Origin of the sequence: Yonghaparkia sp. Soil809 (assembly GCF_001429705.1) — a bacterium.
Classification (GTDB): domain Bacteria; phylum Actinomycetota; class Actinomycetes; order Actinomycetales; family Microbacteriaceae; genus Microcella.
In genome coordinates this window covers 1,441,159-1,555,861 of the sequence record NZ_LMSV01000001.1, presented here as the reverse complement: position 1 = coordinate 1,555,861, position 114,703 = coordinate 1,441,159, and the positions used below count along the sequence as shown (strand labels likewise).

Genomic DNA, 114,703 nt, shown 5'->3' with positions numbered 1-114,703 from the left:
TCGCCGAAGACCGGCCCGAACAGCAGCGGAGCGAGCACGAAGATCGCCGTTCCGAGAACCACGGCCGTGGAGAGCAGGACCGCGCTCGAGCGGAGGAAGAGCACCCGGGCGTCGCTCGCGCTGGAGCGGAGCGACGACGCGCTCTCTGCCGTGTACACCTGTGCGAGCGACTGCCCGAGCAGTGCCACGGGCGCTCCTAGAACTCGCTGGGTGAAGCCGAGGAGTCCCGCAGCGGCCGGGCCGAGCAGCAGACCGAATAGGAGCACCGGCGCCTGCGCGCCGATCGCGTTCACGAGCGCCGACGGCGCCAGGACGGTGGGGAAGTGGGAGGTCCGGCGGGCGACCCGACTTATTTTCGAGTTCTGGAGTCCTCGGAGGTCTCGCCGGATGCGCACTCCGCCGACATGGAGCGAGTACCAGGCCCCGACGACGCGGCTCACGACGTGCCCGATCGAGAGGCCGGCCGACCAGTTCGCTGCGCCCAGCCCCAACTGGCTCGCGGCCATCGTCCCGTTCAGCAGCACCGAGCGCCGGGCCGCGGCCGCGTAGCGCCTGCGGCGAACGAGATAAGCGGACGCCAGCTCGAAGAGGCCCGCGAACAAGGCGAACACCGGGACGAGGAGCAGCTCCGGTCCGATCGGGATGATCTCCTGACCGAGCAGTGTGCCGACGACGACGACGACCGTCGCGAACACGGTCCCCACGAGCAGGTAGAGAAGGCCGAGCAGCAGGGCATCCCGAGCGTCGCGGTTGCTCCGGGCGACCGGCACCGCGAGCTCGAGGCGGCCCGTCGAGACGACCGTGACGACCGCCGCGATCGCGACGACGAGTGCGTAGGCACCGAACTGCTCAGGGGTGTAGAGCCGCGACAGCACCGGCGACACGAGCACGACCAGCATCTGGCCGAAGGCGACGCCCGCGCCGAGCTTCGCCGCGCCGCTCAGCAGTCGTTTCACCGGCGTTCGAGGGCGATGCGCCCGGCCCGCATCTCTGAAGTCTCGAAAACGATCGCGCTCATTCCAGAGACGCTCCCGCACGATAACCCTCTTCGGCATAAGACACAAGTCGCACTTTGCGTCACGACGACCCCAACCCGGAGAAGAGAGCGTAAAACCTTCGGCGAAGCCAAAACGCGGCCGGATGGGCCGTGGATAGTGCACGCAACCTCTCGGTGATAGGAACCGAGCTGAGGCGCAATATCGCCCAAATCTTTCCCCTAAAACGCAAGTCCTCCAGTTCTACGCGTCGCTGCAGCCTCTCCGTCACCGTCGAGTCGAGCTGGTAACGATCAGTCTCTAGCAGGATTTGGTAGGGAAGTGCGCGATCATGAAGGCTCGCAGTCATCTGCCTAAAAGGCAGATGACGAGGATTTGAGTTTCCCTGGTGGATCCGATATTCAAGCACAACTTCTGGCCTACTGATCACGCTCGGCTCAAGAGCACGAATTACCTCCGCTATCCAAATGTCCTCGGCAACAAGTTGGTGAGGAATTGGAAAAATTTGCTCGGCAAGCGGGCGAGTCAGAGCGATCGTGCCGCCCGAGAGATTGCCCTTATCACCCTTCGGCAGAACTAAATTGTGAAATCTCGGTTCATCCGAGAAGGTGCGCAGGCGAAAGGCCGCCGCTTTTGCCTCACGACGATCTGTTGCCCGACTCAGTGCCGCCGCTCTGACCGCTAGAGAGTCCTCGGGCAGCCGATCGTCTCCTCCCAGCAAGACGACGACATCGCCTGAGGACGCTTGGAAGGCTCGGTTGAAGGCCTGCACCTTTCCGAGCTTCTCGCCGTGGCAGACGAGCACGACTCGCTCCTCGCCGCGCGCACGACTTTGTATACGCGAGACTGTGTCGTCGGTCGACCCGTCATCAACCAGAAGAAGCTCCCATCGATCTTCGGTCTGAGCGATGACACTGTCGATCATTTCATCGATGAAATCCGCTTCGTTGAACACTGCCGAAAGGATGGAGATTTTCAATTCCTTCCCCTTGATCAGGCAGTCCGGATGCCGGTGCGCTGGTGGTGGGAGCGCGCGGTGGAGAGGATGAACGCGAGAACCCGTCGCGAGGTGTCGGCGATGGCGTAGTCGGCGGGCACCGATGCGCGAGCATCGGAGTCGAGGACGAGGCGCACCGCCTCACTGATCGACTGCAGCTCGACTCCGGTCGTGATGATGCCTCCGACATCGAGAGACTCGGGCCGTTCGATCTGGTCGCGCAGAGTCACCGCAGGGAACCCCAGGAGCAGCGACTCCTCGCTGATCGTCCCGCTGTCCGACAGCACGACCTTCGCGTTCATCTGAAGCCGCAGGTAGTCGTGGAAGCCGAACGGCGCGTGGAAGCGCAGGCCTGCCACGTCCCCGATGCCCAGCTGCTCGAGTCGCTTGCGCGTGCGAGGGTGGGTGGAGATCAGCACCTCCGTCGAATGGTCCGCCGCCAGGTGCGCCAGCGCGTCGAGCACGGCCCTCAGGCGCTCAGGCTGGTCCACCGTCTCCTCGCGATGGAGGCTCACGAGGAAGTACCCGCCCTGCTCGAGACCCTGGTCGATGAGGGCGCTGCTCGCCTCGACGCCCGCAGCATTCGCGGCGAGAACCTCCTTCATCGGCGAGCCGGTGAGGAGGATGCGCGAGGGATGGATCCCCTCGGCGAGCAGATTGCGTCGCGCGTGCTCGGTGTACACGAGGTTGTAGTCCGCGACGTGGTCGACCAGGCGGCGATTGGTCTCCTCCGGGACGTTCTCGTCGAACGACCTGTTGCCGGCCTCCATGTGATAGACCGGCACCTTCATCCGCTTGGCGATGACGGCCGAGATAGCGCTGTTGGTATCCCCGAGCACGAGCAGAGCATCGGGCTTCTCCGCCGCGATGACAGCCTCGGTCTTCATGAGGATCGACCCCAGTACGGCTCCCAGCGAGCTCGTGTCGGCCTCGAGAAAGTGGTCGGGGCGACGGAGGCCGAGATCCTCGAAGAAGACCTCGTTCAGTTCGTAGTCGTAGTTCTGCCCGGTGTGCACCAGGACCTGATCGCAGTGCTCGTCGATCAGCTTGATGGTCTCGGAGAGACGGATGATCTCCGGCCGGGTTCCGACGACGGTCATCACTTTCAGACGATCGGTCATGGCGTCACGCTCTCCGGGAAAGTATCGGGGTTGCGGGGGTCGAAGATGTCGTCGGTCCAGAAGACGGTGTGCAGCGTGGAGTCTCCCGTGTTCGTGATGCTGTGCGCCCACATCGTGGGCATGTCGATGCTCACGGTGCTCCCGCCGTCGACATCGAACACCATGGTCTCATCGGTGAGCACGCGGCGCAGGGCGATCCGCGCGCGCCCCTCGATGACCGTGAACCTCTCGACCTTCCGACGGTGGAAGTGCTCGCCGCGGGTGATCCCCGGCACCGTCGTGGAGTGCGAGGTCTGACCGGTGCCGCCATGGGTGCGGATCAGCTCGACGAACGCTCCCCGAGCATCCTCATGCCGGACGTGGGAAATCGGCAGGTGGGACGGGACGGTGAACGAACGGTACGTGTTGAACAGCGTGCGATCGAGGGCGTCGGCGATGTCGGGGATCTCTCCGCGTCGATAGGTGGCCGACATCCCGCGGAGCCTCTCGAGGAGATCCGTGACGGTGAGGGTGCTGCTCACCGCATCCGAATCGCCGGTCTCGGCCGTCAGCAGCAGGTCGGCGGCGTCCTGCGCGTGCAGCAGGGTCAGCTCGCGATCGACATCGATGCGAGGCTCGTCTCCCGCGGCGAGCTGGTGGCAGAAGGTCGCCGTCACCGAGTTGTAGAAGGGCCGACCGTGCTCGCCGTAGATGTTCGGTAGGCGCATGTCGATGAAGCGCGCACCGTTCCGTTCGCACCAGGCGCGGAGGGCATCGGCGGCAGCCGCCTTGGCCGAGCCGTACACGCCGCCGTTGCCCGCCTGCGTGGAATTGGCGTAGACGACAGCGTTCGGGCGCTGCTCGGCCGCATCGAGCGCCTGGATGAGCTGCTGCGCGAACATCGCGTTGCCCGCCTGAACCTCGGCGTCATCGGCGCGATTGACGCCGGCGAGGTGGATGACGCGATCCGCGCCGCTCAGCGCGTTCGCAGCGGCGCTCACATCGAATCCACGTCCCAAGGGGATCGGCTCCACGTCCAGCCCCAGGGCTCGGGCGGCCACCCGCGTGTGCCAGCCGAGGAAGCCCCCGGCGCCGGTCAGCGCGATCACGAACGCGGTTCGCTCGAGGCCGAGACAGGTCGACCCGCCGCCTGGAGCTCGTCGCGCACCTCCGGGAGACCAAGGAGCATCAGCTCGACCTCCGTGACCGACAACCGGGGAACCGTGTGAGAGTCGTAGTCGGCGAAGTCGCCCATGGTGACGTCGCCCTCATCGACGTAGATGCTGTAGTTGAGGTCGCGGTTGTCCGCCTGGATGCGGAAGTAGTCGCCCATGTCCACGGCACGAGCGAGCTCCTCGCGGCTCGCAAGAGCCTCGCTGAGCTTCTCGGCGTGCCGGGTTCCGATCACATCGATGCTCGAGCCGGGGCTGAACAGGTTGATGACCGCCTGCGCGAGGTCGCCGATCGTGCAGGCCGGAGCCTTCTTGATGAACAGGTCGCCCTGCTTGGCGTGATGGAACGCGAACTCGACGAGATCGACCGAATCGGAGAGCGACATCATGAAGCGCGTCATCGCGGCGTTCGTGACCGTCAGGTTCTTGCCCGCCTTCAGCTGGCTGATGAAGAGCGGAATGACCGAGCCGCGGGAGTACATCACGTTGCCGTACCGCACGCACGAGACGATCGTGTCGGCCGTGCGGTTGTTGAGGCCGAACGACTGGGCGACCTTCTCCATGAGCGCCTTGCTCATGCCCATGGCGTTCACCGGGTAGACGGCCTTGTCCGTGCTGAGGCAGACGACCGACGACACCCCGGCGTGGTCGGAGGCGCGGACGACGTTCTCGGTGCCGACGACGTTGGTTCTGACGGCCTCCATCGGGAAGAACTCGCACGAGGGTACCTGCTTGAGCGCCGCGGCGTGGAAGACGTAGTCGACGCTCTTGACGGCGCGCTCGACGCTGCCCTCGTCGCGGATGTCGCCGACGTAGAAGCGCAGTCGCGAGTCGCCGAACGCGTGCCGCATGGCGTCCTGCTTCTCCTCGTCCCGGCTGAGGATTCTGATCTCGCCGACGTCCTCGGCGAGGAGCTTCTCGGCGACGGTCCTCCCGAACGAGCCTGTTCCGCCCGTGATCAGAACGGTCTTGTCTCGGTAGTCAGTTGCCACCGGTCATTCCTTCCAGCGCGCGGATGATGGTTCGGGCCGAGGCCTCCGCGGCGAATCGAGACTCGTAATATCGACGGCCGCTCTCACCGTGCGCAGCGAGGTCGTGTGCGGACGCCGTCGCCAACGACCTTATTGCTGAAATCACCGAGTCACGGTTCCCCGGCTGGGCGAGCACAGCGGCCCCGGACTCGCGGAGGACGTCAGCGCCGTCGCCCGCCACGACACCGACGATCGGCACCTGCGACGCGAGGAGAGCGGGGATCTTGCTGGGCATCGTCCGACGCAGGAACTCGCTGTCCGCGAGCGAGACCAGGTGCGCGTCAGCCTGGGACATGAGCTCGGGGATCTGCTGCTGCGGCACTCGTCCGAGGAAGCGGATCGCCGACATTCCGCCATCCGCCACGAGAGCCTCCAGCCGATCGCGCGCGATTCCGTCCCCGGCGATGTTGAGACGGACGTCGACACCGCTCCGTGCGAGGGAGTCCACGGCCTCGACCACCGTCTCGAGCCCCTGCACATCACCGATCGCACCGGCGTAGAGGACGGTGAAGGGCGTGGCATGATCACGGATGACGTCGTTCGCACGCGGGCGGAAGATCTCCTCGTTCGCGGGATTCGGCGCGAAGACGATCCGGCCGGGATCGACCCCGGGATTCCTGCTCAGGATGAGCTCACGAACGCTGGGCGAGATGATGCCGATCGCGGCGGCTCGGCGCTCCATGCTCCGTACGACTCGAGATGCCGCCGCACCGATCGCGCTGCCGACGCGGCCTCCTGGGATCATTCCGCTCTCCGTGAGCGACTCGGGCCACAGATCTTGAACGTGCAGGAAGTACGGGACCGCTCCTCCGCGCGAGTGGACCATCAGTGGCGCATGGACCGTGATCGGCGAGTTGTAGACCCAGATCGCGTCCACGTCGCGGAGCGCGCCCCCACCGAGTGCCGCCGCGGACGCGGCGAACGACGAGTAGTTCATCACGCGTCCGACCGCGGAGCGGGAGTGGTTCGGGTACAGCGGGACCCGGGTGACCGTGATCCCCTCGAGGTTCTCCACCAGGCGAGGCCGCTGGGAGTAGCCGTCGTAGATACGACCCTCCGGGTAGTTCGGGAAGCCGGTGAGCACCGCCACCTCGTGGCCGGCTCGGACGAATTCGCGCGCATACACGCCGGGGAGCGCTGCAGGTCCGGTCTCAGGGTCGAACCACTGGGACAGGATTCCGATCTTCACGTTGCGCCCTTCAGGATTTCTTCGGCATGGCTTTCACCGCTCGCGCCCACCGACCGCGCCCACGCTGCATCGTGAGGGCGGCCGAACAGAACCGTCTCGAGTTGATACGTGGCCACACGCACCCCCGTGACGACAGCGCCGAGCAAGTAACCGAGGGCGATGACGACTCGTCCGACAGCGGGAGGGATGCGCCGGGGGGTCCGCCCTCCGGCGAGGAGGAGCACCTCGGTGTTCGTGAGGCCTTCCGACGGCTGGAGCACGATCGTCGGAACATCGCTCGGACAGCGGACGACCAGGCTCACGAAGCTCGAGAGTCCGTCGATCGAGCTGACGGGCGACGGGCGGTCACCGGCGGTGGCGATCGAGGCGAGCCGTGATGACGCAAACCGGCGGAGCCGGTTCGTGATCGGGCGACCCGGACCCTGGATGGCGGTCGCCCGGACGATCACGACTTCCGGTGCGGAGTCGTCGGCCCCCGCGACGGCGGCGAGGAGGGCACTTTCGCCCAGAGCCTTCGAGNCGAGCTCACGTGCACGAAGCGGCGAGAGCCAGCCCGCTGAGCCGCCGCCACGATAATCGCGGGGAGCAGCGCGTTCGCACCCGTCAGCGAGGCGCCCCTGCGGGAGTCGGGGGCTGCGATTCCGGCGGCGTTGACGACCACATCGACCTCGCCGAGCGCCTGAGAGAGGTCGATGACAGCGGATTCGTGCGCGAGGACGGCGCGGCGAACATCGTCCGACGTCGACCCCGGCGAGAGCGACAGACGGGGAGGGGCGACCGCGGTCGCCTCCCACCCGTCATCGCGAAGTCGTCGGGCGACGTGCGACCCGACGAACCCGGACGCGCCGACGACGATCGCGCGACCCCGCTCTGGGATGCCGGCACCCGCAGGCAACGGCGATGGGGGCGGTTCGCGGATCGTCGCCGCCGGCACGGGCGCGCCGAGCAGCACCGGAGAAGCCAGGTAGGCGGCGGCCACGCCGGCGATCGCGACCCACCCGGCCCACTGCCAGGCCGGACCGAGGGTGCCTGCAATGAGACCCGCGACCGCGCAGAGAGCGCTCACCGCGGACACGACCGTGGATGCCGCGATGTGGCTGAGACCGCGTTGCGTCAATCGCTGATAGGCGTGGGATCGATGCGGAGCGAGCCACGGCTCCGCCGCGGCCATGCGTCGGATAACGGTGACCACGGTGTCGGTGAGGTAGATCGCGAGGGGCGCGACGACTACGACGACGGGAACGTCTCGGAGGGTCGCGACGGCCGTCGCCGCGGCGACGGAGCCGCCCAGAAGGTAGCTGCCGGTGTCGCCGAGGAACGTCCCCCGGCGCCGCAGGTTCCAGGGCAGGAACCCGCCGAAGGAGGCCGCGATCGCCACACCGACGAAGCTCAACCACGGCTCGAGCCACAGTGCGCCCGCAATCGTGAACGCGGCTCCCACCACGATGCCGTGACTCGACGAGATGCCGTCCACGCCGTCCATGAAGTTGGTGAAGTTGACATAGGCCGTGAACCAGAGCGCCACCAGCGGTACTGCCCAGGCGGGCATCCCCGCGACCACGACGAGCGAGCCGCCCACGAGAGCCCCGACCGCCGATTGCGCGGCGAACCGTCCCAGCGCCCCGACGCCTCGAACGTCCTCCGCGAGGCCGATCAGAGCCACGGCGGCAGCGGCCAAGGTCACGATGGCGGTGATCCCGATCTCCGACGTCGGGATCTGGACGAGCCCCACGCCCATCGCGGCGAGGAATGCGGCGAGGACTCCCAGGCCGAGCCCGCGCAGCGCACGGCCCGAGTGAGAGGAACGATCAGTGGCATCGTCATGAGCTCCGAGCCGCACCAGGAGAGGGATCAGTACCAACGGGGCTGCGAGACTCACCAGCGCGGCGATCGACCCGACGAGGGCGAGCGCGGGAATCATCGACCCCCCGCCGCCGCCGTGCTGATGCGGCGATGCCATCGGGAGCGCTCGAGTCGGTCCGGCGCGAGCGGCTTCATCCGAGCATGCGAGATCTGGGGGTGCACCCGACGTTCTGCGGCCTCGTGCTCGGCCACGAGGTCCTCGTGCAGCTTCTCGCCCGGACGGAGCCCGGTGAACACGATCGCGATGTCCTTGCCGGACATGTCGATCATGCGGTGGGCGATGTCGAGGATCTTCACGGGCTCGCCCATGTCGAGGATGAGGACCTCGCCCGCTTCCCCGATACCGCCCGCCTGGATCACGAGCTGGCACGCCTCCGGGATGGTCATGAAGAATCGCGTGACCTCGGGGTGCGTGATCGTGAGGGGGCCGCCCGCTTCGATCATCGTCGCGAAGACGGGGAGCATGGATCCGCGGCTGCCTAGGACATTGCCGAATCGCACCGAGAGGTAGGGCCGATCCGAGTGCTCGGCCGCCCAGGAGGTCAGCTTCTCGGCGACGCGCTTGGAGTGGCCGAGGACGCTCGTCGGGTTCGCCGCCTTGTCCGTCGAGACGTTGACGAACGTCGCGACGTCGACCGCGAGCGAGGCTCGCAGGACGTTCAGCGTGCCGAGCACGTTCGTCTTCCACGCCTCCTCGGGGTACTGCTCGAGCATGGGAAGGTGCTTGAGCGCCGCAGCGTGGAAGACCACCTCCGGCCGACGCTCGGCGAAGATGGCAGCCAGTGCATCCGCGTCCCGGATATCGGCGAGGACGACGTCGCGAGTGTCGAGGAGCCCGTGCCCGGAGATCGAGAGCTGCACGCCCTGCAGCGCCGTCTCATCGCGATCGAGCATGATGAGCTCCGCCGGTTCGAACTTCCCCAGCTGACGGCACAGCTCGGCGCCGATCGACCCGCCGGCCCCCGTCACGAGCACGCGCTTGCCGCGCAGGTACCCGGCGATCGAGTCGACCGACGTGTCGACGGGGTGGCGCCCGATGATGTCCTCGATCGAGATGTCGCGGAGATCCGCCAGTCGGGACTTCCCCTCCAGGATGTCCTCGAAGGGAGGCAGGACCTTGACGCGCAGGTCGGCGAGAGCAGCGGCGTCGGAGACTCGGCTCAGGAGGTCCGCATCCGCACGGGCGATCGTCACGATCAGCTCCGTCGCGCCCGTACGGCGGGCCACGTCCTCCAGGTCGGCGAGCGTGCCCTGGACGCGCACGCCATCGAACTCGACATGTCGTTTGGAGAGGTCGTCGTCGATGAGCGCGACCGGGATGTACGGCGAGTGAGGATCGGTGCGCATCCGCCGCACGATGACGGAGCCGAGATAGCCGGCACCGTAGATGAGGGCGCGCTCCACGCTCTCGCCGTACTCGATGGTGCGCTCGACGACGAGCCGCTTGGTGTAGCGCGCGCCGCCCATCATCACGAAGGCGAACGGCATCGCCAGGAACACCGTGCCGCGGGGGATCGACCACTCCAGACCGAAGACGGCGACCGGAACGCCCACGATCGCGGTGACGACCACCAGGGTCCACATGAGGGCCCGGACTTCGCCGAAGCTGCCGTAGGGATGACGGCCTCGGTACAGGAAGAAGACCCACCCCACGACGAACTGGAGCGCCGCGGTGAGCGCACCGGTGACCGCGAGAGGCACGAGGGCGACACGACTGATGTCCAGGTCGAACCGGAGCAGTTCGGCCACGGCGAGGGCGAGGATCCACGCGACGGCATCCAGCGCGTACTGGGAGCCGAAACGCGACAGAGGTCCGCGGGCGTACACTCGCCGCATCCTCGCCGCGAGGGCTTCCGACATCGTCATCAGGTCAACGCATCCCTTGTCGCTTGAGTACATTTCAGCATAGGCACGACCGCCGATGCCGTAGCGCCATCCGCCAGGCCGGCCCCCATCAGGACGACTTCTGAACGGCCTCAGCGAGCGAGGCGACATCGTCCCCGCGGAAGGATTCCGCGACCAGAGCCCGCGTCGGGTCGTCGACCAGCACGACCGCCTGATCTCCGACGAACGAAGCCCCGGAGTTCGGCATCGTGAAGAACTGGACGTCCGATGCCCGGAGGTCGCGGAGCTCGGTCGCGAGCCCGACGATGACCGGCGCTGTCAGACCTCCATCGACCGCGAGGAAGGGCGAGATCGCGGAGACCAGGCCGTACACCTTGCCCGGGTCGGCGAGAGTCTGACCCGAGAGCGTCTTCTTCAGCACGGCTCGGAGGAACTCCTGCTGCTGCTGGGCGCGATTGAAGTCGTTCCCGGTGAGCTTCCGCTCGCGGACGTACATGAGGGCGCGCTCCCCGTTGAGCTCGACCGGGCCGATTCCGAAGTACTCGCCCCGCCTCTGCCATTCGATCGTGTTGTTGACGGTCACCCCGCCGAGCGCATCCGTCATGCCCTTGAAGCCCTCGAAGTCGATCGCCGCGACATGGTCGATCCGGGCGTCGATGAGCTTCTCGACGGTCTGGACGAGGCCGGCCGCCCCGCCGCTGCCGAACGACCAGTTGATCTTGCCCATCGAGCCGCTCGGCTGCTCGACCCACGTGTCGCGGGGGATCGACATGACGTGCACGTTCTGCCGGTCGGCCGAGATGTGAGCCACCATGATCACGTCGGCGAGCGAGTTGCGCACCTCGTCCACGTTCGACGACCCGAGCTCGGCCCGGGTGTCGGAGCCGACGAGCAGGATGTTCATCGCATCGGCCGCCGGACCGTCGATGACCTGGGGTCTCAACGACTCGTCGGGGAAGGCGTCGGGGATCGCCGTGACGTTGTCCTGGTAGGCCCCCGCGAGCGCGAACAGATAGCCGCCGACGGCTGAGGCGAGGAGGACGGCGACGACCGCGACGGCGACGATGATGCGCCGCCTGCGACGGCGCCGGATCCGGGACCGCCGGGAGCCTTCGACTCGGGATCGGGCAGGCGCCGCGGTCACTCGAGTCGACTCAATCATCCCTCGAGAATACGCGATCGTCCTCGGCCGACGTGCCCCCGGCGGTCCGCCACGCGTGGACGGAGGAATCGAGAATGTCGTCCATACCGTGCTTCGCCGCCCACCCCAGGGCCGCTCCCGCGCGAGCGACATCGGCGACCACGGCGGCCGGATCGCCCGCGCGCCGCGGCACGACGACCGGCTCCGGGCCCTCACCCGTCCGCCGACGGATGCCCGCGACGACCTCGGCCACCGACACGCCGGACCCGGTGCCGATGTTGAGCGCCCGATGCGGCTCGAGCTCCGGCCCCGCACCCACGAGCGCGTCGAGCGCGGCGAGATGCGCCTCGGCGACGTCGAGCACGTGCACGAAGTCGCGGACGCACGTGCCGTCGGGCGTCGGGTAGTCGTCGCCGAAGATCACGGGCGCCTCGCCGGCCTCGATGCGCTCGAGAACCATCGGAACGAGGTTGAGCACCGCCCGGTCGGCGAGCTCGGGCCAGCCGGCGCCGGCCACATTGAAATAGCGCAGGCTCGTCGCTTTCAGACCGTGGGCACGGGCGGCATCCGCCACGAGCCACTCCCCCGCGAGCTTGCTGCGGCCGTAGGGGTTGACCGGCTCGGTCGGCGCGTCCTCCGCGACGACGCCGGCCGCATCTCCGTAGACCGCCGCCGAGCTCGAGAACACGAGAGGCGCGACCCCCGCGGCGACCATCGCGCTCAGCACCCCGTGCAGCCCGACGAGGTTCTGCCGGGCGTACCAGAGCGGGCGGTCCACCGACTCGCCGACCTGCTTTCGGGCGGCGAAGTGGATGACGGCGTCGGCGTGCTCGACCCGGAGGATCCGCTCCAGCTCGGCGGGAGCATCCGCCGCCGACAGATCGAGCTCGTGCAACGGGAAGCCGGCGATGCGCTCGCGGATGCCCGTCTCCAGATCGTCGACCACGACAGGCTCGTCGCCGCGCTCTGCCAGTAGGCGGCAGACGTGCGAGCCGATGTAGCCGGAGCCGCCGGTGACGAGAACGCGCATGGCGCCCAGTGTATGAGGAGCGCCGACCACGCCGAGCGGCCCGGAGCGAGTCGGCCGTCTACGATGGCTCCGGTCGCCCGTGCGCGCGGGTCGACGGCACGGCGAGGCGGAGACGGACACCATGCAGCCCCGATGGACCCCCGCCCGGCTCGTGACCGCCGCCTACCTGGCGGGTGTCGCACTCGCGGCGATCATCGTCGTCGTCGCACTCGCCGCCATCGTCTGGGCGCTCCCGCGCGGCTTCGACGTGACCGACGAGGGCTGGCTGTACACGCTGCTCACCAACGATCGGGTGACCGCCGGTGAGGCCTGGGGGTTCCACCACCTGCTGCACCCTCTGTTCGAGGCGCTCGGGTCGTCGGTGCTCGCCTTCCGGTGGCTGCGTCTGGGCGTCTACGTGCTCCTCGGGCTCGCTCTCACCGCCACCGCTCACCGCGCGGCCGCTCTCGTCGGCTGGAGGCTGCCCCCCTCGGCCTGGGCGCTCATCGCCGTGGCGAGCCAGCTCGGCACGCTCATGGCCTTCACCTACCCGCCGAGGTACGTCAGCTACAACGAGCTCGCCGCGTGGCTCGCCCAGCCCTGCGCAGCCGCGCTCCTGCTCGTCATCGCCGGCGCCGCGGGCGGTGCGACGGCACGGCGACCCGCCGCCCTGCTCTGGGTCGGCGTCGGCCTCCTGACCGCGCTGCTCGTCGCGGCGAAGTTCTCCGCCTCGATCGCACTGCTCGTGCTCGTGGTGGTCGCGCTCATCGTCGCCCAGCGGCCGCTGGCGGCGCTCGCGCGCATCTGCTTCACCGCAGTCGGCGCCCTCACGGCTGCGGCGCTGCTCGCGGTCAGCGGATTCCCGTTCGCGGCCTACGCGAACAATGTCGTCGGACTCCTGACCGATCGGGAGGCGCAGGACGCCTACGCCCACCCGGCGAGCGAGCTGCTGGTCGAGTACGCGCAGGCCATCCGCGACGACGTCGTCGCGATGGGCATCCCCCTCCTCGCCGGGGCGTTGCTCCTGCTCGTGCTCCGCGTCGGCGGACGGACCTCCGACCGGGCGGGGCGGCCCACCGCGCTGACGGTCTTCGCACTGGTCGCGCCGATCGCCCTGGCCGCGGCGCTCATCCTGCGCCCCGCGGCCCGCCCCTTCGACGCCATCGGCGGCACCCTGGTCGTCCTGGGCGTCGCGGCGACCGCGTCGCTCGCGGTCGCGATCGCCGGCACGACCCGCCCCTCGAGCGCGGACGGGTCGAGCGCGGCGCGAGCGCGGTGGCACGGAGCGGCCGCCATCGCCGTCGTCGCCCTCGCACCGTTCGCCGCCGCCGCCGGCACCAACAACGACCTCACCGGGCAGCTGCTCTACGGCGCGAGCCTCTGGGCGGTGGCGCTCGCGCTCGGGCTCGTCGTCCTGGCCGAGCGCACCGGGAGCCGCCTGCCGGCCGCCCGGCTCGTCGCCCCGCTCGTGGTCGGGGTCATGCTCGTGCAGGGGGGCCTGCACGTGCGCGGCGACATCGTCGAGCATCCGTACCGGATCGCCCCGTACGCCCAGCAGACGGAACCGGCGACGACCGCGCCGCTCGACGGCCTGCTGCTGGAGCCGGAGGCGGCCGCGTGGGCGGACTGGCTCGAGGAGTCGGGCGAGACTCTCGACGCCGAGGGCGTGCCGACGATCGCGATCTCGTCGCCGGCGGCCCTGCTGCTGTTCAACGCGAGCGACTACGCGAGCCCCTGGGTGGCGGTCAACTGGGGGGTCTCGTTCCTGTCGATCGAGCGCAGCTGTGCGAACGGCGCGCCCGACCGGCTGCTCGTGCTCGAGCCCGAGCATCTCGCCGCAGACCCTGCGCGCGCCACCGAGACCCGCGAGCGCTTCATCGACGCCATCGCCGCCTGCGGCCTGGACTACCCCGCGGACTTCGAGGTCGTGGACGCGCGCGAGTCGGACGACCCGCGCTGGGCCATCACGGTGCGCGAGTACCGCGCCGATCGCTGAGATCGTCGCCGCCGCGGGGCGCCGCCTGCGACCGGGCGCGGCCGAGCGGGCCGTTCTCCGGGTCGGCGAGCGTCAGGTAGGCGGGGCGGCCCATCGCCATGTTCACGGCCATGCCGAGATACTCGGCGACGACGCCGAGCGACATGAGGATGAACCCGGTCGCGACGAGGAGCACGACCATGGTGGAGGTCCAGCCCTCGGGCAGATCGACGCCGATGAGGCGCTGCACGATGAACAGCAGCGCGAGCGCGAAGCCGGCGAGCGCCGTCACCGCGCCGATCACGCTGACGATGCGCAGCCCGCGCGTGCCGCTCGACAGCACGAGCCGCCAGAAGTGCCCGATGAGCCGACCGAGCGAGTACCCCGACGGCGCACCCTCCTCCCGCAAGCGGACATCCGCCGTCGCGACCCGCGGCACGACCCAGCCGAGGGCCACATCGAGATAGACGTTGGGCCCCGCGTACCCGGCGACGCTGCGGCCGATCTCGCCGGTCATCAGTCGGAAGCTCTGGAACTGCGGGGAACCGGCCCCGGGGAGCAGGCCCGCCACGACGCGCTTCGCCGCGCGCGAGGCCGAGTTTCGCAGCCAGCCGTGCGGCGGCGCGTTCGTCGGCCGCGCGTAGACGAGAGGAGCCGAGCGGGCCAGCGCCGCGTCGAGCAGAGCGCCGATGAGCGCCGGGTCGTGCTGGCCGTCCTCATCGATCGTCGCGATCCACTCCGCCGTCGTCGCCGACATGCCGGCGAGCGTCGCGGAGTGCTGACCGAAGTTGCGGCTCAGCCAGACCGGGCGGACGAAGTCGTACTGCTCGGCCAGACGACGGATGACCGCATCGGAGCCGTCGCTGCCGTGGTCGAACACGAGCACCGTCTCGACCACGCGCCACCGGTGCCCATCGGTCGAGGTCGCTCCCTCGGCGAGGACCGCGATCTCCGCCAGGAGCGGCTCGAGCGTGCGCGCGCCGCGATAGACCGGGATGACGACGGAGACCTCATGATCGCGCACCCGGTCAGGCTATCGAACCCGCGTCGCGCCGCAGCGCCGTGGGATGCTGGGGGCGTGACCAGCCTGCGAGACCGAGCCCTCGCGCTCAGCCGCGACACGCGCATCCGCTTCCTCGCCGTCGGGGCGACCAACACCGCCGTGGGCTACGGGGTGTTCGCCGGTCTGCAGCTCGTCGTCTTCCGCGACGTGCCCTTCGGCTATCTCGCGAGCCTCGTGCTCTCGTACGCGGTCGGCATCGCGGTCGCCTTCGTGCTCTACCGGCGATTCGTCTGGCAGGTGCGCGGCAACGTTCTCGTCGACCTGCTGCGCTTCATCGCCGTGTACCTGACGGCGATCGCCCTCAACGCCGCCCTGCTGCCGCTGCTCGTCGAGATCGTCGGCCTGCACCCGCTGCTCGCGCAGCTCGTGGTGCTCGTCATCACCACGCTCGTGAGCTTCTTCGGCCACAGCCGCTTCTCGTTCGCCCGCCCTCCCGGCCGGGAGTGAGGGCGGCGATCAGCAGCCCGCGTACTCCTCGATGCGCGCGGTCAGCGAGCCGACGCCGCCGACGAGGACGACGTTCTTGACGCCCTTCAGTCGGATGTCGTCGAGGATCGACGGCGGAATGCAGTCGCCCGGCGTGACGTAGAGCGGCGCCCCGTTCACGACGGCGAGCGGCGTGCCCGAGAGCGCGTCGGGGAACTTCGAGCCGAGAGCCAGGTACATGGTCGCGCTCGGGCCGAGCTCCGCGCGGTTGAGCGCGGCGGAGACGATGTAGCGGTCCTCGCCGCCGTAGCGCGTCACCTCGGTGACACCGGGCAGGGCCGAGAGCGCCGCCTGGATGCCCGCGGAGACCGAGGCCTCGCCGCCGGCGATCACGATCTGGGTCGCCTTGAGGCTCGCGAGCGTCTGCGCCGTCTCGGCGTCGAGCGTCGGCTGCTTGCCGTCGACGAGGATGACCGGCGCATCCTTCGCGCCCGCGGCCGCGCCCGCGGACAGCGCGTCGGGGAAGGTGCGGCCCGTGGCGAGATAGACCCGCTTCGCTCCCGCGGCTCCGAAGGCGTCGAGCGCGAGGCCGCGCGAGACCGCGTAGCGGTTCGGCCCGTCGATGCGCGTCACGGTGGGCGCGTAGGCCTTCAGCTGAGTCAGCACGGTCTCGGAGACCGAGCTCGGACCGCCCGCGATCACGATGCGCGCCGGCTTCAGTCGAGCGAGCTCGAGGGCGACGCTCGGCGGGATCACCGTGGGCTGCACGAGCAGGAGCGGCCCGCCGAGCGATCCGGCCGCGGGGCCCGCGCTCAGCGCGTCGGGGAAGTCCATGCCGTTGGCGATGTAGACCACGGGAGCGGGCGCCGTGAACTGGGCGGCGACGCCCGCCGAGACGACGAAGCGGTCGGAGCCCTCGAAGCGGGACGTCGCGACGCCCGACGGCACCGTCGTGGTGGGGCTGCCGAACCACGTGCTGTAGATGCGCCAGAAGTTGCGGTTGCCGTAGGTCGAGCACGCGTCGCCGGTGCCGAACAGGTTGTTCAGGGCCGGCGCGTTGGGCGTGTAGGGCGTGTAGTTGTAGAGGCCGGCCGTCGCCTGGTTCGCGATCGTCACGCGCTTCGTGCCGCACGACGCGGTGGGGTGGTACTGGATGTTCTCCACGCCGACCTGGAAGTTGTAGTTCTGCGGGTTCTGCGCGTACCGCTTGAACTGGCCTGCGGCGTTGTAGACCTGGTTGAAGAAGCCCGCGTAGTCGGGGTGGCACCAGCCGGGCCGATTGGGGTCGTCCGGGCAGTAGTAGCCCATGGCCCGGTCGAGGATGTAGTCGCTCGGGCGCAGCGCCGTGACGAGGCTCTGCTCCTTCTGCAGCGTGACGAGGAGCGCCTTCGCGCTCACCCCGCACGAGCGCTGGATCTTGAACAGGACGCGCGACGCCGGCTCGTTCGCCGCACCCTCGTACCCCTGGCAGCGCGTGGTCGCCGCGCGATCCGGAGTGGTGACCTTCAGGATGTCGAGGCAGTTCGTGTTCAGGCACGCGCCGCTCTGCGCGGCGAGGAACGCCTGGATCTCGGCCTCGGTCATCGCGCTGTCGTGGAAGAACGCGTAGTCGCTGATGATGTTGCCCGGGTCGAACTCCGAGCCCGAGAGCGCCGAGGCGCTCGTCGGCGGCTGGACGGCGACGACGAACGTCGCGAGCACGAGCGCGGCCGCTCCGATCGCGACGGACCGGACGAGCGCGCTGACACGGTTGACGATCACGGTGAATCCCCCCAATGGCATGGGCGACCCCCCCGGACGCCTCACTGCCAATCAACAGGGTAACCCGGGAACGCCGTTTTGACGATTGTCGTCCGGTCAGCGGCTCCGACGCGCGAACGACGCGGCCATCATGCGCAGCGGGGCCTCGCGGGCGAGCACGCGACGCGGGCTGCGCGTGAGCAGCGTCGCCGGTCGGCCGTAGGCGCGGCGAGCTCGGGCGAGGGCGAGCAGGCGCCGGGCATCCGCCCCCGAATCGGAGGGCAGGGCGTCGAGGAGGCGACGGTCGGCGATCGACATCGTCTCGATCGCCGACGGGGCGGCGGCGCGGATGCTCCGCACGAGCCGTGCGAGGGCGTCGCGCTCGCCGCTCGACCACTGGCCCGGGTCGGGGCGGTTCACGAACTCACCCAGCACGTTGATGCGCAGCAGCTTCGCCCCGAGAGCGTCACGCGAGGCTTCCGGCAGCGCGCGGAACCAGCGGTCGTCGAGCACCTCGTCGATGAACGCCAGCGTCGTGGCCAGCGGTCGGGCGGTGAGGGTCACCCGGTCGCGCGCGTCGTCGTGCACGACGTAGGCCGGCCCGTCGGCGAGGGCGATGGTCGCGCCCGAGAACCAGAGCCGGGCCGAGAACAGGACGTCCTCGCCCTGCGACAGCCCCCCGCCGAAGCGCGTGGCGCCGACGAGCGCGCGGCGGAGGAGCCCGAGGGGCGCGCTGCGGTAGGAGAGCCGGTCGCGCACGCCGTCGAGCCGCGTCCGGCGGCCCGGCCGCGCGGGAGGCGTCGCGACCGTCGCATCGCGTCCGGCCGCGTCCCGACGGACGATGCGCGGCAGCACGATGTCGGCCCCCATCGCCCGGGCGCGCGCGTGCCAGGCGGCGAGCGCCCCGGCCTCGAGCTCGTCGTCGGAGCCCATGATCGCGACCCACTCCCCCGTCGCCGCGTCGAGGCCCGCGTTGAAGGGTCCGGAGGGCGAGCGGATGCCGTCGCCATGCGCGAGGAGTCGGACGCGGGCATCGTCGGCGAGGGCGCCGAGCCGAGCGGCGACGATCGCGGGGTCGAGGTCGTGGCAGACGACCGTGACGCGCACCGGGGGTCCGTCGACGGGGCCGGCGAGCGCGGAGGACACCGCGCGCTCGACCGGACGCTCGGGGCTGTGCACGGCGATGACGAGGTCGATCGCGGGGTCGATCGCGGGGTCGCCTGCGCCCGATTCAGCCATGGAGTCGACCTTATAGACTCGGCCGTCGTGCGAATCATCAGCGTCGTCGGCGCCCGCCCCCAGTTCGTGAAGCTCGCCCCGATCGCGCGCGCCGCCACCGAGGCCGGCGTCGAGCACGTCATCGTGCACACCGGCCAGCACTACGACCCGATCATGAGCGACGTCTTCTTCGACGACCTCCAGATCCCCGCCCCCGACCTGCACCTCGGCATCGGCTCGGGCAGCCACGGCCACCAGACCGGTGCGATGCTCGGCGCGCTCGAGGACGCCTTCCTGCAGCACCGCCCCGACTGGGTGCTGGTCTACGGCGACACCAACTCCACGCTCGCCGCGGCCGTCGCCGCCGTGAAGATCCACCTGCCCCTCGCTCACCTCGAGGCGGGCCTGCGCTCGTTCAACCGCCGGATGCCCGAGGAGCACAACCGCGTTCTCACCGACCACGCCGCCGACCTCTGCCTCGCCCCCACCGAGCAGGCGATGACCCACCTCGCCGCCGAGGGCCTCGCCGAGCGCTCGCTGCTCGTGGGCGACGTCATGACCGACGTGCTCCACCAGGTGCGCGACGCCGCCGCCGATCGCCGCGCCTCGCCCGTCCCGCACGCGCCCGGCACCTACTCGATCGCGACCATCCATCGCGCGGAGACGACGGACGACCGCGACCGCCTCGCCGCGGTGCTGGATGCCCTGCGCTCGCTCGATGACCCGGTGGTCCTGCTCGCCCACCCCCGCCTGGTGGCCCGTGCCGCCGAGTTCGGGCTCGAGCTCGAAGGCGGCTCGCTCGAGTCGCGGGCGCCGCTCGCCTACCCCGACCTCGTCGCCGCCGTGCAGTCCAGCCGCGGCGTCGTGACCGACTCCGGCGGCCTGCAGAAGGAGGCCTTCCTGCTGCGCGTGCCGTGCACGACCGTGCGCACCGAGACCGAGTGGGTCGAGACGGTCGCGCTCGGCTGGAACGTGCTCGCGCTCACGAGCGAGGAGATCCGCGCCGCGGCGTCGCGGCCGGCGCCCGCGCCGACCGACGAGGCACCCTACGGCGACGGGTTCGCCGCCGGACGCGTCATCGAGGCGCTCCGGCTGCGCGGCGAGGCGGTCAGCGCCCGCGGCTGAGGATCGCGCCGATCGCCGTCGCCCACTTCTCGACCTCGAGCTCGGCCGAGAGGGCGCGGGCTGACCGATGAGACGCGGCCTTCCACGCGTCGACCGTCGCGGGGGTCAGGCCGTCGAGCTCGCGCGTCAGCGCGGCGGCGGTGAAGTCGTCCGTCACCGCCCCGACGCCGTGCTCGCGCACGATCGCGGCCATGTCCGGCGTCGGACCGACGATGACGCCGAGCCGCGCCTGCACGAAATCGAACAGCTTGTTGGGCAGCGCCCAGCGGTAGTTCACGTTGACGGGCGGAAGCACGAAGACGCCCACGTCGTACCGCGCGATCGTGTCGGCGAGCTCCTCGTACGGCACGGGCGGGTGCAGCGCGCATCGCGCCGACGCCGCGCACAGCTCGGCGAGCTCGAGCATGAACCGCGGGTCGTTGCGCGTCAGGAAGAGATCGAGCGTCACGTCGGCGGTCGACCTCTCGACGGCCTCGACCATGAGCGCGATGCCGCGATTGGCCAGGCCGGCGCCGCTGTGCACCAGGCGGATGGGCGACCCCGTGCCGTGGGGGTCGCGATCGATCGACGGAGCCGCGTTCGTGACGACCGACGCCTGGATCCCGAACTCGGCGCGGTACTCGCGCGCGAGCCCCGGCGAGACCGTCGAGACGCTCGGCACGCGAGCCGCGTGGCGTCGCGTCATCCAGCGCACGAACGGGGCGACGAACACGCGCCAGCGCCAGAGCTCCTCGCGCTGACGCGGCGCGTACTCGTGGAGGTCGAGGTGCACCTGCTGCGGGGGCACGACCTCGAGCGCGATGCCGGCGGATTCGATGTCGTTGGCGAGGATCGCGTCGATCTCGCGCCCGCGCAGCGCCTCGCGCGCCGCGATGAGCGCGGCGTTGCCCCGATAGGCCCGCCGGTACTGCCGCAGGATCAGCGCCACCCGCGGCCACCGCCACAGCGCCGCCTCGTCGGGGATGGCGCAGTGCTCGGCGACGCCCTCGGGCGCCGGCCCGTAGCCGATCGTCGTCACGGCGCACTGCTCGCGGAAGCGCGCGATCTGCTTGAGCACCCGGGCGTCGGAGACCAGTCGCGAGAACGCGATGATGACCAGCCGGGGGCGCGGGTCCGTCATGACCTCGCCCGCTCGAGCATCGTGCGCAGGGCATCCCGCCAAGCCCCCATCGCGTGCTCCGACGACAGCGGCGCAGCAGCGCGGTGGGCGGCCTCCTTGAGGGACCGCACCTGCTCGAGCGTCAGCGAGTCGAGCGTCGAGGCGAGGTCGGCGGCGCTGAAGCCCGCCGTCACGAGTCCGAGCCCGTGCTCGACGGCGTAGCGGGCCATCTCGGGCGAGGGGCCCACGATGACGCCCAGTCGCGCCTGCACGTAGTCGAAGAACTTGTTCGGCAGCGCCCACTCGTTGTTGACGGTCACCGGGGGCAGGACGTGCACGCCGATGTCGTAGCCGTTGAGCGTCTCGACGAGCCGCGCGTAGGGCACCGGGTCGTGCACGGTCACGCGGTCCGAGGCGGCGGCGAGCTCGCGCAGCTCGCCGAGCAGCCCCGGGTTGTTGGGCATGAGGTAGAGGTCGAGCGTCACGGGCGTCGACGTCGACTCGACCGCCTCCACGAGCTCGAGCAGCCCGCGTCGACGCAGGCAGGCGCCGGAGTGCACGAGCCGGATGGGCTCCCCGACCTCGGTCGGCCGCCGGTCGGCGAACGGCGCCGCGTTGACGACCAGGTCGGGGGTGACGCCGCTCAGACGCGCGTACTCCTGGGCGATGCGGGCGCCGACCGTGGTGACCGCGCTCGCGCGCGGCAGCCAGCGACGTGCCGTCGACTCGAAGAGCGGCTGGAGGTAGCGGCGCCACCCCGCGCTGTCGTCGTGCAGCCGCGGGGTGTACTCGTGCAGGTCGAGAAGGTGGCCGCCCGCGGACGGGATCGACAGCCCGACGGGCGCCGCTTCGAGCTCGTTGACGATCACCGCGTCGAAGCGGCGGCCCGCGAGGGCCGAGCGCACCCACGCGATCGCCGGAGCGCGGTGCAGGGCGAGCGTGCGCAGACGAAGCACGAGCAGCTTCGGGCGGAGAGGGAGGATCTTCCTGTCGTCCGGGATCCGCACGTGCTCGACGACCCCGGCGGGGGCGTCGCCGTAGCCGCAGGTCACGACGTCGGCCACCTCGCGTGCGAGCTCGAGCTGCTTGAGCACGCGGGCGTCCGACCCGATCGGCGAGAAGGAGAGGATGAGCACGAGAGGACGGCCGGGCATCCGCTCATTCTCCCGCATGACGCTCACGACCCGTCCAGGCCGAGCGACGAGGACAGAACCGCCGCGGCGAGGCGCCCGTCGTGCACGGCGCGCACGAAGGCCGGGCCCTGCGCCGCCCGATCGCGAGCGGCCGCCGGATCCGCGACGATCGCCCGGAGCACGCCCTCGAGGTCGGCGGCCGACGCCGAGATGATCGGCAGCTCCCTGCCGGACTGCTCGCGCACGCGCTCCCGCACGCGGTCGTCGATGTCGGCGATCACGATGCGGCCGGCCGCCATCGCCTCGACCGCCGCGACGCCGTAGCTGCCCAGACGGAACTGCTCGAGCACGACGTCGGCCCCGCGCAGCACGGCCGGCATCTCGTCATGCGGCACGCCCTCGATCCGTCGGTACTCGATGACGCCCTCAGCCGCGAGCGCCGTCAGCACCGGCTCGATGAGCGACGTGCCCTTCACCACCGCCGTGCTCGGCGCGTGCACGACCCTCAGGGGTCGGCCCGCGGTCGGAGTGATCTCGCCGGCCCAGCGGTCGGGGTCGACGACGAGCGGCAGCCATGTCGCCGCGGGGAGGTCGTCGAGCAGATCGGGGGTCGACACGAACGACGGCACGGGGCTCGACCGGGCCCGCCGGCGCTGAGCCGCCGAGCTCACCCGCAGCGCCGGCACCGCGGCCCACGACTCGTCGGCGTAGGGCGAGCTCGCGCGCTCGGCGGCGTGCCGGTCGGGGTCGCGGATGTCGCTGCCGTGCCAGAGGAAGGCGACGCGGATGCCTCGCGCGAGCAGATCGCGGACATCGCGATCGACGTCGCCGCGCGCCCCGCCCGCGAGCACGGGTCGCCCGCTCTCGATGAGCACGTGCGTCGCGCGCGCGAGCACGGCACGACGGTGCGCGGCCTGCCACCGCCGCGACCAGGCGAAGACGGGCGCGGGCACGCGCGCGGTCACGGCGTGCTGGAAGCGCGAGCCGCGCTCGACCTGGAAGGCGACGGCGTCGGTCGAGACGGTGCCGGCGACGAGCGCGCGCGCCCACCCCTCGGCCTGGCCCGCGGAGTTCTCGGGACCGATCAGCACGCGATGGCGCGCGCCGGAGCGGAACGCGATCGGTGCCGGCACCGTGCGTGGGTCGAAGCGTCGCCCGCGCGGCAGGAGGCGGGCCATGATCGCATCGGGCACGAGAAGGGAGATGCGGCCGAGAGCGCTCACGAGCGCTCCCAGCGGTCGAGGCGGCACAGCAGGAAGCGCCGCAGGGTCGACTCGCGATCGAGCGCCCGCAGCACCGACCGCGTCAGCGTGCGATCGACCCGGCCGGCGGCGTCCGCGTGCGAGGCCGCCGCGAGCACCGGGGCGATGCCCGATGCGTCCGCGTGCGCGGCGCGCTCGAGGATGCCGCGCTCCGCCCGCGCGAAGGGCTCGAGCGCTCGGGGGGCGAGCGCGAGCCCGGCCTGCACGACCTCGGCGAGGGCGCGCGCGTCGTCGACCGCCCAGGCATCGGCGTCACGACGCGCGCGCACCGCGCCGAGCACGTGGATGCGCAGGAGCTTCACGACGAGGGCATGCCGCACCGGGCCGCTCAGCGATCGCACCCACGCCTGAGCGAGCAGGCGGCGCAGAGGCTCGAGCGCGAGCGCGGCCGGGCGGGGGGCCTCGGTCACGCGGTCGGCGGCGTCGGCGCCGATGACGTACGCGGGAAGGTCGAGCGGGAAATCGATCCGCAGGGGCTGCGACCACAGCCAGGTGCTCAGCTCGAGATCCACGCCGGCGGGCAGGCCGGTGACGAACGGCTCCGGACGAGCGGCGAGCACCGAGCGACGGATCAGGGCGAGCGGGGAGCTGCGGTAGAACAGGCGATCGCGAACGACGCTCAGCGCGCGACGGCGGCGCCAGCGGACCAGCGGGTTGCGCAGCAGCTCGCCCGACTGATGCCGGAGAGGGACGATGAGGACGTCCGGTCCGATCCGCTCGACCTCGTCGAGGTAGGCGCCGATCGCACCGGGCTCGAAGTAGTCGTCGGAGCCCATCACGGCGACGTACTCGGCGGTCGCCGCGGCGACCCCGGCGTTCAGCGGGCCGGCCGGGCTGCGGACGCCGTCGGAGTGCGCGAGCAGCCGCACCGTCGCGAGCGGCAGGCCCGCCAGGAGGCCCGCGATGTCATCGACCGGCAGCTCGTGGCAGACGACGGTCACCCGCACGCGCGCATCGATGACCTCCCCCAGCACCGACGCGACCGCGCGGCGGATCGGGCGGTCGACGCTGTGGACCGCGATCACCAGGTCGAGGACGAGCGGCCCCCCGGGGCGGACGGTCATGCCGGGGCGAGACCGGAGAGCGCGGCCTGCACGGCGAACTCGGGGACGGACGCCACGAGCTCGTCGAACGTGCCGCGAGCGACGATGCGGCCGTCCGCCATGAAGCACACCTGATCGCTGTCCCTGATGGTCGAGAGCCGGTGCGCGACCGCGACGACGGTCACCTCCCCGCGGAGCTCGCGGATCGCCGCCGCGACATCCGACTCGGTCTTGGTGTCGAGCGCGCTCGTCGCCTCGTCCAGGACGAGCACGAGCGGGTCGTCGAACAGGGCCCGGGCGATGCCGAGGCGCTGCCGCTGCCCGCCCGAGAGCGACATGCCGCGGTCGCCGACGCGCCCGTGGATGCCGCCCGGTCGCGACGCGATGACGTCCCACAGCTGCGCGCGGCGCAGAGCCTGCTCGACGCGCTCCTCGTCGATCTCGCCCTCCCAGACCAGGGCGACGTTCTCGGCGACGGTCCCGTCGAACAGGGCGACGTCCTGCGGCACGTAGCCGACCCGCGAGCGCCACGCGGCGAGCACGTCCTCCAGCCGCTGGTCGCCCACGAGGGCGGTGCCCGACGAGGGCACGAGCAGACCCAGGATGAGGTCGACGAGCGTCGACTTGCCCGCGCCGGAGGAGCCCACGAGCCCGAGGCTCGACCCCATCGGCAGCCGGAGGGAGACCCCCTGGAGCGCGGGAGCGTCCGCCCCCGGATAGGTGAAGGACACATCGGCGAGCTCGAGGGCCTCGGGCTCGCCCACGATGGGATCGTGGCCGATCGTCTCGGCATGCTCGATGTACGACTCGGCGAGCGTGATGTCGATGATCACCGCGCGCACCTGGGGCACGTTCGCGTGCGTCGAGGTCACGATCGACTGGAACCCGGTGAGGGAGGGGACGAGCCGGAACCCGGCGACGCCGAAGAGGGCGACTGCGGCGAAGGCCTCCGTCAGCCCGCCGCCGATGTACGCGACGCCGCCGACGAGGAGGAACCCGCCGACGAGAGCCGCGTCGAGGACGAACTTCGGCACGGTGCCCAGGAAGGAGATGTTCGCGCGAGCGCGCGTGGTGTGGATCCGGTTCTCGTGGACGACTCGCGCGACCTCGCCCGCCTTGTCCGCGAGCGTGATCTCCTTCAGCGCCGACACCATGTCGGTCATCAGACGCGCGACCTTGAAGGAGTAGTCGCGATTCACCCTGCCCGCCTGGATGGCGCGGCGGGAGACGACGAGGTAGAGGAGGGCCGCGATCGCGCCGAGGTACAGCACCGTCACGAGCGCGGTCACCGGCTGCGCGACGACGAGCACCACGAGCACGGCGGCGAAGGTCGTGAGCAGGCTCGGGAGGGTCGACACCGGCAGCAGGAAGCCCGCCGTGACGTTCGCGATGCCGACGTCGGCCATCCGGACGAGCTGCGAGGTGTTGCGCTTGAGCCTCTCCGTCCACGGGGCGCGGATGTAGGCGTTGAAGAGACGGTCGCCGATCTCGAGCTCGAAGCGGGCGAAGCGCCGCGTGGCGACCCACTGCAGCAGCAGCGCGAGGGACGACTTCGCGATGATGAGGCCGGAGACCACGACGAGGATCCACACGTACCCGTCGACCCCGACCGACCCGACGAGGGGCAGCTCGACCGGGCGGCCCGCCACCATCGCCCCGAGCGACAGCGCCAGCAGAGCGAGGGCGCTGATGTCGATGAGCGCGAGGGCGCTCGTGACGATGACGTACACGACGAGGAAGTTCACCGCGCGCGTCGGGAGGTAGGGCACGATGCTCGTCAGCGTCCGCCAGATGAGGATCATGCGTGCGGGCCTCCGGGTCGGTGTCGCGAGGTCATCGCGGAGTACGCCGCGACGAGCGCCTCGATGTCATCCTCCCACCGGTGCTCCTGCGCCGCGGCGAGCGCCGCCCGCGACAGTCGCTCGCGATCCACGAGCACCGACCGGACGGCGTCGGCGAGCTCGCGGGAATCGGCGCTCTCGCCGACGATGACGCCCGCGCCCGACTGGGACACGATCGCTCCCGTGTCCGGCAGGTCGTTCGCGATGATCGGGAGCCCGGCGTGCAGCGACTCGAACAGCTTGTTCGGCAGCGAGTAGCGGTAGCTGAGGCACGAGGGGTTCGTGAGCACGAACGAGACGTCGCCGTCGGCGAGCGCCGTCGTGACCTCGTGCGAGTCGACGGAGCCCACCAGGTGCAGGCGTCCTGCCGCTCCGACGCCGACCGCGCGCCGCCGCAGCTGGGCCGCGACGATCTCGGATGCCGGCCCGATCGCGACGAGGTGGTGGTCGGCGGGGAGGTGGGCGAGAGCATCCACCACCCGCTCGATGCCCCGATTGGTCGTGACGCCGCCGCAGTAGACGAGCACGCGCGCGTCGTCGGGAAGCGAGGCGAGCTCGCGGAGGCGGCCGCAGCCGCGGTCGCCCGCGGTCGGCGAGGCGGCGGGGATGTTGCGGACGAGAAGGGGTTCGCGCGTGAGCCGGTAGCGATCCTGCAGCCACCGCGCGATCGACGGGGAGACCGTCACGACGAGCTCCGCGCGGCGGATGCCGCGCCGCTCGACGATGCGCTCCCAGCGCTTCGCGAACGGCCGGTCGGCCCGGACGTTGCGCTCCGTCCAGAGCTCGTGCGAGTCGTACACGAGCGGGATGCGCAGCCGACGAGCGGCGCGCGCGGCCGGCGAGAGCGTGTTCGCGTCGTGCGCGTGGATCGCGTCGGGGCGCCACGCGAGCAGCTCGCGGCGGGCGCGGCGCCAGTAGCTCGCCATGCGCAGCGTGAGGTCGAGCCGACCCCACAGGTCGATGAGGACTCCCTTGAGCTCGCCGATGGGGGCGCGCGCGGCCGGAGCGGCGGCTGCGGGTGGGGCCGGGGCCGCCGAGGAGGACGGGCTCGGCGTCGTCGGCGTCGGCGCCGGCGTCGGCGCCGGAGCGACGGCCGGGGTCGACGAGCGACGGATGAGGCGTCGCACCGCGTCGCCCCAGATGGGGAGCAGGTGCTTGATCTCGACGATGGGGACGCGGAGTGTCTCGAAGGCGGGGCGGCTGCGATCGAGGCCGGGGGCGTAGCGGCCGCGCGCGACCGCGAGCGCGATGACGCGGACCTCGGCGCCCGCCTCGCTCAGCGCGGTGGCCTCCTTGATGACCCGGGCATCGGAGGAGAGGTCGTTGTACACGAGCATGGCGATGCGCCGACCAGTCAGCGGTCCGTCCGTCGACACGTGGTGCCCGTCCCCTCCCCGCGCGGCCGGGCGGCTCGGCGGCGTCGCCTCGAGGCGCGACTCGGACAAGGATAGTGCGGCGGCCCCGGCGACGCGGCGCGTACCCTTGAGCCTCGTGCCGTCGGTTCCGCTCGACCCTGCCCGGCCACCGCGTCTGGACTCCCTCACGGGGCTGCGATGGTGGGCGGCGTTCGGCGTCTTCCTGCACCACATGACGAACCTCGCGCCGCTCCCTGTCCATGCCGCTCTCTCGCTCGGCAACTACGGCGTGATGTTCTTCTTCGTGCTCTCGGGCTTCGTGCTCACCTGGTCGGCGCAGGCGATCTCGACGAGCACCTTCTACTGGCGCCGGTTCGCGCGCATCTACCCCGCGCACCTCGTCGCGCTCGCGGTGGCGATCCCCGTCTTCTACAGCCTCACCCCCGCGGCGGAGGACTGGTGGGTCAAGCCGCTCGATCTCGGCGTGCTCCTGCTGTCCGTCCTGCTCGTCCAGGGCTGGTGGCGCGAGCCGACCATCCTGTTCTCGGGCAACCCTGCCGCGTGGACGCTCACGTGCGAGGCCTTCTTCTACGCCCTCCACCCGTACCTCTCCCGCGTGCTGCGCCTGCTCTCGACGCGTCGCGCCGTCGGCGCGGCCGTCGCTCTCATCGGCCTGTCGTTCGCCTGGCGGTTCGTCGAGCTCATCGGGCCCGGCCTCCTCCCGGGGGCGCTGCCGTGGCCCATCGCGCGCCTCGGCGAGTTCCTCCTCGGCATGTGCCTCGCGCACGCGATGCGCACCGGCTGGCGCCCCCGACTCCCTGCCGGCGCGACGATGATCGCCTCGCTGCTGCTCCTCGCGGTCATCGCCGTGACGGTCTCCACCCCTTGGCTCGCGCCCGTCGAGCCCGTCATCCGCCCCTTCATCAACGAGTGGATGCTCGTGGCCTGCGCCGCGCTCATCACCGCGGTCGCGGCGCGCGATCTGCGCGGCGGCAGGTCGCTCCTCCGCCACCCGGTGCTCGTCCGGCTCGGGGAGGCGTCGTACGCCTTCTACCTCGTGCACGCGACGATCATCTACGCCGTGCTCTCCGTCGTCGGCAGGCAGCTCGGCCCGATCGCTCTCGTCTGGTACCCGCTCATGCTCGCGGCCTGCATCGTCGCGGCCTTCGCCCTGCACCTGCTCGTCGAGAAGCCCATGGAGCGCCGCCTGCGGCGCTGGGGGGACGCGCGCGACGAGCGTCGCCGGACGGCCCGGCGCTCGACGGGCGAGGAGCCCGATCGGTCTCGCGAGCTCGTCTGAGCGGTCGTGCCCCTCCCCCCGAGCGGTCAGCGGGGCGCGAGCAGCTCCACGGCGTCGGCGGCGCGCTCAGCCGCGGCGCCGAGCGAGATCTCCACGCGCGCCCACCGGGCGAGCTCGGCGCGCGCGGCGGGCGTCGGGCGCTCGTCGCGGGCGTCGCGCAGGGCGGCGGCCACGGCATCCGCATCGTGGTCGACGGCGCGCGCGAGCGGCGCCGACTCGGCGAACGCGCGCCCCGGCCCCTCCCCCGCGTACAGGACGGGGGTGCCGGTGGAGACGGCGGCGTACATCTTCGTCGGGAAGGCGAAACCGTAGCCGCCCTCCGGCTTGACGCTGGCGACGGCGACCCGGGCGCCGCGCAGCCAGCGCGCGACCTCCGTCGCGGGTACGGTGTCGAGGAACTCGACGCGCCCGGGCGCGATCGCCTCGGCGCGGGCCCGCAGCGCGTCGCGCTCGACGCCGGCACCGAGGAACACCAGGCGCATCCCCGTCACCGACGCCATCGCCTCGACGAAGACGCCCGCCCCGTGGACCTCGCTCGCCGTGCCGGCGTAGAGGGCGTAGGGCTCGTCGCGCTCGACCGCCTCGCCCTCGGGCGAGAAGACGCCCGTGTCGATGCCGTTGCCCACCTCGGCGATGCGGTCGGCCGGCACCCCGAGCTCGCGAAGGCGCGCCGACACCGACTCGGAGACCGAGAGCACTCGTGCGGCGCCGCCCCACGAGAGGCGCTCGAGCCGGCGCACGGCCGCGACGACGGGGGCGGGGCTCCCGGCGCTGCCGGCGGCGTCGGCGAGGATGTCTCCCGCGTAGTAGAGGTAGGGGGTCCGGCGGAGCGCGCACACCAGGCGCACGACCGCGCCCGTCGTGGGCGGCGGCTCGACCACCACGGCATCGGCGCGCCGGGCCATCAGCAGGCGGGCGATGAGGGGCACGTCGAAGCTCAGATACTGCACGTAGCCGCGGACGGCACCGGAGCGATCGCGGAGCACCGGCGCCCGGCGGACCGTCACGCCGGCGGCGTCGGCGATGCGCTGCGAGGCCGGAGGGCGGCTCGTGAGCACCTCGACCTCATGGCCGCGGGCGACGAGCGCCTTCGCGAGCGCCTCCAGCCGGAAGGCCGCGGCCGCGGGCTCCGGCGAGAAGATCCGGCTCGCGATGACGACGCGCATCGTCAGAAGTCGACCGCGACGCCCGTTCGAGCCGAGCGGAGCATCCCCTCGACGACCTCGAGAGTGCGCAGGCCCTGCTCCATCGTCACGACGTCGGTCGGCTCGCCCAGGACGGCGTCGCGGAAGTTCTCGTGCTCGACGCGCAGCGGCTCGCGCTTGGCGAACGCGTAGCGGATCACGTCGCCCTCGCTCACACCGCGGAAGCTCGAGACCGACTCCCACTCCAGCGGGATGGTGCCGTTGGCGTAGAAGGTGAGGTCGCCCGTCGCGGTGTCGGCGACGAACGCGCCGCGCTCGCCGGTGACGATCGTGATGCGCTCCTTCATCGGGCTCAGCCAGTTGACGAGGTGCGAGACGACCGTGCCGTTCGCGAGACGACCCGTCGCCGTCACCATGTCCTCGTACTCGCGGCCGCTCTTGTGCGCCGTCTGGGCGAACACCGTGCGGTAGGTGCTCTGCGCGACCCAGGCGGTGAGGTCGATGTCGTGGCTCGCGAGGTCCTTGCCGACGCCGACGTCGGCGATGCGCGACGGGAACGGGCCCTGGCGGCGCGTGGCGATCTGGTAGACGTCGCCGAGGTCGCCGGCCTCGAGGCGGCGCCGGAGCTCCTGCAGAGCGGGGTTGAACCGCTCGATGTGGCCGACGGCACCGACGAGGCCCTTCGCGGCGAACGCGTCGACCATGCGCTGGCCCGCCTCGACGGTGTCGGCGATGGGCTTCTCGACGAGCGTGTGGACCCCGGCCTCCGCGAGCCGGAGCGCGGCATCCTCATGGAATCGCGTCGGGACGGCGACGACCGCGATGTCGATGCCCGCCCCGATGAGCGCGTCGATGTCGGGGAGGATCGGCAGGCGGCCGGCGACGCCGTGCGGGTCGCCCCCGGGGTCGGCGATCGCGACGAGCTCGACGCCCGGAAGCTCGCGCAGCACGCGGGCGTGGTGGCGGCCCATCATGCCGACGCCGAGGAGGCCGGCGCGGAGATCTGCCATCAGGAGCCCGCCTTCGCGACCTTGTTCACGGCCTTCACGATCCGCGCGAGGTCCTTCTTCGTCAGCGAGGGGTGCACGGGCAGCGACACGACCTCGGCCGCGGCGCGCTCGGTCTCCGGCAGGTCGAGACCGGGGGCGAACTTCGCAAGGGAGGAGAGGCGGTGGTTCGGGATCGGGTAGTAGACGCCCGAGCCGATGCCGTGCTCCTCGCGGAGCGCCGTCACGAAGCCGTCGCGGTCGTGCGGCACGCGGATCGTGTACTGGTGGTACACGTGGACCGCGCCCTGCGCGACCACGGGGATCTGCACGTTCGTCAGGTGGCGGTCGAGGTAGGCCGCGTTCTCCTGCCGGGCGGCCGTCCAGCGGTCGACCTTCGTCAGCTGCACGCGGCCGATGGCGGCGTGAATGTCGGTCATGCGGGCGTTGAAGCCGACGACCTCGTTCTCGTACTGCTTCTCCATGCCCTGGTTGCGCAGCAGCTTGACGCCGCGCACGAGCTCCGCGGAGTCGCACGCGACCATGCCGCCCTCGCCCGAGGTCATGTTCTTCGTGGGGTAGAGGCTGAACATCGCGAAGCGGCCCCAGGTGCCGACCGGGCGGCCGTCGATCGAGGCGCCGTGCGCCTGCGCGGCGTCCTCGTAGATCTCGATGCCGTACTTCTTCGCGATGGCCTCGAGCTCGCGCATGCGGGCGGGGTGGCCGTAGAGGTGCACGGGCATGATCGCCTTCGTGCGGGGGGTGATCGCTGCCTCGACGGCTGCGGGGTCGAGGCCGAAGGTCTCGGGCTCGATGTCGACGAACACGGGGGTCGCACCGGTCAGGGCGACCGAGTTGCCGGTCGCCGCGAACGTGAACGAGGGCACGATGACCTCGTCGCCCGGGCCGACGCCCGCGGCGAGCTGGCCGAGGTGCTGGCCCGCGGTGCCGCTGTTGACGGCGACGCACGCGCGGCCCTGAACGAAGTGCGCGCCGAACTCCTGCTCGAAGGCCGCCACCTCCGGGCCCTGGGCGATCATGCCGGTCTTCATGACGCGCATGACGGCGCGGCGCTCGTCCCGGCCGATGATCGGCTTCGCGGCGGGGATCAGGGGCTTGCTCACGCGGGGGCGTCCTCTCTCAGTGCTCCGTCGGTCTCGCGGTATGTCTCGCCGGTCTGCGGGCAGACCCACGCGCCGTCCTTCTCGATCAGCCGGACGCCCGCGCGCCCCACCCAGCCGAGGCGCCGCGCGGGCACTCCCGCCATGAGGGCGAAGTCGGGGACGTCCTTGGTCACGACGCTGCCGGCGGCGATCGTCGCCCAGCGGCCGATCGTGACGGGCGCGACGCACACCGCGCGAGCGCCGATCGCGGCGCCCTCGCGGATCGTCACGCCCACCGGCTCCCAGTCGTGGGCCGACTTCGGGCTGCCGTCGGGGTTGACCGCGCGCGGGTAGGTGTCGTTGGTCAGCACGACGGCCGGGCCGATGAACACGCCGGCCTCCAGCTGCGCGGGCTCGTAGACCAGGGCGTAGTTCTGCACCTTGCAGTTGTCGCCGAGCTCGACGCCGGTGCCGATGTAGGCGCCGCGGCCGACGACGCAGTTGCGCCCGAGGCGCGCGTCCTCGCGCACCTGGGCGAGATGCCAGATCGACGACCCGGCGCCGATGGTCGCGGACTCGGCGACATCGGCGGAATCGACGATGCGCACGTCGGACGGTTGAGGCACGAGAGGGGCTCCCAGAGGATCGAGGCGAATGCTCGGCGCGGGCTCCCAGGCTATCGCGTTCTGCCAGAATGTCCGGTATGCCCCCCGCTCCCCCCTCCGGCATCGCCGGCGCGCACGGCGCGGAGCGCGACGGTGGAAGCTGGGTGGTGATCCCCCTCTACAACGAGGCGAGCGTCATCGCCGGCGTCATCGCCGAGCTGCAGGAGGTCTTCCCGCACATCGTCTGCGTGGACGACGGGTCGACGGACGGCTCGGCGGAGGTCGCCGAGGCCGCCGGCGCCCGCGTCGTGCGGCACCCGTACAACCTCGGCCAGGGCGCGGCCCTCCAGACCGGGATCTCCTACGCGCGCGAGCAGCCGGGCGTCGAGTTCATCGTGACCTTCGACGCCGACGGCCAGCACCGGGTCGTCGACGCCGTCGCGATGATCGCCCTCGCCCGCGCGGAGGACGCGGCGATCGTCTTCGGCTCCCGCTTCCTCGACGACCGCACCCGCCCCGGCCTGCTCAAGAAGGCGGTGCTGAAGACGGCCGTGCGGGTCACCAACCTGACGACCGGGCTGACGCTGACGGATGCCCACAACGGGCTCCGCGTCATCCGGGTCGACGCCGCCCGCGCCGTCAGCCTCAAGCAGGACCGCATGGCGCACGCGACCGAGATCGTCCTCCAGCTCGGCCGGACGGGGCTGCCGTACCGCGAGTTCCCCGTCGAGGTGCTCTACACCGACTACTCGCGCGCCAAGGGTCAGTCGCTGCTGAACTCGATCAACATCCTCGTCGACCTCGTCATCAACTGAGCGGAAGGAGCGACGCCATGTGGTTCCAGATCCTCCTCGTGCTCGCGCTCGTGGGCACCGCGGTGTACCTGCTGAGGTCCACGCCCAACGCCAAGCACCTCGCCATCCGCCGCCTCGTGGTGTTCCTCGGCCTCGCCGCCGGCGTAGTGGTCGTCGTCGCGCCGGGGGTGCTCACCGGCATGGCCCGAGCGGTCGGGATCGGCCGCGGGGCCGACCTGCTCTTCTACGTGGCGATCGTCGCCGGCCTGGTCTACGTCGTCAACGAGTACAAGAGGTCCGTGCAGCTCGCGCGGGCCAACACGCAGCTGGCGCGCGAGCTCGCGCTCGCGGAGGCCCGGCTGCAGGATCGCATCGCCGAGCTCGAACGAAAGGAACCATCGTGAAGATCGCCGTCATCGCTCTCGGGAAGATCGGCCTGCCCCTCGCCGTGCAGTTCGCGTCGAAGGGTCACGATGTGGTCGGAGTCGACGTCAACCCGGCGACCGTCGAGGCGGTCAACGCCGGCCGCGAGCCCTTCCCCGGCGAGGCGCACCTGCAGGAGCTTCTGAGCGAGCTCGTCCCCGCGGGGCGCCTGCGCGCCACGACCGACTACGCCGACGCCGTGCCCGGCGCCGACGCCGTCGTCCTCGTCGTCCCGCTCTTCGTCGACGAGAACGCGGTGCCCGACTTCGGCTGGATGGACACCGCGACCCGCAGCCTCGCCGCGCACCTCACGCCCGGCACCCTCGTCGCCTACGAGACGACCCTGCCCGTCGGCACGACCCGCACGCGCTGGAAGCCCATGCTCGAGGAGGGCTCGGGCCTGACCGAGGGCACCGACTTCCACCTCGTGTTCTCGCCCGAGCGCGTGCTCACCGGTCGCGTCTTCGCCGACCTGCGCAAGTACCCCAAGCTCGTCGGCGGCCTCTCGACCGCGGGCGCCGCGGCGGCGGTCGAGTTCTACGAGTCCGTCCTCGACTTCGACGACCGCCCCGACCTCGCGCGCGGCAACGGCGTCTGGGATCTCGGCAGCGCCGAGGCGGCCGAGATGGCGAAGCTCGCGGAGACGACCTACCGCGACGTCAACATCGGGCTCGCCAACCAGTTCGCGCAGTACGCCGCGACGGCCGGCATCGACATCTACCAGGTCATCGACGCGAGCAACTCGCAGCCGTACAGCCACATCCACCAGCCCGGCATCGCCGTCGGCGGCCACTGCATCCCCGTCTACCCGCGGCTCTACCTGTGGAACGACCCCGCGGCCACCGTCGTGCGGGCCGCGCGCGAGGCGAACGCGGGGATGCCCGACTACACGGTCGGCCTCCTGGAGGGCGTCCACGGCGATCTCGCCGGGCAGCGCGTCGTCGTGCTCGGCGCCGCCTACCGGGGCGGCGTGAAGGAGACCGCGTTCTCCGGCGTCTTCCCCGCCGTCGAGGCGCTCCGCGCGCGCGGCGCCGAGGTGCTCGTGCACGACCCGCTGTACACCGACGACGAGCTCGCGCGCTTCGGCTGGACGCCGTTCCACCTCGGCGAGAGCGTCGATGCCGCGGTCGTCCAAGCCGACCACGCCGAGTACCGCGAGCTGACGCCGAGCGATCTGCCGGGCATCCGCACCTTCATCGACGGCCGCCGCGTCTCGAGCGCCGACCGCTGGCCCGACGTCGCCTACCGCGTCATCGGCATCGCCCAGGGGTAGGCGCCCCACCGTGCGGATCGCGCTCGCGACGGGCCTGCTGCCCGTCCCGCCGACGTACTTCGCGCTCCAGCACGGGGCGCGTCTCGCCGGTGAGCACGCCGTGCGCATGGTCGCCCTCGCCGCCGACGTCCGCGATCCCGCCGTCGGGGTCGAGGTGGATGCCGTGGTCCCCTCGATCGGTCCGTGGCCGGCCCGCATCGCGGCCGCCCTCACGACCGCGCCGCTGTCGGCGGCGATCCAGGCGCGAAGGATCGCCGCGTTCCGGCCCGACGTCGTGCACCAGCACTTCGCCACGTGGTCGCGGGGGGCGCTCGACGGCGCGGCGCGCGCGTCGTCGCCGCTCGTGGCGACCCTGCACGGCTACGACGTGTTCGCGCTCGAGCGCTCCGGGGGGTCTCCGCTGCAGCGCTTCCACCGCCGTAGCGCCGCCGACGCCGCCGCGCGCGCCGACCGGCTCCTCGCGGTGAGCGAGTACCTCGCCGCCCGCGCCGTGGCGGCGGGCTTCCCGGCCGACCGCCTCGACGTCCACTACCAGGGGGTCGACACCGATCTCTTCACTCCCCGTCCGGGTTCCGCCGAGCGGGGCGCGCCGCGCATCGTCTTCATCGGCGCGCTCGCCGAGCGGAAGGGAGTCGACGACCTCCTCGCCGCCTCCATCGCCATCGCACCGACCGCCGAGCACCGCCTCGTCGTGATCGGCGACGGGCCGCTCGACGCGACGGTCCGCGCGGCGGCGGCACCGCATCCCCACATCGACGTGCTCGGGTCGCTCCCCCGCGATGCCGTGCGGGAGCAGCTGCGCGGCGCGCGGGCGCTCGTGCTGCCGACCCGCCTGCACGAGGGGCGGCGCGAGGCCGCGGGGCTCGTCCTGCTCGAGGCCCAGGCCTGCGGAGTCCCGGTCATCGCCTACCGCAGCGGCGGCGCCCCCGAGATGCTCGAGGACGGACGCACCGGCATCGTGGTCGACGAGGACGACGTGCGAGCCCTCGCGGGAGCGGTGTCCGACATCATCGGCCTGACCGACCGCGACTGGGGCGAGATGAGCGCCCGGGCGCGCTCGTTCGCGGTCGACCGCCGCAGTCTGACGACGAGCGTCGCGCGACTCGCCGAGATCTACCGCGAGCTCATCGGCTGAGCCCGCGGCGGGAGCGCGGCGCGGGAGCGCCTCCCGCGCGCCCGCCGCCGTACGTCAGCCGCAGGACTTCAGTCGCGCGACGTTGTCCGAGAGCGAAGACGGGCCGCCGAGCAGGGTCACCGAGCTGACGCCCTGCTTCCCCAGCTGGTTCACGATCTCCTTCGGGATGCAGTCGGTGAGGGCCACGTACATCGGGGCCGCGCCGCGGCTCGCGATGACCGCTCCTCCGAGCGCGTCGGCGAACACGTAGCCGGTCGCGAAGTACGCGCGATCCGCCGTGGGATAGGCGTCCGCGTTGACCTGCCAGCCGACCAGGAATCGACTGGGCAGGCCGAAGCGGACGACGGCGCTCGAGCCGAGCATCCCGGCAAGATCCGCCTGGATGCCCGAGGAGACGGAGGAGGTGCCGCCGGCGATCTTCACCTGGGTCACGCCCAGATCGCTGAGCAGCGCCCGCGTATCGGGGTCGAGACGGGGCTCCCGGCCGTCGACGAGGATGACCGGAGCCGAGGCAGACGCCGCCGCACCGCTCGAGGTCAGAGCGTCGGGGAAGTTCTGGCCCGTGGCGATGTACGCCGTGGTCGCGCCCGAGCTCCCGAACGTGGCGCGCGCGATGCTCCGCGACACGACGTACCTGTCCGATCCGGAGATGCGGGTCGTCGGGGCGATCGTCGACAGATCGGTCTGGATCGCGGAGGAGACCGAGGAGGGACCGCCCACGATCACGATCCGACCGGGCGACAGGCGCACGATCTCCGCGCGGACGGACGTCGGCATGGTCGCCGAGGTCGTCAGCAGGATCGGGCCGTTGCCGGCCACGGCGGCGGGCGCGGCGCTCAGGGCGTCGGGGAACACCATCCCGGTCGCGACGTAGACGACGTCGGCGCCCGCGGGGAAGGCGCGCTTGGAGATCTCGACGGCGACCTGGAATCGGTCGGAGCCGGTCAGGCGGTCGACGGCGACGGCCTCCCATCGTCCGTTCGACACCATGAACTGCTGCGCGGCCGAGACCGATCGCGCACCCCATCGCGCGCGGATCGAGACGCCCGCCGGCGTGGCGGCGGAGACTCCGAGATTCATCGACCAGGTGCCGTCCGCCGACACGGGGACGCTCTTCGCGACGCCGTTCACGATCGCCTCGATGCGGTGCTGGGGCCCGCCGTTCGCGAGCGTCCCCGTCAGAAGGGTCGTCGCGCCGAGGCTGGCCCCATCGACCGGCGAGACCAGGACGGGCTTGTCGACCGCGACCGTCGGCTCCCACGCGGAGCCGTACGCCTTCTGCACCGTGTAGTCGACCGACCGGGTGCTGCGCATCCCGAACAGGAGGGAGATCCGCTGCTCGGGCGGAGTGTCGGCGCACGCCTGCGCCGCCGTCGTGCCCGCGGGCAGCGGCGACTGGTACAGGCCGAACGCGGTGGCCGACGTGATGCCGACGAGGGAGCTGCCGACGAGCGCGGGGCCGCCGCTGTCTCCCTGCAGGGCGCACATGCTCGTCGCGATGCCCTCCAGGTCGTACGCCGCCGTTCCCCCGCCCACGCGGTAGAACGAGTCGCCGTACCCCTCCAGGATCGTCCCGCAGGTCCATCCGGTCGTGGAACCCGACTTGCAGACGCCGGCGCCGGCGACGGGCACCGTCGTGTCGCGGATGGTCACGGGCGCCGTCGCGAGCGGAGCGCCCTGGCCGCCGCCCCAGGTGAGCGCCTGGGGCTTCGCCACCCACCCGGACGCGGTCATCGCGACGAGCCCGCTGTCGTACCCGCCGCCGAGCCTGAAGGAGTTCGAGACGGGCGCGCCGACGGTGATCCGCTGAGTCGCCTGCGGGGAGAGCGAGGGCGCGGCGATCCTGCCCGACTGGTAGGGGCCCGTGATGCCGGGCGACCAGCAGTGACCGGCGGTGAGCAGCTGACGCTGACCGGAGCTGCTCGTCCCGTTCACGCCGAGCGAGCAGCGGAATCCGCCGGTGGAGGTGAAGTAGTAGATCGGGTCGCCCCCGTAGGCGTCGGCCGCCGGGGCGAAGCTCACGCGGTCGACGGCGAGCGGAGCATCCACCTGGCCCACGACGGCTCGCGCGCCGGTCGACTCGACGAGCGCGGCGTCGGCCAGGTCGTCGATGCCGATGGTGAGCACGTCGCCCTCCAGCAGCTCGTCGACGATGCCCACGCCCGCGGCGTCGAGGGCCTCGAGGACCACGGCGGCGTCCCGTGCCGCAGCGGCCCCGGCGAGGTACTCGGCAGGGGACTGCTCGAGGTCGCGCTCGATCGCGGCCTGAAGGCCCGGGTCGAGAGCGGCGGCCGCTGCGGCGAACTCCGGCGCGGCGTGCGAGCCGACTCGGGGCAGCTCGCTCGCGGGAGGCGTCGGCGGGACGGCGGGCGCAGCGGCGGACGGCGCGGCGGCACCGACTGCGATCAGTGCGACCACCGTGATCGTCGTGGTCATCATCGTCAAACGCGGCATGCGCGGCTCCCCCTGCCCGAGGCGCGACATGCTGCGCCTTCCCCCGCACCCAGTATGGTTCGTGAATTCCTCGCCTGTGCACCCCCGTCGGGGGGTGATGTCCGGTTAACGAACAGGCGACGGCGCGTCGGGAGCCAGAACCGGCATCACCGAGGGCGCGCGATGCCAGGACGAGATGAGCAGCGCGATGAGCGCCGCCCCGGCGATCGACGCGAGGAGCCACAGGAGCATGGGCGACGGGACGCCCGGCCACCACCACTCGAGCCCGGAATCGAGGTTGACCGACTTCACGTCGTCGCCGGTGAGGTAGCGGCGGAGGTTGACGTACAGCGACAGCGACTGCGACCCCGCGAGCGTGAGGCCGACGAGCCAGCGCTGCGCCCGGGAGAGGCGCAGCGTGCGGCCCCGGGACTCCAGGAGCGCGAAGCCCGCGAGCAGCACGATGAGCGGGAGCAGATAGCGCGGCTGCACCTCCGAGCCGACCTGGTCGCCGCCGCGCGTGAGCGTCCACGTCGGGATGAACCACAGGGCGACCGCGGCGCCGGCGAACACGAGCGCCTTGCGCCAGTCGACGTGGGCGAGCCCGGTGAAGGCGACCGCGACGAACACCGCGACTCCGCCGAAGGCGATGACGGCCGGGAGCGGAGTGTCGAACCACCCGAGGCTCCAGAAGCCCAGGACGCCCGCCCAGAGGGAGGGGACGTTCAGCAGATTGGTGATGGCGAGTCCGAGCCCGTTCGAGGCGGCGGGAGGCGCCGCCGGCCCGCCCGGCACCGTGGGCGCGGGGCCCGCGCCCCCCTGGCTGCCCGCCCCGCCGAATCCCTCCGCGGCGCTCGCGAGCTGCCCGGCAGCGAACGTCGCCACGAGGGCCAGGAGCGCGATGCCGACGGGCAGGATGCTCGTCACGAGGAAGGCGCGCGACGGCGCGAACCGCAGGAGCAGCGCGGCCGCGATCGCCAGCACGGAGTAGATGCCGGCATCGGCCCGCGCGCCGGCCGCCATGAGCACCCCGAGAGCGAAGATCCCCGCGAGGATCCAGCGCCGACGCCCGGTCGTGTCGAGATGACCGATGAGGCCGAGCCACGCGACCGCGACGCCCACGATCGCCCACGAGCTCGGATTGAGGGACGGGATCAGGAACATCCCGAGCGGGACGATCGAGATGAGGACGGAGCCGATCGCCATGACCCGGTGCCGCGCGGGCAGGAGGACGGCGAGCGCCGTCATGAGCCCGACGAAGAGAGCCGCGTTGAGCATCCGCATCGCCAGCGCGGAGGTCTGCACGTCGTCGGAGGCCAGGATCGACATCGTCGCGTAGAAGACCGGCGGGTAGGCGCCGAGGAAGTTGCCGCGATCGGACTCGACGAGCCCCGGCTCGTCGTAGGCGCCGACCTGGCACGCGGCCGACTCGGTCGAGAACCGGGCGAAGCACGGGTCGACCGCGAAGGCCTCCGGCACGGCGCGCGTGGCCGGATCGCCCGTCTCCTCGCAGAGGCTCGTGCGATCCCCCGCCGCGCACCAGATGCTCGCGAGGTGGTAGTCCTCGTCGGGCGAGGAGCCGACCGGGGAGGAGTACGACCAGCCCGCCAGGACGAGGAACGCCAGCAGCGGCAGGAGGATCAGGCGGGCCCGCGAAGACAGTCGAGGGCCGCGGAGGCGAGAGGTCGGGATCGGCATGGCGAGCATCAGCGTACCCGGGGCCCTCCCGCCCCCGGCGGCGCACCCGCGCCATGCCGCCTGCCGGGCGCCGTCCCGTAGACTGGCGCCACCCTCCCCCTGAGACGAGAGCACCCCTTCTTTGGCTGATCCCGCCGCGACCCTCCGCTCCGAGCGCATCGCGACCCTCCCGCTCGCTGAGGTCGGCCGACCCGGAGGCCTCATCGAGGGCACGGCGCGCTCGCTCCGCGACATCTGGGGGCGTCGGGAGCTGCTCGGCCTGCTCGTGCGGCGCGAGCTCAAGGCCCGCTACAAGAACAGCTCGCTCGGTCTCGTGTGGAGCCTCATGCGGCCGCTCAGCCAGCTGCTCATCTACTACTTCGCCGTCGGCGAGATCATCGGGCTCGCCCGGGCCATCCCCGACTTCGCGATCTTCGTGTTCGTCGGGCTGACGGCGTGGACCCTCTTCGCGGAGATCCTCTCCAACTCCACGTCCTCGATCATCCACAATCAGGGCCTCGTCAAGAAGGTGTACCTGCCGCGCGAGATCTTCCCGCTCGCGAGCGTCGGCGGAGCGCTGTTCAACTTCGCCGTCCAGTTCCTCATCCTGCTCGTCGCGGTGCTCGCTCTCGGTCGCTTCCCGCTGACCCTCGAGATCCTCTACGCGGCGGCGGCGTTCATCATGCTCGTGACCTTCGCGACCGCGCTCGGCGTGCTGCTCGCCGGCCTGACCGTCTACTTCCGCGACCTCGAGCACCTCATCGAGGTAATCCTCGCCGTCCTCTTCTGGGCGTCGCCCATCGTCTACTCGTACACGTTCGTGCGCGACGCGATCGGCGGCAGCCTGCTGGAGCAGATCTACCTGGCCAACCCCGTGACCGTCGCCGTCCTGGGGTTCCAGCGCGGGCTGTGGATCGCCGGCTCCGAGCCGGGGAGCGGGATCGAGTGGCCGCCGGACCTGGCCCTGCGCATGCTCGGCGTCTTCCTCTTCAGCCTGGTGCTCCTCTGGGTCAGCCAGCGGATCTTCTCGCGCCTTCAGGGCAACTTCGCGCAGGAGCTGTGACGTGACGACCTCCCCCGCCATCGTGGACGTCGCGGACGTCTCCAAGCGCTTCGTGCTGCACCAGGACAAGTCGCTCAAAGAGCGCATCGTGGCGTTCGCGCGCTCGCGCGAGCACCAGCAGGACTTCTGGGCCCTTCGCGACATCGATCTGAGCATCGAGACCGGATCCACCGTGGGCCTCGTCGGCCACAACGGCTCGGGGAAGAGCACGCTGCTGAAGGTCATCGGCGGGATCATCCAGCCCACGTCGGGAACGGTGCGGCGTCGCGGGCGCCTCGCGGCGCTCCTCGAGCTCGGTGCGGGCTTCCACCCCGATCTCACCGGCCGCGAGAACGTCTACCTCAACGCCGCGATCCTCGGGCTCACGCGCGCCGAGACCGACCGGTACTTCGACGCGATCGTCGACTTCTCGGGCATCGAGAGCTTCATCGACACGCAGGTGAAGTTCTACAGCTCGGGGATGTACGTGCGGCTCGCCTTCGCGGTGTCCGTCCACGTCGACCCCGACCTCCTCCTCGTCGACGAGGTTCTCGCCGTCGGCGACGAGCCGTTCCAGCGCAAGTGCCTCGCGAAAATCGCCGACTTCCAGCGCGAGGGGCGCACGATCGTCTTCGTCAGCCACTCGTCCGATCAGGTCGGGCAGCTGTGCGACCGGGTGGTCGTGCTCGACCACGGCCGGATGGTCCACGACGGCAACGCCGCCGACGGCATCAAAGCGCTCCGCTCGACCTTCGAGGCGGCGCACTCCTCACCCGCTCGCACCACGGGCGCGGACGGCGCGCTCACCAGCGGGGCGCGGATCGACGACGTCCGCGTGACGTCGACCTCGACCGACCTCTCGGGCGACTACCTGCCCGGCGGCGACATCGTCATCGACATCGATTACACGATCGGCTCGGTGCCGAGCGGCTGGATCGCCGGCATCGACATCGAGACGCCCGTCGGCCAGGGCGTCTACCGCATCAACACCGACGGCCTCGGGATCGAGCTGCCGACCTCGCCGGGCAGCTACTCGCTCGGCATCACCCTCGGCGGCAACGCGCTCGGCGCCGGCTCGTACCAGGTGCACGCGAGCCTCGTCACCCCGCAGGGGCGCGACATCGATCGGCGCCAGCCGGCCGCGAGCTTCTCCGTCTCCACCGAGCCGGGCGCCGTGGGCGTCGTGCACTTCCGCGCGAGCGCGGACCTCCGCACGACCTGAGCTCAGCGCCTGCTGGCCTCGAGCGAGCCGGCCGCGATCGCGTCGTCGTCCGAGAGGTCGACCGTGGTCGCGGGGCGGTAGCTCGACCACTTGCGGATCTGGAACACCGGGTTCACGAGGAGCCAGTAGAGCGTCCTCCGCACCCCGAAGTCCCGGTCGCGGACGATGCGGAGGGAGTCCCCGAGGATGCCGCGAACGGTGAGGCGCAGCTGAGTCGCGCGCGACATGGGGGGGATGCCGAATCCGATCCGCCGCAGCCCCACGGTCTCGTCGAAGATCCGCTTGCCGTACTCGGCGAGCGTGAGGTCGTTGGAGTGCTCGACCGCGCCGAGGGGGGCGTACGCCTTGATGAGCCCCGCCCGGATGACGTCCTGCCCGAACAGCTGGTCCTCGGCGTAGGGGACCTCCCGGTACGGGATCGTCCTGGTCAGCACCTCGCGGCGGGCGGCCGAGTTCACGTCGGAGTAGAACCCCAGGCCGGCGACGGCCCCCTCGTCGAGCTCGCCCGGCGGGCGGCGGTAGAGGGTGACCCCGCCATCGGGGCCGAGACCGGCGAAAACACCGCGGATCTCGTACTTCAGCAGCGGGAAGCAGCGCGGTCGCGGCACCTGCTTGCCCACCACGCCGACGACGTCGGGCGAGAGGGCGAAGGGGGCGAGCATGCCGGCGAGCCAGTGCGCGCCGATCGGCACGGCGTCGTGGGTGAGGTAGACGACGAACTCGCCCCGCGCGAGCCGCGCCGCGAGATTTCTCGTCCGGCCGTGCTGGAACTCGGTGTTCGGGATCCGGTGGAGACGGACCTCGGGGAAGTCCTCGATGATCGCCAGAGTCCCGTCGGTCGAGCCGGAGTCGATGACGAGGATCTCGACCTCGCCCTCCACCCCGGTCTGGACGCGCAGCGCGTCGAGGATCCGGCGGAGGTGGGCCTCGCCGTTGTAGGTCAGGATCGCGACCGTCGCGGTGATGCTCCCGGTCGGGTCCGCGCTCTCGGTCATGCCCGCGCCCCCGTCATGTCGGCCCACGTCGCCGCGATGCCCTCCTCGAGCGTCGTCGGCACGCGAATCCCGAACTCCTGGTCGAACCGCGAGACGTCCAGGACGACGCGATCGACGAAGGTCGGCGGCACGGGGATCTCGTGCACGCGCACCGGGCCACCCGTGACTCGCGCGATGGCGTCCAGCACTTCCGTGACGGACGAGCCGCGGCCGCTGCCCACGTTGTACACCTCGTGGGTCGGCTCGACATCGACGAGCGGGACGAGCATCCGCACCAGATCGTCGACGTAGACGTAGTCGCGCACCATGGAGCCGTCCCCGTACCGGGCGACGCTCTCGCCGCGGGCGATCTGCCGCAGCGCGATGGGGATGAGCCCCTGCTTCCGGTTCGGGTGCTGGCGGGTGCCGTACGGGTTCGAGATCCGCAGGCTCGTGGACCGCAGGCCGTGCGTGGCGCGGAAGTACCGGAGGTAGTGCTCGATCGTGAGCTTGCCGATGCCGTACGGCGAGATCGGCAGGGTCGGAGCGGCCTCCGAGAAGTCCGATCGCTGCTGCGGGCCGTAGATGGCACCGCCCGTGGAGGCGAAGTAGACGTGGCGCACCCCGGCCTCGGCGCAGGCGCTCAGGAGCTCGATGGTCTGGATCACGTTCGTGCGGATGTCGAGCGTCGGGTCCGCCTCCGCCGTCGCCGGGGAGGTCGTCGCCAGGAAGTGGAACACGACCTCATGCCCTCCAACGGCGGACTCCAGATCGGATCGGCTCAGGAAGTCGCCGGGGAGCATGCGCACCGCCGACGACCGGAACGTGGGCGCGCCGGTGCTGAAGCGGTCGAAAGCGGTGACGCGGTGGCCGCCGTCGCTCAGGGCATCCACCAGGTGCGAGCCGATGAAGCCGTTGCCGCCGACCACGAGGACGTCAGCCACGCATGCCCCGTTCGAACGCCTCGACGAACTGGCGGCCGGAATCGGCCCAGTTCACGTCGACCACCGATGCCGACATCGCGAGCGCGCGCTCGACCTGATCGGGGCGATCGACGATCTCGACCATGCGGCGCGCGATCGCCATCGGCGAGGCCGGCACGTACTCGATGTGCGGGTTGTCGCTCACCATGCGGTTGTTCGGACCGTCGTTGACGACCGGCGCGACGCCGCTCGACATGAGCTCGAGCGGGAGGAGCGACATGTTGGACAGCGACATGACGAGACCGGCCGCGCATCGGTTGTAGAGCGCGTTGAGCTCGGAGACGTCGAGCATCGCCTCATTGCGATAGGCGAAGGGCAGCTCCCAGTTCGAGACGTCCCACCCCGCCATGTTGATCGGCACGTCCGGGCGCATCTTGGCGAAGTCGGCGAGGGCGAGCACTCCGAACTCGAAGGCGCGGCGCTCGGTCACGGGCCGGGCGTAGAAGAAGACCTCGTTCCGGCGCTCGCGGTTCGTGACCGAGTAGTGCACCTTGTCGACCGCGAAGTCGAAGGCATCGGTCGTCATGCCGTACTCGTCCCGCAGCTTGTGCGCGAGCCAGCCGCCCGCGGTGATGCCGTGGAAGCCGAACCGGTAGGTGTTCTCGGCGAGGAGCGACTGCGACCCGAGCGCGTAGAAGCTCGGCTCGAAGTCCTGCACGAAGTAGAAGCGGCGGGCGCGGCTCGGGTCGCGGAAGACGGGGTACGCGGTCTCCCATCCCGTTGCGAAGATCGCCTGCGCCTCGGGGTGGATGCCGTCCTCCGGGCGGTAGAGCCGGATGTCCGCGTCGACGTCGGCGTATCCGCTCGAGCTGCGGATCATGGCGCGGACGTCGGGGATGCTGACGGGCGCCCCGAGCGCGGAGTAGAGGTAGATCGTGCAGCGGTGGCCCGCCTCCTCCGCGAAGCGGATGAAGCGGAACAGGTTCTGGTGCCCGCCGCTCCCCTGGCCCGGGGTCGACATGACCCACGCGATATCGATCGACCCCTCGGAGACGCGGATCGGGTCGCGCAGCTGCTCCCCTGGCTCCGTCCAGTCGACCGAGGCGGCGTCCTCGAGATCGACGAGGAGAACGGGGCGATCCTTGCGGAGCACGGTGTGCGCCTTCGCGGCCACGCGGCTCGCGAACTCCCGCGGACCCTCGTCGCGCAGGATGCGGAAGGGGCGCAGCAGTCGGAAGAGCTTCGGTCGTGCCATGCGGTTCCTCTCAGAGGAACGAACCGTTCGCGTCGTCGGGGCGGGATCGTTCGATGTCGTCGGCGCTCCGTCGGAGACCCGACCGGTCCAGTCTATTCGGGCTCGCCGTCGCGGGGCGCGAGGAGCCCCTGCAGATACGTGCCGTACCCGCTCTTCGCGAGCGGAGCCGCGAGCTCGGCGAGCTGCGCGTCATCGATCCAGCCGGCGCGCCAGGCGATCTCCTCGATGCAGCCGATCTTGAAGCCCTGGCGGTCCTCGATGACCCGCACGTACTCGGAGGCCTGCATCATCGACTCGAACGTCCCCGTGTCGAGCCAGGCCGTCCCGCGATCGAGCACCTGCACCTGCAGGCGACCGGCATCCAGATAGTGCTCGTTGATGCTCGAGATCTCGAGCTCGCCTCGCGCGCTCGGCGCGATCGTCTTCGCGATGCGGACGACCTCGTTGTCGTAGAAGTAGAGGCCGGGCACCGCGTAGCTGCTCTTGGGCTTCGCGGGCTTCTCCTCGATCGACACGGCGGTCATCGTCTCGTCGAACTCGACGACGCCGTAGGCGCGCGGGTTGGAGACCTGGTAGGCGAAGATGAGCCCGCCGTCGATCGAGCTGTGCGAGCGCAGCGACGAGCCGAGCCCGGAGCCGTGGAAGATGTTGTCGCCGAGGACGAGCGCGACGCTGTCGTCGCCGATGAACTCCTCGCCGATGATGAAGGCCTGCGCGAGCCCGTCGGGCGAGGGCTGCACCGCGTACTCGAGCCGGATCCCGAGGTCGCTCCCGTCGCCGAGGAGCGCCTGGAACTGCTCGTTGTACTCGGGCGTCGTGATGATCAGGATCTCGCGGATGTCGGCCATCATGAGCGTCGACAGCGGGTAGTAGATCATCGGCTTGTCGTAGATCGGCATCAGCTGCTTCGAGATGCCCTTGGTGATGGGCCACAGCCGCGTTCCCGATCCTCCGGCGAGGATGATTCCCTTCACAGCGTTCCCTTCCGACCCCGGCGGCGATGGCCGTCGGCGACCGGCCGAGTCTAGCAACGGGGCTCCCCCGTAGAATCGCCCGGTGAAGATCATCGTCACCGGCGGCGCCGGATTCATCGGCAGCAACTTCGTCCACTACGCGGTCGCGAGCACCGACCACACGATCACCGTGCTCGACAAGCTCACCTACGCCGGCAATCGCGCATCGCTCGCGGGGCTCCCGGAGGACCGCGTCCGGTTCGTCCAGGGCGACATCTGCGACGCCGCTCTCGTCGACGAGCTCGTCCAGGCCCACGACGCCGTCGTCCACTACGCGGCCGAGAGCCACAACGACAACTCCCTCGACGATCCGCGCCCCTTCCTCGACACGAACGTCATCGGCACCTTCACGCTCCTGGAGGCCGTGCGCCGCCACGGCGTGCGCTTCCACCACATCTCGACCGACGAGGTCTACGGCGACCTCGAGCTCGACGACCCCGCGCGCTTCACCGAGTCGACGCCGTACAACCCGTCGAGCCCGTACTCGTCGACGAAGGCCGGCAGCGACCTCCTCGTGCGCGCCTGGGTCCGCTCGTTCGGCGTGCAGGCCACGATCTCCAACTGCTCGAACAACTACGGCCCCTACCAGCACGTCGAGAAGTTCATCCCCCGCCAGATCACGAACGTGCTGCGCGGCGAGCGCCCCAAGCTCTACGGGAAGGGCGAGAACGTCCGCGACTGGATCCACGCGAACGACCACTCGTCCGCCGTCATGACCATCCTCGACCGGGGCGTCATCGGCGAGACGTACCTCATTGGCGCCGACGGCGAGAAGAACAACAAGCAGGTCGTCGAGCTCATCCTCACCCACCTCGGCCAGCCGGCCGACGCGTACGACCACGTCACCGACCGGCCCGGGCACGACCTGCGCTATGCGATCGACTCGAGCAAGCTGCGCACCGAGCTGGGCTGGGCGCCCCAGTACTCCGACTTCGAGGCCGGACTCGAGGCGACGATCGCCTGGTACCGCGACAACGAGGCGTGGTGGGCTCCGCAGAAGGACGCGACCGAGGCGCGCTACCTGGCCCAGGGCCAGTGACGATGACGCGCTACCTCATCACGGGGGCGGGCGGGATGCTCGGCCGCGACCTGCAGACCGCCCTCGGCGGGCGGGCGGTCACCGCCGCCGCGCGGCGCGAGCTCGACATCGCCGACGCCGATGCGGCCCGCGCCGCGGTGCGCGGGCACGACGTCGTCATCAACGCCGCCGCCTACACGAAGGTCGACGACGCGGAGTCGCACGAGGACGACGCGCTCCGGGTCAATGCGCTCGGCGCGGAGAACCTCGCGCGCGCCGCCGCCGAGGAGGGCGCCGTCCTCGTCCAGCTCTCCACGGACTACGTCTTCAACGGCAGTGCGACCTCGCCGTACGCGGAGGATGCGCCGCTCGCCCCGGTGTCGGCCTACGGGCGCACGAAGGCCGAGGGCGAGCGCCGGGCCCTCGCCGCGCATCCCGACGGCACCATTGTCGTGCGCACCGCGTGGCTGTACGGGCAGCACGGGCCGAACTTCGCCGCGACGATGCTCGCGCTCGCCGCGCAGCGCGAGACCCTGACCGTCGTCGACGACCAGCGCGGCCAGCCGACCTGGACCCAGGACCTCGCCGAGCAGATCGTGCGCCTCCTCGACTCGGGGGCGCGCCGCGGCGTCGTGCACGGCACCTCGACCGGAGAGACGACGTGGTTCGGCTTCGCCCGCGCGATCTTCGAGGAGGCGGGACTCGACCCGGAGCGCGTGCAGCCGACCGACTCGTCGACGTTCGTGCGCCCCGCGCCGCGGCCGGCCTACTCGGTGCTGGGGCACGACGCGTGGGCGCCGCTCGGTCTCGAGCCGATGCGCGACTGGCGCTCGGCTCTCGCCGACGCCTGGCGCTCGGGGGCTATCGTCCGCCCCTCCGCGTAGCGGGCTGCACGAGGTCGCGCGCGATGTCGATCGCGCCGCGGCTGTAGCGGGAGTACCGACCGGCGAGCGCGGCGCCGATGATCGCGGGCAGACGCAGCGGCTGCCAGCCGGGCATCGCGGCCCGGGCGCGTTCGTGCGCGAGCTTCGCGCGCGCGAGACGGAGCGCGTCGGTCTGCTCGGGCCGCTCCTCGAGCCGCTCGACGAGAGCGGCGGCGCGGGCGACGAGGCGCGGCGCCCGCTCGTCGCGCGGCTCGCGCAGGCGCTCGAAGCGGCGGGCCCACGTGACCTCGCTCGCGCCGATGACGTTCGCGCCGTGCTGGCGGTAGTCCAGCCACGGCTCCGGCACGAGCCGCAGCCCTCCCTCGACGGCGGCCATCATCGCGAGCCACTCGTCGTGCACCCACGACGCGGGGAACGGCATCGACCGCTCGGCGAGGGCCCGCCGCACCAGCACCGTCGCCCCGGTCACGAGGTTGCGCCGGATGAGCACGTCGAGCGCATCGCCGTGCTCGAGCAGCTCGCGCTCGCGCGGGCTCGCCTCGAGGGTCGACAGCAGGCGCGCGCCCGAGTCCTGGCCCCCCGCGTCGACGAGCCGGGCATCCGTGTGCACGAGGAGGACGGCCGCATCGTCGAAGACCGGAAGCAGCCGGGCGAGCCGACCGGCCGGCCAGACGTCGTCCTGGTCGCTGAGGGCGACGACGTCGCCGCGGCAGGCCGCGATCGTCTGCTCGAAGTTGCGGGTGACGCCGAGGGGCCGGTCGCGCTCGATGATCCGCAGGGCGATCGCCGATCCGGGATGCTCGGCGCGATGCTGCTCGACGATGCTGCGCACGACGGCGACGGTTCCGTCGCTCGACGCGTCGTCGCCGACGACGATCTCGGCCGGCGCCGGCACCTGGGAGAGGATGCTGCGGATCTGCTCGCCGACGAACGCGCTGCCGTTGTGCGTGCAGAGGGCGACCGACACCGCGAGCGGGGCGTCGGTCGACGGCGGGTCGGTCGGCATGCCCCCAGCCTAGAAGCGCGCCAGTACGATGACATCACCATGACCACGGATGCGAGCGACACCGCCGAGCGCGTGGGCGTGGTGACGGTGGCCTACCGCTCCGAGGGCGTGCTGCCGGGTCTGCTCGCCTCGCTCCCCGGCGCGATCTCCGAGCCCTACGCGACCGTCATCGCCGACAACCTCCCCTCGGAGGGGGAGGCCCGCGCGCTCGCCGAGAGCCACGGCGCGACCTACATCCCCCTGGCGCACAACCCCGGCTACGGCGGTGCCGTCAACGCCGCGGTGTCGGCCCTGCCCTCGGGCGTCGAGTGGATCGTCGTGACGAACCCCGATGTCGAGTTCCGCGCCGGCTCCATCGACGCGCTCCTCGCCACGGGCGACGCCGACGAGCGCATCGGCGCCGTCGGGCCCGCCGTCGAGAACTCCGACGGCACGGTGTACCCCTCGGCGCGGGCGATCCCCTCGCTCCGCACGGGGATCGGGCACGCGCTGTTCGCCGACGTCTGGAAGTCGAACCCCTGGACGGCCGCCTATCGCGACGGCGCCGCCGTCTCCGGCGGGCGGCGCGACGTCGGGTGGCTCTCCGGATCGTGCCTCATCGTCCGCCGGTCGGCGTTCGAGCGCATCGGCGGGTTCGACGAGGGCTACTTCATGTACTTCGAGGACGTCGATCTCGGCCACCGACTCGGCCGGGCCGGGTTCCGCAGCGTCTACGAGCCGGCGGCGAGAGCCCTGCACACGGGCGCCCACTCGACCGGCGCGGAGTCGGCGCGGATGGTGCGCGCGCACCACGACAGCGCGAAGAGGTTCCTGCGCGGCAAGTACCGTGCCTGGTACCTGTGGCCCGTCCGCGCCGTCCTCACCGCGGGACTCTCGCTGCGCTCGGCGGTCATGACCCGCACGATCGGCCGCCAGGACTAGCGGGCGGCGCTCCAGCGCTCGTCGAGCGCTCGGCCGTAGGCGGTCGTGGCCTCCCAGGTCGGAAGCAGGCCCGACGCCCGCGCCTCGAGAAGCGTCGGCGCCTCCAGATCCTTCGGCGAGAGCAACGGCTCGCCCGCCTCGGCCGGGAACTCCAGCGCGACCGTCTCGTCGAGCGGGGTGATGCCGTGCTCCGCGGAGGGGTTGAACACCTCGCTCACGAGGTAGGTGACGGTCGAGCCGTCCTCGAGCGAGACGAAGGCGTGCCCGAGCCCCTCTCCGACGTAGACCGCGCGGCGATCCACCGCGTCGAGGCGCACCGCCTCCCAGCGGCCGAAGGTCGGCGAGCCGACCCGGATGTCGATCACGTAGTCGATCACGGCGCCCGCGGTGACGGTGACGTACTTGGCCTGGCTGGGCGGGACGTCCGCGAAGTGGATGCCCCGCACGACGCCGCGACGGGAGACCGAGCCGTTCCCCTGCCGCAGGTCGAGAGGGTGCCCGACCGCCTCCGCGAGAGCGTCGAACCGGTACCACTCCCAGAACGCGCCGCGGTCGTCGGGGAACTGCCTCGGGGTGACCTCGAAAGCGCCGGCGATGGTGAGCTCTCGGATCTGCATGGCACCGAGTCTAGATCGGCGCGACGGAGCGGCTCGGCGGCACGGAGCCGCTCCCGAGCACCCCCGTTCGGGGGTGGACCCCTCGCGCTGGTAGGGTCGGCGCGGGGCGGACCCGGCCCCGGCCCCGACCCCGAGGAGAGGAGGCTCGCGCGTGTCCACCACGACCCTCCGCGTGATCCTCGACCAGGTCGGCGCGGAGACCCCCTCCGGCATCGGTCGGTACGGCCTGGAGCTCACCCGTCAGCTCATCGCGACGGCTCCCCGCGGCTGCGAGGTGAGGGGGATCGTCCCCTCGTCCCCGCAGTCGGAGTACGACCGCATCGAGCGGGAGCTCCCCGGCCTGTCCGGCCTGTTCAAGAGCGCGCTGGACCGGCGGCAGCTGAGGGCGGCCTGGCAGCACGGCTTCACCCGGTTGCCGGGCAGCGGGATGGTCCACGCCCCGAGCCTGTTCGCCCCGCTCTACCGCCACGATCGGTTCGAGTCCCCCGGGGAGCAGATCGTCGTCACCATCCACGACGCCGTGCCGTGGACCCACCCCGAGACCCTTCCCGCCTCGGCGGTGACGTGGAGCCGCGCGATGGCGAGACGCGCGCAGCGTCACGCCGACGCGATCGTGGTGCCCACGCACGCGGTGGCCGAGCAGCTCGGCGCCGCCCTCGACCTCGGCGATCGCATCCGCGTCATCGCCGGCGCGGTGAGCAGCGCGCTCGCGGTGCCGGAGGACGCGCACGAGCGCGCGACCCGCCTGGAGCTCCCGGACCGCTACGTGCTCGCCGTCGGCCCGTTCGAGGCGCGGAAGGGCATCGCGGAGCTGCTGTGGGCTCTCGCCGATCCGCACGCCCCCGACATCGCGCTCGTCCTCGCGGGTCCGACGAGCGGGGCCGACGTCGACCTGGACGGCATCAGGAAGGACGCGCGCCTCTCACCGGAGCGCGTCCTCGCGCTGGGCACCCTCGACGATGCCGACCTCGCGACGGTCTACGACCGGGCCGAGGCCGTGATCGTGCCCAGTCTCGCCGATGGCTTCGCCCTCCCCGTGCTCGAGGCGATGGGCCTCGGGACCCCGGTCATCCACTCCGACGCGCCCGCCCTCGTGGAGCTCGCGGCCGACGCCGGCCTCGTCGTCGCGCGGGAGGACTTCGCCGGCTACCCCCGGCGCCTCGCCGACGCCATCCGCCGGATCCTGGAGGAGCCCATGCTCGCGGGGGATCTCGCCGTCCGCGGCCACGATCGCGCCCGCGCCTTCAGCTGGCGGGACTCGGCCGAGAAGACCTGGCAGCTCCACGCCGATCTCTGAGCCGCGCGCTCAGCCCTCGCCCTCCGGCGCGAGCGCCTCGGCGACGAGGCTGCGGACGAGCTCGTAGTCGGGCTCGACGTTGTCGATCGTCGGAGGCGTGAGCTCGACGTCGGCGATGGGGAGCTCGCGCGCCTTGACGGCGAGATCACTCAGGACTCCGAGCATGGACTGCGGGATGTCCGTGCGGACGACCTGCGTGCCCGCGTCGGCGATCGATTCGAAGCGCGTGAGCACCGTCGCGGGCTCCACCTGCCGCAGGATCGCCTCCTGGATCTGCCGCTGGTGCGCCATGCGGTCGAAGTCGGTGAGGTTGTAGCGGTTGCGGGCGTACCAGAGGGCCGTCGCGCCGTCCATGCGCTGCTCCCCGGCCTCGATGCGGCCGACGACCGGTCCGCCGTTGATGCCGAGATCCATGCCGACCGCGTCGACGACGACTCCGCCGAGCGCGTCGATGAGCTGCGCGAAGCCCTGCATGTCGATGAGCACGGTGTACTGCACGGGCAGGCCGGTGATGCCCTCGACGGCGTCCTTCATCGCCTCGATGCCGGGCGTGCTGCCGTCGCGCTCGGCCTTCGGGTACAGCTCGGGGTGCTCCTCGGCCCAGGGGTAGAGGTAGCTGACGAGGCAGTCGTCGCCGCAGTCGAAGCCCGTCGGCCACTCCTCCCACAGGGGGGAGTCCTCCGAGAAGGGAGCGTTGTAGAGGTTCCGGGGGATGCCGATCATCGTCACGGCGCCCGTGCCGGCGTCCACGCTCGCGAGGCTGATGCTGTCGGGGCGCAGGCCGATGCGATCGGGCCCGGCGTCGCCGCCCAGGAGCAGGATCGTGTACCGGCCGTCGATCGGCGGCTCGATGAAGCCGCCCGCGAAGACGCTGCCGAGCGTGTCGCGCCCGATGCCGGTCGCCCAGGCCGCCCAGCCGGTGCCGCCGACGGCGAGCACGAGCGTCAGCGCCACGAACCCCGCGAGGGGGGCGCGGGCGCGAGGGCTCGCGCGGACGATGCGCGCCAGGCTGAGCGCGTTGATCGTGGTCGCGAGCCAGAGCGCGGCGTAGAAGATGAGGCAGAGCTGCGCGATCCAGAGCACGACGACGTTCGTCGCGATCGTGAGCGCGACGGGCCGCGCGACGAGCGTGAGCACCACGGCGACGACCATGATTCCCCAGAGGACGAACGTCGCGCCGACCGCGAAGCGCCCCCATTTGCGATCGCCCGCGAGCAGCTGCGCCGAGCCGGGGATCAGCAGGTTGAGGCCGAGGAGCCACCAGGCGCGCTTGGCCATGAGCTCCGGCTGGCGCGTGTCGGGGTGCCGGAGCGGCGAGGCGAGGCTCACCGCGCGCGGGAGGCGACCGCGGTCTTGAGCGCCTCGTTCTTGGCGGCGACGGCCTGCTCGAGGCCCGTCGCGAAGGCGGCCAGCCTCTCGGCGACCACGGCATCCGTCGCCCCGATGATGCGCGCGGCGAGGATGCCCGCATTGCGCCCGCCGCCGATCGACACGGTCGCGACGGGGATGCCCGCGGGCATCTGCACGATGCTGAGCAGCGAGTCGAGCCCGTCGAGCGTCTTCAGGGGAACGGGCACGCCGATCACGGGCAGCGTCGTCACGGAGGCGATCATGCCGGGCAGGTGGGCGGCGCCGCCGGCTCCGGCGATGATGGCGCGGATGCCCCTGCCGGCGGCCGCGCGGCCGTACGCGATCATCGCGTCCGGGGTGCGGTGTGCGCTCAGCACCTCGACCTCGCAGGGGATGTCGAACTCGTCGAGGGCNGAGTGCCATGGTAAGGCTCAGTCGTCGAAGTGGGCGGCCGCGGCGCGCGCCCGGTAGGCGACGTCGTCGAGGTCGGCGCCGATCGCCGTGACGTGGCCGGCCTTGCGGCCCGCGCGGGGCCCCTTGCCGTAGGCGTGCACCTTCGCGCTCGGCTGGTGGCCGAGCGCGGCGGCGATGCGCTCCGGCGGGAGGGCGCCGAAGACGTTGATCATGACGCTCCAGTCGGCGAGAGCATCCGTCGCCCCCAGCGGCCAGTCGAGGACGGCGCGGAGGTGCTGCTCGAACTGGCTCGTGACCGAGCCGTCGATCGAGAAGTGACCGGAGTTGTGCGGTCGCATCGCGAGCTCGTTGACGAGCACGCGGCCGTCGGAGGCGTGGAAGAGCTCGACCGCGAGGACGCCCGTGACTCCGAGCCCGTTCGCGACGATCGTGGCGATCTCCGCGGCGGCCCGCTCGGCCGCATCGCCCGCGTGGGGCGCCGGGGCGATGACCTCGGCGCAGACGCCCCCGCGCTGCACCGTCTCGACGAGCGGCCACAGCCGGACCTCGCCGCTCGGGCGGCGGGCCGCGAGCTGCGCGAGCTCGCGCTGGAAGCTCACGAGCTCCTCGACGAGCACAGGGCCGCCGGCGAGCCAGTCGTCGGCGCCGTCGGGGGCGTCGACGACGCGGACGCCCTTGCCGTCGTAGCCGCCGCGCGGGGTCTTCACGACCGCGCGGCCGCCGTGGTCGGCGAGGAAGGCGGCGAGCTCGTCGCGCGACTCCACGCGCGCCCAGTCGGGCATCGGCACGCCGAGGGCGCCGAGGCGCTCGCGCATGAGGAGCTTGTCCTGCGCGTACAGGAGCGCGTCCGGGCCGGGCCGCACCGCGGCGCCGGCGGCGACGAGCGCCCTGAGCACCTCCTGCGGCACGTGCTCGTGATCGAAGGTGATCGCGTCGCAGCCTGATGCGAAGTCGAGGACGGTGCGGGCATCCCGGTAGTCGCCGACGACCGTGGCGGCGAGGCGGGCGGAGGAGTCCTCCGCCTCGGCCAGCACTCGGATCTCGATGCCGAGCGCGACGGCCGCGGGGATCATCATGCGCGCGAGCTGTCCTCCGCCGATGACGCCGATGACGGGCATGGCTGCTCCTCCTCTAGATTGGGGGCCTCCCGTCCATTGTGGTGCACCCCGGAGGCCCCATGCCCCACCTGCTCGCCCAGTTCGCCCGCTTCGGCGCGGTCGGGCTCGTCGGGCTGGTGGTGGACATCGCGCTGTTCAACCTGCTGCGCGTGACGGTGCTCTCGCCCGAGCTGATCGCCGAGGGCCCGATCATCGCGAAGGTCGTCTCGACCACGGTCGCGATCGCCGTCAACTGGGTCGGCAGCCGCTACTGGAGCTTCCGGCTGCGGCGGCGACGGCCGGCCGGCCGCGAGGCCGTCGAGTTCGTGATCGTCAGCATCGGCGGCATGCTCATCGCCGTCGGCTGCCTCGTGATCTCGCGCGAGGTGCTCGGCTTCACGAGCCTGCTCGCCGACAACATCGCCTCGAACGTCGTGGGGCTCGGCCTCGGCAGCCTGTTCCGGTTCGCGCTGTACCGCTGGTGGGTGTTCCATCCGAGACGGGATGCCCGAGCGGAGTCGCTCGTCGGCTGAGAGCCGAACCGCCGCAGTCAGCCCGCGAGCGGTGTCGCGCCGGTCTGCCGGCGGGCCTCGGCGACCGAGCTCCTGCTGTGCTCCATGAGGTCGGAGAGCGCCTCCTGGACGAGCGCGGCGCGCGGCAGATCGCGCAGCACCACGGGGCGGTCGAGGCCGGTGTTGAGGAGGATGTCGCCCGAGCCGAGCAGGCGCTGGATCGCCGACTGGCGCAGCGAGACGTCGTAGCTCCTGCTGTGCAGGACCTCCTGGCGCGTGCGCACCCCGAGACCGCGGCGCACGACGATGCGCCGCGTCGTGATGAGCACGTTGCTGGCGAGCCACCGGATGTACGGCACCACCGCGAGACCGACGATCGCGAGGGCGCCGCCGGCCGCGACCGCGATGCGCTGCCACGGCTCGTCGAGGGCGGTCGCGCCGTAGACGGCCGCGCCGCTGACGAGAACGGCGACGATGACGGGACCCGTGAGGGCGCGCGCGTGCGCGCGCAGGAGCACGATGACGCGCTCGGGCTCGCGGGGCTCCCCGGTCATGCCCTATTCATAGCGCAGGTGCGTCACGTCGCCGGCCGACACGGCGACGAGCGCCGAGGAGCCCCCGCCGGGGCGGACGAGCAGCCGCCCGTCGTCGTCGAGCGCCTCGGCGACGCCGCGCAGGGGCGCGAGCCCGGGCTGGTCGACCCGCACGGCCGAGCCGAGCGTGTCGAGCACCGGCTCGACGAGCGGGCGCAGCGCCCCCGCCGTCGGAGCCTCGCGCCACCGGGCGACGAGATCGCGGAGCGCGCGCAGGTACGCGGCGAGCGCGCGGTCGGCGAGCGGGGCATCCGCCCCGCCGGCGACGCCCTCGACGGCGCCCTCGGCCACGCCCTCGATCGCGAGCGAGGTCGCGGTCGGCACCGGCAGCTGCTCCACGGTCATGCGGGTGTTGAGGCCCGCGCCGATGACGACCCCGTGCGGCGTGAGCTCGGTCAGCACCCCCGAGAGTTTGCGACCGCCGACGAGCACGTCGTTCGGCCACTTGAGCCCCGCGCCGGCGACGCCGAGCTCGCGCACCGCGTGCGTCATCGCGACGCCGGCGAGCAGCGGCAGCCAGCCCAGGCGCTGCGGGTCGGCGCCGGCCGGGTCGAGGCGCACGAGCACCGAGATCGCGAGGGATGCGCCCGCCGGCGCGCTCCACACGCGATCGAGGCGGCCCCGGCCCGCCGTCTGGTGGTCGGTCGCGAGGACGGCGAGGTCGGGCAGCTCGGCGGCGCGGCGGACGAGCTCGGAGTTCGTCGACGGGCACGACGCGCGCCACTCGAGGTCGGGGGCGACGGCGCGGCTGAGGGGGAGCTCCATGCATCGAGCGTACGGCGCGCCGCCACCGGGCCCCGGGGGCCGATGCCGGGGTCAGCCGCGCGCGAGCGCGAGCGCCTCGGCGAGGGTCGGGGCGGTCGCCGGCCCGGGCCGCGTGACCGCGATCGCCGCCGCGGCGTTCGCGATGCGCGCCGCGCGCGCGGGCGCCTCGCCTCGGGCGAGCGCGGCGGCGAACGCGCCGAGGTGCGCGTCGCCCGCGCCCGTCGCGTCGACCTGCTCCACGGCGAACCCCGCGACGCGCTCGACCGACCCGCAGACCGCGACGAGGCACCCCTCGGCGCCGAGCCGGACGATCGCTCCGCGGTCGCGGCTCGCGAGCGCGCGGGCGGCGCCCTCCGCGGACGCCTCGCCGGTGAGCGTGAGGGCCTCGGCGAGCGAGGCGCTCATCCAGTCGGCGCGCGCGAGCACCGCGTCGAGCGCCGCGGGCCGCTCGACGACCGCGAGCGGGCCGGGGTCGAGCAGCACCGTGGCGCGCTCGGGAAGCCCGGCGATCCACGGGCCCAGCACGGCGCCATTGGTCGCGTCGAGGAGCCCGTAGCCGGAGACGTGCACGAGGTCGTCGTCGCCGATCGCGACGGCGGCGAGGGCGGCGGCGGCGAGCTCCGCCTCGGCGCCGAAGGCGGTCGCGAAGCTGCGCTCGCCATCGGGCTCGGTGAAGGCGACGTCTACCCCGGTGTCGAAGGCCGGATGCGCCGCGAGCAGCACCGCGACCCCCTCGGCGGCGAGAAGCGCCCGAACCCGGTCGCCGAGCGGTCCGGTGCCGTGCGCGCCGGCGTAGGCGGCGGGCAGCCCCTGCCGGCGAGCGGCGAGCAGCACGTTCGCGGCGCCCCCGGCGTGCAGACCGCGGGAGCGGCCGCGCACGTCGCCGCCGTGGGCGGGAAGGTGCGGGACGTCGAGGGCGAGATCGATGAGAGCGTTGCCGACGCTCACGAGGCGCGCGGTCATCCGCCCGCCCCCGGTGAGGCGACCGACGACGCGGCGTGAGGCGACCGATGACGCAGCGCCAGGAGGGCGTCGGCGATCGCGGGGAGGTCGAGAGAGCCGACGCCGAGGCGCGCGACGCTCACGGCGTCGACGGTCGCGGCGGGCCCACCGGTCCAGGGCCCGGTGCCGTGCACGGCGCCCGCGATGGCGCCGGCGATCGCGCCGATCGTGTCGGCGTCGCCCCCGAGCGACGCGGCGGCGCGCACCGCGAGCCACGGGTCGTCCGGCGCGAGGGCGAGCACGGCGAACGCGGCGGGGATGGACTCCTGCGAGGCGAGGCTCGTCCCGACGACGAGGGCCACGCGGTCGAGGACGGCGGCGACGACCGACTCCCGCTCGCGCGGGTCGACGACCTGCCGCCCCGGCCCCTCGGCCTCGGCGAGGGCGATCGCGGCGCGGATGCGCGCGGCGACGTCGGCGCCCGCGACCCAGTGCCCGCGACCGCGGCAGCTCTCTGCCGCGGCGACGCCCGCATCGAGCGCCGCGCGCATGCCCGCTCCGTCGATGCCCGCGCTCACGGCGGCGGCGACGGCGGATGCGGCGGCGAGCGCGAGCGAGGTCGCGTGCGTCACCGCGCTCGCGGCCTCGACCGCGTCCACGAGCACCGCGACGTCCGAGCCGGGGGTCGCGATGCCCACGGGCGCGACGCGCATCGCCGCACCGTTCGTCGTGCCGGTGCGCCCCGCGGTCTCGAGCGGCTCGCCGCGCAGCACCGCCTGCACGGCGCGCGTCGTCGAGGGCCCGAGCAGGTCGCTGGATCCCCGGCGGCGCATGTCGTCCTCCCACGCCACGAGCGCGCGCGCGAGATCGGCGGGCGCGATGCGGCCCTCGCCCGCGATGAGCAGCCGGGCGACGAGCAGGGCCTGCTCGGTGTCGTCGGTGATCGCGCCGGGCGGCATGCCCCCGGCGAGCGGATGATCGGCCGCCGGCGCGGCGAACCCGCCGACGATCGCGCCCCACCCCGCGCGCACCGCGTCGCGCGGCAGCAGCTGGAAGGGCATCCCGAGGGCGTCGCCGATCGCGAGTCCCTGGAGCGCGCCGAGCGCTCGGTCGCGCTCCCCCGTCGACGACGCCCCTGCCGCGGGCTCCGCCGCTTCCGCGCTCACGCCCCCGCGACCTCGGCGAGGATCCCGGCGCTCGTCGTGATCTCGATGAGCGGCGCGTAGAGCGCCATCGCGGCGAGCGCCCGCTCGTGGTCGGCCTCCGTCACGCCCGCGCACGCGTCGGCGACGACCCGCACGCGCACCCCCGCGTCCGCGGCGGCGAGGGCGGTCGAGAGCACGCAGCAGTCGGTCGAGACCCCGGCGAGGACCATGTCGTGGCCGACGATCGACGCGAGCTCCGCATCCCATTTCGAGAACGTCGTGCGCGTCACCACCCGGTGATCGCGTGCGGGGATGCTCGGCAGGAGATCCCAGATCCCCTCGGTCGGCGGCACGAGCGCGAACGGCCACTGCGCGTAGTACGGCACCCACGCGCCGACGGGCTCGGCGGGCGCGACGAAGCGCGTGAGCGCCACGCGGTCGTCGAACGCCTCCACGAGCGAGGCGACGACGGGCTCGATCGCGGGCGTGCCGGGGGCGAACCACGGGCTGCCCTCCTCGCCGAAGACGCGCTGCATGTCGATGACGACGAGCCAGGGACGGCCGTCACCCGCGCCGCTCACGCGACGGGCGCCGTCGCGCCGAGCGCATCCTGCCGGCGCACGGCCGAGCGGCCGAGCAGGAGGTACCCCGCGAAGCCGAGCACGAGCGAGATGAGCACGCCCAGGTTGGCGCCCTCGAGACCGGGGGTGAGGCCGAGGAAGTACCCCTGCCACAGGAAGGCGTCGCCGTAGAAGGCGTTCGACACGAAGCCCCAGCCGATCGCCGTCGCGATGACGAGGAGGGCGATCGACTCCCACCGCACCGAGCCGTAGCGGCCGGCGCGGTCGTAGAGCTCGGCGTCGGCGTAGGGCTGCCTGCGGAGGATGATGTCGGCGATGAACATGCCCGCCCACGCCGCGATCGGCACCCCGAGGGTGATGAGGAAGCCCTGGAACGGGCCGAAGAAGTCCTGCGCGACGAAGACGACGAAGATCGTGCCCAGCACCATGAGCGCGCCGTCGATGCCGACCGCGGCCGCGCGCGGCAGCTTCAGCCCCGCGGCGAGCAGCGACAGCCCCGAGGAGTAGATGTCGAGCACCGCCCCGCCGACGAAGCCGAGCACGGCGACGATCGCGAACGGCACGAGGAACCAGGTGGGCAGGATCGTCGAGAGTGCGCCGACCGGGTCGGTGCCGATCGCGTCGAGGAGCGTCGTCGACGAGCCCGCGAGCAGGAGGCCGACGAGCAGGAGCAGGGCCGGAGCCCACGACGCGCCGAACGTCGTCCAGCCGACGACGCCGCGGCTGGAGGCCGAGCGCGGAAGGTAGCGCGAGTAGTCGGCGGCCGCGTTGACCCAGCCGAGCCCGAAGCCCGTGAGCATGAACACGAGCCCGCCGATGACGGCGCCCGCCTCGCCCGCCGGGAGGGCGAGGACCGCACCGAGGTCGATCTGCGGCAGCACGAGCACGACGTAGACGATCGTCAGCACCCCCGTGGCGATGGTGATCCACTTCTGCAGGCGCATGATGAGGTCGAAGCCCATGATGCCGGCCCCGATGACGAGCGCCGCGACGACGACGAGCGCCACGACCTGCGTGCCGACGCCGGCGTCGAAGCCGAGCGCGCCGAGCACCGTGGAGGTCGCGAGCACGGCGAGCGAGACGAGCACCGTCTCCCAGCCCACCGTGAGAATCCACGACAGGATGCTCGGCACCCTGTTCCCGTCGACGCCGAAGATCGCCCGGCTGAGCACGAGCGTCGGCGCCGAGCCGCGCTTGCCCGCGAGCGCGATCACCCCGACGAAGAAGAAGGAGACGCCGATGCCGACCGCGCCCACCAGCAGCGCCTGCCAGAACGAGATGCCGAAGTAGAGCAGGAACGCCCCGTACGCGATGCCGAACACCGAGATGTTCGCCGCCGCCCAGGGCCAGAACAGGTCGCGCGGCGTGCCCCTGCGCTCCGACTCGTGGATGACGTTGATGCCGTTCTGCTCGACGGCGAGCGCCGCAGCGCTCCCGCCCTCGATCGCCGTCGACATGGGGTGCCTCCGCTGCACATGGGGTGCGGCCCGCCGGGGAGGGAGCCGTCAGCGGCGAGCGTATCCCCGGGCCAGGGGGCGGTCAACGCGCCGCGCACTGGCGCGCACGATCGCGCGCAGCGGAACGCCGACCGCGAGCGCCGCGGCGCCCGAGAGCGAGCGGTCGTGCGCGCCGAGGGCCGACTTGCGATCCCACGCGCGCCGCAGGGGGCCGCCGAGGGTCGAGCGGACCGGTCGGCGCGGCGGCAGCCCTCCGCTCGCGCGCTCGCGCACGAGGGCGTCGAGGGCCGTCGCGGCATCGGCGCCGGCCTCGGCGTGCAGGTAGTTGTCGGCGGCCCACGCGGGGGCGGGCATCCGGAAGCGGCCCTCGATCAGGTCGTCGACCGAGCCCAGGAGCCCCGAGTCGCGGAAGACCGTGTTGATGAGCGCGTCATCGACCCCGAAGTCGTCGAGGGCGAGCGCGGGGATGCCCCGGGCGACGGCCTCGAGGATGGCCGTCGAGCTGACCGTGGCGAGCGCGCCCGCGGTGTCGAGGGTCTGCGACATCGAGCCGCCCCGCACGACGAGGTTCGGCGCCCGGGCCGGCAGCTCGGCGAGCAGATCGGCGAGCGGCCAGCGCTCGGCGTGGGTCTGCTGCTCGCCGGTCGACGCGCGCACCTTCAGCACGACCCGCCGATGCGGGTGGCGGCGAGCCGTCGCGTCGAGCTGCCGGACGAGCCAGCGGCGCTCCTCGAGCGTCGCGGGGACGAGCGCCTGCGCGGCGAGCACGATGTCGTCGCCGGCCGGCGGGCGGCCCTCCAGGAACGGCAGGCTCGACAGCGCGAAGCGGTGCGACCAGCCCAGGGCCTCGGCTCGGTCGGCGAACGCGCGCCGCTCGCGCCGAGAGTGCACGAGCATGACATCGGCCTGCGCCCGGTAGTAGAGGGCCTTGCGGGTGGCCGGGATGCCGACGCCCGGAAGCCCGGTGACGAGAACCGGCCGGTCGCGCAGCTCGACGAGCTCGCGCAGCACGACCGCCGCGGTCGGGCCGCGCATGCCTACGAGGACGGCCTCTGGCCGATGGTGCCGCACCTGCGCGAGGAGGTCGTCGAGCCCGAGCACGGCGAGGTCGCGGCTGCGCCACCGCGTGCGCTCGAGAGCGGCCCGCCGCTGCGGCTCGCTCGGCATGACCGGGTTCGCCAGGAGCTGCAGCGCGACCTCGTCGCTCGACGCCTCGGGCGCGAGCCGCTCGACCGTGCCGGCGGCCCACTTCAGGTACGAGTCGGAGTCGGCGATCGCGATCAGCCTCACGCGGGGACCCGCCGGAGCTTCCGCATCGGCGCGAGCTCGCCCGGCTGCACGCGCTTGACCCCGTCGCCGAGCGCCTGCTCGATGATGCGCACGTCGCGCACGAGGTGCTCGAGCCCCTGCGGCTCGAGCGACGCCGCCTGATCGCTGCCCCACATCGTGCGGTCGAGCGTGATGTGCCGCTCGATGACCGTCGCGCCGAGGGCCGCGGCGGCGAGACTGATCTGCAGCCCCCGCTCGTGGCCGGAGTAGCCGACGGGCACCCCCGGGTAGCGGGCGGCGAGCGCGGGGACCACCCGGAGGTTCGCCTCGTCGGCGGGCATCGGGTACGTCGAGGTCGCGTGGAGCAGGATCAGCCGGCCCCGGGCATCCAGCGCCTCGATCGCTGCGTCGATCTGCTCGAGCGTCGACATGCCCGTCGACAGGATGACCGGCTTGCCGGTCGCCCCGATCGCCCGCAGGAGGGGCAGGTCGGTCACGGAGGCCGACGCGACCTTGTGGGCGACGACGCCGAGATCCTCCAGGAAGGCGACGGAGGGCTCGTCCCACGGCGAGGCGAACCAGTCGAGACCGCGGAGAGTGGCGTGGTCGCCGATCTCGATGTACTGCTCGCGGTCGAGCTCGACGCGGTGGCGGTACTCCAGGTAGGTCATCGTGCCCCACGGCGTCTCGCGCGCGACGTCGCGCATGTGGGCGGGAGTCGCGAGCTCGGGCGTGCGCTTCTGGAACTTCACCGCGTCGGCGCCCGCCGCCGCCGCGACGTCGATGAGCTCCTTGGCGATGCCGACGTCGCCGTTGTGGTTGAGGCCGATCTCGGCGATGACGTAGACGGGGTGACCCGACCCGATGGGCCGACCGGCGATCCTGACGCTCACGCGCCTCCTCCTTCGATGGTGCCCGCGAGGGCGTCGGCGAGCAGCAGCTGCTCCTCGGTGTCGATGTCCAGACCGCAGCGCTCGGCGACGATCGCCGGCTCCACCCGCCCGAAGAAGCGATGGCGCGCGGCGCGGAAGCCGGCCGCGTCGAGCACGTAGAAGGCGCCCGTCTCGGCGACCTGCGGAGGGAGCTCCTGCCGACGCGGGCGGTGCGCGGGGTCGTGGTTGACTCCCGACCATCCGCGCGGTGTCGCGCCGGAGGCCTCGCCGCTCGGAGCCCACAGGAACACCGGGGTCGCGATCGCGGAGAACACGGCGTCGGCCTCCCCGGAGCGCACCCGCGCGACCGCCGCATCCAGATCGGCCGGGTCGATGAAGGGCGAGGTCGCCTGCAGGAAGACCAGCACCTCGGCGCCGTCGCCGGTCACCTCGAGCGCGTGCAGGAGCGCGCTCTCCGAGGCGGCGTCGTCGCGGGCGAGATCCGCGGGCCGCACGACGACGACGGCGCCGGACGCTTCGGCCTCGCGGGCGATCGCGGGGTCGTCGGTGCTCACGACGACGCGGTCGACGGATGCCGCGGCGCGGGCCGCACCCACCGCCCGCGCGACGAGGCTCCGCCCGCCGACCGTGCGCAGGTTCTTCCCCGGCACTCCCCTCGACCCGCCGCGCGCGGGGATGACGGCGATGACGCTCACGGGGCGACCGGCGCCGGGTCCGCGAGCCGCACGCTCGAGCCGGTGCCCTCGAGCACGACGCTGAGCGTCTCGATCGCGCTCGACGGGCGGCTCACGACGTCGAGCGGGCGGAGCGCGCCGGCGAGCGCGAGCTCCACGGGCACGGCGGCCGGGACGACCTCCACGTGGCGCTCGCGCGCGAGGGCCCGCAGGAACCACTCCGGCTCGCGCCGGTGGGGGAGGTAGGCCAGGCGCTGCTCGCGCGCCAGCCGCCGCACGAGGCCGCTCTGCTCGTCGGCCTCGATGAGGCCGTCGGCGACGGCCGCCGTGCCGAGGACGATGCGACGCCCCTCGGGCACGTCGCGCGCGGCGAGCCCGTGCTCGCGGGTCCACGCGAAGCGGTGGTGCCGCACCCGGGCGCCCAGCTCGAGGAGGGACGCGACCGCCGGATCGGCGGGAGGGAGGTAGGTCGTGACGTCGAGGCGGCCCTCCGCGGCGAGCGCGCGGAGCGTGCGCATCGTCGATGACGCGAGAGCGCGCCGCAGGCCGTTCGGGCCGTCGGCGGCGGCCCGCGCGGGGCGCAGCAGCGGCTCGCCCGCCCCGAGCAGCCGGGCCAGGCGGCGCGTGATCGCCCCGTCGTCGACGAGGACGAGACGGTCGGGCACGGCGCGCGCCAGTCGCGCCTGCACGAGGCCCGAGAACGCGTCTCCCACGAGCCACTCGGCGCCGGCGGCGAAGCGATGCCACGGCATCAGCCGCCGCTCGATGCCGATGGCGGCCGCCTGCGGGAGGCCGCGGTCGTGGACGTGGGCGGCAGTGCGCTCGAGCTGTGTGTCGCCCGCGCGCGGGACGATCGCGAGCGGCTGGTCGCGCTCGTCGACGGTCAGCGCCGCGTGCTCGAGCGCCCCGAGCAGCTGCAGCGGCGACTCGACCCACGCGGTCGTGCACGTCACCGGCATCGGCTCCCCCTCGCGCGGCCCGCGCCGACGACGGGGCCTGTGTCGCGAGCGACGCTACGAGCGGCGGGTGACGCGGTGCGGGCCCGGCGGTGAACGCGGGGCGACCGACGGATGACCGACGGCCGTTCCGACGCGCACACCGCCGCATCCCCTTTTTGTGCCATTCCCCCAACGGCACCGGCCGGTGGCTGGTCGATAGGCTGAGCCGGTGACCGACGAGACCCCCGCTCCCGACCTGTCGACGACCGCCGGCAAGATCGCCGACCTGCGCGTCCGCTACCACGAGGCCGTGACGGCCGCGGGCGAGGCGGCGATCGAGAAGCAGCACGCCAAGGGCAAGATGACCGCCCGCGAGCGCATCGACGCCCTGCTCGATCACGGCAGCTTCGTCGAGCTCGACGAGTTCGTGCGCCACCGCACCCACGCGTTCGGCATGGAGGCCAAGCGCCCCTACGGCGACGCCGTCGTCACCGGCACCGGCACGATCCACGGCCGCCAGGTGGCCGTCTACAGCCAGGACTTCACGATCTTCGGCGGCTCGCTCGGCGAGGTCGCCGGCGAGAAGATCATCAAGGTCATGGAGCTCGCCATCAAGACGGGCGTCCCCATCATCGGGATCCTCGACTCCGGTGGCGCGCGCATCCAGGAGGGCGTCGTCGCGCTCGGCAAGTACGGCGAGATCTTCCGCCGGAACACCGCCGCCTCGGGCGTGATCCCGCAGATCTCGATCATCTGCGGCCCCGCCGCAGGCGGTGCGGTGTACTCCCCCGCCCTCACCGACTTCGTGATCATGGTCGACAAGACCAGCCAGATGTTCGTCACCGGACCCGACGTCATCAAGACCGTCACGGGCGAGGACGTCGGCATGGAGGAGCTCGGCGGCGCGCTCACCCACAACCGCACCTCGGGGGTCTCGCACTACCTCGCGCAGGACGAGCCCGACGCCTTCGACTACGCGCGCGCCCTGCTCAGCTACCTGCCCGACAACAACCTCGCCGAGCTGCCCGAGTACGCATCCGAGGCCGAGCTCGAGATCACCGACGACGACCGTCGACTCAACGGGATGATCCCCGACAGCCCGAACCAGCCGTACGACGTGCTCGACATCATCGACCACGTCGTCGACGCCGGGTCGTTCCTGGAGGTGCAGCCGCTCTTCGCGCCGAACATCGTCATCGGATTCGCGCGCGTCGACGGCCGCAGCGTCGGCGTCATCGCCAATCAGCCGAAGGCGATGGCGGGCACGCTCAACATCGACGCCGGCGAGAAGGCCGCGCGCTTCGTGCGCTTCTGCGACGCCTTCTCCATCCCGATCCTGACCCTCGTCGACGTGCCCGGGTACCTGCCCGGCACCGACCAGGAGTGGACGGGCGTCATCCGGCGCGGCGCGAAGCTCCTGTACGCCTACGCCGAGGCGACCGTCCCCCTCGTGACGGTCATCACGCGCAAGGCCTACGGCGGGGCCTACATCGTCATGGGGTCCAAGCAGCTCGGCGCGGACATCAACCTCGCCTGGCCCACGGCTGAGATCGCCGTCATGGGCGGGCAGGGCGCGGTGAACATCCTCTACCGCAACGAGATCAAGGCGGCCGAGGCGGCGGGCGAGGACGTCGCGGCGGTCCGCACGCGCCTGGCGAACGAGTACACCTACAACGTCGCGAGCCCCTTCCTCGCGGCCGAGCGCGGCGAGATCGACGGCATCATCGAGCCGGCGGCCACGCGCGTGGCGGTCATCAAGGCGCTGCGGGCCCTCAAGGGCAAGCGCGCGAGCCTGCCGCCCAAGAAGCACGGGAACATCCCGCTGTGACGGCCGAGGTCGATCCTTCGGGCGCGGATGCTCCGCCGACGCCCGTCGTGCGCATCGCGTCGGGCCGCCCCACGGAGGAGGAGCTCGCCGCCGTCCAGGCCGTGATCGCCGCCGTCCTCGCCGAGCAGGCCTCGCTCGGAGCGCCGCGACGGGCGGCCTCCGCGGATCTGTGGCGGCGAGCCGCGCAGGCTCCGCGCGCGGACGTGCACGCGGGCCCCGGCGCGTGGAGCGCGTCGCGAGGCCAGCGCGGCTGCTGAGCCGAACGGGCGGGATCCGGCGCGGAAGCGCGCGGCCGAGGCGTCCGAAGTGCGGAATCCGTCGTCGACGGTGCGGATTCCGCAACCGGAAGGGTATCGGGACCCTCGATCGCTACCCCCGGACGGGGGATGTACCCCGGTATCGCGCACATCTCCGTCCCACATCCCCGGAAAATCGGGCGAGGCTTCGATCGGGGTACGAAAAATGTACCCCGCCGGTCCCCCAAAATGACGACTGTGCGCGCTCCCTCGGGATTGGCACTATGTCATGTAAGCGGTGCAGCTCCATCGGAGCGCACCACCCTTCACCGGCCGAATAGGGTAAACGGCCGGGTGATTGGGGGGCGAGTTAGATCCATATTCGGGTTGTGGATCTAACTCGATACGTTGCGAAGGGCCGGAGATGGGTACTCCGGCCCTTCGATCGTTAACGCGGCCTCTCTAGGAGCCGGAGGCGAGCGCCGAGGGTCTCGGGATCTCCAGCCACAGATCGACCTCGTCGTCCTCGTCGTCCTCCTCCTCGGCCGAGCCCAGATCGCGGGCCGAACCGTCGCCCACGGGCGTGAGCCCCACCACCGTGACCGCGATGTCGGAGTCGGCGGGCGCAGTCCGCGCGATGATCCGGCGCGCCTCCGTGCCGCGGATCGCCGTGGCCAGCTGGTCGAGGATGCGGTCGCGCTCGTCCGGGTCCATGCCGTCGAGCCCGCCCTCGTCGAACAGCGTCACGGTCGCGCCCCGCCGTCGAGCCGACATCACCTGGGCGCGCACGGCGTCGTTGAGCAGCTCGCGCCCGCGGATCTCGTCGCGGATCGCCGCCTCGAGGTAGATGCACTCGCGCCGCTGCTCATCGGTGAGCTCGCCCCTCGAGCGCTCGATGACGCGCAGCATCGGAGCGGCCATCGTGCTCGTCTGCCCGAGACGGAACTGCCGCTCGTACAGGTGCGCCTCCTGGGCCGCCTGCCAGTCGGTCGCCTCGCGCTCGGCCTGCGCGAAGCGGTTGGCGTCGAGGGACGCCTTGGCGAGCGCTCGGCTGAGGATGTGCGAGATCGCGACCCACGCGGCCGAGCCGATCACGCCGGTGCCCAGCAGGAGCCCGGGGCCGCCCCACCAGATGGTCTGGACGACGAGGAGGGCGATGCCGACCCACGCGAACATGTGCCGCTTGCGGGTGGACGTGATCGTCATGAGGGTGCCGATCGCGGCCACGTACCAGGTCGCGTAGCCGAGACCGCCGTCGCGTCCGGGGTCGAGCTGGGGGGTGATGAGCAGGGTCAGGCTCACGCACACGGCGACATTGAGCGCGGCCATCCAGACGGGCATGCGCTCGGGCTGCCCGGGGAGGAGGCTGATGGTCGAGGCGAGCGCGTAGAGCACCATCGCCGCGAGGACGGGGAGCGGGTTCGAGGGGGTATCGATCGTGTACAGGCCGAGCACGATGTGATAGCCGGAGAAGAGCGCCGCCATCGTGACGATGAGCGCCCGGGGCACGCCGATCCTCATCGAGCCTCCTCGATCGCCTCGAGCGGCTCGGATCCGGCGGAGGGCGGGGCGAGGACGGGCCAGCGGACGACGATGACCGTGCCGTGACCGGGCTCGGAGCGCACCTCGGCGCTCCCGCCGGCATTGGCCACGCGCTCGATGATCGAGCGCCGGACGCCCAGCCGCTCGCCGGGGACCCTCGCGGGGTCGAACCCCGCTCCGGCGTCGCCGACCTCGATCTCGATCGCGCCGCCCTGCACGCCGGAGACGCGCAACCAGCGCCGCACCTCGGAGCCGCCGGCGTGCTGGATCGAGTTCACCATGGCCTGGACGGCGGCCGAGTAGAGCGCCTCGGCCTGCGCCGCCGGCACGATGCGCGTGTCGAGCGAGCGGACGCGGATGGAGAACGGCACGGACATCTCGCGCGCCGCCCGCACGATCCGGTCCGCGACCTGCCGGAAGCGGACCGTGCTGCCGTCGTCGGGAGTCGCGAGCGCGGCCTCCTCGAGGTGGCGCATCGCGTTGCCCGCCATCGTCGCGGCGAGCAGCTTCTCCTCCGGCGACTCGGCGCGCGCCGCGGAGAGGAAGGTGGTCAGGACGCTGTCGTGCACGATCGCGTCGACGTGGACGCGCTCGACCTCCGTCGCGTGCTGGCGGACGGCGTACGAGTAGCGGTCGAGAGCCGTGCCCTGCGCGTCGTCGACCGAGCTCGATGCCGCGCGGGTCATCGTGATGATGACCAGCACGGCGCCGCCCAGGATGACGGCGTACACGGCGTTGAACAGCCCGAGCTCCCACGGCCCGTCGCCGCCCGTGGGCATGGCGCGGATGATGCCGTAGATGAAGGGGACCACGAAGAGGTAGATGAGCGCGCCGCGCACGCTCAGGCCGATCGCGGCGCTCGCGGTCGCGACGGTGGTCAGCAGGTAGAGCCAGTGATCTCCCTCCTGCGGGTTCGCGGGATCCGCGAGGAAGAACGGCCAGGTCAGCAGGGCGAGAACGTACACGACGGCGACGACCCGGTGCGCGCCCACGACGAATCGCTTGAGCCCCGAGCACAGCAGCGAGAGCAGGAGCGAGCCGTACATGGCCCCGGTCGCGATCGCGGCCCACAGCGGCTGGGCGAGCCCGTACTGCGGGATGACCAGCAGCAGCGCCTGGATGCCGAAGACGGCGCCGAACCACGCGACCGATCTCGACAGGACGGTATCGACCCGCTTTCGGCTGATCGGCTGGCGCGGCTGCTTCGCCGCGCTCGGAGCCGGCTCAGGCCGAGTCATCGCCATCGTTGTCGAGCCCCGGGAGGATGCCGTCCTCCACGGCGCGGCGCAGCAGGTCGACCTTCGTCGGCGCGGGCCGCCCGACCTCGACGTACTTCGCGCGGATCCGATCGAGGTACTCGCGAGCCGTGGAGTACCCGATGCCGAGCTGCTGGGCGGCGAGCTTGAGCGGCAGGCCCGAGGCGTAGAGGTGGAGGATCTCGCGCTCGCGGCGTCCGAGCTGCGCCTTCGCGAAGTCGCGGTCGGCGTCGATCGCGCTCGCCCACTCGAGGTTGTTGAGCACCTCGCCGCGCGCGACCGTCTCCGCGGCGGCGATGACGGTCTTCGTCGCGGAGGACTTCGGGATCACGCCGGCGGCGCCCGCGGCGAGCGCCTCTCGCACGCTCGCGACGCGGTCGGCGATCGAGTGGACGAGGACCGCCGAGCCCGTGGCCTGCACGGCCTTGACGTTCTCGGTCACGCTCGAGCCATCGCCGAGCGAGAGGTCGAGCACGACCACGTCGACCTCGCCGGAGCCGAGGCCCTCCACGAACTCGGGCACGGTCGCCGCGGCGAGGACGAACTCGAAGCCCGCGTTCGTGAACGCGGCCTGGAGGCCCAGGCGGACCGACTCGTGGTCATCGACCACGGCGATCCGAACCTTCTTCCCCTGGGGTGCGACCACGACGACGTTCTACTTCCCTGAGCGGCTCGGAGCGCACCGTCGGGCTGCGGTGCTCGCCCCATGTTAGTCGGCCCGCAGCCCTCGGAGCGCGTCGCGCCGCGCCGGTCGAACGCCCCCGGAGCCCGCGGATGAGGCGAGAATCAGTCGCGAACGAGCGACGCGACGGCCTCCACGTGGTGAGTGTGCGGGAAGAGATCGAAGGCCCGCACCCCCGCCAGCCGGTAGCCGTGCGGAGCGGCGAGCGCGACATCCCGCGCGAGCGCCACGGGATCGCAGGCGACGTAGATCACCTGAGCCGGAGCGAGGCGCCCCAGGACGGCCATGACCTCGGTGCCGGCGCCCGAGCGGGGCGGGTCGAGGACGACCGTCGCGGCCCGCAGACGGGCGCGCTCGGCCGCGCTCGCCGACTGCTCGAGCTCGCGCAGGAAGCGGTCGACGCGCGCCGTGATCGCGGCGGCGCCCACCCACTCGGCGAGGTTCTCCGCGGCGTGCTCGGTCGCGCGCTCGTCGGACTCCACGCTCGTGATGCGCGTCGCCGCGCCGAAGCGGTCGCCGACGGCCGCGGCGAGCAGGCCGACCCCGCCGTACAGGTCGAGGTTCGCCGCGCGCGCGTCGAAGATCGCGTCGTCGATCGCGCCCTGCACGGCGGCGGTGAGCGCGGCGGGGGCCTCGCGGTGCACCTGCCAGAAGCCCGTGTCGTCGAGCCGGAAGCTGCGCTCCCCCACGCGCTCGGTGATGACGGTGGGCTTCTGCTCGCCGAGCACCAGGCGCGGGTCGCCGACCGTGGGGGCGAGCACGTCGACCGTGCCGAGGCCCGTGAAGCGCTCGCTGAACGGCGTCGCGGCCTGCACCGCGGGCGAGGCGAGCGGAGCATCCGTCACCGGGATCACCGTGTGCGAGCGGCTCGCCATCGGCCCGATGCGACCCTCGCCGTCGACGTGCAGACGGATGCGGGTGCGCCAGCCGAGGCCGTTCGCGGCGTGATCGCCGGGCAGCTGCTCGACCTTCACGTCGCTCTCGATGCCGGCCATGCGCTGCAGCGACTCGGCGAGCACCTGGCGCTTCAGCTCGCGCTGGTGGCTGAGGGCGATGTGGCCGAACTCGGCGCCGCCCGCGCGCTGGCGCGGGTCCCGGTCGATGCTCGCGACCGGCCAGACGTGCTCGCGACGGTGCTCGCTCGGCTGCAGCACCTCGATCGCGTCGGCGCGCCAGAAGCTCTTCTTGCGGTCGTCGGAGATGCGCGCGCGCACCGTCTCGCCCGGGATCGCGTCGGCCACGAAGACCACGCGGCCGTCGAGGCGGCCCACCGAGATCCCGCCGTGCGCGATGCGCTCCACCGTCAGCTCGACCTCGCGGCCGATGTTCTCACCCATGCGCCCCAGACTACGGGCCGGTCGGCGCGGGCCCGCCCGGCAGCGGCCCCGCCGATGCGGCGGGTGCCCGGGCACCCGACCGGAGCGCCGCCTACGATCGTGCTCGTGCGCCTCATCCTCGCCTCCACCTCCCCCGCCCGGCTCGCCACCCTCCGCGCCGTCGGCATCGAGCCCGTCGCGATCGCTCCGCTCGTCGACGAGGATGCCGCGGTCGCCGCGGCCGGCCCGCTGACTGCCGCCGAGATGGTCCAGCTGCTCGCCCGCCTCAAGGCCGAGGCCGTGCTCGACCCCGCCGTGTGCGGAGGCGCCGGATTCGCGCCCTCCGACCTCGACGGGTTCATCCTCGGCGGCGACTCGGCGTTCGAGCTCGACGGCACCGTGTTCGGCAAGCCGCACGAGCCCGAGATCGCCCGCGAGCGCTGGCTCGCCCAGCGCGGCCGCAGCGGCGTGCTGCACTCGGGCCACTGGCTCATCGACCACCGCGGCGGGCGCCTGCGCGGCGCCGTCGGCCGCGCCTCGAGCGCGACGGTGCACTTCGCCGACGACATCGAGGAGTCGGAGATCGACGCCTACATCGCCACCGGCGAGCCTCTCAAGGTCGCCGGCGCCTTCACGATCGACTCCAAGGGCGCCGGCTTCATCGACCGCATCGAAGGCGACCCGCACACGGTCGTCGGGCTCTCCGTGCCGCTCGTCCGCAAGCTCGTGCACGAGCTCGGCGGGCGGTGGACGGAGCTCTGGAACCGCTAGACGCGGGCCGCCCGCGAGCGCGCGCCGAGCATCCGTCGCCTGTGGCCCCCTGCAAGGGATCGCCGTCGCTTTTGTGAGGGCGAGCCAAACGGGGGGTGCCGACCGGCCCCTAGGGTAGAGAACCATGGCCCGCATCTCGAAGGTACTCATCGCGAACCGCGGCGAGATCGCCGTCCGCGTCATCCGCGCGGCGCGCGACTCCGGTCTCGGCACCGTCGCCGTCTACGCCGACCAGGACCGCGATGCGCGGCACGTCAAGCTCGCCGACGAGGCCTACGCCCTCGGCGGCACCACGAGCGCCGAGACCTACCTCGTGATCGACAAGCTGCTCTCCGTCGCGCGCCGCTCGGGCGCCGACGCGGTGCACCCCGGCTACGGGTTCCTCGCCGAGAACTCGGAGTTCGCCCGCGCCGTCATCGACGCCGGCCTCATCTGGATCGGCCCCTCCCCCGAGGCGATCGACGCCCTCGGCGACAAGGTCAAGGCGCGCCACATCGCCGAGAAGGTCGGCGCCCCGCTCGCCCCCGGAACCCTCAATCCCGTGTCGGGCGCCGAGGAGGTTCTCGACTTCGTCGACGTCCACGGCCTGCCCGTCGCGATCAAGGCCGCGTTCGGCGGCGGCGGGCGCGGGCTCAAGGTCGCCCGCACGCGCGAGGAGGTGCCCGAGCTCTTCGACTCGGCCACGCGCGAGGCCATCGCCGCGTTCGGCCGCGGCGAGTGCTTCGTCGAGAAGTACCTCGACAAGCCGCGCCACGTCGAGACGCAGTGCCTCGCCGACGCGCACGGCAACGTCGTCGTCATCTCGACCCGCGACTGCTCGCTGCAGCGCCGCCACCAGAAGCTCGTCGAGGAGGCGCCGGCGCCGTTCCTGACGGACGAGCAGACCGAGCTCCTCTACACGTCGTCGAAGGCGATCCTCCGCGAGGTGGGATACGTCGGCGCTGGCACGTGCGAGTTCCTCATCGGCGCCGACGGCACGGTCTCGTTCCTCGAGGTCAACACGCGCCTCCAGGTCGAGCACCCCGTCTCGGAGGAGGTCACCGGCATCGACCTCGTGCGCGAGCAGTTCCGCATCGCCGAGGGCCAGGAGATCGGCTACGACGACCCCGTCGCCCACGGCCACTCGATCGAGTTCCGCATCAACGGGGAGGACCCGGGGCTCAACTTCATGCCCATGCCCGGCCCCGTGCACGCCCTGCGCTTCCCCGGCGGCCCCGGCGTGCGCGTCGACTCGGGCGTCACGACCGGCGACGTCATCTCGGGCGCCTTCGACTCGCTCCTGGCGAAGCTCATCGTCACGGGCAGGACGCGCGAGGATGCCCTCGAGCGCTCGCGACGCGCCCTCGCCGAGTTCGAGGTGGCCGGTCTGCCCACCGTGCTCCCGTTCCACCGCGCCATCGTCGACGACCCCGCGTTCGCGCCCGCCGACGGCGCCCCCTTCACCGTCTTCACGCGCTGGATCGAGACCGAGTTCGACAACCGGCTCGAGCCCTGGAGCGGCACCCTCACCGACGAGGTGTCGGCGCCCGTCGCCCGGCACACCGTCGTCGTGGAGGTCGGGGGCAAGCGCCTGGAGGTGTCGCTCCCGGAGTCGCTCATGCCGAGCGGAGCATCCCGCCCCGCCGCCGCGCTCGCCGTCGCCCCGCGCCGTCGGGGAGGCTCGGCGGTCGCCGTCGGCGCCTCAGGCGACGCCGTCAAGAGCCCCATGCAGGCCACGGTCGTGAAGCTCGCCGTCGCCGAGGGCGACACGGTCGTCGCCGGCGACCTCGTCGCCGTGCTCGAGGCGATGAAGATGGAGCAGCCCATGACCGCGCACAAGGACGGCACGGTCTCCGGCGTCAACGCCGCCGTCGGCGAGACGGTCGCCGCGGGCCACGTGCTGCTCACCATCGCGGACTAGCCCCGCCGCATCTGTCCGAGGCGCCCGGCCCCGCGCCCCTGCCGCCCGCGCGTCTGCGCCTCCGCGCTGCGCGTGTGCCGAAGAGTGGCGAGTGAGTCGAAACATTCCGACCCGATCGCCACTTCTCGGCTCAATCGCGACCCACTGGAACGCCGAGGCGCTGGAGCGCGCTCGCCATCCGCTTCGGCGAGCGCGCGGTCGACCAGTCCCAGCGGCCGAAGGTCCGCACGGATGGACGGATGTCGTCCTCCCGCACCTTCTCGTCGTACACCACGTCCGCCGGTGTACGGCTTCGCAGGAACTGCGGATCGGAGTACTTGGCACGCCCGTCGAACTCGGCCGCAGCACCGAACTCGGGCCAGCCGAAGTCGGTGTGCCAGATCCGCCCTGACGCTCCGATGACTCGGAACTGCAACTCGGGCGGTGGCGCGCCGATCAGGTGCATCGTCACTCGACTGAGCGATTCACCCGGACGATTCGCCCGCTCATCCGCGAAGTCGATCACCCTGCGGGCGCGTGCGCTTCCGGGTGCGCGGCCGAGCTCGTCGAGAGCGCCGGAGAGGGCGGAGCGGAAGGAGAGCAGGCTGAGCCCGTCATGGTCGCCGCGGCCGACGGAGAAGAGCGCAGCATCCGCAACCGCGACGGCCGCCGAGAAGCTCGCTGTGCCAGCAACATCGATGACGGTGCGCGCCAGTGACGTAACCGGCAGGCCAGCGACGTGCAGGGTCTCGGCTTCGGGAGTGCGGGTGCGGTGCCGTCGAAGCGTGCGGTTCGGACAGAGCCCACTGCCTGCCGGGACGGTCGAGTGGATCTCGTCGGGCCAGCCGTCGACAGCCGGAAGACCCCACAAGGCGGCGGCTGACCAGTGGGAGATGGTGTCGTACCTGCTCAGCCGACGAGCGGTCGCGAGAACTCGCAGTCGATAGCGGTCGTCTGTGCCGAGTCGCCCCAGATCGTCGGCGGCGACGTGCACCCCGGGATGCACCGACACCATAGCTGTCGAGCGCAGGGCGCGGTAGAGCCTCGTTCTCTCGCCCGCATCCTGCGTATCTCGGGCGTAGACGAGGGGCAGAGGCGGAGCGTCCGACGATGTGCGCATTGCGACAGCATGCAGGCGCCTGCCCCCGTGGAACGCCGTGCGCCCGAGCCGGTGAGTGAGGGTGCAAGAGAGCGCCGTGGGGAGGAGCCACCCAGCAACCACGGGCCGGCCCGTGTCTGCGGCACCTGCTGAGTCGAGAAGTGGCGTCTGAGTCGGAAGGTTTCGACTCAGACGCCACTTCTCGACTCACTTTGACCCGCTGCGGGGCGACGGGCGCGCGCGGCCCGCCGGGGCAAGCACGCGGGCCGCGCTACTCGCGGATGACGTGCATCGCGCGCGCGGCATCCGTGATGCCGCCCGAGAGCGAGGGGTACACGCTCATCGCCGAGGCGAGCTGGTCGACCGTCAGGCGGTGCTCGACCGCGAGCGCGATCGGCAGGATGAGCTCGGAGGCCCGCGGCGCCACGACGACCCCGCCGATGACGGTGCCCGAGGTGCGCGAGGCGAATAGCTTGATGAACCCCTCCTTGATGCCCTGCATCTTCGCGCGCGGGTTCGCGGCGAGCGGCAGCTTGAAGACGGTGCCGCGGGCGACCCCGTCCTCGACGTCCTTCTGCGAGAACCCGACGGTCGCGATCTCGGGGTGCGTGAAGATGTTGGATGTCACGTTCCGGCGCTCGACCGGGTCGACCGCGTCGCCCATCGCGTGGTACACCGCGGTGCGGCCCTGCATCGACGCGACCGACGCGAGCGGCAGGAAGTCGCTGCAGTCGCCGACGGCGTAGATCGACGGGATCGACGTGCGGGCGACCCGGTTCACGCGGATGTGCCCGCTCTCGGCCAGCTGCACCCCCGCCTCCTCGAGTCCGAGCCCGGCGGTGTTCGGCACGGCGCCGACCGCCATGAGGCAGTGCGAGCCCTCGACGACACGGCCGTCGGCGAGGGTGACGCGCACGCCCGCGCCCGTGTTCTCGACCGACTGCGCGCGCGCCTTGGAGAGCAGCTCCATGCCCGAGCGGAGGAACACCTTCTCGATGAGGGCCGCGGCATCGGCATCCTCGCCCGGGAGCACCTGGTCGCGGGAGGAGACGAGCGTGACGCGCGCGCCCAGCGAGCGATACGCGGAGGCGAACTCGGCCCCGGTGACGCCCGAGCCGACGACGATGAGGTGCTCGGGGACGTCCTCGAGCCCGTAGAGCTGCTTCCAGGTGAGGATGCGCTCGCCGTCGGGCTTCGCGGTGGGCAGCTCGCGCGGCGAGGCGCCCACGGCGACGATGATCGTGTCGGCCTCGCACTCGTCGAAGTCGACGCGCTTGCGCCCGCTGCCGGTCGAGACGACGACCCGGCCCGGCCCGTCGAGGCGGCCGTCGCCGGTGAGGATGCGGACGCCGGCGCGCTCGAGCTGCTCGTGCATGTCCTGCGACTGCTGGGCGGCGAGCCGCAGGAGCCGGTGGTTGACGGCGGTGAGGTTGACGGCGATCTCGGGCTTGACGGCGCGACCGCGTTCGCCGCGGGCGAAGAACTGCACCCCGACCTCGCCGGCCTCCATGATGGCCTCGGCCGCCTCGGCGGTCGCGATGAGGGTCTTCGAGGGCACGACATCCGTGAGCACCGCCGACCCGCCGACGCCGGACCGCTCGATGAGGGTCACCTCCGCGCCGAGCTGGCGCCCGGCGAGGGCCGCCTCGTAGCCGCCGGGTCCGCCGCCGATGATGACGATGCGCTGGGTCCGTTCGAATGTTGTCGACACGCCCTCCAGTCTTCCACTCCGCCCGCGAACCCCCCAACGGATGCCCGTCCCGCCCGGGCGCGGATGCGCACCTCTCTGCGCGGTCGCGCACCAGGCCCCCTCACTACGATGTTCGTCATGTCCGATGACGCACCGCACCCGCTCGACGACCCGAACGCCGACCCCTTCGCGATCGCCGCCGAGGCCGCCGCGCAGATCGCCGAGAGGACGGGCGTCGCGAGCCACGACATCGCCCTCACGCTCGGCTCGGGCTGGGCGAAGGCCGCCGACCTCATCGGCGAGACGACGGCCGAGATCCCCGCGACCGACATCGTCGGCTTCTCGAAGCCGGCGCTGACCGGGCACGTCGGCACGCTGCGCAGCATCCTCACCCCGAGCGGGAAGCGCGCCCTCGTGATCGGCGCGCGCACCCACTACTACGAGGGCCACGGCGTGCGCCGGGTCGTGCACTCGGTGCGCACGGCCGCCGCGGCCGGCGCGCAGACCATGATCCTGACCAACGGCGCCGGCGGCATCAAGGAGCACTGGAGCCCGGGCACACCGGTCCTCATCAGCGACCACCTCAACCTCACCGCGGACTCGCCGCTCGAGGGCGCGACCTTCATCGACCTGACGGACCTCTACAGCGCGCGCCTGCGCGGCCTCGCCCGCGAGATCGAGCCGGGGCTCGACGAAGGCGTGTACGTGCAGTTCCGCGGCCCGCACTACGAGACGCCCGCCGAGGTGCAGATGGCGAGGACGATGGGCGGCCACATCGTCGGCATGTCGACCGCGCTCGAGGCGATCGCCGCCCGCCAGGCGGGCATGGAGATCCTCGGCATGTCGCTCATCACGAACCTCGCCGCCGGCATCAGCCCCGAGCCGCTCAGCCACGCCGAGGTGATCCAGGCCGGCAAGGACGCCGAGTCGGTCATCAGCGGCCTCCTCGCCCGCATCGTCGCGGCGCTCTAGGCGGCACGACGGCGCGCCGGGCATCCGCCCGAACCGTACGCTCTCATCGCACCCGTTCGCAGATCGGAGACCCCATGACGACGCTCGACGCCGCGAAGGCCTGGCGCGACCAGGACCCGGACCCGGTCACGCGGGCAGAGCTCGACGCGATCATCGCGGATGCCGAGGCCGGCATCGCGACGGCCGTCGCGGCCCTGCACGAGCGCTTCGACGCGCGGCTCGCGTTCGGCACCGCCGGGCTGCGCGGCGAGCTCGGCGCGGGCTCGAACCGCATGAACCGCGTGCTCGTGACGCAGGCCGCCGCGGGGCTCGCCCGTTTCCTGGTCGGACGCGAGAGCCACCCGAGCATCGTCATCGGCTACGACGGCCGCGTGAACTCCGACGTCTTCGCGCGCGACACCGCCGAGATCATGGCGGGCGCGGGCGTGCGGGCGATCCTCCTGCCGCGGCTGCTGCCGACGCCCGTGCTCGCGTTCGCGGTGCGGCACCTCGGCGTGAGCGCCGGCGTCATGGTGACGGCGAGCCACAACCCGCCGCGCGACAACGGCTACAAGGTGTACCTCGGCGGCCGCGACCACGGCTCGCAGATCGTCGCCCCGGTCGACGCCGAGATCCACGAGGCCATCATCGAGGTCGCGTCGACGACGTCGATCGATCAGCTGCCGCGCTCGACCGATTTCGAGGTCGCAGGCGAGGACGTGATCGACGCCTACGTCGCCGCGACCGCCGCGCTCGCCCCGCACGGCGAGGGCGCCGCTGCGCGCGTGCCCGTGCCATTCGTCTACACGGCGATGCACGGCGTCGGGTGGGAGGTCGCGCAGCGCGTCTTCCGCGAGGCCGGCTTCGCCGAGCCGACCGTCGTCGCCGAGCAGATCGCGCCCGACGGCGCCTTCCCCACGGTCGCCTTCCCGAACCCGGAGGAGCCGGGCGCGATGGACCTGTCGTACGCGACGGCCACCCGCGCCGGAGCGCGGCTCATCATCGCCAACGACCCCGACGCCGACCGGCTCGCCGTCGCGGTGCCCGATGCGGACGCCGCGGAGGGCTGGCGCCGCCTGAGCGGCAACGAGGTGGGGGCGCTCCTCGGCTGGCGGGCCGCCGAGCGGATCACCCGCGAGGGCCGCATGGCGAAGCTCGCCGCCTCGATCGTGTCCTCCCCCGCCCTGTCGGAGGTCGCGAAGGCGTACGGCCTGAGCTACAGCGACACCCTCACGGGCTTCAAGTGGGTCTCCCGCGTGGGCGGGCTCGCGTACGGCTACGAGGAGGCCCTCGGGTACCTCGTCGACCCCGAGAAGGTCCGCGACAAGGACGGCATCTCGGCCGCCGTCGACCTCCTCGCCCTCGTGGGCGAGCTCGCGGCGGAGGGGCGCACGCTCGCCGACCACCAGCGCGCGTTCGACGAGCGCTTCGGCGCGTTCGCGAGCGCGCAGGTCTCGCTGCGCGTCACCGAGCTCGCGCGCATCCCCGCGATCATGAGCGCGCTGCGGGATGCCCCGCCCGCCTCGATCAACGGAGTGCGGGTCTCGCAGGTCGACGACTTCATCCGCGGATTCGGCGTCTTCCCGCCCTCGGACATCCTGCGCTTCTGGATGGAGGGCGGCGCGCGCGTCATCGTGCGTCCGAGCGGCACCGAGCCGAAGGTGAAGGTGTACATCGACGCCTCGAGCACCGCAGGCGACGTCGACGAGCGGCGCGCGGCCGCCGAGGCCGAGGTGGCGGCGCTCGAGGAGGGCATGCGCGCGCTCATCGTCTAGCGGGCGCGTGCTTGACTGACGAGGTGAGCTCACCGACTCCCGCGCCGTTCGCGCCCGCCCGACCGCTCGCGCACGAGCCGCTTCTCGGCCGCGGAGTCGCGCGGGCGCTCGTGCTCGCGCTCGTCGTCGCGGCCCTGGGCCTCGGGGCCGGGGCCCTGGGCCGCCCCGAGCTCGCGGGCGTCCTGCGCACGGGCGGCATCCTGGTGGCGGCCGGCGCCCTCGTCCTCCTCCTGGCCCGCCGCGGGGATGATCGCCTCGAGCGCACCCCGGCGGTCAGCGCGATCGTGATGGCGGTCGCCGCCGGGCTCTCGGCCGTCGGCGTCATCTGGCTGCTGAACTCCGGCCCCGATCGGCCGATCGGCATCGTCGGGACGGTCGCGTCCGTCGGCATCGTGACGGCCGCCGCGTCGGCCGCGGCGTCGACCGCGGTGCTGATCCGGCCCCACGTCGAGGCGATGGCCGCCCACGTCTGGTCGGGCATCGCCGGCGCGGGCTTCGCGATCCCGTTCATGGCCGCGGGCGCGGCCCCCGAGCTCATCATGGCCGGCGCGGTGCTCATCGGCATCGCCGACCGCGCCGGGCACCGCCGCCGGGCCCGCGCCCTCGAGGCCCGTGAGCGCGCGATCGCCCTGGGCGCCGTCGACGGCGTCGACCCCCGCGACGCGCTCCGCTCGCGCGAGCGCGGTCCCGAGCTCGACCGCGACGCCCTCCGGCTCGCCCTCGCGCTCGGCTGCACCGCGATCGGAACGGTCGTCGTCGCGTGGGCGATCGGCATCGCCGTGGGCAGCGCGAGCGGCGCGGGCTCCGAGGGGGCCGGTGGCGGCCAGGGCTTCGCCGCCGCCTCGCTCGCCGCGATCCCCCTCGCCGTCCAGGCGGCCCTCCTGCGCGGCGCCGTCGCCCCCCTGCGCCGGTGGCTCGCGATCGGGGGCGGGATGCTCGGCGTCGCGTCCCTCGCCCTCCTGGTCGCCCCGCTCGAGCCGGTATTCCTCGCCGCCGTGGCCGCGCAGTCGGTCGCGATCGCCCTGCTCGCCGGCGCCCTCGCCCGCCACGGCTTCGGCGCCTCGACGGAGGGCGCCTGCCACGTGGCGATCGCGGGCGCGACCGCCTGGTGGCTCCTCATCGTCAGCACGGGCGGGCTGCTGCTCGCGTTCGCCGCGGTCGTGACCACCCTTCTGGCGCTCCGTCGCCGCGAGCGGCGCCGCGGTCGGCTCGCCGGGCAGGTCGGGCCGGGGCGTCCGGAGGTCGCTCGATGACCGGGCGGTCGACGCTCGGGCGCGGTCTCGTCCTCGCGGTGGTCGCCCTGGCGATGACCGCGATCGGCGGCTGGGGGCCGACGCTCCTCATCACCCTCGGCGCGCTCGATCCGGCCGACCAGGTCGCGACGCTGCGCGTGCTCCTCACCGGCAGCGCGGTCGCGCTGCTCGGGTTCGTCCCGCTCCTGCTCGCGGCGCTCGCGCTCGTCGGCCGGGCTCCGCAGCCCGGATGGCTGCTTCGCCTGGCGATCGCGATCCTGCTCGTCCGACCCGCGGTGGTCGTGCTCGAGGTCATCTCCTCGCCGGTCGCAGTCGTTCCTCAGCCGCTGACGCTGCCTCTGTTCCTCACCACCGCGGTCGCGGCGGGCCTGGCCGCGATCAGCGTCCTGCCCACCGCAGGGCCCGCTCGACGGCCGGAGCGCATCGCCGTCGTCGGCGTCGCGGTCGCCGCCCTCGTCGGCCTCGCGCTCTTCGGCTACACCGGCGCGATCGTGCCGATCGCCGCGGTCGGGCTCGTCATCGCGCTCGCGCTGCGCATCCGGCGCGAGCGCGAGCAGGCCGACCTCGACGCTCTCGACGACGACTGAGCGGCGAGCGGAGGGCCCTGCGCGACCTCAGCCGATCGCGACCTCGAGCTTGCAGGTCAGCTCCTCGGTGTCGAAGTAGTTCTCGATCACGACGACATCGGCGCGGGTCGGGCCGATCGCCTCGACGAACTCGGCGCTCGTGAGGATCACCTGCGCGTCGGCGGCCACGCGCGCCACCGACGCGATGTCGGCCGCCACGACGGTCGCCTCCAGGCCCAGGCGCTGCAGCACGCGCTCGGCGTTGACCTTGAGGATCCCGCTCGAGCCGATGCCGGCGCCGCAGATCGTCACGATCTTCACGCGCGCTCCGACCGCTGGAGGATGGCCCGCACGGCGTCGCGGGTGGGGGCATCCGCGACCGCGGCGATCGCGGCGGAGTCGTTGAAGGCGTTCGCGAGGGCCGCGACCGCCGCGAGGTGGGCATCCGGCGCCACACCGGCGAGGCCGATGACGACCCGCACCGGGTCGTTGTGGGCGTGGCCGAACTCGACCGGCTCGGCGAGCGTGACGACCGACAGCCCGTCGCACCGCACGGCGGCGCCGGGGCGCGCGTGGGCCAGCGCGAGGCCGGGCGCGATGACGATGTAGGGACCGTGGTCCTCGACCATGCGGATCATCGCGTCGGTGTACTCGCTCGTCGCGCAGCCGCTGTCGACGAGGGCGTCACCGGCGATGCGCACGGCCTCGCGCCAGTCGGCGGCGCGGGCGCGCAGCACGATGGCGCGGTCGGCGAGCGGAGGAAGCGTCATCCTGCGTGCTCACCCGCCAGTGCGGCCTCGAAGCCCTCGACGATCATCTCCGCGAGCTCGACCCTGTCCTCCACCGGCAGGAACGCGGCCTCGGCGGCGTTGAGCTGGAAGGCGAGGACGTCGTCGAGGCCGTAGCCGAACGCCTCGGTGACGAGCGCGAGCTCGCGGCTGAGGGTCGTGCCGCTCATGAGGCGGTTGTCGGTGTTGACGGTGACGCGGAAGCCCAGCTGGTAGAAGAGGTCGAGCGGGTGGTCGACGAGCTCGTCGCCCCACTGCGCGATCGCGCCGGTCTGCAGGTTCGAGCTCGGGCTCGTCTCGAGGGCGATCCCGCGGTCCTTCACCCACTCGGCGAGCGTGCCGAGACGGGCGAAGGTCGACTCGCCCTCGGTGGTGATCTCGATGTCCTCCGCGAGGCGCACGCCGTGGCCGAGGCGCAGCGCGCGGCCGTCGAGGAGGGCGCCGCGGATCGACTCGAGCCCGTCGGCCTCGCCGGCGTGCACCGTCGCCGGGAAGAAGCTCGCCGCGAGGTGGTCGAACGCCTCGCGCATCCGGCTGGGCGGGAAGCCCGCCTCGGCGCCGGCGATGTCGAATCCGACGACCCCGCGGTCGCGGTGGCGCACGGCGAGCTCGGCGATCTCGAGGCCGCGGTCGGCGTGACGCATGGCGCTCACGAGCTGTCCGACGCGGATGCGGCGGCCGAGCGAGCGCGCCTCCGCGACGCCCGCATCGAGGCCCGCCTGAACCGCCTCCACCGTCTCGTCGAGGCTCAGCCCGCGCGTCAGGTGCTGCTCGGGGGCCCAGCGGATCTCGCCCCACACGACGCCGTCCGCCGCGAGGTCGAGCACGGCCTCGCGAGCGACGCGCTCGAGGCCCTCGCGCGACTGCATGACGGCCGTGGTGATGTCGAAGGTCCTCAGGTACTCCACGAGCGAGCCGGAGTTGCTCTTCTCGGCGAACCACGCGGCGAGCTCTGCGGCGTCGGTCGTGGGCAGCTCGACGCCCGCCTCGACGGCCAGCTCGATGATCGTCTGCGGGCGCAGACCGCCGTCGAGGTGATCGTGCAGCGACACCTTCGGCAGGGCCTCGAGCACCGTGTCGGTGCCGGGCATGAGGGTCGTGGTCGTCGCCGTCGTCATGCCTCAAACCTACCGGTTCGTTACCGTGTCGTGACCCGCTCGACGGGCCATAGGCTCGGCTCATGCCCGAGAAGATCATCCTCGACTGCGACCCCGGCCACGACGATGCTGTGGCGATGCTGCTCGCCCACGGCTCGCCCGAGATCGAGCTGCTCGCGGTCACGACCGTCATGGGCAATCAGACGATCGAGAAGGTCACGCGCAACGCGCTCGCCGTGGCGCGCGTCGCCGGCATCACCGAGGTGCCGTTCGCGAAGGGCGCGCACCGCCCGCTCGTGCGCGCCATCGAGACGGCCCCGAGCATCCACGGCGAATCGGGGCTCGACGGCCCCGTGCTGCCGGAGCCGGCGATCGAGCTGGATGCCCGGCACGCCGTCGACCTCATCATCGACACCGTCATGGCTCACGAGCCCGGGACGGTGACGCTCGTGCCGACCGGCGCCCTCACGAACATCGCCCTCGCGGTGCGCACGGAGCCTCGGATCGCGGAGCGCGTCAAGCAGGTCGTGCTCATGGGCGGGGGCGTCCACGTCGGGAACTGGAGCGCGGTGAGCGAGTTCAACATCGTCATCGACCCCGAGGCCGCGCACATCGTGTTCAACGAGCCGTGGCCGCTCGTCATGGTCGGGCTCGACGCCACCCACCAGGCGCTCGCGACGCCCGAGGTCGCCGCGCGCATCGCCGCCGTCGGCACCGGGCCCGCGCGGTTCGTCGGGGAGCTGCTGGAGTTCTTCGGGCACACCTACAAGGACGCCCAGGGGTTCGACCACCCGCCGGTGCACGACCCCTGCGCCGTCGCGTACGTCATCGACCCGACGATCATGGAGACGGTTCGGGCGCCGCTCGACGTCGAGCTCACCGGCGCGCTCACGGTCGGCATGACCGTGGCCGACCTGCGCGCGCCCGCCCCCGCCGACTGCAGCACGTCCGTCGCGATGAACCTCGACAACGAGCGGTTCTGGGGGCTCGTGGTGGACGCGCTCGAGCGCATCGGCGCGGTCGACCTCTAGTCGACGACCCCCGCGACGAGCGGCCCGCCCGTGACGACCTCGTCGCCCGCGTCGCCGATGCGGTAGCCGCCCTCGAGCGCCTCGAGCGCGCGGTCGAAGCGCGCGGCGTCGTTGGTGTGCATCGTGAACAGCGGCTGGCCCTTCGTGACGGCGTCGCCGGGCTTCGCGTGCAGGTCGATGCCCGCGGCGTGGTCGACCGGGTCCTCCTTGCGCGCGCGGCCCGCGCCGAGTCGCCAGGCAGCGATGCCGAAGGGCAGCGCATGCTGCTCGACGAGCACGCCGTCGCGGTCGGCGGTGACGACGTGGTGCTCGGCCGCCTCGGCCATGGGCGCCTCGGGGTCGCCGCCCTGCGCGCGGATCATCGCGTTCCAGGTGTCCATCGCCTGACCCGTCTGCAGGGCGCCCTCGACGTCGGCGTCGGTGATGCCGGCGAGCTCGAGCATGTGGCGGGCGAGCGTGACGGTGAGCTCGACGACGTCGGCAGGACCGCCTCCCGCGAGCACCTCGACCGACTCGCGCACCTCGTTGGCGTTGCCGATCGCGAGGCCCAGCGGCACGTTCATGTTGGTGAGCACCGCACGGGTGGCGACCCCGGCATCCTCGCCCAGTCGCACCATGACCTTCGCCAGCTCGCGCGACTGCTCGATGTCCTTCAGGAAGGCGCCGGAGCCGAACTTCACATCGAGCACGAGCGCGGCCGTGCCCTCCGCGATCTTCTTCGACATGATCGACGAGGCGATGAGCGGGATGCACTCGACGGTGCCCGTGATGTCGCGCAGGGCGTAGAGCTTGCCGTCGGCGGGCGCGAGGCCCGAGCCGGCAGCGCACACGACGGCGCCCGCGCTCTCGAGCTGCGCCATCATCTCGTCGACGGTGACGTTCGCGCGCCAGCCCGGGATGCTCTCGAGCTTGTCGAGCGTTCCCCCCGTGTGACCCAGCCCGCGACCGCTGAGCTGCGGTACCGCGACGCCGAACGAGGCGACGAGCGGCGCGAGCGGCAGCGTGATCTTGTCGCCGACCCCACCGGTCGAGTGCTTGTCGGTGGTCTTCTTCGAGAGCCCGGAGAAGTCGAGGCGCGTGCCCGTGGCGACCATCGCGAGGGTCATGTCGCGCACCTCCTCGCGCGTCATGCCGTTGAGGAAGATGGCCATGGTCATGGCCGACATCTGCTCGTCGGCGACGTAGCCGCGCGTGTAGGCGTCGATCATCCACCGGATCTGCTCGGTGGTGAGGGCGCCCTTGTCCCGCTTGGTGCGGATCAGGTCGACGACGTCGAACGGCTCGATGCTCATGAGCGGAACTCCTCCAGGGTGCGCGGGCCGAACGCGTCGGGCAGCACCTCATCGATGGTCTTGATGCCCGACACGGTCTCGAGCAGCATGCCCTCGGCCGAGTGCTCGAACAGCAGCTGGCGGCAGCGGCCGCAGGGCATGAGGGCTCCGCCGTTCCCGTCGACGCACGTGAACGCGACGAGCTTGCCGCCGCCGGTCATGTGGAGCGTGGAGACGAGCGTGCACTCGGCGCACAGCGTGAGGCCGTAGGACGCGTTCTCGACGTTGCAGCCGGAGATGACGCGACCGTCATCGACGATCGCGGCGACGCCGACGGGGAACTTCGAGTACGGCACGTAGGCCTTGGCCATCGCCTCGAGCGCGACGGCGCGGAGCGCGTCCCAGTCGAAGGCGTCGGCCGCGGGCGCGGGCGATGCGGTCATGTTCTGGCTCTCTCCTGCTCAGGCCTTCATGTACGGCTTGCCGGACGCGGCGGGGGGCCGCGAGACGCCGACGAAGCCGGCGACCGCGACGATCGTCACGACGTACGGGAGCATGAGCATGAACTCGCTCGGCACGGGCGAGCCCACGATCGACAGGGTCGACTGCAGGTTCGTGGCGAAGCCGAAGAGCAGGGCGGCGAGGGTCGCGCGGATCGGGTCCCAGCGGCCGAAGATCACCGCGGCGAGCGCGATGAAGCCGGCGCCGTTGGTCATGTCCTTGCCGAACGAGCCGACCGCGGCGAGCGTGAAGAACGCGCCGCCGCCGCCGACGATGGCGCCGGCGAGCAGGACGTTCCAGAATCGCGTCGCCCGCACGTTGATGCCGACCGTGTCGGCCGCGGTCGGGTGCTCGCCGACGGAGCGGAGGCGCAGGCCCCAGCGCGTCTTGAAGAGTCCGAACCAGACGAGGAAGATCGCGAGGTACATCAGGTAGACGATGACCGTCTGGCGGAACAGGATCGGCCCGAGGACGGGGATCTCGCTCAGCAGTGGGATGGCGATGCGCTCGAACTTCTCGGGCGAGTTGAACGTCTCGGCGTTCGGCACCATGACGGTCGAGTACAGGAAGCTCGTGAGGCCCAGCACGAGGACGTTGAGCACGACGCCGACGATGACCTGGTCGACGAAGTACTTGATCGCGAACGCGGCGAGCACGAAGGAGACGAGCGCGCCGGCGACCATCGCGCCGAGGAGCCCGACGTAGGGGCTGCCCGTGAGCGTGCCGAGCATCGCGGCCATGAAGGCGCCGCCGAGCAGCTGGCCCTCGATCGCGATGTTGACGACGCCCACGCGCTCGGAGATCACGCCGCCGAGCGAGCCGAAGATGAGCGGGGTGCTCACGGTCAGCGCTCCGGCGAGGAGGCCGATCATCGGCACGGTCGCTCCGGCGGCCGCCCAGGTGAGGAACCCGACGAGGAAGAGCACGGCGAAGATCGTCGTGAGCCACAGCGGGACCCGGACCGCCGCCCGCGCGAGCAGGAAGGCGCCGATCGTCGCGGCGACCATGAGGATCACGACGACGATCGTGGTCTCGGCGAGGCCGAGCGTGAGCGGCGGCAGCTGGATGGCGTCCCGCGCCTCCGAGAGCCGGTAGATCGTCGTCGGGTTGCCGCCGTCGAGGTCGGGGCGACCGACGATGAAGAACAGCAGGATCGCGATGACGGTGAAGATCGCGAAGGCGATGGGCGCCTTCCAGCTCCTCACGACGATGGGGGATGCCCCACCGGGCGTCGTCGCCGCGGACGCGGTGGTCGCGGGTGCAGCGGTCACTTCGACACCTCCGCCTTGCGGGCGATCACGGGCTTGCGCCACTGGAAGCTGCCGTCGGGCGTCGGCAGTCGGAAGATGGCCCGGACGAGCGGCGGCGCGGCGATGAAGAGCACGATGAAGCTCTGCACGACGAGCACGATGTCGACGGGGATGCCCTCGGCGCTCTGCATCGTGAACGAGCCCGCTTTGAGCGCCCCGAACAGGATGCCCGCGAAGAACACGCCCCACGGCTTCGAGCGCCCGAGGAGCGCGACGGTGATCGCATCGAACCCGATGCCGGCGTCGAGCCCGGCCGCGAATCCGCCGGTGAAGTTGCCGAGCACCTGCTGCACCCCCGCGAGACCGACGAGGGCGCCCGCGATGAGCATCACCTTCACGTAGACGCTCTTGACGTTGATGCCCGCGACCTGCGCGGCGTGCGGGTTCTCGCCGACGGCGCGGAACTGGAATCCCATCGCCGAGCGGTTGAGCAGGTACCAGACGTAGATCGTCGCGACGATCACGAGGATGAAGCCGATGTCGAGGTTGTACTGCGGGCCCAGCAGGCTCGGGTACTGCGCCGACTCGAGCATGGGGCCCGACTTCGGGTTGTTCTGGCCGGGCGCCTGGAGCGCGCCCGGGGTGCGCAGCAGGAAGGACACGAGGTAGAACGCGATGTAGTTGAGCATGATCGTCACGATCACCTCGTGCGCGCCGGTGCGGGCCTTCAGGAGACCGACGATGCCGCCCCAGAGGGCGCCGCCGATGATGCCGACGATGAGCGCGACCACGAGGTGGATGACCGGCGGGAGCGGCACGTATGCGCCGACGTAGCCGGCCGCCGCCGCCGCGATGAGCATCTGGCCGCGGCCGCCGATGTTGAACAGGCCGACGCGGAACGCGAGCGCGACGCCCAGACCCGCCGCGATGAGCGGGGTAGCGAAGGTGAGGGTCTCCAGCAGCGGGCGGATGGCGATCGCGAACCCGCGATCGGTCTCGTAGTTGAAGATCGAGCCGCGGAAGAGCGCGGTGTACGCGCCGCTCACCGCCTGCCAGGCGGCGCCGAGGGTGTCGGAGGGGCGGGAGAAGAAGTACCCGGAGGTCTCGGCGACCCGCTCATCGGTCAGGATCACGAGGATCCCGCCCGCGATGAGCGCGAGCACCACGGCGAGGACGGAGATCGCGGCGGAGCCGCCGAGGATCTCCTTCATGATCTGGTTGGACCGCGGTGCGGCGGGCGTCTCGGGCGCGCTCGCCGGGGTCGCGGGGCTGGTCGTCGTGCTCATGCGGCCACCTCCGCCGGCGTCTCGCCGGCCATCATCAGTCCGAGGACGCTGCGGGGGGTATCGCCCGGCACGATGCCGACGATGCGCCCGCGGTACATGACCGCGATGCGGTCGGCGAGCGCGACGACCTCGTCGAGCTCGGTCGAGACGACGATGACGGGAACCCCGGCGTCGCGCGTCTCGACGATGCGCTTGTGGACGAACTCGATCGACCCGACGTCGAGCCCACGGGTGGGCTGCGCCGCGATGAAGAGGCGCAGCTCGCGACTGAGCTCGCGAGCGAGGACGACCTTCTGCTGGTTGCCGCCCGACAGGCGGCCCACGCGCGTCGTGATGCCCTGCGCGCGCACGTCGAACTCGCGCACCTTCTCGGCGGCGAACCGCGCGAGGTCGGCGAGCTGCAGCGTGCCCCGCTTCACGAACGGCTCACCGGTCGAGCGGTCGAGCATGAGGTTCTCGGCGATCGTCATCTCGCCGACGAGGCCGTCCTCCGTGCGGTCCTCCGGCACGAAGCCGACGCCCGCGTCGAGCACGCCGCGCGTGGAGCGGCCGATGAGCTCCTCGCCGTCGAGGGCGATCGAGCCGTGGACGCGGTGCTGGAGACCCATGATGGCCTCGGTGAGCTCGGTCTGCCCGTTGCCCTGGACACCGGCGATCGCGAGGATCTCGCCGCGGCGCAGCGTGAACGAGACGCCGTCGACCAGAAGCTGCCCGTTGTGGTCGGTGACCGTCAGGTCGCGCACGACGAGCGCGTCGTCGCCGGGGGCGGCCGGGTCCTTGTCGACGGTGAGGTCGACCGCACGACCGACCATGAGGGAGGCGAGCTCGGCGTTGGTCGCGGTGGGCGAGGCCTCGCCGACGACCTTCCCGAGGCGGATGACCGTGATGCGGTCGGCGACCTCGCGGACCTCGCGGAGCTTGTGGGTGATGAAGACGATCGACGTGCCCTCGTCGCGGAGCTGGCGCATGATGGCCATGAGCTCGTCGGTCTCCTGCGGCGTGAGCACGGCGGTGGGCTCGTCGAAGACGAGCACGTTCGCGTTGCGCGAGAGGGCCTTGATGATCTCGACCCGCTGCTGCACCCCGACGGGGAGGTCCTCGATGAGGGCGTCCGGGTCGATGTCGAAGCCGAACCGCGCCGAGATCTCGACGACCTTCGCGCGCGCCGCCTCGAGGTCGAGGAGGCCGCCGGGCTTCGTCGACTCGTTGCCGAGCATGACGTTCTCGGCCACCGTGAAGACGGGGATGAGCATGAAGTGCTGGTGCACCATGCCGATGCCGGCGTTCATCGCGTCGCCGGGGCCGGTGAAGCCCTGGACGACGTCGTCCAGGAGGATCTGACCCTCGTCGGCCTGGTACAGGCCGTAGAGCACGTTCATGAGGGTGGACTTCCCCGCACCGTTCTCGCCGAGCAGGCAGTGGATCTCGCCGGGCTCGACCACGAGGTCGATGTGGTCGTTGGCGACCAGGGCGCCGAAGCGCTTGGTGATGCCACGAAGCTCGAGTTTCATGCTCCGCGCCTTCCCGCGCCGTCGGGTGGAGTCGGCGCTGTCCGTGAGCTGGTGTCGGAGGATGCCGCGTTCAGGGCGACCGCGGCGGGCCCGACTGCTCCACTGTACGGGAGCGTCATGGCCGGGATCTGAGCAGATGCGCGCGCATCTGAGCACGGCGTCGCGCGCGGGCGTCCTGGCGGATTCCCTCCGGAAACGGGCCGGGGGAGGCCAGCATCGCTGGCCTCCCCCGGATGGATCCGGTTGCGACTACTGTCCGGGCGATGCCGGCGACGTGACCTCGATGTCACCGGCGACGATGCCCGCGGTGACCTCCTCGAGCTCGGCGGCCAGCTCGGCGCTGACCTTCGACTCGAAGTCGTGGAACGGCGCGAGGCCGAGGCCGCCGTTCTCGAGGGTGCCGACGAACGGCGTGTTGTCGAAGTTGCCCTCGGCAGCACCGGTCGTGACGTCGTACACGCCGACCGCGATGTTCTTCAGCACCGACGTGAGGAGCAGGTCGGCGACCGAGGGGTCGGTCTCGTAGACGTCGGAGTCGACGCCGATGAGGGCGATCTCACGGTCGGAGTCGCGGATGGCCTCCGCGGCGCTCTGGTAGATCGGACCGCCGACGGGCATGAGCACGTCGACGTTCTGGTCGATGAGGCCCTGGGCCGTCGTGAGGGCCTCGGTGCCGGGAGCGAAGCCGCCGGTGAAGGCGCCGGTCTGGCCGTCGAAGTCCCAGCCGAGGGCCTGGACGTTCGTGCCCTTGACCTCGTTGTGGTACTCGACGCCCTGCACGAAGCCGTCCATGAAGATCGTGACCGGCGGGATCTGGATGCCGCCGAAGGTGCCGACGAAGCCGGTCTTCGAGTAGCTCGCGGCCGCGTAGCCGGCGAGGAACGCCGCCTCGACGGTGTTGAACTGGATCGGCTTGACGTTCTCGCCCTCGACGAACTCGTCGATGATGGCGAAGTTGATGTCGGGGTTGGCCGTCGACGCCTCGGTCGTGGCCTCGGCGAGGAGGAAGCCGACCGTGACGATCAGGTCGCAGCCCTCGTCGACCAGGCTCGAGACGTTCGGGCCGTAGGCGTTCTCGTCGGCCGACTCGACCGCGTTGAACTCGACACCGAGGTCGTTGGCCGCGTCCTCGAGGCCCATGAAGCCGGCCTGGTTGAACGACTTGTCGTCGAAGCCGCCCGCGTCCGAGACCATGCAGGGGTAGAAGTCGGGCGCCTCGTCGGTGGGCGCGGCGCCCGGGGTCTCCTCCTCGGGTGCTGCGGCGCAGCCGGCGAGCACGAGCGCGCTGGCGCCGATGAGGGCGAGACCGCTGAGGGCGGTCTTGCGGGAAGTGAACGTCACTGTGTCCTCCAGAAAGCAGGGCCCAGCGGGGGCGCTGGGGTGGTTGCGCTTTACGTTAGCGCCCGTGATCACTGCTCAGCAGTGCCTTTCGGCCGCGGTGACGCAAGCGTTACGGAACTGCGACGAGGGCGAAATCCCGCGGAAATCCGGGCTTCCCGCCGGTGGATGCGCGGCTCCGTGCGCGAATGAGCACCGGATGCGCGGCGCGAGGCGCATCCGCCCCGCCCCTCAGAACGGCTAGAGGAGGTCGTTGCGCCCCGCCGACTTGATGGCGTCGACGACCGCCTTGACGCGCTGAGCGTGCTCGCGCGTGGTGACCAGCAGCGCGTCGGGGGTGTCGACGACGACGATGTCGGTGACGCCGATGAGGGAGATCAGGCGCGGGCTCTGGCTCACCACGACGCCGCTGGAGGAGTCGGACAGCACGCGCGCCCCCTCCCCCAGGATCGCGAGGTCGCCGGGGCGGCCGCCGGAGAGGAGCTTGGCGAGGGAGGAGAAGTCGCCCACGTCGTCCCACGGGAAGTCGCCGCGCACGACCGCCAGGCGGCCGGCCTCGGCGGCGGGCTCGGCGACGGAGTAGTCGATGGCGATCTTCGACAGCATCGGCCAGATCGCGTCGACGACGTCCTCGCGCGCCTCCGTGTCCCACGCCGCCGCGATCTCGACCAGGCCCTCGTGCAGCTCGGGCTGGGTGCGGGCGAGCTCCTCGAGCAGTCGATCGGCGCGCGAGATGAACATGCCCGCGTTCCAGAGGTAGTCGCCCGAGCGCACGTACTGCGTCGCCGTGTCGAGGTCGGGCTTCTCGACGAAGCGGTCGACGAGCTCGGCGTGCGGCGCGCCCTCGACCTCGAGCGGCGCTCCGCAGTGGATGTAGCCGAAGCCGATCGACGGCTCGGTCGGCGTGATGCCGATGGTGGTGATGAGGCCGGTGCGCGCGACCGCGACGGCCTCGGAGACCGCGCGGCGGAAGCGCTCGGCGTCGGTGATCACGTGGTCGGCGGCGAAGGAGCCGATGATCACCTCGGGGTCGCGGCGATGAAGGATGGCCGCCGCGAGGCCGATCGCCGCGGACGACTCCTTCGGCTCGGACTCGAGCACCATGTTGGCGTGCGTGAGCTCCGGCAGCTGCTTCTCCACGGCCGCACGGTGGGCGCGTCCGGTGACCACCATGATGCGGTCGCTGCCGGTCAGGGGCAGGATGCGCTCCCACGTCTCGCGCAGCAGCGTCCGCCCGGTGCCGGTGAGGTCGTGGAGGAACTTCGGAGCCTCCGCGCGGGAGAGGGGCCAGAGCCTCGAGCCGACGCCGCCGGCGGGGATGATCGCGTGGAAGTCGGGCAGTGCTCCCTCGAGTTCGCGCATGCCGGTCACCCTAGCGCGGGGCGCGGAAGCACTCAGAAATCTCGACGTAGGATGGAATTCATCGGCGGCCACCAGTCGAGACCGGTATTCATCGGAGTTCAAGGACGCAGTTCACTGCGCCCGTCGTCCTTGCCCTGAGGAGGGTTTCTCGTGCCAGCGAAGGTAGCGGGAGCCGGAGCGAGCAGCTCATCGGCGCCCCTGACCGTGCCCGCCCCCCGACCACCCGTCATCGCCGGAACCCTGTACCGCGGCCATGAGGGAATGTGGTCCTGGGTCCTGCACCGCATCACCGGTGTGGCGATCTACTTCTTCCTTCTCGTCCACATCCTCGACACCGCTCTCGTGCGCGTCAGCCCCGAGGCCTACAACGTGGTCATCGAGTCGTACAAGACGCCCATCATGGGTCTCGGCGAGCTGGCGCTCGTCGGTGCGATCGGCTTCCACGCCCTCAACGGGCTCCGGATCATCCTGGTCGACTTCTGGTCGGTCGGGACGCGGCACCAGCGCGCGCTGTTCTGGGGAGTCCTCGGGCTCTGGGCCGTCCTCATGATCGGCTTCGCCCCCCGCCACCTCATCCACGTGTTCGGAGGCTGAGCATGACGACCATCGACGCACCGCGCTCCTCCGCCGCACGCACGCGCAGCGGGATGAACCTCGAGAAGTGGGGCTGGATGTACATGCGCGCCTCGGGGGTCGTCCTCGTCGTGCTCATCTTCGGCCACCTCTTCGTCAACCTCGTCGCGGGCGACGGCGTGAGCCAGATCGACTTCGCGTTCGTGGCCGGCAAGCTGAGCGACCCGTTCTGGCAGGTCTGGGACACGCTGCTGCTGTGGCTCGCGCTCATCCACGGCGCGAACGGCATGCGCACTCTCGTCAACGACTACGTGACGAAGCCGAAGGTGCGCTCGGCGCTCCACTTCGCGCTCGCCTCCTCGACGGCCGTGCTGCTGATCCTCGGCACGCTCGTCATCTACACCTTCGACCCGTGCCCGGCCGGCGCGGACCCCGAGCTCATCGCCTCGTTCTGCTCGACGCTCTGAGCGTCGGCATCCGAGCGCTCGACACCTGACATCGCGGAGACATCCTGTGAGCACTGAGACCACCATGACCCCGACCGCATCCGCGGTCCACCATCACCAGTTCGACGTCGTGATCGTCGGCGCCGGCGGCGCCGGCATGCGCGCGGCCATCGAGGCCGGCCCCAACGCGAAGACCGCCGTCATCTCCAAGCTCTATCCGACGCGCTCTCACACGGGCGCCGCGCAGGGCGGCATGGCCGCCGCCCTCGCGAACGTCGAGGAGGACAGCTGGGAGTGGCACACCTTCGACACCGTCAAGGGCGGCGACTACCTCGTCGACCAGGACGCGGCGGAGATCCTCGCGAAGGAGGCCATCGATGCGATCATCGACCTCGAGAACATGGGCCTGCCCTTCAACCGCACGCCCGACGGCAAGATCGACCAGCGCCGATTCGGCGGTCACACGCGCGATCACGGCAAGGCGCCCGTGCGCCGGGCGTGCTACGCCGCAGACCGCACCGGTCACATGATCCTGCAGACGCTCTTCCAGAACTGCGTCAAGCTCGGCATCGACTTCTACAACGAGTTCTACGTGCTCGACCTGCTGCTGAGCGAGGTCGACGGCGAGCGACGCGCCGCCGGCGTCGTCGCCTACGAGCTCGCCACGGGCGACCTGCACGTCTTCCACGCCAAGAGCGTCGTCTTCGCCACGGGCGGCTTCGGCAAGATCTACAAGACCACCTCCAACGCCCACACCCTCACGGGCGACGGCGTCGGCATCATCTGGCGCAAGGGCATCCCGCTGGAGGACATGGAGTTCTTCCAGTTCCATCCGACCGGGCTCGCGGGCCTGGGCATCCTCCTCACCGAGGGCGCCCGCGGAGAGGGCGCCATCCTGCGCAATGCGAGCGGCGAGCGCTTCATGGAGCGCTACGCGCCCACGATCAAGGACCTCGCGCCGCGCGACATCATCTCCCGCTGCATGGTGCAGGAGGTCGCCGAAGGCCGCGGCGCCGGCCCGAACAAGGACTACGTGCTGCTCGACTGCACCCACCTGGGCGCGGAGGTGCTGGAGACCAAGCTCCCCGACATCACCGAGTTCGCGCGCACCTACCTCGGCGTCGACCCCGTGGTCGAGCCGGTGCCGGTCATGCCGACCGCGCACTACGCGATGGGCGGGATCCCGACCAACATCAAGGCCGAGGTGCTCGCCGACAACGACACCGTCATCAAGGGCCTCTACGCGGCCGGCGAGTGCGCGTGCGTCTCGGTGCACGGCTCGAACCGCCTCGGGACGAACTCGCTGCTCGACATCAACGTCTTCGGCAAGCGCGCCGGCAAGTACGCCGTCGAGTACGCCAGCTCGGCCGACTTCGCCCCGCTGCCTGAGGACCCGGCCAAGGAGGTGCGCGAGATGGTCGAGCGCCTCCGGGTCGCCGACGGCCCCGAGCGCCTCGCCCCGCTGCGCAAGACGCTGCAGGAGGAGATGGACAAGAACGCGCAGGTGTTCCGCACCGAGGAGAGCCTCGGCAGCGTGACCACGACCATCCAGGAGCTCCGCGACCGGTACCAGAACATCGGCATCCAGGACCGCGGGAAGCGCTTCAACACCGACCTCCTCGAGGCGATCGAGCTGGGCTTCCTGCTCGACATCGCCGAGGTCGTCGTGTTCTCGGCGCGCAACCGCAAGGAGAGCCGCGGCGGTCACATGCGCGACGACTTCCCCGACCGCAACGACGCCGACTACATGCAGCACACGATGGCCTACCTCGTGGGCGACCTGCACTCGGCGAACCCGGAGGACCACATCCGCATGGATTGGAAGCCCGTCACGATCACGCACTACCAGCCCATGGAGAGGAAGTACTGATGGCCACGACCGCCCCCGAGGCCCCCGCGCAGGAGGTCGGCGCCGTCCAGGCCTTCACCGTCACCCTCATCGTGCGCCGGTTCGACCCCGAGAAGGACGCCGAGCCGCACTGGCAGGACTTCGACGTCGAGATGTACTCGACCGACCGCGTGCTCGACGCCCTGCACAAGATCAAGTGGGACCAGGACGGCACCCTCGCGTTCCGCCGCTCGTGCGCCCACGGCATCTGCGGCTCGGACGCGATGCGCATCAACGGCCGCAACCGCCTCGCGTGCAAGACGCTGATCAAGGACCTCGACATCTCGAAGCCGATCTACGTCGAGGCGATCAAGGGCCTGCCGCTGGAGAAGGACCTCATCGTCGACATGGAGCCCTTCTTCGAGTCGTACCGCCAGGTTCAGCCCTTCCTCATCGCGAGCTCGAAGCCCGAGAAGGAGCGCCTGCAGACGATCGAGCAGCGTGCGCGCTTCGACGACACCACCAAGTGCATCCTGTGCGCCGCGTGCACGTCGTCGTGCCCCGTGTTCTGGACCGACGGCCAGTACTTCGGCCCCGCCGCGATCGTCAACGCGCACCGCTTCATCTTCGACAGCCGCGACGACGCCGCCCAGGTGCGCCTGGACATCCTCAACGACAAGGAGGGCGTGTGGCGCTGCCGCACGACCTTCAACTGCTCGGAGGCGTGCCCGCGCGGCATCGAGGTCACGAAGGCGATCGCCGAGGTCAAGCAGGCGATCCTGCGCGGCAAGCCGTAGCGAGGGACGGCGCGTCGCGAACGCGCCGATCGAGGGCCCCGGGGATGCTCCCCCGGGGCCCTCTCCCGTTCCCGGTCCTGCCCCAGCCTGCGACGAGCCTGGACATCCGAGCGCGGCCTTCCGGACGGGCTCGTTAGGGTGTCGGGATGCCCGGACGGAAGCCCCACGAACGACCCGAGGTCGACTCCCCCGCTATCTCCCCCGCCGCCGACGCGCCGAGCGCCGTCGATCGCGCCAAGGCCCTCGTCGCTCGCGTGATGCGCTCCAAGCCGGTGCGGGTGTTCCAGCACTACGGGCGCGAGCGCGGGCCGATCCTCGCCTCGGGCCTGGCGTACTCGGCGATCTTCTCCGTCTTCGCCGCGCTGTGGGTGGGGTTCTCGATCGCGGGCGCCATCGTCTCGGAGGATCTCGGACTGCGCACCACGGTCATCCGCGTGCTCGCCGATGCGGTGCCGGGCCTCATCGACACCGGGATGGGCGACGGCGCGATCGACCCGAACGACCTGCTCGACACGGCCGCATTCACGTGGACCGGCGCGCTCGCGCTCATCGGCCTGCTCGTCACGGCGCTCGGCTGGCTCGCGTCGGCCCGAGACGCGGTGCGCGTGCTGTTCGACCTGCCGCCCGCCGAGGGCAACGTGATCGTCCAGCGACTGAAGGATCTCGTGATCGCGATCGGCTTCGGAGCCGTGCTGATCCTCTCGGCGGCGCTCACGGTGATCGGCACGCAGGCGACCGATCTGGTCCTCGGGTCGTTCGGGCTCGGCGAGACCGTCGTCGCGACCGCGCTCTCGCGAGCCGTGTCGCTCGTCGTCATGTTCGCGCTCGACGCGGTCGTGCTCGCGGCGCTGTTCCGCGTGCTCGCAGGGCTGCCGATCCCCCTCCGGCGACTGCGATCGGGCGTGCTCATCGGGGCCGCTCTGCTCGGCGCGCTCAAGATCCTCGGGTCGGCCCTGCTCGGCGGCGCGACCTCCAACCCGCTGCTCGCCTCGTTCGCCGTCATCATCGGCCTCCTGATCTTCTTCAACCTGGTCTGCCAGGTGATCCTGGTCTCGGCCGCGTGGGTCGCGGTGACGGTGCGGGATGCCGGACTCGTGCTCGACGAGTCGGTCGCCGCGCGGCGGCTCCAGGCCGCGCGAGCCCTCGTCGCCGAGCACGACGACGGGGCCGATGAGCCGGCCGGGTTCTGGGCGCGACGGCGCCTGCGTCGTGCGCGGGCGCGCGCGGAGCGCGCGAGCCAGAACGCCGCCGTGCGCGCGGCCGGCGCCGAGCGCGGGCGTTCGAGCGTCCGTGGCCGAACCTAGGATGGAGGCATGCCGAACCCGGTCCGCATCGCCTCCGTCAACGTCAACGGCGTCCGTGCCGCGTACCGGAAGGGCATGGGCGAGTGGCTCGCGCAGCGCGACGTCGACATCCTCGCGCTGCAGGAGGTACGAGCATCCACCGAGGACGTCACGGGGCTGCTCGGCGAGGGCTGGACGGTCCTGCACGACGCCGCCACAGCGAAGGGCCGCGCGGGGGTCGCGATCGCGACGCGGTGGCCCATCCACGCGCACCGGGTCGAGCTCGGCGACGAGGACTTCGACTCGGCCGGCCGCTGGCTGGAGGCCGACCTGCACGTCGGCGACGTGCCCATCACGGTCGTGAGCTGCTACGTGCACTCCGGCGAGGTCGACACCCCCAAGCAGGTCGAGAAGTACCGCTTCCTCGACGCGATGGAGGAGCGCCTGCCCCAGCTCGCCGCGCACAGCGAGCACGCCCTCGTCGTCGGCGACCTCAACGTCGGCCACCGCGAGCTCGACATCAGGAACTGGCGCGGGAACCGCAAGAGCGCGGGCTTCCTGCCGCGCGAGCGCGCCTACTTCGACCGCTTCCTCGGCCCCGTCGGTGAGAGCGTCGAGTGCGTCGACGGCACGACGGGCCCCGGCCTCGGCTGGGTCGACGTCGGGCGCGCGCAGGCCGGCGAGGTCGACGGCCCCTACACCTGGTGGTCGCAGCGCGGGAAGGCGTTCGACACCGACACCGGCTGGCGCATCGACTACCACGTCGCCACCCCCGCGCTCGCAGCCGCCGTCACCGGCTACGCGATCGACCGGGCGCCGTCGTGGGACACGCGATGGAGCGACCACGCGCCCGTGGTCGTCGACTACGCGCTGTAGCCCGACTCGCGCCCAGCATCCGCCGCTTCGATCTCCGAGAAGGACCGCCTCATGACCGCACCCCGCCTGTTCTCGGGCATGCAGCCCTCGGCCGCGAGCCTGCACCTCGGCAACTACGCCGGAGCCCTGCTGCAGTGGCGCGAGATGCAGGCGACCCACGACGCCGTGTTCTGCGTCGTCGACCTGCACGCCATCACCGTGCCGCAGGACCCGGCAGAGCTGCGCGAGCGCACCCGGCGCACCGCGGCCCAGTACATCGCCGCGGGCATCGACCCCGAGCACTCGACCCTCTTCGTGCAGTCGCACGTGCCCGCGCACGCGCAGCTCGCCTGGGTGCTCAACACGATCACCGGGTTCGGCGAGGCGTCGCGCATGACGCAGTTCAAGGACAAGTCGGCGCGCGGCGGCCTCGATGTGGCCTCGGTCGGGCTGTTCACGTACCCGATCCTGCAGGCGGCCGACATCCTGCTCTACGACGCCGTCGTCGTGCCGGTCGGCGAGGATCAGCGCCAGCACATCGAGCTCACGCGCGACCTCGCGACGCGGTTCAACTCGCGCTTCGGCGACACGCTCGTCGTGCCCGAGGTGCGGATCCTCAAGGAGACCGCGAAGATCTACGACCTGCAGAACCCGGGGGCGAAGATGTCGAAGTCGGGCGAGAGCCCCGCGGGCATCCTGTGGATGCTCGACGACGACAAGGCGCTGACGAAGAAGATCAAGTCGGCCGTCACCGACTCCGAGGGCGTCGTGCGGTACGACCCGGCCGAGAAGCCCGGCGTCTCGAACCTCCTGTCGATCCTCGCGATCGTGACGCGGCGCTCGGTCGCCGAGGTCGAGGCGGAGTTCGACGGGCTGCAGTACGGGGCGCTCAAGGGCGCCGTCGCCGAGGCCGTCGTGGAGGAGCTGCGGCCGATCCGCGAGCGCACGCTCGAGCTGCTCGACGACCCGGCCGAGCTCGACCGGCTGCTCGCGATCAACGCGGACCGGGCATCCGCCATCGCGGACGCGACGCTCGCCCGCGTGTACGACGCCGTCGGGTTCCTGCCGCGCGCATGAGGCCCGTCGTGCTGCGGACGCCGCGGCTCGTGCTGTCGACGCCGGTGGCCGCCGACGCCCCCGCCGTCTACGCGCACTGCCAGGACGCCGAGCTGCAGCGCTGGACGACCGTGCCCGTGCCCTACACGACCCAGGACGCGCGCTCGTTCGTCGAGGAGTTCGTGCCCGCCGGCTGGCGCGACGGCACGGAGGCGATCCTCGCGCTGCGCCCGGCCGGCGGCAGCGAGCTCATGGGCGTCGTCTCGTGGCAGCGGCGGCGCGGCCACGTCGGCTACTGGATGGGCGCCGAGCATCGCGGGCAGGGGTACCTGGCCGAGGCGCTGCGCGCCCTCGTGGAGTGGGTGCTCGGGCCCGAGCACGACGTCGACGCGCTGCGCTGGGAGTGCGTCGAGGGCAACCTCGGCTCAGCGCACGCCGCGCGGGCGGCCGGGTTCCGGTGGGCGGGCTCCGGGCCGTGCGACGTCGTCGACCGCGACGGTGCGCACCCGCCGGGCTGGCACGCCGAGCTGCGCCGCGAGGACCTCGGCACGGTGGAGGCTCTCGAGCGCTGGCCGGTGCTCGCGTGACGAGCGAGCCCCGGTCGAGCATCCGCGTCATGCTCTTCGATCTCGACGACTGCCTCATGGCGCACTCGCGCGCCGTCGCGATCGGGCTCGCGCGAGCGCGAGCGGAGACCGGCGGCGCGGTCGCGGCCGCCGACGACGCCGCCGAGCTGCGGCGCTGGCGCGACCTCGAGGAGCACCACTACGGCCGCTGGCTGACCGGCGAGATCGACTTCATCGAGCAGCGGCGCGAGCGGGCGCGCGCATTCCTCGCGCCGTTCGGCATCGTGCCGACGCCCGACGAGGCGCTCGCGTGGTTCGACCGGTACATGGTCGGCTACCGCGCGTCGTGGAGCCTCTTCGACGACGTGCTGCCCGCGCTCGGCGCGCTCGAGGAGGCCGTGCGGGGCATCCGCCTCGGGGTGATCACCAACGGCGACCTCGCCTTCCAGACCGAGAAGCTCGAGGCGATCGGGCTCGCCGACCGCATGGAGCACGTCATCGCGTCGGGCGAGGTCGGCGTCGCGAAGCCTGCGGCGGCGATCTTCGAGCTCGCCGCCTCGGCGTTCGGCGTGCCGGTGGCGTCGTGCGCGTACGTCGGTGACCGGCTGCGCACCGACGCGACGGGGGCGGATGCGGCCGGGATGCTCGGCCTCTGGCTCGAGCGGCCGCTCGAGACGCTCGGAGTCCCCGTGGAGGCGGGAATCGTGCCGCCCGGGGTCGTGCGCCTCACGTCGCTGCTCGACCTGCCCTCCGCCCTCGCCGCGATCTGAGGCCCGCTGACGTCCGCACGACGTCGCTGGCGGATGCAAGCCCCGGCGCCCGTGTGGTCGAGGCTCGCCGTGCACCGACTCCGGAGACCGCGCGGCGCGCATGACCACCGGTACCGGTCACTGCTGAGCGGCGGCACTTCTCCGGAGAACGTGCACGCCGGCGGGCGCCGCACGACTCGTGGCGCGGAGCACCGCCTCCACCACGGTGTCGATCCGCGACACGACGTGCGCGTAGTCGACGCGCACGACGATGTACCCGTGACGCGCCAGCTGGAGGTCGCGCCAGTAGTCGCGTTCCTGCTCGCCCTCGTGCCAGCGTCGGCCGTCGACCTCGACCACGACGCGACCCTCCACGAGAAGGTCGACTCGGCCCACCCCCGGGATGACGACCTGCACGTCCACCGCCAGGCCGACATCCCGAAGTGCGACGCGCACGAGGGACTCGATCCCTGACTCGCTTCTGCCGTCGAGATGGACGAGCTCAACGCAGAGTCGGTGCGGGGCATGCCGGACAAGGTCGTCGACCTCCGCATGCGTCACCACCCGTCGGTGGAGGGCGCTGTCGAGGACAGCGATCGCCCGTGGCCGCGAGAGGCATCGGAGAAGCTGGCGGATGGCGTCCGATGGCGAGGCGACAGCCACCGAGGGTGGAGCATCCAGCGGGACCCAGTGAAGAACGAGGTCGATCGGATCTCTCCCCGACCCGGCGGGTCGACGAAGGCGCGTCGCATCGGGGGCGACCTGCACATGGAGACCCGCGCCTGGCTGCTCGAAGCACCCGAGCAGCGCCAGCGCGGAAACGCAGGTGAGCCGACCGCCCACCACCGCCGCCTGCCGGGCTGGCGCGGGCATCCACCTGCTCACGTAGACGCCGCGGCGGGCCCGAAGGACAGTGCCGTCGGCGAGCGCCCGCCCCAGGGCCTGACGACTCACGCGATCCAGGAGCTCCTGCCTCGAGTAGGGACGACGTGGGTCCAGGGCAACCATCTGAGCACTGTCGCGGGCCGACCGCCAGGTCGTCGCGAAGCCGACGGGATCGGTGGAGACCCCGGCACCTGCGCGATGGTGGAGGAGTCTGTGTCACGACTCCGGAGAACCGTCGATGCGCGTGCTGGGCACAGGAGCACGGCGGCGCCCCGGCCCGAATCTCCGGAGAACGCACACGCACACGGGCACCCACGCGGCCACGGACACGGCCACGACCGCGCGAAGGACGCACCTGGCCGGCAGCGGCGGGCGAGCGGTGCAGGCCGCTCCCGCGTGCGGCGAACGCCGGCCGAGGCCCCACGCACGCGGAAGGGGCGGGGCGCCTGCGCGCGCCCCGCCCCTCGTGCGGCCCTACCACGGCCGCGGCGGCTCCGGAGAGCCGCACACCCGACCCGCTCGCGCGGGACGGACTGCTAGTTCACGTCGTCGTCGACCCAGTCGAACGTCTTCGTGACGGCCTTCTTCCAGTTGCGCATCTGGCGCTCGCGCTCGGAGTCGTCCATGTTGGGCGTCCAGCGCGAGTCCTCCTGCCAGTTGGCGCGCAGCTCGTCGAGCGAGCCCCACACGCCGACCGCGAGGCCCGCGGCGTAGGCGGCGCCGAGCGCGGTCGTCTCCGCGACGACCGGACGGACGACCGGCACGCCGAGGATGTCGGCCTGGAACTGCATGAGCGTGTTGTTCGCGATCATGCCGCCGTCGACCTTGAGCTCGGTCAGGTCGACGCCCGAGTCGGCGTTGACCGCATCCAGCACCTCGCGGGTCTGGAAGGCGGTCGCCTCGAGCACGGCGCGGGCGATGTGGCCCTTGTTGACGTAGCGGGTGAGTCCCACGAGCGCACCGCGGGCATCCGACCGCCAGTACGGGGCGAAGAGGCCCGAGAACGCCGGCACGAAGTAGGCGCCGCCGTTGTCGTCGACCGTCTTGGCGAGCGTCTCGATCTCGGGGGCGTCCTTGATGAGGCCGAGGTTGTCGCGCACCCACTGCACGAGCGAGCCCGTGACCGCGATCGCGCCCTCGAGCGCGTAGTGCGGCTTGGCGTCGCCGAGCTTGTAGCCGAGCGTCGTCAGCAGGCCGTTCTTCGAGTGGACGATCTCCTCACCGGTGTTGAAGATGAGGAAGTTGCCCGTGCCGTAGGTGTTCTTCGACTCGCCGGCGTCGAACGCCGCCTGACCGAACGTGGCGGCCTGCTGGTCGCCCAGGATGCCCGCCACGGGGACCTCGCGCAGCAGCGAGCTGCTGTGCACGGTGCCGTACACCTCGGAGGAGGAGCGGATCTCGGGGAGCATCGACGCCGGGACGTTGAACGCCTCGAGGATCGAGTGGTCCCACTGGAGGGTCTCGAGGTCCATGAACATCGTGCGCGAGGCGTTCGTGACGTCGGTCGCGTGCACGCCGCCGTCGGTGCCGCCGGTGAGGTTCCAGAGCACCCACGTGTCCGTCGTGCCGAACATCAGGTCGCCTCGGTCGGCGGCCTCGCGGGCGCCGTCGACGTTCTCCAGGATCCACACGATCTTCGTGCCGGAGAAGTAGGTCGCGAGCGGAAGGCCGACCTTCTGCTTGAACCGCTCGACGCCGCCGTCGGCCGCGAGGCGGTCGACGATGGGCTGCGTGCGGGTGTCCTGCCAGACGATGGCGTTGTAGACGGGCTTGCCGGTCGTGCGGTCCCACACGACCGCGGTCTCGCGCTGGTTGGTGATGCCGACGGCGGCGATGTCGTGACGCGTCAGGTTCGCCTTCGACAGCGCGGCGCCGATGACCTCGCGCGTGTTGCCCCAGATCTCCATCGGGTCGTGCTCGACCCAGCCGGCCTTGGGGAAGATCTGCTCGTGCTCGAGCTGACCGGTCGAGACGATCGAGCCCTTCTGGTCGAAGATGATCGCGCGGGTGCTGGTCGTGCCCTGGTCGATCGCGAGTACGTAGTTGGCCATGAGAGGTATAACTCCTTCGTTATCGGGTCCGGCGTGAGCCGGGGTTCATGAGGGGTGCCGCGTCGACCTAGAGGACGGGCAGGAACGGGATGGCCGCGAAACCGGCGAGCGCGCCGCCGATGAGCGGGCCGACGACCGGCACCCACGCGTACGACCAGTCGCTCGATCCCTTGCCCTTGATGGGCAGCACGGCGTGCGCGAGGCGCGGACCGAGGTCGCGGGCGGGGTTGATGGCGTAGCCCGTGGGGCCACCGAGCGAGGCGCCGATTCCGACGACGAGCAGCGCGACCGGCAGGGCTCCGAGGGCGGCGAGACCGGCGCCCGGTTCGGCGCGGCCGAAGCCGATGACGACGAAGACCAGCACGAAGGTGCCGACGATCTCGGTCACGAGGTTCCAGCCATAGCTGCGGATGGCGGGGCCGGTGGAGAACACCGCGAGCTTGGTGCCGGCGTCGGGCTCCTCATCGAAGTGCTTCTTGTAGGCGAGGAAGGCGAGCGTCGCGCCGATGAACGCGCCGATCAGCTGTCCGCCCATGTAGACGAGGATCGAGACGAGGTTGACGGGAACCCCCTGGCCGAACTCGGTCGCGCCGTTGGTGACCAGTCCGAGGGTGACGGCGGGGTTCAGGTGAGCGCCGGAGGCGTAGGAGACGGTCACACCGGCGAAGACCGCGAGGCCCCAGCCGAAGTTGATCATCAGGAAGCCGCCGCCGAAGCCCTTGTTCTTGATGAGCACGGCGTTGGCGACGACGCCGGCTCCGAGCAGGAGCAGCATGGCGGTGCCGACGACTTCCGAAAGGAAGACCACTGCGAGATTGTCCACGTTGACTTGTTCCTCTGTTCAGGGTTGTCTCCCCGACCTCGGTTCCGGTCGGGGAGGGTGCTCGACGGTCGGGACCATCGGGCGGTTCCGCTCCGGGCAGTGACGCTCGGGGCGGGGGCTGAGAGGGGATGCGCAGTCCCGGGGGTGATTCCTATGGGGTCAGGATGCTCTACCGAGCCTCCTGCGGATGATCGACTTCCACACCGTGGTGATCGGCCAGGTACTCGGCCGCCGCCGCACGCTCGGCGCGGCGCTGCGTCGCGTCCCACCCGAGCACGTCCCCGACGATCTCGGCGAGCTCGTCGAGCACGGCAGAGGTGACGGCGCCGGTGAACGCCATCGAGGTGCGGCGGAGGACGACGTCGACGAGCCGGACGACCTGCTCCGTCTCGACGAGGTGCTGCACCTCCAGGCGCGAGTAGGCGGGCGCGGAGTCGAGGGCGGAGTCCTCCCCGTCAGCGATCCGGGCGATGAGCGACTCGGCGCTCGTGCCGTACCGGTCCAGAAGGATCGCTGCGCGGTCGCGACCGATGACGGCGCCGTGCTTCTGGAGCCAGGCGGCCCGCTCGGCGTCGGTGGTCGGGTAGCCGACGGCGCCGCCGATGAGGCGCCCGTCGGTGCTCACGCTCCGCGAGCGGCGGAGCTTCTTCATGACCTCATCGGCGAGGTTCTCGCCGAGGGCGCGGAAGGTGGTCCACTTGCCTCCCACGAGGCTCAGGACGGGCACGCCGCCCCGCTCGCCGTGCTCGATGCGGTAGTCGCGCGAGATCTGACCGGTGGAATCGGCGTCCTGGCGCGGCAGCGGGCGGACTCCCGAGAAGCGGAACACGATCTGCGAGCGGTTGACCTCGATCGTCGGGAAGACGTGCTTGACGAGGTCGAAGAAGTAGTCGACCTCCTCGTCGGTGCAGCGGATGGGCTGAGAGATGTCGTGGGCGAGGTCGGTCGTCCCGACGAGCACGCGGCCCTTGAGCGGGTAGATGAGCACGATGCGGCCGTCGGTGAACTCGAAGAAGATCTCGCGCCCGTTGCAGGCCTCGAGCAGCTCCGGGTGATCGAGGACGATGTGCGAGCCCTTCGTGCCGCCCATGAACTGGGAGGGCTGGCCGAGCGCGTCGTTGGTGAGGTCCGTCCACGGGCCCGAGGCGTTGACGACGAGCTTCGCGGCGATCTCGAACTCCTCGCCGCTGACGACATCGCGCATGCGCACGGCGCCGCTCTCGCTCATCCCGATGGCTTCGACGTAGTTGGCGGCCCGAGCGTGCGCACCGGCGGCGAGTCCGTCGTTGAGGACGTCGAGGGCGAGTCGCTCCGGATCGTGCATCGAGGCGTCGTAGTACGTGGCCGTCCACTTCACGTCGTCGCGGAGCTTGGGCAGCTCGCGGCGCGAGGCGGCGGAGCCGCGGAACTGGTGGCGGGGGACACGACCGCCGTCGCGCGAGAACGTGTCGTAGATGGTGAGGCCGACCTTGATGATGAGCGCGCCGCGCTCCTTCTTCGCACCGCCCTTGATGCCGATGAACTTCAGCGGGGCGGAGAGCAGGCTCGAGAAGGTCGAGAAGATCGGGATGGTGGTGCGCAGCGGACGCACGTAGTGCGGCGCGAGGCGCAGGAGCGCGTTGCGCTCGTGCACCGACTCCTGCACGAGGCGGAACTCGCCGTTCTCGAGGTAGCGGATCCCGCCGTGCACCATGTGCGAGCTGGCGGCGGAGGCGCCCGCGACGTAATCGTCGCGCTCGACGAGGACGACGTCGACGCCGTTGAGCGCGAGATCGCGGAACGTCGCGATCCCGTTGATGCCGGCGCCGATGACGACGACGTCGGCGGAGGGGCGCTCGGTGAGCGCGCTCACGGTCGCGCGTGCGGGGGACGGCTTCTGTGTCGGCATCGGTGGACTCTTCCTCGATCCAGCCGACGGCGGGTCGGCGGTGGAATAATCCTGTGACGGTCGCGAACGATCGACCAACTTGATTGCACAAACGTGCAGAGACGCGGAGGATCCGATGGCGACGACCGCGCAGCCCTCCGGACGGATGCGGGACGCCCTGCGGGCCGCCCATCTGTACTACATGCAGGACCTCACGATGGAGGCCATCGCCCGCGAGCTGAAGACCTCGAGATCCTCGGTCTCCCGCCTGATCTCCTACGCGAAGGAGACCGGACTCGTGGATATCCGGATCCGCTCGCCGTTCGAGCTCTCCACCCGCTGGGAGCAGGACATCGCGCGCCGTTTCGGCGTCTCGGCGCACGTGATCCCCGTCCCGAGCGGGTCGTCGGACGTCGATCGGCAGGACCGCGTGGCGCGCGGCGCTGCACGAATTCTCAACTCGTACTTCGACTCCAACATGTCGATGGGCGTCGCCTGGGGCTCGACGATGAGCGCGATCAGTCGGCACCTCGTGCCGAAGGAGACCCACAATTCCGACATCGTTCAGCTCAACGGGGCAGGGAACACCCACACGACCGGCATCGACTACGCGAGCGAGATCCTCCGGCGATTCGCCGAGTCGTACACCGCGCGCCTCCAGCAGTTCCCCGTCCCGGCCTTCTTCGACTCCTCGGCGACCCGCGAGCATCTGTGGAAGGAGCGCAGCATGCGTCGCGTGCTCGACATGCAGACGCACCTCGACATCGCGCTGTTCGGCGTCGGGTCACCGTTCGCGGACATCCCGAGCCACGTCTACATCGGCGGGTACCTCGACCCGGAGGACTACCAGACGCTGAGCGATCAGGGCGTCGTCGGCGATGTCGCGACGGTGTTCTTCCGCGCCGACGGCTCCACCGACGGGATCGAGCTCAACGCGCGCGCGACCGGACCGGACTTCGATGTCCTCCGGCGCATCCCCCGACGGGTGTGCGTCGTGTCGGGCGTCTCGAAGCTGCCCGGGCTCTCCGGGGCCCTCGCGGCGAACCTCATCACCGACCTGATCATCGACGAGGCCGGAGCCCGCGCGCTCATCGACTCCGCGGCGGGCTCGGTGCCGACGACGACGGGCGCCGTCACGGTCGTCGACATGACGTCGGATGACGCCGATCAGTTCCCAGGAGCCGTTCGGGAATAACCCAGGGCCGCCTGCGTTCAATACACTCGAACACGAAACGCACTTCGGGGTCGGTGAAAGTCCGAGCCGGCGGTCATAGTCCGCGACCCGTGGTCGAGCTCTCGGGCTCGGCACCGGTTGAGCTGGTGGAACTCCAGCACCGACGGTGAGAGTCCGGATGGGAGAAGTGCGGTGCACGGCCTTGCCGTGCGCCCGCGACCCCGGACTGCGCCCCGACTCACCGAAGGGCCCTCACGGGATGACCGCCATCGCCGCACCGATCGACGCCACGCGCGTCGAGGCTGCGATGCGCCGCGCGCTCGCTCTCGCCGAGCGGGGCCCGGCCGTCGGCGACAACCCCCAGGTCGGCTGCGTGCTGCTCGACGCCTCCGGCGCTATCGTCGCCGAGGGCTGGCACCGCGGCGCCGGAACCGCGCACGCGGAGGTCGACGCCCTCTCGAAGGTCGCCGACGCGCGCGGCCTCACCGCCGTGGTGACCCTCGAGCCCTGCAACCACACCGGCCGCACCGGCCCCTGCGCCCTCGCGCTCATCGATGCCGGCGTCGCACGCGTGATCTACGCCCTCGCCGACCCGAGCGAGCTCGCGAGCGGTGGGGCCGAGCGTCTGCGGGCCGCGGGCATCGTCACCGAGCGCGGCCCTCTCGCCGACGAGGCGGAGGAGCTCCTGCGCCCCTGGCTCGCGAGCGCGCGCCTCGGGCGCCCCTTCGTCACCGTCAAGTGGGCGTCGACGCTCGACGGGCGCGCCGCCGCCGCCGACGGCACGAGCCAGTGGATCACCGGCGCCGCCGCCCGTCAGCGCGTTCACGAGCAGCGCGCCCGCCACGACGCGATCGCCGTCGGCACCGGCACCGTCCTCGCCGACGACCCGAGCCTCACGGCGCGCGGCGACGGCGGCGAACTGCTCGCGCACCAGCCGATCCCCGTCGTCTTCGGCGCAACGCCCGTTCCCGCGGATGCCGCCCTCCGCGATCACCCGGCCGGCCTCATCGAGGTGGGCCACCGCGATCTCGCCGCAGCGCTCCCCGATCTGCTGAGCCGCGGCATCCGCCGCCTCTACGTCGAGGGGGGCCCGACCCTCGCGAGCGCGTTCCTGCGCGCCGGGCTCGCCGACGAGGTGCTGGTCTACCTCGCGCCGATGCTGCTCGGCGGTCCGCGCACGGCCCTCGACGACCTGGGGGTCAGCACGATGGCGGAGGCCCATCGGCTGAGCATCCGCTCGATCGAGACCCTCGGGGACGACCTGCTCGTCACGTGCCGCCCCCTCCCCCGCGACTCCGCCCCCACCGCCCCGCACAGCTAGGACCCCGCAATGTTCACCGGAATCATCGAAGAGCTCGGCGAGATCGTCGACTGGCAGACGGACGGCGACGCCGGCCGCGTCACCGTGCGCGGTCCGCTCGCCGTGAGCGACGCGAAGCACGGCGACTCGATCAGCGTCAGCGGCGTGTGCCTCACCGTCGTCGAGCAGGGCCCCGACTGGTTCACCGCCGACGTCATGGGGCAGACGCTGCTCATGTCGAACCCCGCCCAGTGGGCCGCGGGCCGCACCGTCAACCTCGAGCGCGCCGCCGCCGTCGGCGACCGCCTCGGCGGGCACATCGTGCAGGGGCACATCGACGGCACCGCGGAGGTGATCGACGTGCGCGACGAGGGAACCTGGCGCGTGCTGCGCTTCTCCCTCGCACCGGAGCACGCCCCGCTCGTCGTCGACAAGGGCTCGATCGCCGTCGACGGCATCTCGCTCACGGTCAGCGCCTCGGGCGACGACTGGTTCGAGGTCTCGCTCATCCCCGAGACCCTCGAGCGCACGACCCTGGGGCGCCGCGTCGGCGGCGACCTCGTCAACATCGAGACCGACATCCTCGCTCGACACGTGGCGCGACTGGCGCGCCTCGACGGAAGGATCCCCGCATGAGCATCGGAACCATCCCCCAGGCGCTCGCCGCGCTGCGGCAGGGCCGGCCCATCCTCGTCGCTGACGACGAGAGCCGCGAGAACGAGGGCGACATCATCCTGTCCGCCGAGCTCGCGACGCAGGAGTGGGTCGCGTGGACCGTCAAGAACTCGAGCGGCTACCTGTGCGCCCCGATGACGAACGAGCTCGCCGACGCGCTCGAGCTGCCGCTCATGGTGGCCGACAGCGAGGACCCTCGCCGCACGGCCTACACCGTGAGCGTCGACTCCGCTGACCGCATCTCGACGGGCATCAGCGCCCGCGACCGCGCCCACACGCTGCGCGTGCTCGCCGACCCCGCGTCGACCCCCGCGAGCCTCATCCGGCCCGGTCACATCCTCCCGCTGCGCGCGGTGGATGGCGGCGTGCGCGAGCGCGCCGGCCACACCGAGGCGGCCGTCGAGCTCATGCGCCTCGCGGGCCTGCGCCCCGTCGCGGTCATCGGCGAGGTCGTCGCCGACGACGGAGAGATGATGCGCCTGCCCGAGCTCATCGAGTTCGGCCGTGCGGAGGACGTCGTCGTGATCACGATCGTCGACCTCATCGCCTACCTGAACTCGGGCGAGGAGTTCGCCGCGGGCGCCCCCGGTGCCCCCGCCGAGCAGCTCTCGAGCGTCTCGTTCGAGGTCGCCACGACCGTGCCGACGACGCACGGCCCGTTCTCGATGCGCGCCTACCGCGACCGCAAGACCGGCGCCGACCACGTCGCGATCGTGAGCGGGATGCCCCACGACGACATGATCGTGCGCGTCCACTCCGAGTGCCTGACCGGGGAGGCCTTCGGCTCGCTCAAGTGCGAGTGCGGGCCGCAGCTCGACGCCGCGCTCGACGTCATCCAGCGCCAGGGCGGTGCCGTGCTCTACATGCGCGGCCACGAGGGCCGCGGCATCGGCCTCATCAACAAGCTGCGCGCCTACCGCCTGCAGGAGGACGGCTACGACACCCTCGACGCCAACCTCGCGCTCGGCCTGCCCGCCGACAGCCGCGACTACCAGGCGGCGAGCGACATGCTGCGCGACCTCGGCGTCGGCCGCGTCCGCCTGCTGTCGAACAACCCGGAGAAGCAGCGCCAGCTGACCCAGTACGGCATCGAGGTCAGCTCGCTCGTCCCGCTGCTGGTGGGCGTCGGCGACGACAACCAGGGCTACCTGAGCGCCAAGCGCGACCGCATGGGCCACCGCCTTCCCGATAGCATCACGAGCGCACCCGTGTACGCGCAGATGGAAGGACGCACCGCATGAGCGGAGCCGGAAGCCCCCAGCTCGACGTCGACGGAACCGGTCTGACGGTCGCGATCGTCGCCGGCCAGTGGCACGCCGAGATCAGCGCAGGCCTTATCGCCGGCGCTCGGCGCGTGCTCGAGGCCTCGGGCGCGACGGTCGTCGAGTACGCCGCGCCCGGTTCGTTCGAGCTGCCGGTGGTGAGCAAGGCCGCTCTCGAAAGCGGGGCGGATGCCGTTGTCGCCCTCGGCGTCATCATCCGCGGCGGCACCCCTCACTTCGAGTACGTGTCCGCGGCCGCGACCGACGGGCTGACGCGGGTCGCCCTCGACACGGGCAAGCCCGTGGGCTTCGGCGTGCTCACGCTGGACGACGAGAAGCAGGGCCTCGACCGCGCCGGCCTGCCCGGGTCGAAGGAGGACAAGGGCGCGGAGGCGGCCGAGGCCGCCCTCGCGACGGCGCAGGCGCTGCGGATCATCCGCGGCTGATCTCGCCCGGAATCGGCCCGGAGACGGGTCGGTTCTGGAAGCGTTTTCTTCTCCTGTCGAAGGGCCTCGTTCCACAGGGAACGGGGCCCTTCGGGGTGGAACGACCGGGTATCGCCATGGAACGACCGTGTCGAATTCTGAAACTTCTGGAACCGTTTGCATGACCGCCGTCAACGGGTGATACTCCCCCTGCGAGGGGCCCAGCGCGACGACGATGTCGCCCTCCTTGCGGATGGAGAATCAATGCGAACTCGATCTGCACGATCCGCGACAGGGGCCATCGGCCTCGGGCTCGCGATCATCGCATCGCTGCTCGTCGCGCCGACCTCGGTGTCGACCGCGACCGCCGCGACCGCCACCGGCAATCCCGACTTCACCGCCAACGTCATGGCGCCGCTCGAGGTCACTGACTGGACCCAGTTCAGCAGTCAGCTCGCGACCGTCAAGTCGTACGGCGTCGACGCCGTCTCGGTCGACGTCTGGTGGGGCAAGGTCGAGGCCGCTGGCGACAACCAGTTCAACTGGAGCTACTACGACCAGGTCTTCTCGACCATCACGAGCCGCGGGCTCGACATCGTGCCGATCCTCTCGTTCCACCAGTGCGGCGGAAACGTGGGCGACACCTGCAACATCCCGCTCCCTGCGTGGCTCTGGGGCAAGTACACCGGTGCGGTCGTCAACGGCGTCACGCTCGACGCGAACGGCCTCAAGCACCGCAGCGAGCAGGGCAACGTCTCGAGCGAGACGGTGCAGGGCTGGGCCGACAGCGCCGTTCTGAACGAGTACCAGGCGTTCACGCAGTCGTTCGTGGCTCGGTACGGCACCAACTACGCGACCCGAATGCAGGAGATCAACGTCTCGCTCGGCCCGGCCGGCGAGCTCCGCTACCCCTCGTACAACAGTCATGACTCCGGCACGGGCTACCCGACGCGCGGCGCCCTGCAGGCCTACTCGCCGCTCGCGGTGAAGAGCTTCCAGCAGTGGGCGGTCGCGAAGTACGGCACGATCGCCGGCGTCAACGCCGCGTGGGGCTCGACCCTGACGGCGCAGACGCAGATCCAGCCGCCGAGCAACGCGGGCTTCTTCTTCTCGTCGGACGACTACCGCAGCACGACCTACGGCAAGGACTTCGTCGACTGGTACAACAAGAGCCTCGTCGACCATGGCGAGCGGATGCTCGATACCGTGCTCGCTGCCCTTGGCACGTCCTTCCCAGGCGCCGAGATCGGCTACAAGATTCCCGGAGTGCACTGGTCGATGACGGGCCCGACCCCGCGTGCGGCGGAGGTCGCGGCGGGACTCGTGCAGACGAGCGTCGACATGAACGCGGCGGGAACCGGTCGCGGCTACGCGAACATCGTCGGGCTCGCCAACCGCGTCGCCGACTCGGGCCGCGGCGTGATCCTGCACTTCACGTGCCTCGAATTCAACGATGAGAACTTCGCGCCGCAGTACTCGCAGGCGAAGACCCTCGTCGGCTGGATCGGCGCCGAGGCCGGCCGCCAGGGCGTCAAGGTCAAGGGAGAGAACGCCCTCGCGGGCGGCATCACGTCGAACAACGGGTGGGACAACGTCAACCAGGCGTTCGACAGCTTCCCGTACCTCGGCATGACGGTGCTGCGCGTGGGCGAAGTCGCCTCGGGCACCGGGCAGACGCGCTACGCGCAGTTCATCCAGAAGTACCGACCCGCGGGCAGCGCCTGGACCTCGCTCTACGTGCGCGGCACGAACAACAGCTGGGGCCTGTCGACGCCGATGACCAAATCGGGCGACGTCTGGACGGCCTCCAACGTGTCGTTCGGCTCGGCCACCGGCCAGCGCTTCAAGTTCGACGTCAAGGGCGACTGGAGTCTGAACTACGGCGGCACCGGCCTGACCGGAACCGCCGTGCAGGGCGGCGGCGACATCGCGGTGAGCGCCAATACGACGTACACGATCACCTTCAACGAGAAGACGAAGGCGTACGCCGCGACCCCGAGCACCTCGCCGCCCCCGCCGCCGCCCACGTCGGGCGTGACGGTGCACTTCGCCGAGTGGCAGTCGGCGACGAGCTACTCGATCCACACCTGGAACGGGCTCAGCGGCACCTTCCCGATGGCGTACGAGGGCTTCGTCAACGGCCGCCACTGGTGGAAGGTGACGCTGTCGAACGCCCCGAGCTCGTTCGGCTTCACATTCACCAACAGCAACGGCAACTGGGACAGCCCCGACCGCGCCTACACGGGCCAGGCGGGCACGATCTACGTGCTGCCGGGCAACGGCACGGTGTACACCGCGCGGCCGTAGTCGCAATACCGAAACGGACGGCGCCCGCACCCCGCGAGGGGGGCGGGCGCCGTTCGCATCCGTCGCCTGCCGCGTGAGCGGCGCTACTTCAGGAACAGGGCGCGCAGGCGGTTCGTCGTGAAGACGATGCCGATCGCGATCATGACGAGGTAGTAGCCGACGTGCACGAGCATCATGCCGCTCAGGGCTCCGGTCGTGAGCCCG

Annotated in this window: 102 protein-coding genes, 2 pseudogenes and 1 riboswitch (1 of these 105 cut by a window edge); of the genes and pseudogenes, 39 read left to right on the top strand and 65 right to left on the bottom strand. The window is 71.8% G+C overall.

The annotated features are described in order from the left end of the window. The 10 genes from ASG83_RS12465 to galE all read right to left on the bottom strand — a co-directional run. A protein-coding gene (locus ASG83_RS12465) for a lipopolysaccharide biosynthesis protein (RefSeq protein WP_162253794.1) crosses the window boundary here: on the bottom strand, window positions 1-956 show its 5' portion. The gene continues 307 nt to the left of window position 1, outside the view; only the first 956 of its 1,263 coding nucleotides appear in the window; the start codon lies at window positions 954-956; its stop codon lies off the left edge, out of view. Between the two features lie 121 nt (window positions 957-1,077). Beyond that, entirely contained in the window at window positions 1,078-1,974 is an 897-nt protein-coding gene (locus ASG83_RS12460) for a glycosyltransferase (RefSeq protein ID WP_156710991.1), read from the bottom strand. Between the two features lie 14 nt (window positions 1,975-1,988). Continuing rightward, window positions 1,989-3,113, bottom strand: a complete 1,125-nt coding sequence (wecB, locus tag ASG83_RS07515) for a non-hydrolyzing UDP-N-acetylglucosamine 2-epimerase (RefSeq protein WP_055858843.1) — start codon at window positions 3,111-3,113, stop codon at window positions 1,989-1,991. Beyond that, window positions 3,110-4,201 (bottom strand): NAD-dependent epimerase/dehydratase family protein, encoded by a 1,092-nt coding sequence (locus ASG83_RS07510; RefSeq protein WP_055858840.1) that lies wholly within the window; start codon window positions 4,199-4,201, stop codon window positions 3,110-3,112. The genes wecB (ASG83_RS07515) and ASG83_RS07510 overlap by 4 nt, the downstream gene beginning before the upstream one ends. Further along, window positions 4,198-5,256, bottom strand: coding sequence for an SDR family NAD(P)-dependent oxidoreductase (locus ASG83_RS07505; RefSeq protein WP_055858838.1), 1,059 nt, complete (start codon window positions 5,254-5,256; stop codon window positions 4,198-4,200). The genes ASG83_RS07510 and ASG83_RS07505 overlap by 4 nt, the downstream gene beginning before the upstream one ends. Next, the gene (locus ASG83_RS07500; protein WP_055858836.1) at window positions 5,246-6,484 is read right to left on the bottom strand and encodes a glycosyltransferase family 4 protein; all 1,239 of its coding nucleotides are present in this window, start codon (window positions 6,482-6,484) and stop codon (window positions 5,246-5,248) included. The genes ASG83_RS07505 and ASG83_RS07500 overlap by 11 nt, the downstream gene beginning before the upstream one ends. A 520-nt stretch (window positions 6,485-7,004) precedes the next feature. Next, the coding region (locus ASG83_RS07490; RefSeq protein WP_235460061.1) for an NAD-dependent epimerase/dehydratase family protein at window positions 7,005-8,405 on the bottom strand (1,401 nt) is incomplete at its 3' end. Continuing rightward, a complete protein-coding gene (locus ASG83_RS07485) occupies window positions 8,402-10,183 on the bottom strand; it encodes a nucleoside-diphosphate sugar epimerase/dehydratase (RefSeq protein WP_235460110.1) in 1,782 nt (593 codons plus the stop codon). The genes ASG83_RS07485 and ASG83_RS07490, both read right to left, overlap by 4 nt. A gap of 118 nt (window positions 10,184-10,301) precedes the next feature. Next, entirely contained in the window at window positions 10,302-11,354 is a 1,053-nt protein-coding gene (locus ASG83_RS07480; RefSeq protein WP_162253792.1) for an LCP family protein, read from the bottom strand. Then, on the bottom strand, window positions 11,347-12,363 hold the full coding sequence (gene galE / locus ASG83_RS07475; RefSeq protein WP_055858823.1) for a UDP-glucose 4-epimerase GalE: 1,017 nt from the start codon (window positions 12,361-12,363) through the stop codon (window positions 11,347-11,349). Before galE ends, ASG83_RS07480 begins: the two co-directional genes overlap by 8 nt. 121 nt (window positions 12,364-12,484) lie before the next feature. Here galE and ASG83_RS07470 point away from each other — a divergent pair, with 121 nt between their 5' ends. Further along, window positions 12,485-14,338, top strand: a complete 1,854-nt coding sequence (locus tag ASG83_RS07470) for a hypothetical protein (protein WP_156710990.1) — start codon at window positions 12,485-12,487, stop codon at window positions 14,336-14,338. On the opposite strand, the gene ASG83_RS07465 is transcribed toward ASG83_RS07470, so the two are convergent. Beyond that, window positions 14,307-15,341, bottom strand: coding sequence for a glycosyltransferase (locus tag ASG83_RS07465; protein WP_055858813.1), 1,035 nt, complete (start codon window positions 15,339-15,341; stop codon window positions 14,307-14,309). The two genes, ASG83_RS07470 and ASG83_RS07465, sit on opposite strands and share 32 nt — an antisense overlap. A gap of 54 nt (window positions 15,342-15,395) precedes the next feature. Between ASG83_RS07465 and ASG83_RS07460 the strand changes: the two genes are divergently transcribed. Next, window positions 15,396-15,827 (top strand): GtrA family protein, encoded by a 432-nt coding sequence (locus ASG83_RS07460; protein ID WP_235460059.1) that lies wholly within the window; start codon window positions 15,396-15,398, stop codon window positions 15,825-15,827. Window positions 15,828-15,836: 9 nt separating this feature from the next. Here ASG83_RS07460 and ASG83_RS07455 read toward each other — a convergent pair whose 3' ends face one another. Continuing rightward, complete coding sequence (locus ASG83_RS07455) at window positions 15,837-17,567, bottom strand: cell wall-binding repeat-containing protein (RefSeq protein WP_055858810.1); 1,731 nt, start codon at window positions 17,565-17,567, stop codon at window positions 15,837-15,839. A 96-nt stretch (window positions 17,568-17,663) separates the two neighbouring features. Beyond that, a complete protein-coding gene (locus ASG83_RS07450; protein WP_156710986.1) occupies window positions 17,664-18,785 on the bottom strand; it encodes a glycosyltransferase family A protein in 1,122 nt (373 codons plus the stop codon). Window positions 18,786-18,812: 27 nt separating this feature from the next. On the opposite strand from ASG83_RS07450, the gene wecB (ASG83_RS07445) reads away from it, so the two are divergent. After that, a complete protein-coding gene (wecB, locus tag ASG83_RS07445; protein ID WP_055858803.1) occupies window positions 18,813-19,889 on the top strand; it encodes a non-hydrolyzing UDP-N-acetylglucosamine 2-epimerase in 1,077 nt (358 codons plus the stop codon). On the opposite strand, the gene ASG83_RS07440 is transcribed toward wecB (ASG83_RS07445), so the two are convergent. Genes ASG83_RS07440 through ASG83_RS07415 form a run of 6 tightly spaced genes read right to left on the bottom strand, consistent with a single transcriptional unit; the run spans window position 19,873 to window position 27,643 of the window. Beyond that, window positions 19,873-21,009, bottom strand: coding sequence for a hypothetical protein (locus ASG83_RS07440; protein WP_055858799.1), 1,137 nt, complete (start codon window positions 21,007-21,009; stop codon window positions 19,873-19,875). The two genes, wecB (ASG83_RS07445) and ASG83_RS07440, sit on opposite strands and share 17 nt — an antisense overlap. Beyond that, entirely contained in the window at window positions 21,006-22,142 is a 1,137-nt protein-coding gene (locus ASG83_RS07435; protein ID WP_055858796.1) for a hypothetical protein, read from the bottom strand. The genes ASG83_RS07440 and ASG83_RS07435 overlap by 4 nt, the downstream gene beginning before the upstream one ends. 23 nt (window positions 22,143-22,165) lie before the next feature. Continuing rightward, window positions 22,166-23,344, bottom strand: a complete 1,179-nt coding sequence (locus tag ASG83_RS07430) for a hypothetical protein (protein WP_156710984.1) — start codon at window positions 23,342-23,344, stop codon at window positions 22,166-22,168. Then, a complete protein-coding gene (locus tag ASG83_RS07425; protein ID WP_055858790.1) occupies window positions 23,341-24,447 on the bottom strand; it encodes a glycosyltransferase in 1,107 nt (368 codons plus the stop codon). Before ASG83_RS07425 ends, ASG83_RS07430 begins: the two co-directional genes overlap by 4 nt. Then, window positions 24,444-26,228, bottom strand: coding sequence for an ABC transporter ATP-binding protein (locus tag ASG83_RS07420; RefSeq protein WP_055858787.1), 1,785 nt, complete (start codon window positions 26,226-26,228; stop codon window positions 24,444-24,446). Before ASG83_RS07420 ends, ASG83_RS07425 begins: the two co-directional genes overlap by 4 nt. Further along, window positions 26,225-27,643 carry a glycosyltransferase gene (locus ASG83_RS07415; RefSeq protein WP_162253791.1) on the bottom strand — a complete coding sequence of 473 codons (1,419 nt, stop codon included), beginning with the start codon at window positions 27,641-27,643 and terminating at the stop codon, window positions 26,225-26,227. Before ASG83_RS07415 ends, ASG83_RS07420 begins: the two co-directional genes overlap by 4 nt. Before the next feature lie 115 nt (window positions 27,644-27,758). Between ASG83_RS07415 and ASG83_RS07410 the strand changes: the two genes are divergently transcribed. Beyond that, window positions 27,759-28,922 (top strand): acyltransferase, encoded by a 1,164-nt coding sequence (locus ASG83_RS07410; RefSeq protein WP_055859473.1) that lies wholly within the window; start codon window positions 27,759-27,761, stop codon window positions 28,920-28,922. Between the two features lie 26 nt (window positions 28,923-28,948). On the opposite strand, the gene ASG83_RS07405 is transcribed toward ASG83_RS07410, so the two are convergent. Genes ASG83_RS07405 through ASG83_RS07390 form a run of 4 tightly spaced genes read right to left on the bottom strand, consistent with a single transcriptional unit; the run spans window position 28,949 to window position 32,782 of the window. Further along, window positions 28,949-30,088, bottom strand: a complete 1,140-nt coding sequence (locus tag ASG83_RS07405) for a glycosyltransferase family 4 protein (protein WP_055858781.1) — start codon at window positions 30,086-30,088, stop codon at window positions 28,949-28,951. A 2-nt stretch (window positions 30,089-30,090) separates the two neighbouring features. Then, window positions 30,091-31,077 carry a Gfo/Idh/MocA family protein gene (locus tag ASG83_RS07400; protein ID WP_055858778.1) on the bottom strand — a complete coding sequence of 329 codons (987 nt, stop codon included), beginning with the start codon at window positions 31,075-31,077 and terminating at the stop codon, window positions 30,091-30,093. Next, window positions 31,077-32,177, bottom strand: coding sequence for a DegT/DnrJ/EryC1/StrS aminotransferase family protein (locus tag ASG83_RS07395; RefSeq protein WP_055858775.1), 1,101 nt, complete (start codon window positions 32,175-32,177; stop codon window positions 31,077-31,079). The genes ASG83_RS07400 and ASG83_RS07395 overlap by 1 nt, the downstream gene beginning before the upstream one ends. After that, complete coding sequence (locus tag ASG83_RS07390) at window positions 32,174-32,782, bottom strand: acyltransferase (RefSeq protein WP_235451344.1); 609 nt, start codon at window positions 32,780-32,782, stop codon at window positions 32,174-32,176. The genes ASG83_RS07395 and ASG83_RS07390 overlap by 4 nt, the downstream gene beginning before the upstream one ends. A gap of 77 nt (window positions 32,783-32,859) precedes the next feature. Here ASG83_RS07390 and ASG83_RS07385 point away from each other — a divergent pair, with 77 nt between their 5' ends. From ASG83_RS07385 to ASG83_RS07370, 4 genes are read left to right on the top strand one after another with little or no spacing between them, the layout of a single operon-like run. Beyond that, window positions 32,860-33,576 (top strand): glycosyltransferase family 2 protein, encoded by a 717-nt coding sequence (locus tag ASG83_RS07385; protein ID WP_055858770.1) that lies wholly within the window; start codon window positions 32,860-32,862, stop codon window positions 33,574-33,576. A 17-nt stretch (window positions 33,577-33,593) separates the two neighbouring features. Beyond that, window positions 33,594-33,959: a DUF2304 domain-containing protein gene (locus ASG83_RS07380; RefSeq protein ID WP_055858767.1), complete on the top strand. Its 366-nt coding sequence runs from the start codon at window positions 33,594-33,596 to the stop codon at window positions 33,957-33,959. Then, window positions 33,956-35,251, top strand: a complete 1,296-nt coding sequence (locus ASG83_RS07375; RefSeq protein ID WP_055858763.1) for a nucleotide sugar dehydrogenase — start codon at window positions 33,956-33,958, stop codon at window positions 35,249-35,251. The genes ASG83_RS07380 and ASG83_RS07375 overlap by 4 nt, the downstream gene beginning before the upstream one ends. Window positions 35,252-35,261: 10 nt before the next feature. After that, window positions 35,262-36,386 (top strand): glycosyltransferase, encoded by a 1,125-nt coding sequence (locus tag ASG83_RS07370; protein ID WP_055858761.1) that lies wholly within the window; start codon window positions 35,262-35,264, stop codon window positions 36,384-36,386. A 54-nt stretch (window positions 36,387-36,440) separates the two neighbouring features. On the opposite strand, the gene ASG83_RS07365 is transcribed toward ASG83_RS07370, so the two are convergent. Continuing rightward, on the bottom strand, window positions 36,441-38,840 hold the full coding sequence (locus ASG83_RS07365; protein WP_162253790.1) for a cell wall-binding repeat-containing protein: 2,400 nt from the start codon (window positions 38,838-38,840) through the stop codon (window positions 36,441-36,443). Window positions 38,841-38,945: 105 nt separating this feature from the next. Then, window positions 38,946-40,517 carry a DUF2142 domain-containing protein gene (locus tag ASG83_RS07360; RefSeq protein ID WP_162253789.1) on the bottom strand — a complete coding sequence of 524 codons (1,572 nt, stop codon included), beginning with the start codon at window positions 40,515-40,517 and terminating at the stop codon, window positions 38,946-38,948. A gap of 121 nt (window positions 40,518-40,638) precedes the next feature. On the opposite strand from ASG83_RS07360, the gene ASG83_RS07355 reads away from it, so the two are divergent. Then, window positions 40,639-41,559, top strand: coding sequence for an ABC transporter permease (locus tag ASG83_RS07355; protein WP_055858752.1), 921 nt, complete (start codon window positions 40,639-40,641; stop codon window positions 41,557-41,559). A gap of 1 nt (window position 41,560) precedes the next feature. Beyond that, entirely contained in the window at window positions 41,561-42,760 is a 1,200-nt protein-coding gene (locus ASG83_RS07350) for an ABC transporter ATP-binding protein (protein WP_055858749.1), read from the top strand. 2 nt (window positions 42,761-42,762) lie between these two features. Here the strand turns inward: ASG83_RS07350 and ASG83_RS07345 are convergent, their stop codons facing one another. The 4 genes from ASG83_RS07345 to rfbA form a co-directional block, all read right to left on the bottom strand. Continuing rightward, on the bottom strand, window positions 42,763-43,755 hold the full coding sequence (locus tag ASG83_RS07345) for a glycosyltransferase family A protein (RefSeq protein WP_055858746.1): 993 nt from the start codon (window positions 43,753-43,755) through the stop codon (window positions 42,763-42,765). Beyond that, the gene (locus tag ASG83_RS07340; RefSeq protein ID WP_055858744.1) at window positions 43,752-44,678 is read right to left on the bottom strand and encodes an NAD-dependent epimerase/dehydratase family protein; all 927 of its coding nucleotides are present in this window, start codon (window positions 44,676-44,678) and stop codon (window positions 43,752-43,754) included. Before ASG83_RS07340 ends, ASG83_RS07345 begins: the two co-directional genes overlap by 4 nt. Further along, complete coding sequence (locus ASG83_RS07335) at window positions 44,671-45,912, bottom strand: hypothetical protein (protein WP_055858741.1); 1,242 nt, start codon at window positions 45,910-45,912, stop codon at window positions 44,671-44,673. The genes ASG83_RS07340 and ASG83_RS07335 overlap by 8 nt, the downstream gene beginning before the upstream one ends. Before the next feature lie 92 nt (window positions 45,913-46,004). After that, a complete protein-coding gene (rfbA, locus tag ASG83_RS07330) occupies window positions 46,005-46,886 on the bottom strand; it encodes a glucose-1-phosphate thymidylyltransferase RfbA (RefSeq protein WP_055858739.1) in 882 nt (293 codons plus the stop codon). Between the two features lie 82 nt (window positions 46,887-46,968). Here rfbA and rfbB point away from each other — a divergent pair, with 82 nt between their 5' ends. Then, window positions 46,969-47,964, top strand: a complete 996-nt coding sequence (rfbB, locus tag ASG83_RS07325; RefSeq protein WP_055858736.1) for a dTDP-glucose 4,6-dehydratase — start codon at window positions 46,969-46,971, stop codon at window positions 47,962-47,964. 2 nt (window positions 47,965-47,966) lie between these two features. Next, complete coding sequence (gene rfbD / locus ASG83_RS07320; protein WP_055858735.1) at window positions 47,967-48,827, top strand: dTDP-4-dehydrorhamnose reductase; 861 nt, start codon at window positions 47,967-47,969, stop codon at window positions 48,825-48,827. On the opposite strand, the gene ASG83_RS07315 is transcribed toward rfbD, so the two are convergent. Next, window positions 48,805-49,833, bottom strand: a complete 1,029-nt coding sequence (locus ASG83_RS07315) for a glycosyltransferase family 2 protein (protein ID WP_055858732.1) — start codon at window positions 49,831-49,833, stop codon at window positions 48,805-48,807. The two genes, rfbD and ASG83_RS07315, sit on opposite strands and share 23 nt — an antisense overlap. 39 nt (window positions 49,834-49,872) lie before the next feature. Here ASG83_RS07315 and ASG83_RS07310 point away from each other — a divergent pair, with 39 nt between their 5' ends. Next, window positions 49,873-50,754, top strand: coding sequence for a glycosyltransferase family 2 protein (locus ASG83_RS07310; protein ID WP_055858729.1), 882 nt, complete (start codon window positions 49,873-49,875; stop codon window positions 50,752-50,754). Here the strand turns inward: ASG83_RS07310 and ASG83_RS07305 are convergent. Further along, a complete protein-coding gene (locus ASG83_RS07305; protein WP_055858726.1) occupies window positions 50,751-51,371 on the bottom strand; it encodes a dTDP-4-dehydrorhamnose 3,5-epimerase family protein in 621 nt (206 codons plus the stop codon). The genes ASG83_RS07310 and ASG83_RS07305 overlap by 4 nt on opposite strands. Before the next feature lie 151 nt (window positions 51,372-51,522). Here ASG83_RS07305 and ASG83_RS07300 point away from each other — a divergent pair, with 151 nt between their 5' ends. Beyond that, on the top strand, window positions 51,523-52,668 hold the full coding sequence (locus tag ASG83_RS07300) for a glycosyltransferase family 1 protein (protein WP_055858724.1): 1,146 nt from the start codon (window positions 51,523-51,525) through the stop codon (window positions 52,666-52,668). Between the two features lie 9 nt (window positions 52,669-52,677). On the opposite strand, the gene ASG83_RS07295 is transcribed toward ASG83_RS07300, so the two are convergent. From ASG83_RS07295 to ASG83_RS07285, 3 genes and pseudogenes are all read right to left on the bottom strand, one after another. Continuing rightward, window positions 52,678-53,997, bottom strand: coding sequence for an LCP family protein (locus ASG83_RS07295; protein ID WP_055858721.1), 1,320 nt, complete (start codon window positions 53,995-53,997; stop codon window positions 52,678-52,680). After that, a pseudogene (purE, locus tag ASG83_RS07290) lies at window positions 53,994-54,431 on the bottom strand (5-(carboxyamino)imidazole ribonucleotide mutase); the annotation flags it as partial. The pseudogene purE and the gene ASG83_RS07295, both read right to left, overlap by 4 nt. Before the next feature lie 18 nt (window positions 54,432-54,449). Then, entirely contained in the window at window positions 54,450-55,550 is a 1,101-nt protein-coding gene (locus ASG83_RS07285) for a 5-(carboxyamino)imidazole ribonucleotide synthase (protein WP_055858718.1), read from the bottom strand. A gap of 59 nt (window positions 55,551-55,609) precedes the next feature. Here ASG83_RS07285 and ASG83_RS07280 point away from each other — a divergent pair, with 59 nt between their 5' ends. Beyond that, window positions 55,610-56,062 (top strand): GtrA family protein, encoded by a 453-nt coding sequence (locus ASG83_RS07280; protein WP_055858716.1) that lies wholly within the window; start codon window positions 55,610-55,612, stop codon window positions 56,060-56,062. Window positions 56,063-56,079: 17 nt separating this feature from the next. Here ASG83_RS07280 and ASG83_RS07275 read toward each other — a convergent pair whose 3' ends face one another. The 10 genes from ASG83_RS07275 to ASG83_RS13195 are packed head-to-tail and all read right to left on the bottom strand — an operon-like array spanning window position 56,080 to window position 65,313. Continuing rightward, on the bottom strand, window positions 56,080-56,595 hold the full coding sequence (locus ASG83_RS07275) for a PH domain-containing protein (protein ID WP_055858713.1): 516 nt from the start codon (window positions 56,593-56,595) through the stop codon (window positions 56,080-56,082). Window positions 56,596-56,598: 3 nt separating this feature from the next. Next, window positions 56,599-57,399, bottom strand: a complete 801-nt coding sequence (locus ASG83_RS07270) for a biotin--[acetyl-CoA-carboxylase] ligase (RefSeq protein ID WP_055858709.1) — start codon at window positions 57,397-57,399, stop codon at window positions 56,599-56,601. Window positions 57,400-57,450: 51 nt separating this feature from the next. After that, window positions 57,451-58,362, bottom strand: a complete 912-nt coding sequence (locus tag ASG83_RS07265) for a PfkB family carbohydrate kinase (protein ID WP_055858705.1) — start codon at window positions 58,360-58,362, stop codon at window positions 57,451-57,453. Next, the gene (locus ASG83_RS07260; RefSeq protein WP_055858702.1) at window positions 58,359-59,507 is read right to left on the bottom strand and encodes an ADP-ribosylglycohydrolase family protein; all 1,149 of its coding nucleotides are present in this window, start codon (window positions 59,505-59,507) and stop codon (window positions 58,359-58,361) included. The genes ASG83_RS07265 and ASG83_RS07260 overlap by 4 nt, the downstream gene beginning before the upstream one ends. Continuing rightward, window positions 59,504-60,067, bottom strand: coding sequence for a cysteine hydrolase family protein (locus tag ASG83_RS07255; protein ID WP_082599113.1), 564 nt, complete (start codon window positions 60,065-60,067; stop codon window positions 59,504-59,506). The genes ASG83_RS07260 and ASG83_RS07255 overlap by 4 nt, the downstream gene beginning before the upstream one ends. After that, a complete protein-coding gene (locus tag ASG83_RS07250) occupies window positions 60,064-61,524 on the bottom strand; it encodes a cytosine permease (protein ID WP_055858699.1) in 1,461 nt (486 codons plus the stop codon). Before ASG83_RS07250 ends, ASG83_RS07255 begins: the two co-directional genes overlap by 4 nt. A gap of 48 nt (window positions 61,525-61,572) precedes the next feature. Next, complete coding sequence (locus ASG83_RS07245; protein ID WP_055858696.1) at window positions 61,573-62,814, bottom strand: DUF6716 putative glycosyltransferase; 1,242 nt, start codon at window positions 62,812-62,814, stop codon at window positions 61,573-61,575. Next, on the bottom strand, window positions 62,811-63,686 hold the full coding sequence (locus ASG83_RS07240; protein WP_055858694.1) for an N-acetylneuraminate synthase family protein: 876 nt from the start codon (window positions 63,684-63,686) through the stop codon (window positions 62,811-62,813). The genes ASG83_RS07245 and ASG83_RS07240 overlap by 4 nt, the downstream gene beginning before the upstream one ends. Continuing rightward, on the bottom strand, window positions 63,683-64,381 hold the full coding sequence (locus ASG83_RS13200; protein ID WP_055858692.1) for a cytidylyltransferase domain-containing protein: 699 nt from the start codon (window positions 64,379-64,381) through the stop codon (window positions 63,683-63,685). The genes ASG83_RS07240 and ASG83_RS13200 overlap by 4 nt, the downstream gene beginning before the upstream one ends. Further along, entirely contained in the window at window positions 64,378-65,313 is a 936-nt protein-coding gene (locus ASG83_RS13195) for a hypothetical protein (protein ID WP_162253788.1), read from the bottom strand. The genes ASG83_RS13200 and ASG83_RS13195 overlap by 4 nt, the downstream gene beginning before the upstream one ends. 214 nt (window positions 65,314-65,527) lie before the next feature. Here ASG83_RS13195 and ASG83_RS07225 point away from each other — a divergent pair, with 214 nt between their 5' ends. Then, window positions 65,528-67,126 carry an acyl-CoA carboxylase subunit beta gene (locus tag ASG83_RS07225; RefSeq protein WP_055858686.1) on the top strand — a complete coding sequence of 533 codons (1,599 nt, stop codon included), beginning with the start codon at window positions 65,528-65,530 and terminating at the stop codon, window positions 67,124-67,126. Further along, a complete protein-coding gene (locus ASG83_RS07220; protein ID WP_055858683.1) occupies window positions 67,123-67,383 on the top strand; it encodes an acyl-CoA carboxylase epsilon subunit in 261 nt (86 codons plus the stop codon). Before ASG83_RS07225 ends, ASG83_RS07220 begins: the two co-directional genes overlap by 4 nt. A 441-nt stretch (window positions 67,384-67,824) precedes the next feature. On the opposite strand, the gene ASG83_RS07215 is transcribed toward ASG83_RS07220, so the two are convergent. The 4 genes from ASG83_RS07215 to ASG83_RS07200 form a co-directional block, all read right to left on the bottom strand. Continuing rightward, window positions 67,825-68,883, bottom strand: a complete 1,059-nt coding sequence (locus ASG83_RS07215; RefSeq protein ID WP_055858678.1) for a hypothetical protein — start codon at window positions 68,881-68,883, stop codon at window positions 67,825-67,827. Continuing rightward, on the bottom strand, window positions 68,880-70,142 hold the full coding sequence (locus ASG83_RS07210; protein WP_235451345.1) for a sensor histidine kinase: 1,263 nt from the start codon (window positions 70,140-70,142) through the stop codon (window positions 68,880-68,882). Before ASG83_RS07210 ends, ASG83_RS07215 begins: the two co-directional genes overlap by 4 nt. Next, complete coding sequence (locus tag ASG83_RS07205; RefSeq protein WP_055859464.1) at window positions 70,129-70,806, bottom strand: response regulator transcription factor; 678 nt, start codon at window positions 70,804-70,806, stop codon at window positions 70,129-70,131. Before ASG83_RS07205 ends, ASG83_RS07210 begins: the two co-directional genes overlap by 14 nt. A gap of 140 nt (window positions 70,807-70,946) precedes the next feature. Next, the gene (locus ASG83_RS07200) at window positions 70,947-72,179 is read right to left on the bottom strand and encodes a class I SAM-dependent RNA methyltransferase (RefSeq protein ID WP_055858672.1); all 1,233 of its coding nucleotides are present in this window, start codon (window positions 72,177-72,179) and stop codon (window positions 70,947-70,949) included. 105 nt (window positions 72,180-72,284) lie between these two features. On the opposite strand from ASG83_RS07200, the gene ASG83_RS07195 reads away from it, so the two are divergent. After that, window positions 72,285-72,929 carry a nucleoside triphosphate pyrophosphatase gene (locus ASG83_RS07195; RefSeq protein ID WP_235451346.1) on the top strand — a complete coding sequence of 215 codons (645 nt, stop codon included), beginning with the start codon at window positions 72,285-72,287 and terminating at the stop codon, window positions 72,927-72,929. A gap of 124 nt (window positions 72,930-73,053) precedes the next feature. After that, a complete protein-coding gene (locus ASG83_RS07190; protein WP_055858665.1) occupies window positions 73,054-74,829 on the top strand; it encodes a biotin carboxylase N-terminal domain-containing protein in 1,776 nt (591 codons plus the stop codon). A gap of 130 nt (window positions 74,830-74,959) precedes the next feature. Here ASG83_RS07190 and ASG83_RS07185 read toward each other — a convergent pair whose 3' ends face one another. Together ASG83_RS07185 and ASG83_RS07180 are read right to left on the bottom strand one after the other, a co-directional pair. After that, window positions 74,960-75,802, bottom strand: coding sequence for a hypothetical protein (locus tag ASG83_RS07185; protein ID WP_156710977.1), 843 nt, complete (start codon window positions 75,800-75,802; stop codon window positions 74,960-74,962). A 376-nt stretch (window positions 75,803-76,178) separates the two neighbouring features. Further along, window positions 76,179-77,618 carry an NAD(P)H-quinone dehydrogenase gene (locus ASG83_RS07180; protein ID WP_055858660.1) on the bottom strand — a complete coding sequence of 480 codons (1,440 nt, stop codon included), beginning with the start codon at window positions 77,616-77,618 and terminating at the stop codon, window positions 76,179-76,181. A 117-nt stretch (window positions 77,619-77,735) separates the two neighbouring features. On the opposite strand from ASG83_RS07180, the gene ASG83_RS07175 reads away from it, so the two are divergent. The 4 genes from ASG83_RS07175 to ASG83_RS07160 all read left to right on the top strand — a co-directional run bounded on the left by ASG83_RS07175 (window position 77,736) and on the right by ASG83_RS07160 (window position 82,163). Then, a complete protein-coding gene (locus tag ASG83_RS07175; protein WP_055858657.1) occupies window positions 77,736-78,569 on the top strand; it encodes a purine-nucleoside phosphorylase in 834 nt (277 codons plus the stop codon). A gap of 74 nt (window positions 78,570-78,643) precedes the next feature. Next, window positions 78,644-80,323, top strand: a complete 1,680-nt coding sequence (locus tag ASG83_RS07170; RefSeq protein WP_055858654.1) for a phospho-sugar mutase — start codon at window positions 78,644-78,646, stop codon at window positions 80,321-80,323. A 23-nt stretch (window positions 80,324-80,346) separates the two neighbouring features. Further along, the gene (locus ASG83_RS07165; protein ID WP_055858651.1) at window positions 80,347-81,576 is read left to right on the top strand and encodes a hypothetical protein; all 1,230 of its coding nucleotides are present in this window, start codon (window positions 80,347-80,349) and stop codon (window positions 81,574-81,576) included. Beyond that, window positions 81,573-82,163, top strand: coding sequence for a hypothetical protein (locus ASG83_RS07160; RefSeq protein ID WP_055858648.1), 591 nt, complete (start codon window positions 81,573-81,575; stop codon window positions 82,161-82,163). Before ASG83_RS07165 ends, ASG83_RS07160 begins: the two co-directional genes overlap by 4 nt. Window positions 82,164-82,190: 27 nt before the next feature. Here the strand turns inward: ASG83_RS07160 and ASG83_RS07155 are convergent, their stop codons facing one another. From ASG83_RS07155 to ASG83_RS07145, 3 genes are read right to left on the bottom strand one after another with little or no spacing between them, the layout of a single operon-like run. Next, on the bottom strand, window positions 82,191-82,463 hold the full coding sequence (locus ASG83_RS07155) for a PTS sugar transporter subunit IIB (RefSeq protein WP_055858645.1): 273 nt from the start codon (window positions 82,461-82,463) through the stop codon (window positions 82,191-82,193). Continuing rightward, window positions 82,460-82,912 (bottom strand): PTS sugar transporter subunit IIA, encoded by a 453-nt coding sequence (locus ASG83_RS07150; protein WP_055858642.1) that lies wholly within the window; start codon window positions 82,910-82,912, stop codon window positions 82,460-82,462. Before ASG83_RS07150 ends, ASG83_RS07155 begins: the two co-directional genes overlap by 4 nt. Then, window positions 82,909-84,048, bottom strand: a complete 1,140-nt coding sequence (locus ASG83_RS07145) for an adenosine deaminase (RefSeq protein ID WP_055858638.1) — start codon at window positions 84,046-84,048, stop codon at window positions 82,909-82,911. The genes ASG83_RS07150 and ASG83_RS07145 overlap by 4 nt, the downstream gene beginning before the upstream one ends. A 62-nt stretch (window positions 84,049-84,110) precedes the next feature. Between ASG83_RS07145 and ASG83_RS07140 the strand changes: the two genes are divergently transcribed. Then, window positions 84,111-85,058, top strand: coding sequence for a nucleoside hydrolase (locus ASG83_RS07140; protein ID WP_055858635.1), 948 nt, complete (start codon window positions 84,111-84,113; stop codon window positions 85,056-85,058). Here ASG83_RS07140 and ASG83_RS07135 read toward each other — a convergent pair. The 7 genes from ASG83_RS07135 to ASG83_RS07105 all read right to left on the bottom strand — a co-directional run bounded on the left by ASG83_RS07135 (window position 85,055) and on the right by ASG83_RS07105 (window position 93,577). Next, complete coding sequence (locus ASG83_RS07135; RefSeq protein WP_055858632.1) at window positions 85,055-86,350, bottom strand: thymidine phosphorylase; 1,296 nt, start codon at window positions 86,348-86,350, stop codon at window positions 85,055-85,057. The genes ASG83_RS07140 and ASG83_RS07135 overlap by 4 nt on opposite strands. Next, the gene (locus tag ASG83_RS07130) at window positions 86,347-86,772 is read right to left on the bottom strand and encodes a cytidine deaminase (RefSeq protein ID WP_055858628.1); all 426 of its coding nucleotides are present in this window, start codon (window positions 86,770-86,772) and stop codon (window positions 86,347-86,349) included. The genes ASG83_RS07135 and ASG83_RS07130 overlap by 4 nt, the downstream gene beginning before the upstream one ends. Before the next feature lie 18 nt (window positions 86,773-86,790). After that, window positions 86,791-88,101 carry an ABC transporter permease gene (locus tag ASG83_RS07125; RefSeq protein ID WP_055858626.1) on the bottom strand — a complete coding sequence of 437 codons (1,311 nt, stop codon included), beginning with the start codon at window positions 88,099-88,101 and terminating at the stop codon, window positions 86,791-86,793. Further along, complete coding sequence (locus ASG83_RS07120; RefSeq protein ID WP_082514754.1) at window positions 88,098-89,366, bottom strand: ABC transporter permease; 1,269 nt, start codon at window positions 89,364-89,366, stop codon at window positions 88,098-88,100. Before ASG83_RS07120 ends, ASG83_RS07125 begins: the two co-directional genes overlap by 4 nt. Beyond that, on the bottom strand, window positions 89,363-90,877 hold the full coding sequence (locus tag ASG83_RS07115) for an ABC transporter ATP-binding protein (RefSeq protein WP_055858623.1): 1,515 nt from the start codon (window positions 90,875-90,877) through the stop codon (window positions 89,363-89,365). The genes ASG83_RS07120 and ASG83_RS07115 overlap by 4 nt, the downstream gene beginning before the upstream one ends. A gap of 249 nt (window positions 90,878-91,126) precedes the next feature. Continuing rightward, complete coding sequence (locus ASG83_RS07110) at window positions 91,127-92,218, bottom strand: BMP family protein (protein ID WP_055858620.1); 1,092 nt, start codon at window positions 92,216-92,218, stop codon at window positions 91,127-91,129. A 237-nt stretch (window positions 92,219-92,455) separates the two neighbouring features. Continuing rightward, window positions 92,456-93,577 (bottom strand): mannose-1-phosphate guanylyltransferase, encoded by a 1,122-nt coding sequence (locus tag ASG83_RS07105; RefSeq protein WP_055858617.1) that lies wholly within the window; start codon window positions 93,575-93,577, stop codon window positions 92,456-92,458. Window positions 93,578-93,781: 204 nt separating this feature from the next. Here ASG83_RS07105 and sdhC point away from each other — a divergent pair, with 204 nt between their 5' ends. The 9 genes from sdhC (at window position 93,782) to ASG83_RS07060 (ending at window position 101,751) form a co-directional block, all read left to right on the top strand. Then, a complete protein-coding gene (gene sdhC / locus ASG83_RS07100) occupies window positions 93,782-94,171 on the top strand; it encodes a succinate dehydrogenase, cytochrome b556 subunit (RefSeq protein WP_255357357.1) in 390 nt (129 codons plus the stop codon). Window positions 94,172-94,173: 2 nt separating this feature from the next. Beyond that, window positions 94,174-94,617 (top strand): succinate dehydrogenase, hydrophobic membrane anchor protein, encoded by a 444-nt coding sequence (gene sdhD / locus ASG83_RS07095; RefSeq protein ID WP_055858611.1) that lies wholly within the window; start codon window positions 94,174-94,176, stop codon window positions 94,615-94,617. A 64-nt stretch (window positions 94,618-94,681) separates the two neighbouring features. After that, window positions 94,682-96,466 carry a succinate dehydrogenase flavoprotein subunit gene (gene sdhA, locus ASG83_RS07090; RefSeq protein ID WP_156376761.1) on the top strand — a complete coding sequence of 595 codons (1,785 nt, stop codon included), beginning with the start codon at window positions 94,682-94,684 and terminating at the stop codon, window positions 96,464-96,466. Next, a complete protein-coding gene (locus ASG83_RS07085) occupies window positions 96,466-97,221 on the top strand; it encodes a succinate dehydrogenase iron-sulfur subunit (protein ID WP_055858604.1) in 756 nt (251 codons plus the stop codon). Before sdhA ends, ASG83_RS07085 begins: the two co-directional genes overlap by 1 nt. Window positions 97,222-97,367: 146 nt before the next feature. Continuing rightward, complete coding sequence (locus ASG83_RS07080; RefSeq protein WP_055858601.1) at window positions 97,368-98,525, top strand: YihY/virulence factor BrkB family protein; 1,158 nt, start codon at window positions 97,368-97,370, stop codon at window positions 98,523-98,525. Between the two features lie 9 nt (window positions 98,526-98,534). Beyond that, window positions 98,535-99,380, top strand: a complete 846-nt coding sequence (locus ASG83_RS07075; protein ID WP_055858598.1) for an exodeoxyribonuclease III — start codon at window positions 98,535-98,537, stop codon at window positions 99,378-99,380. Between the two features lie 51 nt (window positions 99,381-99,431). Continuing rightward, window positions 99,432-100,436 carry a tryptophan--tRNA ligase gene (gene trpS / locus ASG83_RS07070; RefSeq protein ID WP_082514756.1) on the top strand — a complete coding sequence of 335 codons (1,005 nt, stop codon included), beginning with the start codon at window positions 99,432-99,434 and terminating at the stop codon, window positions 100,434-100,436. A gap of 8 nt (window positions 100,437-100,444) precedes the next feature. Continuing rightward, the gene (locus ASG83_RS07065) at window positions 100,445-101,002 is read left to right on the top strand and encodes a GNAT family N-acetyltransferase (RefSeq protein WP_055896013.1); all 558 of its coding nucleotides are present in this window, start codon (window positions 100,445-100,447) and stop codon (window positions 101,000-101,002) included. Then, window positions 100,999-101,751, top strand: coding sequence for an HAD family hydrolase (locus ASG83_RS07060; RefSeq protein ID WP_055858593.1), 753 nt, complete (start codon window positions 100,999-101,001; stop codon window positions 101,749-101,751). The genes ASG83_RS07065 and ASG83_RS07060 overlap by 4 nt, the downstream gene beginning before the upstream one ends. Before the next feature lie 117 nt (window positions 101,752-101,868). Here the strand turns inward: ASG83_RS07060 and ASG83_RS12800 are convergent, their stop codons facing one another. The 4 genes from ASG83_RS12800 to ASG83_RS07040 form a co-directional block, all read right to left on the bottom strand. Next, window positions 101,869-102,186 carry an endonuclease domain-containing protein gene (locus ASG83_RS12800; RefSeq protein ID WP_162242479.1) on the bottom strand — a complete coding sequence of 106 codons (318 nt, stop codon included), beginning with the start codon at window positions 102,184-102,186 and terminating at the stop codon, window positions 101,869-101,871. Between the two features lie 965 nt (window positions 102,187-103,151). Continuing rightward, window positions 103,152-104,666, bottom strand: a complete 1,515-nt coding sequence (glpK, locus tag ASG83_RS07050) for a glycerol kinase GlpK (protein WP_055858590.1) — start codon at window positions 104,664-104,666, stop codon at window positions 103,152-103,154. A 67-nt stretch (window positions 104,667-104,733) separates the two neighbouring features. Further along, window positions 104,734-105,489 (bottom strand): MIP/aquaporin family protein, encoded by a 756-nt coding sequence (locus ASG83_RS07045; RefSeq protein WP_082514757.1) that lies wholly within the window; start codon window positions 105,487-105,489, stop codon window positions 104,734-104,736. A 169-nt stretch (window positions 105,490-105,658) separates the two neighbouring features. After that, on the bottom strand, window positions 105,659-107,377 hold the full coding sequence (locus ASG83_RS07040) for a glycerol-3-phosphate dehydrogenase/oxidase (RefSeq protein ID WP_055858588.1): 1,719 nt from the start codon (window positions 107,375-107,377) through the stop codon (window positions 105,659-105,661). A 115-nt stretch (window positions 107,378-107,492) separates the two neighbouring features. Here ASG83_RS07040 and ASG83_RS07035 point away from each other — a divergent pair, with 115 nt between their 5' ends. The 6 genes from ASG83_RS07035 to ASG83_RS07010 all read left to right on the top strand — a co-directional run bounded on the left by ASG83_RS07035 (window position 107,493) and on the right by ASG83_RS07010 (window position 114,499). Beyond that, window positions 107,493-108,551 carry a sugar-binding transcriptional regulator gene (locus tag ASG83_RS07035; RefSeq protein WP_082514758.1) on the top strand — a complete coding sequence of 353 codons (1,059 nt, stop codon included), beginning with the start codon at window positions 107,493-107,495 and terminating at the stop codon, window positions 108,549-108,551. Window positions 108,552-108,587: 36 nt separating this feature from the next. Continuing rightward, window positions 108,588-108,724, top strand: a riboswitch (FMN riboswitch). 65 nt (window positions 108,725-108,789) lie between these two features. After that, window positions 108,790-109,851, top strand: a complete 1,062-nt coding sequence (ribD, locus tag ASG83_RS07030; protein WP_055858586.1) for a bifunctional diaminohydroxyphosphoribosylaminopyrimidine deaminase/5-amino-6-(5-phosphoribosylamino)uracil reductase RibD — start codon at window positions 108,790-108,792, stop codon at window positions 109,849-109,851. A gap of 9 nt (window positions 109,852-109,860) precedes the next feature. Continuing rightward, the gene (locus tag ASG83_RS07025) at window positions 109,861-110,466 is read left to right on the top strand and encodes a riboflavin synthase (protein WP_055858583.1); all 606 of its coding nucleotides are present in this window, start codon (window positions 109,861-109,863) and stop codon (window positions 110,464-110,466) included. Beyond that, the gene (locus tag ASG83_RS07020) at window positions 110,463-111,746 is read left to right on the top strand and encodes a bifunctional 3,4-dihydroxy-2-butanone-4-phosphate synthase/GTP cyclohydrolase II (RefSeq protein ID WP_055858581.1); all 1,284 of its coding nucleotides are present in this window, start codon (window positions 110,463-110,465) and stop codon (window positions 111,744-111,746) included. The genes ASG83_RS07025 and ASG83_RS07020 overlap by 4 nt, the downstream gene beginning before the upstream one ends. Further along, window positions 111,743-112,213: a 6,7-dimethyl-8-ribityllumazine synthase gene (gene ribH, locus ASG83_RS07015; protein WP_055858578.1), complete on the top strand. Its 471-nt coding sequence runs from the start codon at window positions 111,743-111,745 to the stop codon at window positions 112,211-112,213. The genes ASG83_RS07020 and ribH overlap by 4 nt, the downstream gene beginning before the upstream one ends. A gap of 243 nt (window positions 112,214-112,456) precedes the next feature. Then, window positions 112,457-114,499, top strand: coding sequence for a family 14 glycosylhydrolase (locus ASG83_RS07010; RefSeq protein ID WP_055858575.1), 2,043 nt, complete (start codon window positions 112,457-112,459; stop codon window positions 114,497-114,499). An 83-nt stretch (window positions 114,500-114,582) separates the two neighbouring features. Here ASG83_RS07010 and ASG83_RS13190 read toward each other — a convergent pair. Further along, window positions 114,583-114,703: pseudogene (locus ASG83_RS13190) on the bottom strand (ABC transporter); the annotation flags it as partial.

What these genes read in the sequence shown, in the direction of transcription:
- wecB (WP_055858843.1), bottom strand. Translation starts at nt 3,113, where the DNA reads ATGACCGATCGTCTGAAAGTGATGACCGTCGTCGGAACCCGGCCGGAG.
- ASG83_RS07485 (WP_235460110.1), bottom strand. Translation starts at nt 10,183, where the DNA reads ATGCGGCGAGTGTACGCCCGCGGACCTCTGTCGCGTTTCGGCTCCCAG.
- ASG83_RS07480 (WP_162253792.1), bottom strand. Translation starts at nt 11,354, where the DNA reads ATGATTGAGTCGACTCGAGTGACCGCGGCGCCTGCCCGATCCCGAGTC.
- galE (WP_055858823.1), bottom strand. Translation starts at nt 12,363, where the DNA reads ATGCGCGTTCTCGTCACCGGCGGCTCCGGCTACATCGGCTCGCACGTC.
- ASG83_RS07470 (WP_156710990.1), top strand. Translation starts at nt 12,485, where the DNA reads ATGCAGCCCCGATGGACCCCCGCCCGGCTCGTGACCGCCGCCTACCTG.
- ASG83_RS07450 (WP_156710986.1), bottom strand. Translation starts at nt 18,785, where the DNA reads ATGGCTGAATCGGGCGCAGGCGACCCCGCGATCGACCCCGCGATCGAC.
- ASG83_RS07440 (WP_055858799.1), bottom strand. Translation starts at nt 21,009, where the DNA reads ATGACGGACCCGCGCCCCCGGCTGGTCATCATCGCGTTCTCGCGACTG.
- ASG83_RS07435 (WP_055858796.1), bottom strand. Translation starts at nt 22,142, where the DNA reads ATGCCCGGCCGTCCTCTCGTGCTCATCCTCTCCTTCTCGCCGATCGGG.
- ASG83_RS07425 (WP_055858790.1), bottom strand. Translation starts at nt 24,447, where the DNA reads ATGACCGTCCGCCCCGGGGGGCCGCTCGTCCTCGACCTGGTGATCGCG.
- ASG83_RS07420 (WP_055858787.1), bottom strand. Translation starts at nt 26,228, where the DNA reads ATGATCCTCATCTGGCGGACGCTGACGAGCATCGTGCCCTACCTCCCG.
- ASG83_RS07405 (WP_055858781.1), bottom strand. Translation starts at nt 30,088, where the DNA reads ATGCGCGTCGTCATCGCGAGCCGGATCTTCTCGCCGGAGCCCGCGGCC.
- ASG83_RS07400 (WP_055858778.1), bottom strand. Translation starts at nt 31,077, where the DNA reads ATGGCAGATCTCCGCGCCGGCCTCCTCGGCGTCGGCATGATGGGCCGC.
- ASG83_RS07385 (WP_055858770.1), top strand. Translation starts at nt 32,860, where the DNA reads ATGCCCCCCGCTCCCCCCTCCGGCATCGCCGGCGCGCACGGCGCGGAG.
- ASG83_RS07380 (WP_055858767.1), top strand. Translation starts at nt 33,594, where the DNA reads ATGTGGTTCCAGATCCTCCTCGTGCTCGCGCTCGTGGGCACCGCGGTG.
- ASG83_RS07365 (WP_162253790.1), bottom strand. Translation starts at nt 38,840, where the DNA reads ATGCCGCGTTTGACGATGATGACCACGACGATCACGGTGGTCGCACTG.
- ASG83_RS07360 (WP_162253789.1), bottom strand. Translation starts at nt 40,517, where the DNA reads ATGCCGATCCCGACCTCTCGCCTCCGCGGCCCTCGACTGTCTTCGCGG.
- ASG83_RS07345 (WP_055858746.1), bottom strand. Translation starts at nt 43,755, where the DNA reads ATGACCGAGAGCGCGGACCCGACCGGGAGCATCACCGCGACGGTCGCG.
- ASG83_RS07335 (WP_055858741.1), bottom strand. Translation starts at nt 45,912, where the DNA reads ATGGCACGACCGAAGCTCTTCCGACTGCTGCGCCCCTTCCGCATCCTG.
- rfbD (WP_055858735.1), top strand. Translation starts at nt 47,967, where the DNA reads ATGACGCGCTACCTCATCACGGGGGCGGGCGGGATGCTCGGCCGCGAC.
- ASG83_RS07315 (WP_055858732.1), bottom strand. Translation starts at nt 49,833, where the DNA reads ATGCCGACCGACCCGCCGTCGACCGACGCCCCGCTCGCGGTGTCGGTC.
- ASG83_RS07310 (WP_055858729.1), top strand. Translation starts at nt 49,873, where the DNA reads ATGACCACGGATGCGAGCGACACCGCCGAGCGCGTGGGCGTGGTGACG.
- ASG83_RS07305 (WP_055858726.1), bottom strand. Translation starts at nt 51,371, where the DNA reads ATGCAGATCCGAGAGCTCACCATCGCCGGCGCTTTCGAGGTCACCCCG.
- ASG83_RS07285 (WP_055858718.1), bottom strand. Translation starts at nt 55,550, where the DNA reads ATGCCCGTCATCGGCGTCATCGGCGGAGGACAGCTCGCGCGCATGATG.
- ASG83_RS07280 (WP_055858716.1), top strand. Translation starts at nt 55,610, where the DNA reads ATGCCCCACCTGCTCGCCCAGTTCGCCCGCTTCGGCGCGGTCGGGCTC.
- ASG83_RS07275 (WP_055858713.1), bottom strand. Translation starts at nt 56,595, where the DNA reads ATGACCGGGGAGCCCCGCGAGCCCGAGCGCGTCATCGTGCTCCTGCGC.
- ASG83_RS07270 (WP_055858709.1), bottom strand. Translation starts at nt 57,399, where the DNA reads ATGGAGCTCCCCCTCAGCCGCGCCGTCGCCCCCGACCTCGAGTGGCGC.
- ASG83_RS07265 (WP_055858705.1), bottom strand. Translation starts at nt 58,362, where the DNA reads ATGACCGCGCGCCTCGTGAGCGTCGGCAACGCTCTCATCGATCTCGCC.
- ASG83_RS07250 (WP_055858699.1), bottom strand. Translation starts at nt 61,524, where the DNA reads ATGTCGACGGCGATCGAGGGCGGGAGCGCTGCGGCGCTCGCCGTCGAG.
- ASG83_RS07215 (WP_055858678.1), bottom strand. Translation starts at nt 68,883, where the DNA reads ATGAGGATCGGCGTGCCCCGGGCGCTCATCGTCACGATGGCGGCGCTC.
- ASG83_RS07210 (WP_235451345.1), bottom strand. Translation starts at nt 70,142, where the DNA reads ATGACTCGGCCTGAGCCGGCTCCGAGCGCGGCGAAGCAGCCGCGCCAG.
- ASG83_RS07200 (WP_055858672.1), bottom strand. Translation starts at nt 72,179, where the DNA reads ATGGGTGAGAACATCGGCCGCGAGGTCGAGCTGACGGTGGAGCGCATC.
- ASG83_RS07190 (WP_055858665.1), top strand. Translation starts at nt 73,054, where the DNA reads ATGGCCCGCATCTCGAAGGTACTCATCGCGAACCGCGGCGAGATCGCC.
- ASG83_RS07175 (WP_055858657.1), top strand. Translation starts at nt 77,736, where the DNA reads ATGTCCGATGACGCACCGCACCCGCTCGACGACCCGAACGCCGACCCC.
- ASG83_RS07170 (WP_055858654.1), top strand. Translation starts at nt 78,644, where the DNA reads ATGACGACGCTCGACGCCGCGAAGGCCTGGCGCGACCAGGACCCGGAC.
- ASG83_RS07160 (WP_055858648.1), top strand. Translation starts at nt 81,573, where the DNA reads ATGACCGGGCGGTCGACGCTCGGGCGCGGTCTCGTCCTCGCGGTGGTC.
- ASG83_RS07150 (WP_055858642.1), bottom strand. Translation starts at nt 82,912, where the DNA reads ATGACGCTTCCTCCGCTCGCCGACCGCGCCATCGTGCTGCGCGCCCGC.
- ASG83_RS07145 (WP_055858638.1), bottom strand. Translation starts at nt 84,048, where the DNA reads ATGACGACGGCGACGACCACGACCCTCATGCCCGGCACCGACACGGTG.
- ASG83_RS07140 (WP_055858635.1), top strand. Translation starts at nt 84,111, where the DNA reads ATGCCCGAGAAGATCATCCTCGACTGCGACCCCGGCCACGACGATGCT.
- ASG83_RS07135 (WP_055858632.1), bottom strand. Translation starts at nt 86,350, where the DNA reads ATGAGCATCGAGCCGTTCGACGTCGTCGACCTGATCCGCACCAAGCGG.
- ASG83_RS07130 (WP_055858628.1), bottom strand. Translation starts at nt 86,772, where the DNA reads ATGACCGCATCGCCCGCGCCCGCGGCCGACGCCTTCGACTGGGACGCG.
- ASG83_RS07120 (WP_082514754.1), bottom strand. Translation starts at nt 89,366, where the DNA reads ATGAGCACGACGACCAGCCCCGCGACCCCGGCGAGCGCGCCCGAGACG.
- ASG83_RS07115 (WP_055858623.1), bottom strand. Translation starts at nt 90,877, where the DNA reads ATGAAACTCGAGCTTCGTGGCATCACCAAGCGCTTCGGCGCCCTGGTC.
- ASG83_RS07105 (WP_055858617.1), bottom strand. Translation starts at nt 93,577, where the DNA reads ATGCGCGAACTCGAGGGAGCACTGCCCGACTTCCACGCGATCATCCCC.
- sdhD (WP_055858611.1), top strand. Translation starts at nt 94,174, where the DNA reads ATGACGACCATCGACGCACCGCGCTCCTCCGCCGCACGCACGCGCAGC.
- sdhA (WP_156376761.1), top strand. Translation starts at nt 94,682, where the DNA reads ATGACCCCGACCGCATCCGCGGTCCACCATCACCAGTTCGACGTCGTG.
- ASG83_RS07085 (WP_055858604.1), top strand. Translation starts at nt 96,466, where the DNA reads ATGGCCACGACCGCCCCCGAGGCCCCCGCGCAGGAGGTCGGCGCCGTC.
- ASG83_RS07080 (WP_055858601.1), top strand. Translation starts at nt 97,368, where the DNA reads ATGCCCGGACGGAAGCCCCACGAACGACCCGAGGTCGACTCCCCCGCT.
- ASG83_RS07075 (WP_055858598.1), top strand. Translation starts at nt 98,535, where the DNA reads ATGCCGAACCCGGTCCGCATCGCCTCCGTCAACGTCAACGGCGTCCGT.
- trpS (WP_082514756.1), top strand. Translation starts at nt 99,432, where the DNA reads ATGACCGCACCCCGCCTGTTCTCGGGCATGCAGCCCTCGGCCGCGAGC.
- glpK (WP_055858590.1), bottom strand. Translation starts at nt 104,666, where the DNA reads ATGGCCAACTACGTACTCGCGATCGACCAGGGCACGACCAGCACCCGC.
- ASG83_RS07040 (WP_055858588.1), bottom strand. Translation starts at nt 107,377, where the DNA reads ATGCCGACACAGAAGCCGTCCCCCGCACGCGCGACCGTGAGCGCGCTC.
- ASG83_RS07035 (WP_082514758.1), top strand. Translation starts at nt 107,493, where the DNA reads ATGGCGACGACCGCGCAGCCCTCCGGACGGATGCGGGACGCCCTGCGG.
- ribD (WP_055858586.1), top strand. Translation starts at nt 108,790, where the DNA reads ATGACCGCCATCGCCGCACCGATCGACGCCACGCGCGTCGAGGCTGCG.
- ASG83_RS07025 (WP_055858583.1), top strand. Translation starts at nt 109,861, where the DNA reads ATGTTCACCGGAATCATCGAAGAGCTCGGCGAGATCGTCGACTGGCAG.
- ASG83_RS07020 (WP_055858581.1), top strand. Translation starts at nt 110,463, where the DNA reads ATGAGCATCGGAACCATCCCCCAGGCGCTCGCCGCGCTGCGGCAGGGC.
- ribH (WP_055858578.1), top strand. Translation starts at nt 111,743, where the DNA reads ATGAGCGGAGCCGGAAGCCCCCAGCTCGACGTCGACGGAACCGGTCTG.
- ASG83_RS07010 (WP_055858575.1), top strand. Translation starts at nt 112,457, where the DNA reads ATGCGAACTCGATCTGCACGATCCGCGACAGGGGCCATCGGCCTCGGG.